At 62.6% G+C, this 98,464-nt stretch carries 84 protein-coding genes, 3 tRNA genes and 2 pseudogenes (1 of these 89 cut by a window edge); 40 read left to right on the top strand and 49 right to left on the bottom strand.

The genetic code is table 11. The features are described from left to right. On the bottom strand, positions 1-782 hold a 782-nt coding region (locus ACK41V_RS03190; RefSeq protein ID WP_409777689.1), incomplete at its 3' end, for a TonB-dependent receptor plug domain-containing protein. 1,149 nt (positions 783-1,931) lie between these two features. On the opposite strand from ACK41V_RS03190, the gene ACK41V_RS03185 reads away from it, so the two are divergent. Continuing rightward, a complete protein-coding gene (locus tag ACK41V_RS03185; RefSeq protein WP_409777687.1) occupies positions 1,932-2,276 on the top strand; it encodes an I78 family peptidase inhibitor in 345 nt (114 codons plus the stop codon). Positions 2,277-2,325: 49 nt separating this feature from the next. On the opposite strand, the gene hemW is transcribed toward ACK41V_RS03185, so the two are convergent. The 5 genes from hemW to ACK41V_RS03160 form a co-directional block, all read right to left on the bottom strand. Next, positions 2,326-3,588: a radical SAM family heme chaperone HemW gene (gene hemW / locus ACK41V_RS03180; RefSeq protein WP_409777684.1), complete on the bottom strand. Its 1,263-nt coding sequence runs from the start codon at positions 3,586-3,588 to the stop codon at positions 2,326-2,328. Positions 3,589-3,694: 106 nt separating this feature from the next. After that, positions 3,695-4,294: an RdgB/HAM1 family non-canonical purine NTP pyrophosphatase gene (rdgB, locus tag ACK41V_RS03175; protein ID WP_409777681.1), complete on the bottom strand. Its 600-nt coding sequence runs from the start codon at positions 4,292-4,294 to the stop codon at positions 3,695-3,697. A 71-nt stretch (positions 4,295-4,365) separates the two neighbouring features. Further along, positions 4,366-5,100: a ribonuclease PH gene (rph, locus tag ACK41V_RS03170; protein ID WP_409777678.1), complete on the bottom strand. Its 735-nt coding sequence runs from the start codon at positions 5,098-5,100 to the stop codon at positions 4,366-4,368. Between the two features lie 179 nt (positions 5,101-5,279). After that, on the bottom strand, positions 5,280-6,182 hold the full coding sequence (locus ACK41V_RS03165; RefSeq protein ID WP_409777675.1) for a PP2C family protein-serine/threonine phosphatase: 903 nt from the start codon (positions 6,180-6,182) through the stop codon (positions 5,280-5,282). An 82-nt stretch (positions 6,183-6,264) separates the two neighbouring features. Continuing rightward, entirely contained in the window at positions 6,265-7,281 is a 1,017-nt protein-coding gene (locus tag ACK41V_RS03160) for a serine/threonine protein kinase (protein ID WP_409777672.1), read from the bottom strand. A 75-nt stretch (positions 7,282-7,356) separates the two neighbouring features. On the opposite strand from ACK41V_RS03160, the gene ACK41V_RS03155 reads away from it, so the two are divergent. From ACK41V_RS03155 to ACK41V_RS03140, 4 genes are all read left to right on the top strand, one after another. After that, positions 7,357-8,286, top strand: coding sequence for a YicC/YloC family endoribonuclease (locus ACK41V_RS03155; protein ID WP_409777670.1), 930 nt, complete (start codon positions 7,357-7,359; stop codon positions 8,284-8,286). A gap of 36 nt (positions 8,287-8,322) precedes the next feature. Next, positions 8,323-8,943 carry a guanylate kinase gene (gene gmk / locus ACK41V_RS03150; RefSeq protein WP_409777668.1) on the top strand — a complete coding sequence of 207 codons (621 nt, stop codon included), beginning with the start codon at positions 8,323-8,325 and terminating at the stop codon, positions 8,941-8,943. Positions 8,944-8,960: 17 nt separating this feature from the next. After that, complete coding sequence (rpoZ, locus tag ACK41V_RS03145) at positions 8,961-9,164, top strand: DNA-directed RNA polymerase subunit omega (RefSeq protein WP_005794722.1); 204 nt, start codon at positions 8,961-8,963, stop codon at positions 9,162-9,164. A gap of 96 nt (positions 9,165-9,260) precedes the next feature. Beyond that, entirely contained in the window at positions 9,261-11,540 is a 2,280-nt protein-coding gene (locus tag ACK41V_RS03140; protein ID WP_409777662.1) for a RelA/SpoT family protein, read from the top strand. 77 nt (positions 11,541-11,617) lie between these two features. Here ACK41V_RS03140 and greB read toward each other — a convergent pair whose 3' ends face one another. The 4 genes from greB to hrcA form a co-directional block, all read right to left on the bottom strand. After that, positions 11,618-12,187, bottom strand: a complete 570-nt coding sequence (gene greB, locus ACK41V_RS03135; RefSeq protein ID WP_409777659.1) for a transcription elongation factor GreB — start codon at positions 12,185-12,187, stop codon at positions 11,618-11,620. A gap of 80 nt (positions 12,188-12,267) precedes the next feature. Further along, positions 12,268-12,344 (bottom strand) — tRNA-Arg (locus tag ACK41V_RS03130). Positions 12,345-12,548: 204 nt separating this feature from the next. Next, positions 12,549-12,625 (bottom strand) — tRNA-Ile (locus ACK41V_RS03125). Positions 12,626-12,676: 51 nt separating this feature from the next. Further along, positions 12,677-13,681, bottom strand: a complete 1,005-nt coding sequence (gene hrcA, locus ACK41V_RS03120; protein WP_409777656.1) for a heat-inducible transcriptional repressor HrcA — start codon at positions 13,679-13,681, stop codon at positions 12,677-12,679. A 28-nt stretch (positions 13,682-13,709) separates the two neighbouring features. On the opposite strand from hrcA, the gene ACK41V_RS03115 reads away from it, so the two are divergent. From ACK41V_RS03115 to rapZ, 3 genes are read left to right on the top strand one after another with little or no spacing between them, the layout of a single operon-like run. Then, positions 13,710-14,606 carry an NAD kinase gene (locus ACK41V_RS03115; protein WP_409777654.1) on the top strand — a complete coding sequence of 299 codons (897 nt, stop codon included), beginning with the start codon at positions 13,710-13,712 and terminating at the stop codon, positions 14,604-14,606. Positions 14,607-14,608: 2 nt separating this feature from the next. Next, complete coding sequence (gene recN / locus ACK41V_RS03110) at positions 14,609-16,279, top strand: DNA repair protein RecN (protein WP_409777651.1); 1,671 nt, start codon at positions 14,609-14,611, stop codon at positions 16,277-16,279. Further along, positions 16,279-17,142 (top strand): RNase adapter RapZ, encoded by an 864-nt coding sequence (gene rapZ / locus ACK41V_RS03105; protein ID WP_409777648.1) that lies wholly within the window; start codon positions 16,279-16,281, stop codon positions 17,140-17,142. The genes recN and rapZ overlap by 1 nt, the downstream gene beginning before the upstream one ends. A 28-nt stretch (positions 17,143-17,170) precedes the next feature. On the opposite strand, the gene mutY is transcribed toward rapZ, so the two are convergent. The 3 genes from mutY to mutM all read right to left on the bottom strand — a co-directional run bounded on the left by mutY (position 17,171) and on the right by mutM (position 21,125). Beyond that, positions 17,171-18,244 carry an A/G-specific adenine glycosylase gene (gene mutY, locus ACK41V_RS03100; protein ID WP_409777645.1) on the bottom strand — a complete coding sequence of 358 codons (1,074 nt, stop codon included), beginning with the start codon at positions 18,242-18,244 and terminating at the stop codon, positions 17,171-17,173. Beyond that, positions 18,241-20,202, bottom strand: a complete 1,962-nt coding sequence (locus tag ACK41V_RS03095; RefSeq protein WP_409777642.1) for a dynamin family protein — start codon at positions 20,200-20,202, stop codon at positions 18,241-18,243. The genes mutY and ACK41V_RS03095 overlap by 4 nt, the downstream gene beginning before the upstream one ends. Before the next feature lie 107 nt (positions 20,203-20,309). Further along, positions 20,310-21,125 carry a bifunctional DNA-formamidopyrimidine glycosylase/DNA-(apurinic or apyrimidinic site) lyase gene (gene mutM / locus ACK41V_RS03090; protein ID WP_409777639.1) on the bottom strand — a complete coding sequence of 272 codons (816 nt, stop codon included), beginning with the start codon at positions 21,123-21,125 and terminating at the stop codon, positions 20,310-20,312. A gap of 47 nt (positions 21,126-21,172) precedes the next feature. Here mutM and ACK41V_RS03085 point away from each other — a divergent pair, with 47 nt between their 5' ends. From ACK41V_RS03085 to pth, 7 genes are all read left to right on the top strand, one after another. Beyond that, entirely contained in the window at positions 21,173-22,927 is a 1,755-nt protein-coding gene (locus ACK41V_RS03085) for a tetratricopeptide repeat protein (protein ID WP_409777637.1), read from the top strand. Positions 22,928-23,022: 95 nt separating this feature from the next. Next, positions 23,023-23,463 (top strand): lipoprotein insertase outer membrane protein LolB, encoded by a 441-nt coding sequence (locus tag ACK41V_RS03080; protein ID WP_409777712.1) that lies wholly within the window; start codon positions 23,023-23,025, stop codon positions 23,461-23,463. 42 nt (positions 23,464-23,505) lie between these two features. Then, entirely contained in the window at positions 23,506-24,363 is an 858-nt protein-coding gene (gene ispE, locus ACK41V_RS03075) for a 4-(cytidine 5'-diphospho)-2-C-methyl-D-erythritol kinase (protein WP_409777634.1), read from the top strand. Positions 24,364-24,393: 30 nt separating this feature from the next. Further along, a tRNA-Gln gene (locus ACK41V_RS03070) sits at positions 24,394-24,470 on the top strand. 47 nt (positions 24,471-24,517) lie between these two features. Then, a complete protein-coding gene (locus ACK41V_RS03065) occupies positions 24,518-25,492 on the top strand; it encodes a ribose-phosphate pyrophosphokinase (protein ID WP_409777631.1) in 975 nt (324 codons plus the stop codon). Between the two features lie 162 nt (positions 25,493-25,654). Then, entirely contained in the window at positions 25,655-26,290 is a 636-nt protein-coding gene (locus ACK41V_RS03060) for a 50S ribosomal protein L25/general stress protein Ctc (RefSeq protein ID WP_409777628.1), read from the top strand. Positions 26,291-26,602: 312 nt separating this feature from the next. Continuing rightward, entirely contained in the window at positions 26,603-27,211 is a 609-nt protein-coding gene (gene pth / locus ACK41V_RS03055) for an aminoacyl-tRNA hydrolase (RefSeq protein WP_409777625.1), read from the top strand. 84 nt (positions 27,212-27,295) lie between these two features. Here the strand turns inward: pth and ACK41V_RS03050 are convergent, their stop codons facing one another. After that, a complete protein-coding gene (locus ACK41V_RS03050; RefSeq protein ID WP_409777622.1) occupies positions 27,296-27,553 on the bottom strand; it encodes a YfhL family 4Fe-4S dicluster ferredoxin in 258 nt (85 codons plus the stop codon). 216 nt (positions 27,554-27,769) lie between these two features. Here ACK41V_RS03050 and ACK41V_RS03045 point away from each other — a divergent pair, with 216 nt between their 5' ends. From ACK41V_RS03045 to ACK41V_RS03010, 8 genes and pseudogenes are all read left to right on the top strand, one after another. Then, positions 27,770-28,732 (top strand): ABC transporter permease, encoded by a 963-nt coding sequence (locus ACK41V_RS03045; protein ID WP_409777619.1) that lies wholly within the window; start codon positions 27,770-27,772, stop codon positions 28,730-28,732. 6 nt (positions 28,733-28,738) lie between these two features. Next, entirely contained in the window at positions 28,739-29,629 is an 891-nt protein-coding gene (locus ACK41V_RS03040; RefSeq protein WP_409777616.1) for an ABC transporter permease, read from the top strand. Positions 29,630-29,660: 31 nt separating this feature from the next. Then, a complete protein-coding gene (locus ACK41V_RS03035; protein ID WP_409777613.1) occupies positions 29,661-30,698 on the top strand; it encodes an ABC transporter ATP-binding protein in 1,038 nt (345 codons plus the stop codon). Continuing rightward, the gene (locus tag ACK41V_RS03030) at positions 30,695-31,573 is read left to right on the top strand and encodes an ATP-binding cassette domain-containing protein (protein ID WP_409777610.1); all 879 of its coding nucleotides are present in this window, start codon (positions 30,695-30,697) and stop codon (positions 31,571-31,573) included. Before ACK41V_RS03035 ends, ACK41V_RS03030 begins: the two co-directional genes overlap by 4 nt. A 107-nt stretch (positions 31,574-31,680) precedes the next feature. Further along, positions 31,681-33,171: an ABC transporter substrate-binding protein gene (locus ACK41V_RS03025; RefSeq protein ID WP_409777607.1), complete on the top strand. Its 1,491-nt coding sequence runs from the start codon at positions 31,681-31,683 to the stop codon at positions 33,169-33,171. Positions 33,172-33,402: 231 nt separating this feature from the next. After that, positions 33,403-34,806: an amidase gene (locus ACK41V_RS03020; RefSeq protein WP_409777604.1), complete on the top strand. Its 1,404-nt coding sequence runs from the start codon at positions 33,403-33,405 to the stop codon at positions 34,804-34,806. A gap of 240 nt (positions 34,807-35,046) precedes the next feature. Then, positions 35,047-35,655 carry a hypothetical protein gene (locus ACK41V_RS03015; protein ID WP_409777603.1) on the top strand — a complete coding sequence of 203 codons (609 nt, stop codon included), beginning with the start codon at positions 35,047-35,049 and terminating at the stop codon, positions 35,653-35,655. Positions 35,656-35,678: 23 nt separating this feature from the next. Then, positions 35,679-37,019: pseudogene (locus ACK41V_RS03010) on the top strand (tetratricopeptide repeat protein); the annotation flags it as partial. 581 nt (positions 37,020-37,600) lie between these two features. Here the strand turns inward: ACK41V_RS03010 and ACK41V_RS03005 are convergent. The 9 genes from ACK41V_RS03005 to ACK41V_RS02965 all read right to left on the bottom strand — a co-directional run bounded on the left by ACK41V_RS03005 (position 37,601) and on the right by ACK41V_RS02965 (position 46,317). Then, positions 37,601-38,272: a histidine phosphatase family protein gene (locus ACK41V_RS03005; RefSeq protein WP_409777600.1), complete on the bottom strand. Its 672-nt coding sequence runs from the start codon at positions 38,270-38,272 to the stop codon at positions 37,601-37,603. A gap of 275 nt (positions 38,273-38,547) precedes the next feature. Next, positions 38,548-38,814 carry a hypothetical protein gene (locus ACK41V_RS03000; protein WP_409777598.1) on the bottom strand — a complete coding sequence of 89 codons (267 nt, stop codon included), beginning with the start codon at positions 38,812-38,814 and terminating at the stop codon, positions 38,548-38,550. A gap of 40 nt (positions 38,815-38,854) precedes the next feature. Beyond that, positions 38,855-40,372, bottom strand: coding sequence for a YdgA family protein (locus ACK41V_RS02995; RefSeq protein WP_409777596.1), 1,518 nt, complete (start codon positions 40,370-40,372; stop codon positions 38,855-38,857). Positions 40,373-40,832: 460 nt separating this feature from the next. After that, positions 40,833-41,651: a DUF429 domain-containing protein gene (locus ACK41V_RS02990; RefSeq protein WP_409777594.1), complete on the bottom strand. Its 819-nt coding sequence runs from the start codon at positions 41,649-41,651 to the stop codon at positions 40,833-40,835. Positions 41,652-41,827: 176 nt separating this feature from the next. Beyond that, the gene (locus ACK41V_RS02985) at positions 41,828-42,709 is read right to left on the bottom strand and encodes an EamA family transporter (protein WP_409777591.1); all 882 of its coding nucleotides are present in this window, start codon (positions 42,707-42,709) and stop codon (positions 41,828-41,830) included. Positions 42,710-42,908: 199 nt separating this feature from the next. Then, entirely contained in the window at positions 42,909-43,331 is a 423-nt protein-coding gene (locus tag ACK41V_RS02980) for a BLUF domain-containing protein (protein ID WP_409777588.1), read from the bottom strand. A gap of 3 nt (positions 43,332-43,334) precedes the next feature. Beyond that, positions 43,335-44,063, bottom strand: coding sequence for a GTP cyclohydrolase I (folE, locus tag ACK41V_RS02975; RefSeq protein ID WP_409777585.1), 729 nt, complete (start codon positions 44,061-44,063; stop codon positions 43,335-43,337). A gap of 126 nt (positions 44,064-44,189) precedes the next feature. Continuing rightward, the gene (gene clsB / locus ACK41V_RS02970) at positions 44,190-45,437 is read right to left on the bottom strand and encodes a cardiolipin synthase ClsB (protein WP_409777582.1); all 1,248 of its coding nucleotides are present in this window, start codon (positions 45,435-45,437) and stop codon (positions 44,190-44,192) included. Between the two features lie 142 nt (positions 45,438-45,579). After that, positions 45,580-46,317, bottom strand: coding sequence for an endonuclease/exonuclease/phosphatase family protein (locus ACK41V_RS02965; protein ID WP_409777579.1), 738 nt, complete (start codon positions 46,315-46,317; stop codon positions 45,580-45,582). A gap of 174 nt (positions 46,318-46,491) precedes the next feature. Here ACK41V_RS02965 and ACK41V_RS02960 point away from each other — a divergent pair, with 174 nt between their 5' ends. After that, positions 46,492-48,243, top strand: a complete 1,752-nt coding sequence (locus tag ACK41V_RS02960) for a tetratricopeptide repeat protein (protein ID WP_409777576.1) — start codon at positions 46,492-46,494, stop codon at positions 48,241-48,243. Between the two features lie 253 nt (positions 48,244-48,496). On the opposite strand, the gene nudB is transcribed toward ACK41V_RS02960, so the two are convergent. The 19 genes from nudB to serA all read right to left on the bottom strand — a co-directional run bounded on the left by nudB (position 48,497) and on the right by serA (position 74,543). Beyond that, positions 48,497-48,961: a dihydroneopterin triphosphate diphosphatase gene (gene nudB / locus ACK41V_RS02955; RefSeq protein ID WP_409777573.1), complete on the bottom strand. Its 465-nt coding sequence runs from the start codon at positions 48,959-48,961 to the stop codon at positions 48,497-48,499. Between the two features lie 27 nt (positions 48,962-48,988). Next, positions 48,989-51,676: a chemotaxis protein CheW gene (locus ACK41V_RS02950; protein WP_409777571.1), complete on the bottom strand. Its 2,688-nt coding sequence runs from the start codon at positions 51,674-51,676 to the stop codon at positions 48,989-48,991. Between the two features lie 188 nt (positions 51,677-51,864). Continuing rightward, complete coding sequence (locus ACK41V_RS02945; RefSeq protein WP_409777569.1) at positions 51,865-52,674, bottom strand: curli production assembly/transport component CsgG; 810 nt, start codon at positions 52,672-52,674, stop codon at positions 51,865-51,867. Between the two features lie 170 nt (positions 52,675-52,844). Continuing rightward, positions 52,845-54,659 carry an aspartate--tRNA ligase gene (gene aspS, locus ACK41V_RS02940; RefSeq protein WP_409777567.1) on the bottom strand — a complete coding sequence of 605 codons (1,815 nt, stop codon included), beginning with the start codon at positions 54,657-54,659 and terminating at the stop codon, positions 52,845-52,847. A 38-nt stretch (positions 54,660-54,697) separates the two neighbouring features. Beyond that, a complete protein-coding gene (locus tag ACK41V_RS02935; protein WP_409777564.1) occupies positions 54,698-55,321 on the bottom strand; it encodes a DUF502 domain-containing protein in 624 nt (207 codons plus the stop codon). Positions 55,322-55,328: 7 nt separating this feature from the next. Further along, complete coding sequence (locus tag ACK41V_RS02930) at positions 55,329-55,685, bottom strand: FmdB family zinc ribbon protein (protein ID WP_409777561.1); 357 nt, start codon at positions 55,683-55,685, stop codon at positions 55,329-55,331. 89 nt (positions 55,686-55,774) lie between these two features. Further along, on the bottom strand, positions 55,775-57,226 hold the full coding sequence (locus tag ACK41V_RS02925) for a sodium:solute symporter family protein (protein ID WP_409777559.1): 1,452 nt from the start codon (positions 57,224-57,226) through the stop codon (positions 55,775-55,777). 179 nt (positions 57,227-57,405) lie between these two features. Further along, positions 57,406-58,971 (bottom strand): ubiquinone biosynthesis regulatory protein kinase UbiB, encoded by a 1,566-nt coding sequence (gene ubiB / locus ACK41V_RS02920; protein WP_409777556.1) that lies wholly within the window; start codon positions 58,969-58,971, stop codon positions 57,406-57,408. Continuing rightward, entirely contained in the window at positions 58,968-59,573 is a 606-nt protein-coding gene (locus ACK41V_RS02915; protein ID WP_409777554.1) for an SCP2 domain-containing protein, read from the bottom strand. Before ACK41V_RS02915 ends, ubiB begins: the two co-directional genes overlap by 4 nt. Before the next feature lie 52 nt (positions 59,574-59,625). Continuing rightward, positions 59,626-60,651, bottom strand: coding sequence for a Tim44 domain-containing protein (locus ACK41V_RS02910; protein ID WP_409777551.1), 1,026 nt, complete (start codon positions 60,649-60,651; stop codon positions 59,626-59,628). 60 nt (positions 60,652-60,711) lie between these two features. After that, positions 60,712-61,443 carry a bifunctional demethylmenaquinone methyltransferase/2-methoxy-6-polyprenyl-1,4-benzoquinol methylase UbiE gene (gene ubiE, locus ACK41V_RS02905; RefSeq protein ID WP_409777549.1) on the bottom strand — a complete coding sequence of 244 codons (732 nt, stop codon included), beginning with the start codon at positions 61,441-61,443 and terminating at the stop codon, positions 60,712-60,714. 204 nt (positions 61,444-61,647) lie between these two features. Continuing rightward, the gene (locus ACK41V_RS02900; protein WP_409777547.1) at positions 61,648-62,070 is read right to left on the bottom strand and encodes a gamma-butyrobetaine hydroxylase-like domain-containing protein; all 423 of its coding nucleotides are present in this window, start codon (positions 62,068-62,070) and stop codon (positions 61,648-61,650) included. Between the two features lie 88 nt (positions 62,071-62,158). Then, positions 62,159-62,602, bottom strand: a complete 444-nt coding sequence (locus tag ACK41V_RS02895; RefSeq protein ID WP_409777544.1) for an HIT family protein — start codon at positions 62,600-62,602, stop codon at positions 62,159-62,161. Beyond that, on the bottom strand, positions 62,602-66,552 hold the full coding sequence (locus ACK41V_RS02890; RefSeq protein ID WP_409777541.1) for a DUF3683 domain-containing protein: 3,951 nt from the start codon (positions 66,550-66,552) through the stop codon (positions 62,602-62,604). Before ACK41V_RS02890 ends, ACK41V_RS02895 begins: the two co-directional genes overlap by 1 nt. A gap of 124 nt (positions 66,553-66,676) precedes the next feature. Then, positions 66,677-67,180 (bottom strand): poly-beta-1,6-N-acetyl-D-glucosamine biosynthesis protein PgaD, encoded by a 504-nt coding sequence (gene pgaD, locus ACK41V_RS02885; RefSeq protein ID WP_409777539.1) that lies wholly within the window; start codon positions 67,178-67,180, stop codon positions 66,677-66,679. Continuing rightward, a complete protein-coding gene (gene pgaC, locus ACK41V_RS02880; protein ID WP_409777709.1) occupies positions 67,177-68,514 on the bottom strand; it encodes a poly-beta-1,6-N-acetyl-D-glucosamine synthase in 1,338 nt (445 codons plus the stop codon). The genes pgaD and pgaC overlap by 4 nt, the downstream gene beginning before the upstream one ends. After that, positions 68,514-70,511: a poly-beta-1,6-N-acetyl-D-glucosamine N-deacetylase PgaB gene (gene pgaB, locus ACK41V_RS02875; RefSeq protein WP_409777536.1), complete on the bottom strand. Its 1,998-nt coding sequence runs from the start codon at positions 70,509-70,511 to the stop codon at positions 68,514-68,516. The genes pgaC and pgaB overlap by 1 nt, the downstream gene beginning before the upstream one ends. 12 nt (positions 70,512-70,523) lie before the next feature. Next, positions 70,524-72,911 (bottom strand): poly-beta-1,6 N-acetyl-D-glucosamine export porin PgaA, encoded by a 2,388-nt coding sequence (pgaA, locus tag ACK41V_RS02870; RefSeq protein WP_409777533.1) that lies wholly within the window; start codon positions 72,909-72,911, stop codon positions 70,524-70,526. Between the two features lie 402 nt (positions 72,912-73,313). After that, on the bottom strand, positions 73,314-74,543 hold the full coding sequence (gene serA / locus ACK41V_RS02865) for a phosphoglycerate dehydrogenase (protein WP_409777530.1): 1,230 nt from the start codon (positions 74,541-74,543) through the stop codon (positions 73,314-73,316). 288 nt (positions 74,544-74,831) lie between these two features. Here serA and ugpB point away from each other — a divergent pair, with 288 nt between their 5' ends. From ugpB to ACK41V_RS02830, 7 genes are all read left to right on the top strand, one after another. Continuing rightward, the gene (gene ugpB / locus ACK41V_RS02860) at positions 74,832-76,142 is read left to right on the top strand and encodes a sn-glycerol-3-phosphate ABC transporter substrate-binding protein UgpB (RefSeq protein ID WP_409777527.1); all 1,311 of its coding nucleotides are present in this window, start codon (positions 74,832-74,834) and stop codon (positions 76,140-76,142) included. A gap of 177 nt (positions 76,143-76,319) precedes the next feature. Continuing rightward, positions 76,320-77,201, top strand: a complete 882-nt coding sequence (ugpA, locus tag ACK41V_RS02855) for a sn-glycerol-3-phosphate ABC transporter permease UgpA (protein ID WP_409777524.1) — start codon at positions 76,320-76,322, stop codon at positions 77,199-77,201. Position 77,202: 1 nt separating this feature from the next. Then, positions 77,203-78,054: a sn-glycerol-3-phosphate ABC transporter permease UgpE gene (gene ugpE / locus ACK41V_RS02850; protein ID WP_409777521.1), complete on the top strand. Its 852-nt coding sequence runs from the start codon at positions 77,203-77,205 to the stop codon at positions 78,052-78,054. A 60-nt stretch (positions 78,055-78,114) separates the two neighbouring features. Beyond that, positions 78,115-79,125: a sn-glycerol-3-phosphate ABC transporter ATP-binding protein UgpC gene (gene ugpC / locus ACK41V_RS02845; RefSeq protein WP_409777518.1), complete on the top strand. Its 1,011-nt coding sequence runs from the start codon at positions 78,115-78,117 to the stop codon at positions 79,123-79,125. 7 nt (positions 79,126-79,132) lie between these two features. Further along, positions 79,133-79,501: a bleomycin resistance protein gene (locus ACK41V_RS02840; RefSeq protein WP_409777515.1), complete on the top strand. Its 369-nt coding sequence runs from the start codon at positions 79,133-79,135 to the stop codon at positions 79,499-79,501. After that, a complete protein-coding gene (gene ugpQ / locus ACK41V_RS02835) occupies positions 79,498-80,280 on the top strand; it encodes a glycerophosphodiester phosphodiesterase (RefSeq protein WP_409777512.1) in 783 nt (260 codons plus the stop codon). Before ACK41V_RS02840 ends, ugpQ begins: the two co-directional genes overlap by 4 nt. A gap of 258 nt (positions 80,281-80,538) precedes the next feature. Further along, on the top strand, positions 80,539-83,088 hold the full coding sequence (locus ACK41V_RS02830) for a DUF3772 domain-containing protein (RefSeq protein WP_409777707.1): 2,550 nt from the start codon (positions 80,539-80,541) through the stop codon (positions 83,086-83,088). 112 nt (positions 83,089-83,200) lie between these two features. On the opposite strand, the gene ACK41V_RS02825 is transcribed toward ACK41V_RS02830, so the two are convergent. Further along, the gene (locus tag ACK41V_RS02825) at positions 83,201-83,479 is read right to left on the bottom strand and encodes a hypothetical protein (RefSeq protein ID WP_409777509.1); all 279 of its coding nucleotides are present in this window, start codon (positions 83,477-83,479) and stop codon (positions 83,201-83,203) included. 73 nt (positions 83,480-83,552) lie between these two features. Here ACK41V_RS02825 and hemA point away from each other — a divergent pair, with 73 nt between their 5' ends. From hemA to ACK41V_RS02795, 6 genes and pseudogenes are all read left to right on the top strand, one after another. Continuing rightward, positions 83,553-84,881 (top strand): glutamyl-tRNA reductase, encoded by a 1,329-nt coding sequence (gene hemA / locus ACK41V_RS02820; RefSeq protein ID WP_409777506.1) that lies wholly within the window; start codon positions 83,553-83,555, stop codon positions 84,879-84,881. 126 nt (positions 84,882-85,007) lie between these two features. Beyond that, a complete protein-coding gene (prfA, locus tag ACK41V_RS02815) occupies positions 85,008-86,096 on the top strand; it encodes a peptide chain release factor 1 (protein ID WP_409777503.1) in 1,089 nt (362 codons plus the stop codon). A 72-nt stretch (positions 86,097-86,168) separates the two neighbouring features. Beyond that, a pseudogene (prmC, locus tag ACK41V_RS02810) lies at positions 86,169-87,008 on the top strand (peptide chain release factor N(5)-glutamine methyltransferase); the annotation flags it as partial. A 78-nt stretch (positions 87,009-87,086) separates the two neighbouring features. After that, complete coding sequence (gene grxD / locus ACK41V_RS02805) at positions 87,087-87,410, top strand: Grx4 family monothiol glutaredoxin (protein ID WP_409777704.1); 324 nt, start codon at positions 87,087-87,089, stop codon at positions 87,408-87,410. Positions 87,411-87,577: 167 nt separating this feature from the next. Next, positions 87,578-88,585, top strand: coding sequence for an AAA family ATPase (locus tag ACK41V_RS02800; RefSeq protein ID WP_409777500.1), 1,008 nt, complete (start codon positions 87,578-87,580; stop codon positions 88,583-88,585). Between the two features lie 190 nt (positions 88,586-88,775). Continuing rightward, positions 88,776-90,122, top strand: a complete 1,347-nt coding sequence (locus tag ACK41V_RS02795; RefSeq protein ID WP_409777497.1) for a hemolysin family protein — start codon at positions 88,776-88,778, stop codon at positions 90,120-90,122. Between the two features lie 34 nt (positions 90,123-90,156). On the opposite strand, the gene ACK41V_RS02790 is transcribed toward ACK41V_RS02795, so the two are convergent. Both ACK41V_RS02790 and ACK41V_RS02785 read right to left on the bottom strand, forming a co-directional pair. Then, complete coding sequence (locus ACK41V_RS02790) at positions 90,157-90,900, bottom strand: lytic transglycosylase domain-containing protein (protein ID WP_409777494.1); 744 nt, start codon at positions 90,898-90,900, stop codon at positions 90,157-90,159. Then, entirely contained in the window at positions 90,897-92,639 is a 1,743-nt protein-coding gene (locus ACK41V_RS02785) for a proline--tRNA ligase (protein WP_409777491.1), read from the bottom strand. Before ACK41V_RS02785 ends, ACK41V_RS02790 begins: the two co-directional genes overlap by 4 nt. A 92-nt stretch (positions 92,640-92,731) precedes the next feature. Between ACK41V_RS02785 and ACK41V_RS02780 the strand changes: the two genes are divergently transcribed. Continuing rightward, positions 92,732-93,409, top strand: a complete 678-nt coding sequence (locus ACK41V_RS02780; RefSeq protein ID WP_409777701.1) for an RNA pyrophosphohydrolase — start codon at positions 92,732-92,734, stop codon at positions 93,407-93,409. A gap of 138 nt (positions 93,410-93,547) precedes the next feature. Here ACK41V_RS02780 and proB read toward each other — a convergent pair whose 3' ends face one another. The 4 genes from proB to rplU all read right to left on the bottom strand — a co-directional run bounded on the left by proB (position 93,548) and on the right by rplU (position 96,611). Beyond that, entirely contained in the window at positions 93,548-94,690 is a 1,143-nt protein-coding gene (gene proB, locus ACK41V_RS02775) for a glutamate 5-kinase (protein WP_409777488.1), read from the bottom strand. Positions 94,691-94,780: 90 nt separating this feature from the next. Continuing rightward, positions 94,781-95,851, bottom strand: coding sequence for an Obg family GTPase CgtA (gene cgtA, locus ACK41V_RS02770; RefSeq protein WP_409777486.1), 1,071 nt, complete (start codon positions 95,849-95,851; stop codon positions 94,781-94,783). A gap of 174 nt (positions 95,852-96,025) precedes the next feature. Continuing rightward, a complete protein-coding gene (gene rpmA / locus ACK41V_RS02765; RefSeq protein WP_226444985.1) occupies positions 96,026-96,283 on the bottom strand; it encodes a 50S ribosomal protein L27 in 258 nt (85 codons plus the stop codon). 16 nt (positions 96,284-96,299) lie between these two features. Beyond that, on the bottom strand, positions 96,300-96,611 hold the full coding sequence (rplU, locus tag ACK41V_RS02760) for a 50S ribosomal protein L21 (protein WP_409777482.1): 312 nt from the start codon (positions 96,609-96,611) through the stop codon (positions 96,300-96,302). 226 nt (positions 96,612-96,837) lie between these two features. Between rplU and ACK41V_RS02755 the strand changes: the two genes are divergently transcribed. Both ACK41V_RS02755 and pilB read left to right on the top strand, forming a co-directional pair. Next, positions 96,838-97,767: a polyprenyl synthetase family protein gene (locus tag ACK41V_RS02755; protein ID WP_409777698.1), complete on the top strand. Its 930-nt coding sequence runs from the start codon at positions 96,838-96,840 to the stop codon at positions 97,765-97,767. 273 nt (positions 97,768-98,040) lie between these two features. Next, on the top strand, positions 98,041-98,464 hold the start of the coding sequence (gene pilB / locus ACK41V_RS02750) for a type IV-A pilus assembly ATPase PilB (protein WP_409777479.1). It continues 1,319 nt past the right edge of the window; 424 of the gene's 1,743 nt are visible here — the first part of the coding sequence; the start codon lies at positions 98,041-98,043; its stop codon lies beyond the right edge, outside the window.

The following is a 98,464-nucleotide window of genomic DNA, read 5'->3' as shown; positions in this document are numbered from 1 at the left end:
TTCTGCTTGCCGCCGTCGATGTTGCCCTCGCCCCCGCGCACCAGCCCATTCACGCGCACACCCCATTGGTTGTCTTCGCCAAAGCGCCGACCCACATCCAGGTGCGTACCGAAATTGGCTTCACCCATGTAGGTGGTGGTCAGGCGGGTGAGCGGAATGTCTGCCGCGCGCTTGGTGACCACATTGATGCTGCCGCCGATGCTGCCACCGGGGCCCACGCCGTTGGCCAGGGCGCCCGGGCCTTTGAGCACTTCAACACGCTCGATCATCTCCAGCGGAACGCGGGTGGAAGGCGCCAGGCCGAACAGGCCATTCATGCTGATGTCGCCGTTGGACACCGTAAAGCCCCGCACCTGAAAGTCGTCGCCAAAGCCACCGCGCGAGGTCAATGTGCGCACCGAGGCGTCGTTCATCACCACGTCGGCCACGCTCAAAGCCTGCTGGTTCTGAATCAGCTCCGACGTGTAGTTGGTGGTGCTGAAGGGCACGTTCATCAGGTCGGTATTGCCCAGAATGCCCAGGCTGCCGCCACGTGCAAACTGACCGCCTGAATAGGTTTTTTGCAGACCGCCAATCGCTTCCGCTTGGTCGGAAACGACCACCTCTTTAAGCGCCGTGCCCGACGGGGCGGCACCTGCATTGGCGGTGCCAGCCGTTTGCGCCGCCACGCCTGCTGCGGCAAGCGCCAGACCAGCACCCAGGCACTGGCGAATCAGCAGTGCCAGCGGGGCTGGCGCGAATCTGTCTTTTGTGCGAGGGGTGGAGCCGGTCGGGGAGTACATGGTGGGGCCTTGAAGAAATCAAAAAAACGGGAAAAGCGGGCGAACAAAAGCCGGCAGGGCCGGCGGACTGCAGCGTGGCACCTCAGAGAGTCGGCGCCACGGGTTCAACGTTCAAAGGAACGCCAGCAGAAGATAACGATAATAGCAACGATTCTCATTATAATTCATAAGAATCGCGATAAAAAGCCGCTGAAGCGACAGTCAAAAGGGTATGCCTCCGTTCTGAAGGGTGCCGCTGCTGTGACCATGTGCGGCGAAAACCCGGCGCCAATCTAATCCCCGCGCACCGCAAACGCTGGGCGAGCGCCTTCAGCGCATCGCAAGAGATGGGCTACCTGCGGCCCGACCCTTCCGAGTGCCCTGAGCCGTGCGGCACGATAGGCGTCAGTTCTTCCGGTCGACAGGTCTCCTCACTATCGACCAATCGGATCCACATCCCGGTTCTGCGGATGATCACGTAGTCCACGCTGACGAGCCTGCCTTTGAGCATGAATTGGGTTCCGGGCTTGTAGAGGATCATTGTGGTTTGGTAGCGGGGAGCGGCGACGCGGCAATATCAGAAGTTGATAACCGATAGTGCCGGGATATCGCGCAGCACGCTGACGGGGGGCTGAAAAGCCTGCCTCTGCGATGGCTTGCTATTGACGAGGCACTTCGCTTGCCATCCACCGCCACCACCATCCACCCCATCGCGCAGAACGCGCGGGCAAAAAAAAGCCCGCTAGGAGCGGGCTTAACACTTGCATGGTGCAAGCGGGAGGGATGTCGAGAGGGAATCGACAAATGAATAGTAAAACCGCAACTTGTCCGCCCCTGTAGGACAGCGCCGAATATGCCGCGCAGTGCTCCGTAACTTCTGTTTCTGGGCGCAAAGCGAGGTGGCATCAAACGTTAAGCGCCATACATTCGGGCACACAGCGCCCCGTGGCCCTATCGGGTCAGGGCCGGTAGTACCCACTGAATGTGCTGGTCTTCCGCGCAGATCATCAGGCCGTCGGGGATGCGGTCGAACGGTTCGGTGCTCTCTACCATCAGGCTGCGCAGGTACCCGGGCTCGTGGGCTCACCAGCACATCACGAGCGTTACGCTCGGTCACGTTGGCACCTGAGGCGCTCGGGTATGGTGGTGGCCTCATCAGGAGGACCCCACATGATCAAAACTACTTTTGCAACCGCAGGCAGCGTCGCCATGGCCGCGGTGTTGATGATGACGGGCTGCGCAGGTTATGGGCAGGCCCCCGCATCGCCGCCGGCCAGCAGCCCCGGTGCAACCGCACCAGCAGCGCCCGCCGCCCTTTGCAACGCCCAGCCTGCGCAGGCTGCGGTGGGCCAAAGCAGCACGGCATCGGTCATGGAAACTGCCCGGGTGCGGTCGGGGGCGCAAATGGCGCGCATTCTTCGGCCGGGGCAGATGATCACCAAGGAGTTCAATGCCCAGCGGCTGAACCTGGAGGTGGATGCCAACGGCCGCATCCTGGCCGTGCGCTGCGGTTAACGCCCGACTGCCCAACCGCTGGGGCCAGGCCGCCAGATGCACTGGGTTTTCAGTCCGCCAAAAACAACTCTTGCAGGTTGCTCAAAAAGTCAAAACCCCGCTCTGTCGGGCGCACGTGGGCCGCATCGCGCTCAATCAGGCCCTTGCGCTCTGCTGCGTCCAGACCTTTGGCAATGGTGCTGATGGGCAGACCCGTGCGGTCCATGAAGTCCTGCAGCGCAAAACCGTCCCGCAGGCGCAGGGCGTTGAGCATGTACTCGAACGGCAATTCAGCACGCTTGACGTCTTCGTCCTGCGCCACTGCATGCCCCGCCAGCGCGTTGTCCATGTACAGCCTCGGCTCGCGAAAGCGCACTTGCCGCACCACCCGGTGCGCAAAGCTGAGCTTGCTGTGCGCGCCCGCGCCAATGCCCAGGTAATCACCAAACTGCCAGTAATTGGTGTTGTGAAAACACGCGTGTCCCGGCTGGGCATAGGCGGAGATTTCATACCGCGCCATTCCCGCCTGGCCGGTCATCTCGGTGATGCGGTCGAGCATGGCGTAGGCTTGGTCGTCCTCGGGGATGACCGGGGGGAACTTGGCAAAGTACGTGTTGGGCTCGATGGTCAGGTGGTAGATGGAGATGTGCGGGGGCTTCAAGGCCAGCGCCGTCAATATGTCCTGCTCCAGCTCCTGCAGCGTCTGGCCCGGCAGCGCGTACATGATGTCGAGGTTGAAGGTGTCAAACGCTTGCGCGGCCTCTTCGACCGCCGCCAAGGCCTGGGCGCGGTCATGCACGCGGCCCAGCGCCTTCAGGTGCTGGTCGTTAAAGCTCTGCACCCCCACCGACAGGCGCGTGACGCCCGCTGCGCGGAACGCGCGGAAGCGGTCTTTTTCGAACGTGCCGGGGTTGGCCTCCAGCGTGATCTCGCAGTCGGGCGCCAGCAGCAGGCGGGCGCGGATGTCGCCAATCAACCGGTCAATGGCGGCGGGTGAAAACAGGCTGGGCGTGCCCCCGCCGATGAAAATGCTGTGCACCGTGCGGCCCCAGATGAGCGGTAGCGCAGCCTCCAGGTCGGCCATCAGGGCGTCGATGTAACGCTGCTCCGGCACAGGGGTGCTGCCCGCAGCATCGCCGCCTTCGCGGTACTCGTGCGAGTTGAAATCGCAATACGGACATTTCTTGAGGCACCAGGGCAGGTGCACATACAGCGACAGCGGCGGCAAACTGGGCAGTTGCAGCAAACCCGGGCGCATGTAGTGCTGGATGTCGCGCACAGGAGCTGCAGTCGTTGCGGCAGGCGCTGGCTCAAGATGAATGGGAATGGTCATAGAACTAAAACTATCAAAACAATAGCAGCTTGCGCTTGATGAATAACGACTTCGATATCAAAACCATTTGAAGTCTTTGAATATCAAGCGCTACCAGCTCCTATTTTTATAGCCAGCGTGCGCGCATCAACTCCAGCATGTGCTGCGCAGAGCGCCCCCGGTGGCTGTGGGCGTTTTTCACCTCCACGGGCAGCTCGGCAAAGGTCTTGCCAAATTCGGGGATGAACATTACCGGGTCAAAACCAAAGCCGTTGCTGCCCCGGGGCTCTGTGGTGATCTCGCCGACCACGCGGCCCACGGCGATCAGCGGCTCGGGGTCTTGCGGGCTGCGCACGGCCACCAGCGTGCTGACCATGGCGGCACGGCGGTTGGCCACGCCCTGCAATTGCTCCAGCAGCGCACGCACGTTGTTGTCGTCGCTTTTCTCGTAGCCAAACTGGGTGCAGTAATACGCGGTGTCGACGCCCGGCAAACCACCGAAGGCATCCACACACATGCCCGCGTCATCGGCCAGCGCAGGCAGCCCGGTGTGGGCCGAGGCGAAGCGCGCTTTGGTTAGGGCGTTTTCGACAAAGGTGCGAAAAGGCTCCTCGGCCTCGCCCACGCCCAGGTCGGCCTGGCGCAGCAACTCCACGCCCAGTGGCGCAAACATGGACTGCAGTTCGGCCAGTTTGCCGCGGTTGTTGGATGCAAGAACAATTTTCATGGGTCAAATTGGCCTCTAGCGCTTATCCAATAAGCGCTAGCAGCTATCAATTAGTGAGTATCAGTGGATGGTTACGGGGTTTCCAGCAGTGCCCGCTGCTGCAACTGCACCAGCTCTGCAATGCCTTTTTCGGCCAGCACCAGCAGCTGGTCCATCTCGGCCCGGGTAAACGCCACGCCTTCGGCCGTGCCCTGCACTTCCACAAAATGGCCCGCACCGGTCATCACCACGTTCATGTCGGTGTCGCAGCTCACATCCTCGACATATTCCAGGTCCAGCAGCGGCGTGCCCTGAACAATGCCGACCGAGATGGCGGCCACCGGTTGCAGCAGGGGTGTCTGCGTGATCTTGCCGTTGGCAAGCAGCGCGTTGACCGCGTCCTGCGCAGCCACCCAGGCGCCAGTAATGGCTGCGGTGCGTGTGCCGCCGTCGGCCTGGATCACATCGCAGTCGAGCTGAATGGTGCGCTCGCCCAACAGCTTGAGGTCAAAGACGGCGCGCAGCGATCGACCGATGAGGCGCTGGATCTCTTGCGTGCGGCCGGTCTGTTTGCCACGCGCGGCCTCGCGGTCACTGCGCGTGTGGGTGGCGCGGGGCAGCATGCCGTATTCGGCGGTCACCCAGCCCTCGCCGCTGCCGCGCTTGTGGGGCGGCACGCGCTCTTCCACCGAGGCGGTGCAGAGCACCTTGGTGTTGCCGAACTCGATCAATACCGAGCCCTCGGCGTGCATGGTGTAGTTGCGGGTGATGCGCACGGGGCGCAATTGGTTGGCGGCGCGGTCGCCGGTGCGGACAAAGGTGGTCATGGTGTTCTCGGTGCAAAAAAGGCAGGGATCATGCATGACCCGTGACCCACGCAATGCGCGCGGCCCAAGGCCAGCGCCCGCCGCGCAAGGGCCGCCCCGCCGCGCTGGCGGTGTCCCCCTTCCCGAATCGTGCAGCGATTCGAGAGAAGGGGGAAGGCGCGCAGCGCCTCAGGGGGTTGTCATGCTTTTCTTGCAGCAGAGCGGCGAATGGCTTCGTTGATTTCGGCAATGGACCGCTCGATGGCGGCATCGTCCAGGTCGTCCACCAGCCCATCGAGCGGACCGGCCTGGATGGTGGAGGCAAACACGTCGTCGCTGATGCTGTCGGTCGACACCCCCTGGGTGGACTCGAACGCATCCGGCGTCTCCCATTCCAGGGCGATCACAGTGACGTTGTCACTGCTGTCCCCCGCCTTGCGCAGCGCTTCTTCCACCAGGTCGGGCACAGAATGCGACACCGTGTGGTGGGCCAGTTGCTTGGAAATCTCTTCGTCACTGAGCGTGCCCCACAGGCCATCCGAGCACAACAAAATGCGGTCGCCCTGCTCCAGATACACCGGGCCCGTGATGTCGTAGATCGGCTTGGTGGGCGACCCGAGGCAGGTGAACAAGACGTTGCGGTTGATGCGCTCCAGGCCAGGGGGTGGCGTGTTGCGCAGCTCCATATAAGAGTGGTCGCGGGTGCGGGTCAGCAAATCACCGTCACGCACCATGTACAAACGCGAGTCGCCGCAGTGCACCCAGGTGGCGGTGCCCCCTTGCAACACGGCTGCCACCAACGTAGTGCGGGGCGTGTCGAGCATGCCTTTGTCGGTGGCATAACGCAGGATCTGGTGGTGGGCCGCCAACAGCGCACCCGACAGAAACTCCTGCACATCCTTGAGCTGCGGTTTGGCCTGGCGCTGGAACAAGGCCGAGATGGTCTGCAGCGCGATTTGCGCCGCCACTTCGCCTTCGGGGTGCCCTCCCATGCCGTCTGCCAGCACAAACAAGCCCGATTCACGCGTGTAGCAATAGCCCATGCGGTCTTCGTTCCTCTCGCGGCCACCGCGGCGGCTGATCTGGAATACCGAGAACTTCATAGGGACTCACGCAAAAAACGATGCGCAAAGGCATCGTTCATGAACACATGCTTTGCCCGAACCTGCGCGGCGTGCGTCGGGTTCATTTGGGCTTGGCTCCGATGCCGGTGGCTTCACCCACCTTTTGCACATTTTTCTTGGTGTCAGACACGAGCGTGTCGAGCTGCAGGCGCATTTTTTCGCCTACGGTGAGCTTGGTGTAGCGGCGCTCGCCCTCGCGGCTGAGTTCTTTTTGCAAGGCAAACACCGACTGCGGACGCGAGAGCGGGTCGAGCGCCATGCACCACTCGACCACCTCGATGAGGTTGTCGGAATAGACCCCGCGCAGCTTGGTCAGCGCCAGCGACAGGCGGTCTTTTTCGATGCGCTGAGGCGCCTCGTTGGGCGGAAAGCCCTGCATGCAGGCGTAGATACACGCGCCGATGGCATAAATGTCGGTCCACGGGCCCATCGACGAGTCGCGCCGGTACATCTCGGGGGCTGCAAATCCGGGGGTGTACATCGGGCGGATGAAATTGCCTTCTTTGGACAGCACTTCGCGCGCGGCACCAAAGTCGATCATCACGGCCTTGTTGTCGTCGGTGATGAAGATGTTGGCCGGCTTGATGTCAAGGTGCAGCATCTTGTGCTGGTGCACGATGCGCAAGCCGCGCAGCACTTCGTCGAACAGCGAGCGGATGGTGGATTCGCGGAACACCTTCTGCGTTTTCAGGTCGCGCGCGGTGATGATGAAGTCCTGCAGGGTCGCGCCCTCCAGGTAGTTCATCACCATGTAGACAGTTTCGTTTTCGCGGAAGAAATTGAGCACGCTCACCACGGAGGCGTGCGAAATCTGCGCCAGCGCGCGGCCCTCTTCAAAGAAGCTCTTCAGACCCAGGCGGTAGAGAGACAACTTTTCGGACTGCACCTTGGGCAGCAGCTCGCCGGGCGCACGCGTGGCCAGCGACGAGGGAAGGTATTCTTTGATGGCAATCTGCTGGCCTTCGGCGTCTAGGGCCAGATAGACCACGCCAAATCCGCCGGAGGACAACCGGCGCACCACGCGGTAGCCGCCAATTGCGGTATCGGGCGGCAAAGGAGCCGGTTTGATTTTTGACATATTTTGCGAAGATGACTCGGGGGTAGAGCGGAACCCGGATAATCGCGGGATCGCAAGCAACCATCAAAAAGTCCAATGCCAGTTTACAGCATGACCGGATACGCCAGCGCACAGCATGGCGCGTCTGCCACTGGCGCTGAAACCGACGCCCGCACCGATACCCGTGCACTCCAATCCCGCAGGCTGGGGCTGGAAATCCGCTCGGTCAACAGCCGCTTTCTGGACCTATCGTTCCGCCTGCCCGACGAATTGCGCGCCATGGAGCCCGCCCTGCGCACTTTGCTGACCGCCCGCCTCAAACGCGGCAAGGTCGAAGTCCGTGCCGCTTTGGAGAACGAGGACAGCAACACCCTACAAGACCCGCCCGCACGCCTTCTGCAGCGTTTGAACTCCCTGCAAGACTCCGTCAAAGCCTGGCTGCCCAGCGCAGCACCGCTCACCGTCGCTGACGCCCTGCGCCTTTGCGCAAATGCCCATTCCGGCACCGACGACTGGAGCGAAGCCGTGCCAGCGCTGGCCGAGGAAGCGCTTACAGCCCTGGTTGCCGCCCGAGAACGCGAAGGCAAGCGCTTGGCCACCATGCTGCTCGACCGGGTCAAACAACTGCGCACTTTGGCACAACAGGCCGTGCCCATGGTTCCGTTGCTTGTCGAGCAGCAACGCTTGCGTTTTATGGAGCGCTGGAAAGAAGCCATGGCACTGACCGATGGCGCCACGTTGCCCGAGGCCGCCAGGGACCGTGCGCTGACAGAAGCGACCGCCTTTGCCATCCGCATCGACGTGGCCGAAGAAATCACACGGCTGGACTCGCACCTCGATGAAATCGAGCGGCTGCTGAAAAAGGGCGGCGAAGTCGGCAAGCGTCTCGATTTTCTGATCCAGGAGTTGCACCGCGAAGCAAACACGCTGGGCTCCAAATCCGCAGCACTGGACCTGACCCGCGTGAGCGTGGACATGAAAGTGCTGATAGAGCAAATGCGCGAGCAAGTGCAAAATATCGAGTAAGACTCATTTTTTGATAGCGCACGACGCACATCAACTATGGACTATCCAGGTAATCTCATCGTAGTGGCAGCCCCCAGCGGCGCCGGCAAATCCAGTCTGGTCAAGGCCCTGCTGGAGCTGGACTCCCACGTTCATCCGTCTATTTCGCACACCACGCGGACACCCCGCGGCCAGGAAAAACACGGTCGCGAGTATTTCTTCGCGTCGGAGTCCGAGTTCGACGCCATGATCCAGGGCAACGCGTTTGTGGAATGGGCCCATGTCCACGGCAACCGTTATGGCACATCCAAAAGAGCCATTGAGGAGCGCATTGCCCAAGGTTCGGATGTCATCCTCGAAATCGACTTTCAGGGTGCTTTGCAGATCAAGCAGGCTTTTGCCAATGCGGTGCTGGTCTTCATCCTGCCGCCCAGCTGGGAGGAGTTGCGCTCTCGCCTTGAACGGCGGGGCGAAGACTCTCCAGATGTCATCGAAGTGCGCCTCAAGAATGCCGCCATCGAGATGGCGCAGGTGGAAAAATTCGACTTCGTTATAATCAACGAGTTGTTTGAGCGCGCGCTTTTCGACCTGAAAGCCGTAGTTCACGCCCAGCGACTCAAGTACGCCGCACAGCGCCGCGCCCGTGCTGACACCTTCCAGTCGCTCAATATCACCTGAATCCCCGGAGTAAATCGATGGCCCGCATCACTGTAGAAGACTGCCTGGAAAAGATCCCCAACCGCTTCCAGCTCGTGTTGGCCGCCACTTACCGCGCTCGCATGCTGAGCCAGGGCCACGCCCCCCGCATCGAAAGCCGCAACAAGCCCGCCGTGACCGCCCTGCGCGAAATCGCCGAAGGCAAGGTCGGCCTGGAAATGCTCAAGAAGGTTCCTGGTTGAGCATTTTTCTGGGTAACGCCCTCAAAGAGCACCGCGGCTGCGGTGCTTTTTTTTGCCCCACGGCGGCCTGATGCCCACCCGCGCTACATTTAAGGCATGAACGCGGTGCTCAATTCACCTTCTGCAACGCCATTCCGGGCTGGCGATTCGCCCATGCCTGGAAGCCTTTCGGCCGCCGCGGCTGCCGCCAACGCAGCTGCGGCCAGCTTTGCTGCGCTGACGGACAGCCTCGACTATTTGGACGCATCGAGCATCGAACAGGTTCGGCAGGCATACCGCTTTGCAGACGAAGCGCATCTAGGCCAGCTGAGAAACAGCGGCGAACCGTACATCACCCACCCCATCGCTGTGGCCGCACAGTGTGCGACCTGGAAGCTGGACGCACAGGCCTTGATGGCAGCCCTGCTCCATGACGCCATGGAAGACTGCGGCGTCACCAAGGCAGACCTGATCGACCGCTTCGGCGCACCAGTGGCGGAGCTGGTGGACGGGCTGACCAAGCTCGACAAACTCCAGTTCAACACCCGCGAAGAAAACCAGGCCGAGTCGTTTCGGAAAATGCTGCTGGCCATGGCGCGCGATGTGCGCGTCATTCTGATCAAACTGGCGGACCGCACGCACAACATGCGCACGCTGTCCGACATGCCACGCAGCAAGTGGGGGCGCATCTCTTCGGAAACGCTGGAGATCTACGCACCGATAGCGCATCGGCTGGGGCTGAATCAGACCTACCGGGAACTGCAAGATTTGTCTTTCCGACATTTGCATCCCTGGCGGTACGCAACGCTTTCCAAAGCAGTCAATAAATCGCGCAACCGCAGGCGTGATTTGGTACAGAAGGTGCAGACTGAAGTGGATGCCGCTTTCTCAAAGATCGGCATGAAGGTGCGCCTGGCAGGTCGCGAGAAGACCTTGTATGCCATCTATCAGAAGATGGATTTCAAGCACCTGAGTTTTGCCCAGGTGACGGATATTTACGGGTTTCGGGTCATTGTCCCTTCGGTAACGGACTGCTATACCGCGCTGGGCGTGTTGCACCAGATGTACAAGCCTGTGCCTGGCAAGTTCAAAGACCACATCGCGATCGCCAAGCTCAACGGCTACCAGTCTCTGCACACCACGCTGGTGGGGCCCTCGGGCGTGAACATCGAATTCCAGATGCGCACGGATGAGATGCATGTGATCGCCGAGGCCGGCGTAGCCGCGCACTGGCTGTACAAAGCACAGGACGGCGACGGCACCTCGGCCGAGCGGCTGGGTACCAAATGGCTGCAGTCGCTGCTCGACATCCAGAACGAGACGCGCGATGCAGCCGAGTTCTGGGACCACGTGAAGGTGGACCTCTTCCCCGACGCGGTTTATGTCTTTACGCCAAAGAGCCAGATCATGGCGTTGCCGCGTGGCGCCACAGTCGTTGACTTTGCCTACGCCATCCATAGCAATGTGGGGGACAGAACAACGGCGGCCAAGATCAACAACGAACAGGTGCCCTTGCGCACCGAGCTGAAGAACGGCGATGTGGTGGAAGTGATCACTGCGCCCGTTTCGACCCCCAATCCGGCGTGGTTGGGGTTTGTTCGAACGGGCCGCGCGCGCTCAAAGATTCGGCACTATCTCAAAACCCTGGCACAAGCCGAATCAGAAGGCTTGGGCGAAAAACTCCTGACCCAGGCCATTCGCGCCGAAGGGCTGGAGCAGCTGCCAATCCTGGATGCCACCACGCAGCCCCTATGGGACAAGCTGCTCCGCTTCACGGGAAACCGGACGCGCAGCGAGCTAATGACGGATCTCGGCCTGGGCAAGCGCATTGCAAGCATCGTGGCGAAGCGCCTGATGGTGTTGATGTCGGAGCACGGCCATCGCCCCGATGCCCTGCTCATGTCACGGGAGCGCTACACATCGCATGAGACCCTGTCCCAAGGAGCTGTGACGCTCGACGGAAGCGAAAACGCGTCCGTACAGTACGCGTCGTGTTGCCGCCCCGTGCCTGGAGACAGCATTGTTGGCTACCTGGGACGCGGCGAAGGCTTGGTGGTCCACAACGTTCATTGCAGCGTCGCCAAGCGACTTCAACACAAGGACAGTGAGCGATTTATTGCGGTGGACTGGTCCGATGAACCCACGCGGATGTTTGAGACCGGAGTGGTTGTGACGGTCACCAACGGCAAGGGCGTACTCGCCCGGGTGGCGGCGGAACTGGGAAGCTCGGAGGCGGATATTACGCACGTGGACATGGACGATGAGGCTGCGCTGGATACGACCGACCTGCGATTTATTGTGGCAGTGCGTGATCAAGCCCACTTGGAAACCGCGTTGCGCAACCTTCGGCGCACGCGGGCTGTGATCAAGGCGGTTCGGATCACTCCGCAAGCCTGAATTGGTCACACCACACCGTACCGTACGAAGCAGCGATGTCGCGAGCAGCTGTGTAGCCGAGATTTGAATTGTCTCGACTACTTTGCAGGATCCAGTCGCGGCGGATATTGCACACTCAAAATTTCCAGATTCCGAACACCACCCGGCGTTGGTAGCTGGACTTCATCGCCTACGCGAGCCTTGAGCAACGCTCGTGCAACGGGCGCAATCCAGCTCACTTGCGCCACATGGCTGTCGGCCTCGTCGATGCCCATGATGGTGATAGCCCGTTCGACACGCTCATCATCCACATAGGTCACCGTCGCCCCGAAGAACACCTGATCGCTTCCTGCGTGGATGGTAGGGTCAACCACCTCGGCAATTTCAAGTCGTTTTGTCAGAAAGCGGATGCGACGATCTATCTCACGCAAACGTTTTTTGCCATAAAGATAGTCCCCGTTTTCGGATCGATCACCGTTGCTGGCCGCCCAGTGAACGATATCGACCATCTTGGGACGTTCGTTGTCGATCAGATCCAGCAACTCCGCGCGCAAACGAGCGAATCCTGCGGGGGTAATGTAGTTCTTGCCCCCAACGGGCAGTGGTGGCAGCGCTAACTCGTCATCATCGTCAGCGCCATCGGTTTCTTTGGTGAAAGCCTTGCTCATTTGCCAGCGTCCTCCGATAAAGACAAAGCCCACAGACAAATGAAAAAGCCTGCAATCTTGCGATTGCAGGCTTTAAACATTGGTGCGGCTGGCAGGAATCGAACCCACGACCCCTTGGTTCGTAGCCAAGTACTCTATCCAGCTGAGCTACAGCCGCTAAGCTTAGAATTATAGCATGATTTTTTGATTGCTCTAAAAATCTTTGCCTTGTTGGACTCTTTGCCGCTTCAGCAGCAACAACTCCAACCCAATTCAACGCAAGCCAAGATTGTAGTGCAACCCCTAGTCACAAAATCCGAATCGCATAGATTGCGGCGAGAAAAAAGTGACGATCCTAGGGTGCAACCACGCAACGGATGAATGGTAGGGCGTGTTGGACTTGAACCAACGACCAAAGGATTATGAGTCCTCTGCTCTAACCAACTGAGCTAACGCCCCAAGCCATGCTCCAGCGCTATACAACGGGGCAAGCGCCGTATTGTAGGGGGTTTACTTGCGGTAACTCAGTGCGTTGGAGACGAGCTTGGACGTGATGTCCACGATCTGAATCATCCGGTCATACGGCATGCGCGTAGGACCAATCACCCCCAGTGTTCCGACTACCTTTCCATCGACCTCGTACGGTGCGCTGACTACAGAGAGTTCCTCAAAAGGAACCACATGGCTTTCGCCACCGATGTAGATACGCACTCCCTCCGCTTGGCTCGATATGTCCAGAAGCCGCAATATCTGCGTTTTTTGCTCGAAAAGGTCAAAAGCACGTCGCAGGTTACCCATGTCGTTGGAGAAATCGCTTACCGCCAACAGGTTGCGTTCACCAGAAATCACGACCTCATCCTGCGCCTCAGAGAGCGCTTCTGAACCCACGTTCACGGCCGCTTGCATGAGGGAGGCAATCTCGCCGCGCAACAAATCCACCTCGGACTTCAGACGCTCACGCACCTGCTCCATCGCCAAGCCGGCATAGTGGGTGTTGAGGAAGTTCGACGCCTCAATAAGCTGAGACTGGGAATAGTCCACATCCGTGAAGATGACCCGATTTTGCACGTCGCCTTCGGGCGAAACAATGATGACCAGAAATCGTCGCTCGGAGAGTTTTAAAAACTCTATGTGGCGAAACACAGAGGTCCGCCGCGGCGCCATCACCACCCCAACGAACTGCGACAGGTTGGACAACAACTGCGCCGCGTTAGCGATCACTTTCTGAGGTTGCTCGGGGACTAGATGTGCATGCGCCAAAGGGTCTCGCTGCACTGTCAACATCGTGTCCACGAATAAGCGATAGCCACGCGCTGTGGGTATCCGTCCAGCCGAGGTATGCGGGCTCACGATGAGCCCAAGCTCTTCGAGGTCCGACATGACGTTGCGGATCGTGGCAGGCGACAGATCAAGCCCCGAGGCACGGGACAAGGTTCTGGACCCTACGGGTTGTCCGTCGGCAATGTAGCGCTCGACCAGGGCTTTCAGCAACAACTTGGCACGGTCATCGAGCATGGAATGATTTTAATGATGTAATTTCGTGATGACGTCCAAATTCCGCCATGTCGCGCTTATAGGTAAGTACCAGACCTCATCCTCAAGCTCACTAGGCGACAGTTCTCGTCAAGCGTTGGAGGACATCGCCCACTTCCTGGAACAGCAGGGGTGCACAGTGTCTCTGGAGATAGAGACCGCCAGCAATACCCGACTGACGCAATACCCTGCGCTGAATGTAGACGACATTGGCACCCAATGCGATCTGGGTCTGGTAGTAGGGGGGGATGGAACGATGCTCGGCATCGGTCGACGGCTTGCCCGGTTCGGTACGCCGCTGATAGGCATCAACCAAGGTAGGCTCGGCTTCATCACTGACATCCCGTTTGATACCTATCAGACGACGCTGCCGCCGATGCTTCAGGGGGAGTATGAAGAGGACCTGCGCCCTTTGATGCACGCTACTGTCGTACGCGATGATCGGGTGGTTTTCGAAGCTCTTGCAATGAACGATGTCGTCGTGAACCGAGGCGCGACGTCAGGCATGGTGGAGTTGCGCGTGGAAGTTGACGGGCGATTTGTCTCCAATCAGCGTGCAGATGGGCTCATCATTGCCTCGCCTACGGGCTCAACGGCGTATTCACTGTCGGCGGGAGGCCCCATGCTTCACCCATCAATCCCTGGCTGGGTGCTTGTACCGATTGCGCCACACACCTTGTCCAACCGACCCATCGTGCTCTCTGATGCGACGGAGGTAGTGGTCGAGGTCGTCAGCGGCAGAGACGTCAGCGCGAACTTTGACATGCAGTCTCTGGCCTCGCTGCTACACGGGGACCGTATCTTGGTTAAAAGGTCCGAACACTGCGTGCGGTTCCTGCACCCTCAAGGTTGGAACTACTTTGCAACCTTGCGCAAAAAGTTGCGCTGGAACGAGGGAGGCTCTTGACCATGGCACTCAGACGCATCACTTTGCGTGATTTTGTGATTGTGGAGGCATTGGAGCTTGAGCTAGGTAGTGATTTCACTGTCCTGACCGGTGAAACCGGTGCTGGCAAATCCATTCTGATTGATGCGCTGCAACTGGCATTGGGCTCGCGCTCTGATTCGGGTCTGGTGCGTGAGGGTGCGCTGAAAGCAGACATCTGCGTGGAATTTGACTGCCCAGCCCATACGCATCCATGGCTTGACGAAGCAGGTTTCGAGGCGGAAGACTTGCTGCTGTTGCGTCGCACAGTGGATGTACAAGGAAAAAGTCGAGCCTGGATCAATGGAACCCCCGCAACGGCAACCCAACTGCGGGCATTGGGAGATATGCTGCTCGACATTCACGGGCAACATGCTTGGCAAAGTTTGACGCGCCCGGAGTCGGTCCGTGGTCTGCTGGACGCTTTTGCGGGAATCAGCATCGCGGACGTGTCTGCGCGATGGGCCACGTGGCGCTCAGCCCAGAAAACTTTGCAGCAGGCGCAGCAGGCGCAGTCCACACTGCAGCAAGAGCGGGAGCGCCTGCAATGGCAAATCGGCGAAGTAGACAAACTCTGCCCTGCCGACGGTGAGTGGAGTGACCTGGATGCCCAGCACAAACGGCTGTCACATGCCCAGGCATTGCTGGAGGCGGCTGGTGGAGTGATTCAAACCCTCCAGGAGGACGAGACAGGCGTCCTCGCGGCCCTCGCTCACGCACATGCACTCCTCCAGGCACAAGAGCACGTTGAGCCCGAGTTTTCAGGCTTTGCTGACATCTTGTCGTCCAGCTTGGCACAGGCCAGCGACGTCGCCCATTCGCTGCAGTCTTATCTCCGGCATGCCGAAGTCGACCCGGAGCGCTTGGCGGAACTTGACGCTCGTTTATCGTTGTGGATGACACTGGCGCGAAGATACAAGCGCCCACCAGGCGAACTGCCTGCGCTGCTCCAAGGATGGAAGTCGGAACTGCAACAGCTGGATGCGGCCACTGATCTGGAAAAACTTTCGGCCGCAGAGACATCCGGTGCAAAGAGCTTCCAATCGGCAGCGCGATCACTGTCCCTGGCCCGCGCGAAGGCGGCTCCAAAGCTTTCGAGCGCCATCACGCACGCGATGCAAGGCCTAGGCATGGAGGGCGGTCAGTTTGAGGTGTCTTTATCCAAAACCGCAGAGCCCGCCCCCCATGGAGTGGACGAAGTAGTTTTCTTGGTGGCCGGACACCCGGGCATGACTCCCAAACCCATCGGCAAGGTAGCGTCAGGCGGGGAACTGTCTCGCATCTCCCTTGCGATTTCGGTAACCACCAGCGAACTGGGCATGGCGCCCACGTTGATTTTTGACGAAGTGGATTCGGGTGTTGGGGGCGCTGTTGCAGAGACCGTAGGACGCTTGATGCAACAACTCGGAGCCGACCGCCAAGTGCTAGCGGTGACACATTTGCCTCAAGTCGCCGCTTGTGCCAACCATCACCTCAAAGTAGCAAAGAACAAAAGCCCCAAAGGCACAACCAGCACAGTGCAAACGGTGACTGGCGACCGCCGTGTGGCAGAAATTGCACGCATGCTGGGTGGCGAGCGCCCCACTGATACCACACTAGCCCACGCGCGTGAGATGCTAGATATGACATCAAAAATTATGGAGAAAGAAGCCTGATGGCCCTCGAAATTGTCCTGATCACAGGCATGTCAGGGTCCGGCAAATCAGTGGCGTTGCATGCACTGGAGGACGCTGGCTATTACTGCGTGGACAACCTTCCGCCAGAACTACTTCCAGCTTTTGTTGCCCTGGAACATCGCCACCATGGCAACCGGGTGGCGATTGCCATGGATGTACGCAGTGCCACATCACTGCACCAAGTGCCCCAAGAGCTAAACAGACTTCGCAGCCAGGGTGTGTCAGTGCAATCCATCTTTCTAGACGCCACCATTGACACCTTGGTCAGGCGATTCTCAGAAACGCGGCGTCGCCATCCGTTGTCGCATGACGATTTGCAACAGGGCAGAAAGGCCTTGGTGCAGATCATTGAGCTGGAGCGCGAACTGCTGGCAGATCTGCGAGAACAATCGCATGTGATCGACACAAGCACCATCAGGGCGTCGCAGCTACAAAGCTATGTCAAAAGCCTGATGACCACCTCGCGGGGCCAGTTGACCTTGGTATTCCAGTCGTTTGCTTTCAAACGCGGCATACCCATGGATGCAGACTATGTCTTCGATGTGAGGATGCTTCCCAACCCCCACTATGAACCAACGCTGCGTGATCTCACAGGGCTGGACGAGCCTGTTGCAGACTTTTTACGCCAACATCCAGACGTCGATTTGATGCGAACCCACATCGCTCAGTTTCTGGCGCACTGGTTGGAGTTGCTAGACCGCAACCACCGCAGCTATGTCACCGTTGCTATTGGATGCACAGGTGGGCAGCATCGATCTGTCTACTTGGTGGAGCGGCTTGCCGAGGTTTTCAGTGATCGCTGGACCGCTCTGAGGCGGCACCGAGAGTTGGATGGGCGATGAAAAACCGGGGGGCCTAAATTCAAGGCACTCACAACAGCGACGCTTGTGTACCGCTCAGCAGTTTACGGACAGGTGTTGGCAGCCCAACCCTGTCCCATTGATCAGGAGATAGCCATTCACCCTCACCTAGCGGTCGATCTAGCTGCACGCCTCGAATGGCGACGGGGTGAAGATGCAGGTCTCTGTGCGTGAGCACATGGAGAAACGGTGGCAGCTCTTCGTGAACGAGCTGCAGTGAATTTCCTAAGGTCGCCACAAATGCCGCCATCGACGACACATCCGGGAAAACTGGGACGCAGTGCATACCTGCCCAAATACCTGTGGGCGGACGCCGCTCCAACCACACGCGTCCTTGTTGATCCTGCAGAACCAACAACTGCCAGGACTCGGACTTACGCAACAACCTGCGCGTTTTGACGGGATACCGTTCGGGCGCCCCTTCTTTTCGAGCTGCACAAAGCCCGCTCAACGGACATTGGTCGCACCGTGGCGCCCGCGGTGTGCAAATAGCGGCCCCTAGGTCCATCAAACCCTGCGTATACCGAGGCATGGCGGTTTCTAGATCTTGCTGTGGCAGCAACGATTCTGCGTGATCCCAAAGCAGACGCTCGTTTCGGGCTGACGCCAGGTCCTCTTTGAACCCCAGTACGCGAGTAAGAACCCGACGAACGTTAGCGTCCAGGATGGAAACTTGCTGGGAAAAGCAAAATGCCGCTATGGCACCAGCTGTAGAGCGCCCAATACCCGGAAGCAAAACCAACACTTCCGCCGTCTTGGGAAAGGCACCGCCGTGCTCGGACACCACCATCTGTGCGCAGCGATGGAGATTGCGTGCGCGGCTGTAGTAACCCAAGCCACTCCACAACCCCAGCACTTCGTCCTGGGTCGCCTGAGCCAACACGGCGACATCGGGGAATCTGTCCAGAAACCGTGCGTAGTAATCGAGCACCGTGTTCACCTGCGTCTGCTGCAGCATGATCTCCGACAGCCAGACCCGATAGGGATCTCGGGTCTGCTGCCATGGCAGATGATTGCGCCCATGCGTAGCCTGCCACGCAACTACGCGCTCCGCCACCGAAGCGCCACCGACAGCCACGGTCATGCCGGCAGGAGTTGCTTGTCAGAGGATGCCGACTCGAGCCCGGGCACAGCAATGAGTTGAGAGGTCAGCTGTTGCAGCTTCTGCTCCAACTGGATCAACTCGTCCTCGCCCGCCTCAATTTCGGCAATTCGTTCTACCAAGCCACTGGCCGCTTGCTGGATCCGATCAACGGCTTCGATGCGACGCGCGAAGCTCCTGCGCCGCTCGCGCAACTGCGCGTCCAACTGCGCGGTGGCAGACTTGCTCCACAGTTCCAGATCGTTTGCAGCAGACTCGTACACCGTGCGCAGACGCATCGCCAAAGCACGAACCAGTCGTTCCGCAAATTCAGGCTGCGCCAGTTTGAGCGCATTGCCCATGCCAAGGTACTGCAAATGGCTTTGCTCAATCTGATTCAGATCGTGCGTGAAGTGCTCTAACTGCGGCGGTGGTGGCACCTGTAAAGAGAATCCATATTCGGCATTCAATTGGCGGAACGTCCCGCCCAGCATCGCCTGAATTTCTGTGCCTGAGGCCTGCGCCTTGTCCAACGTACCGCGCAATTTATCAAAGGTCTGGATGTAAATTTTCTTCACCCCCAGCTTGAGACCCTTCTGCTGAAGGGTTTGCGCCAACTCTGCCAATTCGACTTTGAGGGCCTTAGCGCCGAGTTGCTGGAAAACATCCCGCAAAAGTTTGAGGTGCACGGCGCGAACAGCCTGAATCTTCGCGGTGCTCAGGTCAAACTCACGTTGCTCTTGCTCAACGCGATGGCGCATTGACTCAATCACCGACGCATTTTTGCCACGCAGACTGCGCAGTTCAGCCATCTGATCGTCAAGATCACGGCGACGGATATTGATCACGCGCGACGTTTCACTACGCAGGCTTGCCACGCCCGTGGCCACTGCCGCCCGGAGAATGGACTGACGTCGACCCATGATGCCTTTGGCCAGCGCCTCTTCCAGCACCGGCAATCCACTGGTCTCCAGCAGCACATCGTCCGCAGTGATCTTGGCAACCAGTCCTTTTTGTGCCGACACTGGCACGACCCTGTTAAGCGGTACACCCAGCATCTCTGCGGACGTGCTGCATTGGCGCTCCAACTGCGCCTGCACTTGCTCTGCGGAGTTGAGCGTGTCCCACAGCGTGTCGATCTTGTTCAACACGACCAGCCGTGCATCCATGCTGTCGGTCGATATGGCCAAGTGTTCTCGCCAGATGGAAAGGTCCGAACGTGTGACTCCCGTATCAGCACTCAGGATGAACACCACCGCGTGCGCCTGCGGTATCAGATTGACGGTGAGTTCTGGTTCTGCCCCCACGGCGTTGAGACCGGGGGTGTCCAAAATCACCAAACCCTGCTTCAGTAAAGGGTGAGGGATATTGATGATGGCGTGGCGCCACATGGGCACCTCGACCAGCCCCTGGGCGTCCGGCACCGGATTCTCATCGGTCAAATCATCGTGCCAAAACCCTAGCGCGCGGGCATTGTCCAGACTGACCTTGCGAATCTCTGCAACTTTCTCCAGCGCCTTCGCGATCTGATCTGCATTGCTGACATCCAGCGGGATCTCCTGCCACCGGTCTGGTTTGACGCGCCACTCCGCCAAACTCTGCATCTGCAGACGCGTTTCAATAGGAAGCAACCGAAGACTGGGCGCCACATGCGCGTCATAGCCCAGTTCAGTAGGACACATGGTGGTCCGCCCGGCACTCGCGGGCATGATGCGGCGCCCATAGTCGGCGAAGAAGATCGCATTGATCAGTTCAGACTTGCCACGGGAAAACTCTGCGACAAATGCCACCATGACTTTGTCACTGCGAACTTGTTCCTCCAGGCGCTGCAGCCGCTCTTGCACCGCCGCATCCATGAGTTCGTGCGACGACATCCACTCGGCCAAACGCTTGAGCTGCTGGGCGAACTCGCGCCGCCAGACGCCATGCTGGTCGAACTGTTCGTTGAATGAAGGTCCCACTTTGCTCCCAGAGATCTATGAATAGCCTACGGAGTAGGCATACACAAAATATAGCATCGACCGCATGCGGGCTGTCATTTACCCACCATTTCACTAGAAATGGCGGACTATGAACGTTGGCATTGGGGGCAAAAGTAACTACTTCTTTGCCCCTGGCGGAGCAACCGAATCGGGGTTCGGCACACATGACAGGGAGCACCCTCACGGCCATAGACATTCGCCTGGGTCTGGAAATGCCCATTTGCCCCGTCCGCGTTGGTAAAGTCGCGTAGCGTGCTACCCCCCATTGCCACTGCGCGTGCCAAAACTTCCTTGATCGCAGCGTGCAATTTTTGCACCCGCCCTCGCCCGATACGTGATGAATTGGCTGTAGGCCGGATGCCCGCCAGAAACAAGACTTCAGACGCGTAGATGTTGCCCACTCCCACCACCAACCGCCCCCCCAGCAGCAACTGTTTTACAGGCATGCGGCTTTTTTTCATGCCTACCTGAAAGTCTCCAAACAGAAAAGCATCGGACAACGGCTCCATTCCCAGCGAGCCCAGTAGTTTGACGGCAATCGCATCCGACTCACTACCTGCATAGACCACCGCGCCAAAACGACGAGGGTCATGCAAACGCAGGACCCCTTGAGTGGTAACAAGGTCGAAATGATCGTGCACCCCCGCTGGCGGAAGGCTCTGGCTAAAACGCAAGCTGCCGGACATCCCCAAGTGCACCAACAACACGCCGAGGTCCATATCAACCAACAGGTATTTGCCGCGCCTACGCAAGCCGGTGATATGCCGTCCCACCAGTACATCCGGATCACAACCCAGCGGCCAACGCAGCGGCTTCCCCACAACCACCGATTCGATCTTGCTTCCCGCGATGGCGTCTACGAGGCTGAGGCGCGTCACTTCCACTTCTGGTAACTCAGGCATAAAAGGCCCCATGCAACAGGTTATCGGGCATAGATTATTATGGCTCGATGGTGCTATCACAACGCTTTCGGACCGCCGCTTTGACCACCGCAATTGCGGTGGTCGCCCACACAGGATGGGCACAGCCCAGCGGAGATCCCGCGCCTGAGAGTGCGTCCCCAGTGGTCTCGAACCCGGCCTTGGATGCCGAGCTGTTCTATGAAATTTTCCTCGGTGAACTGAGTTCCCGGACAGGGGACCCGGGCGCTGGCTATGCACTGATGCTGGAGGCGGCGCGGCGCACCGGAGATGGTCAGCTCTACCAGCGCGCCGCAGACATCGCCCTGCAGTCTCGCAGCGGCGACTACGCACTCGCTGCTGCGATGGCCTGGAAAGGAGTGCAACCTCAATCACGCGAAGCCAATCGCTATGTGCTACAGATCCTGATCGCGCTTAACCGGATTGGCGAAACCCCTGCCCTGCTCCGCCAGGAGTTGGCCCAGTCACCGGCCCGCGCCAAGGCAAGTACGCTTGCCGCACTTCCGCAAATGTATGGCCGCGCTAGCGACAAGGCGCTGGCTGCCAAGGTGGTCGGAGAAGCATTGGTCGACGAGTTAACCCACCCTGCGACGGGCCCCATTGCGTGGATATCGCTGGGCCGTGTGCGATTAGCCGCCGGGGACAAAACCGGGGCTCTGGACGCAGCACGCAGCGCGCAGACATTGGACAACGCCAACGAGGGCGCAGCGCGCCTCGCGCTGGAGTTGATGGAAGAGAGCACCCCGGACGCAGAGCCGTTGGTGGTGCAGGCGCTTGCCAAGCAACCCGTCCCCGAATTGAGATTGGCCTACGCCCGTGTTTTGCTGGGTCTTCAGCGCTTTCCGGACGCCGCCCGGCAGTTGGAGCTTGTCACCCAAGCCAAGCCCGAACTGGCAGAACCTTGGTTGGTGTTGGCCTCGCTTCAGTATCAGGACAACCGCCTTCCCGAGGCTGAAAAATCATTGCAACGTTTTATCGAACTCGCGGCGGCAGGCACGGAGGATCAGGCACGCGAGCGAGGCCTCACACAGGCTTATTTGTTGTATGCCCAGATTGCGGAAAAGAAGCAGGACTACACGGCAGCGGAATCGTGGCTCGGTCGCATCACCAATGTGGAAGAAGTGTTCAGCGCTCAAAGCCGCCGAGCGTCCTTGCTGGCGCGGCAAGGGAAATTGGCGCAGGCGCGAGCGCTGCTGCGCAGTCTTCCCGGCACAACCGCTGATGAAAAGCGCATGAAGCTTTTGGCTGAAGTACAACTCTTGCGCGATCTCAAGATGTACCAGGAGGCTTACGCCACACAGGTGGAACTGGTGGCCTTGGCCCCCGACGACACGGAATTGATCTATGACCAGGCCATGCTGGCGGAAAAAGCGGGCAAAACAGACACCATGGAACAGCTACTGCGGCAACTGATTGCACAACAGCCGCAATATCACCACGCCTACAACGCTTTGGGATACTCCATGGCTGAGCGAGGCGTTCGGCTCGACGAAGCCAAACAACTCATTCTGAAAGCCCTGGAATTCGCACCTGGCGACCCATTCATCACCGACAGCCTGGGCTGGGTGGAATTTCGCCTCGGAAACAAGACAGACGCCAAGCGGCATCTTGAAACCGCCTACCGGGCGCGCCCTGACGTGGAGATCGCAGCCCACTTGGGAGAGGTGCTTTGGAGCCTGGGTGACCAGGACGGTGCACGCAAAGTCTGGAAGGAAGGCCAGCGCGTCAACCCCGATAACGAAACGCTCAAAGAGACCCTGACACGCCTCGGAGTGTCGCTTTGACACATTCGAACGTCTGCGCACCTGGGTTCTCCCCTGTCCCGTCGCTCCCAGTCACTCCCGCGTGGCGGTGGTTTCTAGTGCTTTGCCTTTTGTCGATGCTCGGGTGCGCGCAGCCCCTGAAGCCCCGAGATGGAGAAGAAAACGTCTGGAGCGGTCGGCTTGCGCTGCAGGTAGAAGACCAGGCTTCGCAGTCTTTCTCGGCGCTCTTCGAGTTACGCGGCAGTGCCCAAAACGGGGGGCTTGTGCTCATCAGCCCCCTGGGCAGTCGCCTGGCACAACTGGACTGGAAGGACGGGCATGCGCAACTCGCCACCGGCGCACAAGAGGTACGCACCTCTGATTCGCTGGAGAACCTCCTCCAGGACGTGACTGGCACACGCATTCCCATCACAACACTTTTCAGTTGGCTGCAGGGAACGCAGGCCACTGCACCAGGATGGGAAGCTGACCTGTCGGGGCTCGCGGAAGGCCGCCTCATCGCACGTCGCGACAATCCTGCGCCAAAAGCCACGTTGCGCATCGCGCTGACCAAGTAACCTGTCGGCAGCACTGCCCCCCCTGCGCTATCCCGCTTCCCCATGCTCGCCTTGTATGACGTGCCGGCCCCGGCCAAGCTCAACCTTTTTCTTCACATCACGGGTCGGCGTGCGGATGGTTATCACCTTCTGCAATCGGTCTTCATGCTGATTGATTGGTGCGACACCCTGCATTTCGAGCGCTGCTCCGGCAACCACATCACCCGCGAAGACCTGGGCCCCAAACTCCCCGATGAAGACCTGACGATCAAAGCGGCACGCGCATTGCAAGCCGCTACCGGCTACAGCCAGGGAGTACACATCGGAGTATTGAAGAGCGTGCCAGCGCAAGCAGGCATGGGCGGGGGTTCTTCGGATGCGGCGACTACCTTGCTCGCACTGAACCGGCTGTGGGAGCTGAACCTGCCCCGCACTGCTCTTGAAAAGATCGGCCTCGCGCTGGGAGCCGACGTGCCATTTTTTTTACGCGGCCACAACGCTTGGGTGGAGGGAATTGGTGAGACAATCATGCCGCTTGAGAGAGCGCACCAACTGCCATCGGCGTGTTTTGCGGTTGTGAAACCTGCAGCGGGCTTGGAGACAAAATCAATTTTTTCGTCACCAAGTTTGAAACGCGATTCAGATAGTGCTACAATCTTAGGCTTTGCTGCAGCACACTTTGACTTCGGTCGAAACGACTTGCAGCCAGTTGCTCAGGCACTTTGCCCCGAGGTTACCGAAGCCATTGAATGGCTCGGCATTCGAGGATTGCAAGGCCGGATGACAGGCTCAGGAAGTGCAGTGTTTGCGCAAATGCCACATGCGATTGACTTGAGTGGAGCCCCTGAAGGCTGGCAAGTAAAGGCATGTGACAATCTGATGATTCATCCTCTGGCAGGTTGGGCATCAGACCAGAATTAAGGTTGGCTGCTTTCGGCAGTTGACCTGTGTAGGGGAGTCGCCAAGCTGGTTAAGGCACTGGATTTTGATTCCAGCATGCGAAGGTTCGAATCCTTCTTCCCCTGCCAAATTTCTTTTCGCGTACGGGCTTTTTTTTCAGACTGCTGGGACGCTCATGCAAGCCAACAACCCCGACTTCATGGTTTTCACCGGCAATGCCAATCCAGGCATGGCAGCTGAAATCGCCCAACACCTCGGCACCACCCTTGGCGCTGCTGATGTGGGTCGCTTCTCTGACGGTGAAGTCACCGTTGAAATCAAGCAAAACGTGCGTGCACGGGATGTTTTTGTTGTTCAGTCCACTTGCGCACCGACCAACGAAAACCTGATGGAACTGCTGATCATGGTCGACGCGCTCAAGCGTGCATCGGCTGAACGCATCAGCGCCGTCATCCCTTACTTTGGTTATGCCCGTCAGGACCGCCGCCCCCGGTCTTCGCGCGTGCCCATCACTGCCAAGGTGGTGGCCAACATGCTGCAGGCGGTGGGTGTTGCCCGCGTGCTGACCATGGACCTGCATGCCGACCAGATCCAGGGCTTTTTCGACATTCCGGTGGACAACATCTACGCGTCTCCTGTTCTGTTGGGTGATTTGCGCCAGAAGAACTACGAAGACCTGATCGTGGTGTCGCCCGACGTGGGCGGCGTGGTGCGCGCCCGTGCACTGGCCAAGCAGCTCAACTGCGACCTGGCCATCATCGACAAGCGCCGTCCCAAGGCCAACGTGTCAGAAGTCATGCACGTGATCGGCGAGATCGAAGGCCGCAACTGCGTGATCATGGACGACATGATCGACACCGCCGGCACGCTGGTGAAGGCGGCTGAAGTGCTCAAGGAGCGCGGCGCCAAGAAGGTGTACGCCTACTGCACCCACCCTATTTTTTCCGGTCCTGCCATCGAACGCATTGCACAAGGCAGCGCGCTTGATGAAGTGGTGGTGACCAATACGATCCCTTTGAACGACAACGCAAAGGGATGCACCAAGATTCGCCAACTCTCCGTGGCTCCGCTGATCGCCGAGACGATTCAGCGCATTGCCAAGGGTGAGTCGGTCATGAGTTTGTTCTCCGATCAAGACAACCTGTTCTGACAGCGCCTCCTTCGGAGCGTTGCAGATCGGATTGCACGCAAGCCTCCTTCGGGAGGCTTGTCTGTTCGAGAACATTGTGTGGGCCTGCCGCCAAAGTGGTGGACCAGGTCTTTTTAAATCGGGGTATGACTGGTCGCGGTCTACCCTTTTCAGGAGCTAACTATGAACTTCGTCGCTTTTGAGCGCGCCAAGCAGGGTACGGGTGCGAGCCGCCGTCTCCGCAATTCGGGCAAGACCCCTGGTATCGTTTACGGTGGTACCGCCGCCGAACCCCAAATGATCGAGCTGGACCACAACGCACTGTGGCACGCTCTCAAGAAGGAAGCATTCCACTCCAGCGTTCTGGACATGGAAGTTGCCGGCACCACCTCCAAAGTGCTGCTGCGTGACGTGCAATACCACCCCTACAAGCAACTCGTTCTGCACATCGACTTCCAGCGCGTGGACGAAAAGACCAAGCTGCACATGAAGGTGCCATTGCACTTCTCCGGTGCTGAAGAGTCGCCAGCCGTCAAGGTCGACAAGTGCATGGTCAACCCGATCGTGAACGAACTCGACGTGACCTGCATGCCTTCGGACCTGCCAGAGTTCATCAACGTGGACCTGTCCAAGCTGGAAAAGGGCTCGTCGCTGCACCTCAAGAGCGTCAAGCTGCCAAAGGGCGTGACCGCCAAGATCCGCGGTGGCCAGAACAACAACCCCGTTCTGGTGTCTGTGGTTCCTCCAGTGGTCGTGGTCGAGACTCCCGTCGAAGCCGCTCCTGCCGCCGATGCCAAAAAGGGCAAGGGCAAGAAGTAATTCCCAAGCCGCAGCGTGACTGCTGCGTGCAGGTCAGGCCGCCTCTGCGGCGCTGGCTACCCAACGGCCCACTGTGTGGGCCGTTTTCATTGGTGCACCCTCTTCTTCAGGGTGCAAGCACCTAGGAGCCTGTCGGACTTGGAGCGTCGACCAGCGAAAATTGGCCCCAGCGAGGACAGTTTTTGCCGGATTTGCAGCCCCATAGCCCGGCTATGGGGCAAAAAGACGGTGAAAAATGGACCGCTGCGGCCAATTTGCAGCCGACGATTTCCAAGTCCGACAGACTCCTAACCCCCACGGATAATTGCCCAGATGATCAAGCTGTTTGTAGGCCTTGGAAACCCTGGGCCAGACTACGAAGCCACCCGCCACAACGCAGGTTTCTGGTGGATTGACGCCCTGGCGCGCGAGCTCAATACCACGCTGGTCCCCGAGCGCAGCTACCACGGGCTTGTGGCCCGCACGGTGGTGCACGGCCAGAACGTGTGGCTGCTGCAGCCGCAAACGTTCATGAACCTCTCGGGCAAATCGGTAGCGTCGCTGGCGCGCTTTTTCAAAATCCTGCCCGAAGAAATTCTGGTGGTGCACGATGAACTCGACATCACACCCGGCCAGGTCAAGCTCAAACGCGGTGGCAGCCATGCGGGGCATAACGGTCTGCGCGACATCCACGGGCAACTGGGCTCCCCAGACTACTGGCGCCTGCGCATCGGCATCGGCCACCCGGGGGTGAAGACGGAAGTCGCCAACTGGGTGCTCAAAAAGCCCTCGCCCGACCAGCGCACCCTGATCGAGGACTGCATCGTCCACTCGCTCAAGGCCTACCCTGCCATGCTGGCGGGCGACATGGACAAGGCGACCTTGCTCATCCACACCACCAAACCACCCCGCCCCAAGCCACCTCGCCCTGTAGAAGACTGAAAATCTCCCGGGCCTCGAATACTACATTTTTGATAGCTATGAGCGCTTGATAGATAAGCGCTAGAGGCCAAAAACACCCAATATTTACGGCCCAACAACCACCTGCAGCCGCTGAAACTTCTGCCACAGGGTTTCACGGTTTTCCACGTGTTGCGGGTTCACGGGGATACAGGCGACAGGGCAGACCTGCACACACTGGGGTTCGTCAAAGTGCCCCACACATTCGGTGCACTTGTTCGGGTCAATTTCGTAGATCTCCTGTCCCAGGTAGATCGCTTGATTGGGGCATTCGGGCTCGCACACATCGCAGTTGATGCACTCGTCGGTGATCATCAGCGCCATACAGCCTCCCGGGACAAAGCGCCTGAAAGGATGGCAAGGGGAGATGCGGCGCAGTTCATGCTCCGTATTATCCCGCGCTGGTGGCATGTGCCTTGCATGCCACACTGCAACCACCACCGCTGACGGGGATGTTTTTACCGTTATGCTGTGTATACACATTAATTTTGATGCGCTTGCGTCTGACCCTTTTCCCACGCGACCCACGCACCCCCACCCATGGGCCTGTTTTTTCTCAAACGGTTTATCACCCTCCTGGCCACGCTGATCGGCGCGTCCATTGTTGTGTTTCTGGTGCTGGAGATCCTGCCGGGCAATGCTGCCCAGATCCTGATGGGCCCCGACGCCTCGCCAGAGGCGGTGGCTGCCTTGGCCAGCAAGCTGGGGCTGGACCAACCGGCGGGTCTGCGCTACTGGCAATGGGTCAGTGGCTTGGTGGTGGGCAACATGGGCGAAAGTTATGCCTACAGCTCTCCGGTGCTCGACCTGGTGCTGGAACGCCTGGCTCTGACGGTGCCGCTGGCTTTGATGGCGATGGCCATCACCACGGTGCTGGCCTTGGCGGCTGGTGTGTATGCGGCATCCCGTCACAACAAGATCGGCGATGTGGGCGTGATGGGGTTGGCCCAGGTCGGCATCGCCATCCCCAACTTCTGGTTCGCCATCCTGTTGATCCTGCTGTTCTCCGTCAAGCTGCAATGGTTCTCTGCGGGCGGGTTCCCGGGCTGGACCGAAGAAGCAGGCGGCGGCCCTGTCGAAGCCATCAAGGCACTGTTACTGCCCGCAATTGCGCTGGCTGTGGTGCAGGCGGCCATCCTGGCGCGCATCACGCGCTCGGCCGTGCTGGAAGTGCTGCGCGAAGACTTTGTGCGCACCGCGCGGGCCAAGGGCCTGTCGCAGCGCGCCGCGCTATGGGGCCATGTGTTGCGCAACGCGATGATTCCGGTGATCACCGTCATGGGACTGCAGTTTGCCAACCTGCTGGCGGGCACCATCGTGGTGGAGAACGTGTTCTATCTGCCCGGCCTGGGTCGCCTGATCTTCCAATCGATTTCCAACCGTGACCTGATCGTGGTGCGCAACTGCGTGATGCTGCTGGCCGCCATGGTCGTGATCGTGAACTTCGTGGTGGACATCCTGTACGCCGTCATCGACCCGCGTGTCAAAGCCAGTGATATCTGATCTGCCATGAGCGCCGTACCCTCCCCTACTCCCCACAACGCAGTGCCCGCTGGCACCGTGCCCCCCAATTGGCTGCACCGCGCACTGCGCCATCGCAGCTTTGTCATCGGCGCCGTACTGTCGTTGCTGTTGATCATTGCCGCAGCGCTGTCTTTGGTCTGGACGCCTTGGTCGCCTTACGAGATGGACCTGGCTTCCAAGCTACAGCCCCCCACGGGCAAACACTGGCTGGGCACCGATGCCTTTGGCCGCGATGTTGCGTCCCTGCTGCTGGTCGGTGCCCGCAATTCCATTCTGGTGGGCGTGATTGCCGTGGGCATTGGCCTGACGATTGGTACGGCGCTGGGGCTGCTGGCGGCTGCAAAGCGTGGCTGGGTCGAAGAACTCATCATGCGGCTGGCCGACTTTACGTTTGCCTTCCCGGCCATCCTGTCCGCCATCATGTTGACCGCCGTGTTTGGCGCGGGCATCGTCAACTCCATCATTGCCATCGGCATTTTCAACATCCCGACCTTTGCGCGTGTCACACGTGCCTCGGCCAACGCGGTGTGGTCGCGCGAATACATCCTGGCCTCGCGCGCCTGCGGCAAAGGCAGCTGGCGCATCACCATCGAGCACGTGCTACCCAACATCCTGTCGGTGCTGATCGTGCAAGCCACCATCCAGTTCGCCATCGCCATCCTGGCCGAGGCAGCGCTGTCGTACCTTGGCCTGGGCACGCAGCCGCCCCAGCCGTCGTGGGGCCGCATGCTCAGTGAGGCGCAGACGCTGATGTTCCAGGCACCGCTGCTGGCCGTGTGGCCCGGCGTTGCCATTGCACTTGCTGTGCTCGGTCTGAACCTGCTGGGGGATGGTCTGCGCGACCTGCTCGACCCCCGCCTCTCCCGCAAGCGTTGACCCTACCAAGAAGACCACCAGAACCCCACCGATGTCTCTGTTAGAAGTCTCCAACCTCCGCATCCGCCTGCAGACCCACAGGGGCCCGGCGGACGCCGTGCGCGGCGTGAGCTTTTCGCTCGCGCGCGGCGAAACGCTGGGCCTGATCGGCGAGTCGGGCTGCGGCAAATCGATCACCGCCATGTCGCTCATGGGCCTGCTGCCCGAGAGCGCTGAGGTCACCGGCAGCATCCGCTTCGACGGCGAGGAACTCGTGGGCCGCACCGATGCGCAGATGTGCAAGATGCGCGGCAACCGCATTGGCATGGTGTTTCAAGAGCCCATGACGGCCCTGAACCCCGTGCACACCATTGGCCGCCAGGTGGCCGAGCCCTTGCGCCTGCACCGGGGTATGAACACCGCCGCCGCCCGCACAGAAGCCCTGGCATTGCTGGACCGAGTGGGCATCCCCAACGCCGCGCAACGCTTCGACGCCTACCCGCACCAGTTCTCGGGCGGGCAACGCCAGCGCATCACCATCGCCATGGCGCTGGCGTGCGGGCCCGACCTGCTGATTGCCGACGAGCCCACCACCGCCCTGGATGTGACCATTCAGCAGCAGATCCTGGACCTCATCAGCGACCTGGTGGCCGAGCGCAACATGGCGCTGATCCTGATTTCGCACGACCTGGGCGTGATCTCGCAGAACGTGGACCGGATGATGGTGATGTACGGCGGCAGCGTGGTTGAAAGCGGCTCCACTGCCTCGGTTTTTTCGGCCATGGCGCACCCCTACACCCGCGGGCTGTTCGCAGCCAGGCCGCACCTGGGTGCGGTGCATGCGCCGGGCCAGCGCCCGCGCCTGTCCACCATTCCCGGCACCGTGCCCGAGCTGGTGGACCTGCCCGCGGGTTGTCCATTTGCAGGCCGCTGCAGCTACACCGTGGATGCCTGCCACCACGAACAGCCACCGATCACCCTGGTGGCGACCGACGAAGATGGTGCCCACGAGGTGCGCTGCCTGCGCCGCGAGGCCATCGACCAAGCCCAGAGCGCCCAGGCCGTGAAGATTGTCGAGGTGGCGGCATGACCGACGCACAAACCGCGGCGGCAACGCCCTCCCCTTTGCTTCAGGTGAAAGACCTGGTGCGCGAATACACGCTGCCGCGCGAACACCTCTTTCGCCCACCCGGCAAGGTGCATGCGCTCACCGGTGTGACTTTTTCTATCGAACCCGGCCGCAGCCTGGGCATCGTGGGCGAATCGGGTTCGGGCAAATCCACCCTGGCGCGCACGGTGATGGCGCTGGACGCGCCCACCGCTGGCACGGTGGAACTGCTGGGACGCAACCTGCACCAATTGCCGCCAGAGCAACTGCGCCAAGCGCGCCGCGATTTTCAGATGGTGTTCCAGGACCCCTACGGCTCGCTCGACCCGCGCCAGACGGTAGAACGCATCGTGACCGAGCCGCTGCAGGCCCAGGGCGAAACCAGCCGCGCTGCACAACGCGACCAGGCAGGCCAGGTGCTGTCGCAGGTAGGTCTGCGCACCAACGACCTGGGCAAATACCCGCACGAATTTTCGGGTGGGCAACGCCAGCGCATCGCCATTGCCCGCGCGCTCATCACGCGGCCCCGGCTCATCGTGGCGGACGAACCTGTGAGCGCACTCGACGTCTCCGTACAAGCCCAGGTGCTCAACCTGATGCAGGATTTGCAGCAACAGTTTGGCATCACCTACATGCTCATCAGCCACGACCTGGCGGTGGTCAACCACCTGTGCTACGAAGTGGTGGTGCTGTACCAGGGGCGTATTGTCGAGCGCGGCTCGCCCGCCGAGTTGTTCCACAACGCGCAGCATCCGTACACCCAGTCGCTGGTGGGCGCCGTGCCCCAGGTGCAGCCGGGGCGGGCGCGGGCTCGCCGGGCAGCCGCCGCAGCGGCCGCTGCGGCAAAAAACGCGTAACCAAATGCGCGCGTGATGGTGTACAAAGCTTTTTGCGCTCCCCGGTAACAAATTGCACCGGGGCTTTTTCAGGTTTTTGTCTGGTTTTTTGTCTGGAGAGTCCGAACATGCTGAACCGCCGTACCGTCCTAGCCACTGGCGCCATCGCCGCAGTGCCCCTGTCCACCTCGCTCGGCGCCCTGGCGCAGGGCCGCAAAGATGCCGTGACGCTGGCCATGACGCTGGAGCCACCGGGCCTGGACCCGACAGCAGGCGCTGCATCGGCCATTGCCGAAATCGTGCAATACAACATCTTCGAGACGCTCACCAAGATCAACGCAGATGGCAGCGTGTCGCCCTTGCTGGCCGAGAGTTGGGAAGTCTCGCCCGACCTCAAGACCTACACCTTCAAACTGCGCCGCGGCGTCAAGTTTCAGAACGGCGAGCCTTTCACCGCAGCCACCGTCAAGTTTGCCTTTGACCGCGCGGGCGGCGAAAAAAGCACCAACAAGGACAAGCGCACGTTTGCCAACCTCACCACCCAGGTGGTGGATGACTACACCGTGGTGCTGCTCAACAAGGACATCGATCCTGACCTGCTGTTCGTGCTGGGCCAGGCCACGTCCATCATCGTTGAGCCCAAGAGCGCCGACACCAACGCCAACAAGCCCGTGGGCACCGGCCCCTACCAGTTGGGCACGTGGAACAAGGGTTCCTCGGTCGTACTGACGGCTTGGGCAGGCTTCCGCGCCCCAGCCACCATCAAGATCAAGCGCGCCACGTTCCGCTTCATCTCCGACCCGGCCGCCCAGGTGGCCGCATTGCTGGCAGGCGACGTGGATGCATTCCCGCGAGTCACGCCGCGCAGCGTGAGCCAGTTCAAGGCCAACCCCAAATTCCAGGTGGTGGTCAGCGGCTCGCGCGCCAAGACCATTCTGGCCATGAACAACTCCAAAAAGCCACTGGACGACGTGCGCGTGCGCCGTGCCATCGCCTCGGCCATTGACCGCAAGGCCGTGATTGAAGGCGCTGGCGACGGCTACGGCGCGCCCATCGGCAGCCACTACGTGCCCGGCGCGTTTGGCTATGTGGACACGACGGGCGTCAACCCGTTCGACATCGAAAAGTCCAAGAAGCTGCTGGCCGAAGCAGGCATCAAGACGCCGCTGGAGCTGACCCTCACCCTGCCCCCACCACCCTACGCCCGCCAGGGCGGCGAGGTGATTGCCGCGCAGCTGGCCAAGGTCGGCATCATCGCCAAGATCCAGAACGTGGAATGGGCGCAGTGGCTAAGCGGCACCTACGGCAACAAGAACTACGACCTGACCATCATCTCGCACGTGGAGCCGTTCGACCTGGGCAACTTTGCCAAGCCGGACTACTACTGGGGCTACAACTCGCCCAAGTTCAATGACCTGTTCAACCAGATCAAGAACGCCGCCCGCCCCGCCGACCGCGCACGCCTGCTGGGCGAAGCGCAGCGCTTGCTGGCCGACGATGCGGTGCACGGGTTCCTGTATTCCAACCAGTGGATCACGGTGGCCAACAAGAACCTCAAGGGCCTGTGGAAAGACATGCCCGTGTTTGTGAACGACATCTCGTCGCTCTCCTGGTCTTGATGACCCCGGCTGCGCCCGTTCGCGCGGGCGCGCCTTGCTCCTTAAATAATAGCTGCTAGCGCTTGCCCCATAAGCGCTAGCAGCCTTTTTTTCTTATTTTTATCGGCATCCAACCACTTCAAGCCCGTTCACGCTGAGCTTGTCGAAGCGCCGCGCGAGGCTTCGACAAGCTCAGCCCGAACGGGTGTTTAAGTACATAAATGCCGACTCCATAAAATTCCTCGCGCCCCCATGACCGCCCTGCACGACCTGCCCGCCCACGACCTCCTCGCCGCCTACCGCCAGCGCACGCTGTCCCCCGTGGAGGTCACGCAGGCCGTGCTGGCGCACATCGAGCGGTGGGAGCCCCACATCCGCGCCACCTACCTGCTGCGCCCCGAGGCAGCGTTGGCGCAGGCCCGCGCGTCTGAAGCCCGCTGGCTGCGCGGCGAGCCCATGGGCGCGCTGGACGGCGTGCCCGGCACCATCAAAGAAAACATCGCCACCGAAGGCGACCCGACCCCCCTGGGCACCGCCGCCGTCGAGCTGATACCCGCCGCCGCCGATGCACCGCCTGCCGCCCGCATGCGCGAGGCCGGGGCCATCATGGTGGCCAAGACCACCATGCCCGACTACGGCATGTTGTCGTCGGGGTTGTCAACGTTTCACCCGCTGTCGCGCAACCCCTGGGATGTGAGCAAAGGCCCCGGTGGCTCCAGCGCAGGCGGTGGCGCTGCAGCCGCCGCAGGCTACGGGCCGCTGCACATCGGCACCGACATTGGCGGCTCACTGCGCTTGCCAGCCAGCTGGTGCGGCATCTTCAGCCTGAAGCCCAGCCTGGGCCGCATCCCGATCGACCCGCCCTACACGGGCCGTGCCGCAGGTCCCATGACCCGCACCGTGGCCGACGCCGCGCTGATGATGCAGGTGCTGAGCCAGCCCGACGCCCGCGACAGCATGAGCCTGCCCGCGCAAGACATCGCCTGGAGCCAGTTCAACCAGGGCGCCGAGCGCCTGCGCGGCCTGCGCATTGGTTTGTTGTTGGACGCTGGTTGCGGCCTGCCGGTGGAGCCCGAAGTGAAAGCCGCCGTAGAACGCGCAGCAAAGCTCATGGAAGCCGCAGGCGCCACCATCGTGCCCATGTTGCCGTTCATGACGCAGGCCATGCTCGACGGCATGGACCACTTCTGGCGCATGCGCTCGCACATCGACCTGCAGGCACTGCCTGCCGCGCGGCGCGACAAAGTGCTGCCCTACATCCGCACCTGGGCCGACAGCGCGGCCGGCATGAGCGGCACCGAGGTCTTCCACGCCAGCCACCAGTTTCACCTGACCCGCGTGGCGGCCGTGAAAGCCTGCAGCGCGTTCGACTACGTGATCTCGCCCGTAGCCCCCATGCCCGCCTTCCAGGCCGAGCTGCCCTCGCCCACCAACGACCCGCTGCGCCCGCTGGAACACATCGGGTTTACCGTGCCATTCAACATGTCCGAGCAGCCTGCGGCTTCGGTCAACTGCGGCTACACCAGCAGCGGCCTGCCCATTGGCCTGCAGATTGCGGGCGTACGGTTTGACGACCTGGGCGTGCTGCAGGTGGCGCACGCGTTTGAGCTGATCCGAGATCCGCAGAAGGCGTGGCCGCAGCCGCCTGCTGTTTAACGCTTGGCGCTTGGCGGGTTGTTGGTAACCTCACGGTTTTGAAAACGCCGCTAATTCGCCGCCTTCTGCCAGGCTATTGATTCGACATAAACCAACTTGAACCGTTCACGCTGAGCCTGTCGAAGCGCCGCGCGAGGCTTCGACAAGCTCAGCCCGAACGGATGTTTCAAGTCAAAGATGCCGACTCAAAGTAGAAGCCCTGGGCCGCCTCAACAACGCAACACCTGACGAATACCCCGCATGGACATCATCATCCTGGCGATCCTCCTCGCCTCCGGCACTTTTCTGCTCAACGCCAAAGAGCAGCGCAAACGCATCGCACTGCTGGGCAGCCATCTGTCCAACTACCAGATCGAGAAGCTGATGGAAGCGCTGACCGGGGGCTACCTGCGCGCACTGGGCGAAAACACGGACGAGCGGCGCACCCAGATCTGGAACCTGCTGAGCACGACCGAAGCGCAACTCACCGAACAGTTCAGCCGGTTCGCCGCAGACTTTGCCAAAGAGCCCGAGGCCACCACGCGCGTGAGCCGCCTGGCCATGGCGATTCCGTTTGCAGAAAAGATATTGCCCAGCTTCACCTTCGACATGCGCAAGGCCCTGGCGATCCACGCGCGGGGCATTGCCCATGTGGTGCAGAACACCAGCCACCTGTCGCCCAAGGATCGCGCCTTCATGATGTCGGCCGAGCTGTTCCTCATGCAACACACCTGCCACTGGTTCTGCAAATCCAAGACCATTGCCACCGCCCGCATGCTGGCGCGCCATCAGACGCCGCACGAGCAATTGGTGGCCTCCGTGTCGGCCGAAACGCGCAATGCCTACCTGACGTTGATCAAGGGCGGCTGAACGCAGCGGCCCAACAATGCGCCATGCCGTCCTCCTCCACACCCCCCGTTCCGACTGACAGCCTGGGCAACACCCTCACACTGCGCGATCCCGCCAGCGCGGCGGCAGTCAACGATTTCGTGGAAGGTTTCATAGCCTGCGAGGCGCGCGCAGTCAACGTCCTCAACGCAGCCCAGGACCCCAGCCCCATCGTGCAGGCCTGCTGCGCCGCGTTGCACATGTTTGCCGAGTCAGCCGACGCGTCGCACAACGCCCGCCCCTTCATCGACCTGGCGCTGGCCCACGCGCCGCAGGCCAGCGAACGCGAACAACGTTTTGTCGCCGCCGTCGCCGCCTGGGTCAATGGCGACCTGCCCCGCGCCATTGCGCTGCACGAAGAACAGGCCCGCCAACACCCGCGCGACCTGGCATCGATCAAGCTGGGGCAATACCACCTGTTCAACCGGGGCGACTCGCCCCGCATGCTCCGCCTGGCGCTGCAGGCCCTGCCCGCCGCCGCAGACGTGCCCTACCTGCACGGCATGCTCGCCTTTGGTTGGGAGCAATGCCACCTGCTGCCCCAGGCCGAGGCCGCCGCGCGCCATGCTGTGACCATGTGCCGCAAGGAACCCTGGGCACACCACGCCCTAGCGCATGTGATGCTGACCCAAGGGCGCATCAACGAAGGCACTGACTTCATGGCCAGCGTGAGCGACACCTGGACGGGGCTTAACTCCTTCATGGTCACGCACAACTGGTGGCACCAGGCGCTGTTTCTGCTGGAGCAGGACCGGCACGCCGAAGTGCTGGCGCTCTACGACCAACAGGTGTGGGGCGTGGTCAAGGAATACACACAGGATCAGATCAACGCGGTGTCACTGCTGGCGCGGCTGGAGCTGGCCGGGGTTGATGTCGGCAACCGCTGGGCCGATGTGGCCGACCACCTTGCGCTGCGCCTGTCCGACCATGTGCTGCCCTTCCTGGACCTGCAATACCTCTACGGCCTGGCCCGCGCGGGCCGCACCGAGGCGGCACACACGCTGCTGCACAACATCGAGGCCCACGCCGCCACCCGCACCGAGGCGCACGAACGTACCGTGTGGCAACAGGTGTGCGTACCCGCAGCGCACGGCCTGCTGGCGCATGCGCAAGGCGACTGGGCCTGTGCGGCAGAGAAACTGGGCATCGCCCTGCCCCGTTTGGTGGAGATTGGCGGCAGCCATGCGCAGCGCGATCTGTTTCACCAGATCTGGCTGGATGCGCTGCAGCGCAATGGGCAGTGGGCGGCTGTGCAGAATTTGCTGCAGCCGATGGTTAATGCGCAGCCGGAGTCGGTGCGGTTGGGGAGGCAGGTTGCGGTGGTAAACAAGCAATTGGGACTACCTGAACAGCTCAAAAAGCTCCCCTCACCGATCAACAAGTTGCGTCTGAGACTGATGTACCAGCAGGCGCTGCAAAGATTGAGTGACGCAGACTTGCTCAAGAACGCATCAGACGACAGTGATCAATCTGATTCCCAGTATTTGCTGCGCTTGTTAGGCATGGAGCTTTTGCTCAAAGTAGTTTTTGAGCAAACGCTCCATGAAAAAGCACACGGGCATAAATATGAAAAGCTCTTCAAACGCTTGCCAAAAGACCTCCAAGCTCGTCTTCTCCATCTGGCAGGAGAGCGAATCGGGCCATCGGGCTTGGCGAACAATCCCCAAAGCTTCTTCAGGGAATGGGGACAGAACTTTGTCGCCTTGCGGTATCCATGGGAGCGTTATGACGGGCTATTAGAAGAACAATATGTAGCCCGAGGAGAAGAGTGGATCGCCAATGGAGCACCACTTGAAAAGGCAGCTTTTAGGTACCACCCTGAAGAACTATTCGGCATGCTTTTCGCACTTAAGGCCGTGGCGGATGAGTTGATTGCGTCCTGATCTCCAACGAGAGAGCGTCCAACCCCACTCAAGGCCAGATAACCTCACCGCACCACCAACTTCGTCTGGTCATACACCGGCTGCTCCGGCAAATCCGCCAAGTGCCGCACATCGGCCCAGTCCAGCACCTCCACCACATCCCCCTCCACCCGCACGCGGTTAAGCCCTGCATTAGGGATGTCGCTCTGGCGCGGGCCATCCAGCCCTGTGCCACGCGCGGTGCGCCAGATCATGTCGAGCACGCCGCCGTGGGTGACGACCATCACCTTCTGCCCTTGGTACTGCTGCGCGATGCGGCGCACGGCGTCCATCACGCGGGTGTGGAACTGGCGGGTGGTCTCGCCGCCGGGCATGCCGTAGTCGGCTTCAAAACGCAGCCACTGGGCCCAGGCGTCGGCATGCTCCAGTTTGACGTCTTCCACGCGTTTGCCGTCCACCTCTCCAAAGGCTTGCTCGCGCAGGCTGGCGTCGGTGAGGGTGTGGATGTGCAACTGCGGGAACAGCACTTGCAGGCTGGGGGTGGCGGTTTGCTGGGTGCGGATGAGGTCGCTGCAGACCAGGTGGTCCACCACGAGTTTCTCAGCGGCCAGGCGTGCGGCCAGGCGGCGGGCTTGTTCGTGGCCGGTGGCGTTGAGGGGGATGTCCACGTGGCCCTGAAAGCGCAGTTCGCGGTTCCAGTCGGTCTCTCCGTGGCGGATGAGGATGAGTTCGGTCATGCGTGACATTATCGAATGCATACACATTAATGCAAGCGATTTTGGCCTCTAGCGCTTATCCAATAAGCGCTGGTAGCTATGTTTTTTATATCAAAACCATCGTTGGTCGGCATCAATCCCTTTGAAGCCGTTCACGCTGAGCCCTTCGACAGGCTCAGGACAGGCCTGTCGAAGCGCCGCGCAAGGCTTCGACACGCTCAGCCCGAACGGGTATTTCAAGTTCAAAGAAGCCGACTCAACAAGAGGCGTGGAGCGTCCGGCGGGGGACAAACGCGTTACCGCATCGGCACGACCAGCACCTTGCGGCGGGGCTGGCAGCCCGGGCCGTCATAGGCGGCGCTGTCGCGCTCCCAGCCGGGGCCGGGGGAGGTTTGCGCGCAAACGCGTGCGCCGTCGACCTTGCTGCGCCAGTAGTACCAGGGTGCTGGCGCAGCTGAGACGGCGAAGGCAAAGCTCCACAACGCCAGCGCCAGCACGGCTGCCCTCGCCACGGCCGGAGTTGCCCGGGCGGTGCGCAAAGAGCGTGGTGATGGCGTAGGCATGGGGTTCGGCAAGCGCCTTGTCATTCAACAGATCATCGACTCACTTGCGGCCAAACGGTACGTCGATTTGCTTGCCATTGAGCACCACTTTTCCGTCTTCCATGCGCACAGCGCTGGTCAGGTGGGCGGCTTCCTGTTTGACGAAGCCTTGCGCCTGGGCCATGCCCAGCATGGCGTCGATGTCTTCGGGCTTTGGGGCCTTCTGGCCTGCAGCCTGCGCCAAACGCGGGAGCCAGGCCTTGGGCAGGCGCACGCTGGCGTACAGCGCGGTGCTCTTGAGCAGGGCCGGGGCCCAGGCGCCTTCGGCGATTTGCGCCGCATCGGGCACGCTCTTGAGCTCGGCGCCGTACTCCAATTCGCCTTGCTCGCCGTCCACCTTGGCCGACAGCTTCATGGCATAGGCTGGCAAGGCCGCCACAAACTTGGGCACGGCCTCCATCAGCGCTGCACTCACGGGCGATTCGGCGGCAGAGAGCGCCGCTGTGTTCGGGTCTGCTTTGTAGGCGTCGAGCAGCGCTTTTTGCACCAGCTTGATGGCTTCGACGTCGATGCGGCTCACGGTTTCGTTCAGCTCCAGCGCCTGTAGCGCCACGGGGCCGATGCTGCCCGTGCCCCGCATGAAGCTGACCCAGTTCAGGTGGGCACCGGTGCGCGCGATGGTGGCGGTGTACGACAAATCCTGCAGCGCCACCAGCGGCTCGGGCGCTGCGCCTGCGGCCGCAGTGGCTGCCGACGCGCGCGTGACTGTCACCTTGCCAAACGAGCCCTTGCCGCTGCCGGGCGCCAACAGCCACAGGCCGTCGTCCAGCTGCACGTTGAAGTCGCCCTTCATGCCCTGCAGCGCCACGGCAAAACGCTCTGCCGGGCTTTCTGCAGCGGCGGGCTCCTCTTCGCTGTCAGCGTTTGTGTTTTGAAAGTCCATGCTGAACTCAGGCCAGGCGAAGTCGCCACTCAGGCGGCTGCGGTCGGCATTCAGATGCATGCGGTAGTCCAGCGGCTGCCAGCGCACCCGCTCTTCGCCATCGCCGACCTCTCCGGCGGGCCAGGTCAGCGCGATGTCGTGGCTGCCGGTGAGGTTGCGCACGGTAGTCAGCGTGGGCGCGCTGACCTTGGCAAACGCCTTGCGCACGCTGTCGTCCACGCCTTCTATGGTGGTCACACGTGTTTCGACCACCGCCGCAGCCAGGCGCCAACCGGCCAGCGGGCCGTGGCGCACGGTGTTTTCGACCGTGATGCGGACGGGCTGTGGTGGGGCCGCCTTGGCAGCGGCGCCGTCCTTGTCGGCGCCTTCAGCGTCTGCGGCTTCGTCCTTTTCGTCCTCTTCGTCTTCTTCGTCGGCCGCAGGCGGCGTCCACTGCAGCACCAGCTGGCCTTGTGATGACCAGAAACCCTTGGTGTATTGCTGCGACACCAGCACCTCGGGGCCCACGAGCTTGCCCACCTCGTCCAACGCCTCCTGGTAGGCGCTGTGTGCGCGCTCGCCCATATACCAAGTCGCGGCGCCATAGCCTGCAACCACCAGCACCGCTGCGGTGCCCAAAACTGCTTTTTTGTTCATGTTTACCTGTCGTTGATCCACTGGACCCTCCCTCCCATGGAAGAGCGCAGGCGAGAATAGCAGCGGGTTGCGCGGTTTGGCGCCGCTGCCCGGCGCCGAGCAAGTCCATGTGTTGTGCGCCACCGACGTGCTGTTTCTTACTGTTTCACTTTGGCGTGACCGGGAGGGTGTGGCGGCAGGACTGCAGCCTTCAAGGCAGACGAAAGTTTGGGTGTTTTGCCTGATGAGGTATCTGCCTCAGATAGACCGTTCGCCCTGAGCCTGCCTGTCCTGAGCTTGACGAAGGGTCAAGGGCTGTTCGCAAAAAGCGCCCTGGCTTCGACAAGCTCAGCCCGAACGGTTTGGGGCAAATTTGAGGCATGCAAAAAATCAAGCCAAATCGGCCTCTAGCGCTTTTTCCATAAGCGCTATTAGCTATCCACTTAATAGCAACCACAGGAACAGCACCCGCCGACCATGCTCAGGCGGTCACGATCCAGCCTTCGAGCGGGTCCAGCCCCGGCGGCAAGCCGTACAAGGCATCGTCACTTTCGGCATGGCGCTGCTCGGCCCAAGCCGCCTGCAGCAGGCACAACACGGCGTCCAGGCTGTCGCCGCTGGCGTCGTCGACCAGCGCGTCGCGCTGTGCGTGGCTGAGCTTGAGGCGCAGGGAGAGCCGCGTGCTGCCCAGCTCCAACGCGTTCACCAGGTCCTTGCGGGCGATGAGGCGGTCGGGCGTTTGTTTGGCGCGGTCGTCGCTTTTGTAACTGCGCCGCTGCAGCACCTCGCGCGCGAGCAGGCCGGGGTAGGCCTCCAGCGCCACGCGGCGCGGGTCGCCTGCGCACAGGCCGGGCAGGTGCACACCTGCATCCAGCAGCAGCGGCACGCCCGCGTGCAGCATGTAGGCGACGGGCGGGTTCACCCATTTCATGGACGGGCTGGAGCCCGCGGGGCCGTCGGTGGCGCGGTGGGCAAACTTGCCGCCCACGGGGCGCGCATCACAAAACGCGGCGAACTGGCTGCGAATCTGGTCCCGGCTGAGGCTGCGGTAGTGGTGCATGCAGGCCTGCCATTGCAACGGCCAGCCCAGGGTCTGCACCAGTTCGCGCGGCAGGCCAAAAGGCAGGTCGAACCCGCCCACCCAGTCCCCGGGCTGCGCCAGCCATTCGCCCAACACGGCCAGCGTGTCAAAACGCTGCAGCGCGGTGAGCTGCACACGCGCGCCTTGGCGCTGGCCCAGCGCCAGCACAATGGGTTTGCGCCGAGTGGGGCTGCTGGAAAAGTCACATCCGACTAACATGCCCCTCCCCTTCAGGCTCCGGCTGATCAACCGGACGCAACCTATGCCACTGGCGCGACCAATGCCAGTGCCCCCGCGCAAGGGCCGCCCCGCCGCGCTGGGGGCGTCCCCCTCCCGACTCGCGCAGCGAGACGAGAGAGGGGGAAGGCGCGAAGCGACTCAGGGGGTGCATCCTTTTACCCCAGAGCCAGGGCGGTGACCCCGGCTGCGATGCACACGGCCCCAAAGATGCGCGCCACGCGGTCGCCCTCGCCCAGCAAGTGCCCGCCGATCAGCGCGGCAAACAGCATCGACACCTCGCGCGCCGGGGCCACGTGCGACAGGGGGGCCTGCTGCATGGCGTACAGCACCAGCACATAAGCCACGGGGCTGACCACGGCCACCAGCAGCGCAAAACGCCACTGCGCCAGCCACAGCGTGCGGGCGGTGGGCAGGTCGCGCAGCACCACAGGCGCCAGCAGCCCCACGCGCACGAAGTTGCCCATGTAGTCGATGAGGATGGGCGACATCAGCAAGAACTTGACGGCATACCCATCCACCAAGGTGTAGCTGGCAATGAAGGCGCCGGTCAGCAGGCCGTAGGCAATGCCTTTGTGAATGCGCGACCGCGCCAGCGGGTCGTGCGCGGCACGCAACAGGCCGGGGCCCCCGGCAATGAGGAACACACCACCCACCACGCCCGCAATGCCCAAAGCACCCAGTGCCGATATCTGCTCGCCCAGCAGCGTGATGGCCACCAGCGACGACAGCAGCGGCCCCGAGCCGCGCGCCAGCGGGTACACCACCGTGAGGTCGGCCTTGCGGTAGCCGCGCAGCAAGATGACGAAATACCCCACATGCAGCAGCCCGCTGGCCACCACAAAGCCCCACTCCACCGCGCCCCACAACGGCACCACATCGCGCCCCACCCACCAGCCCAGCGGCGCCCAGAAGAACATCATCAGCACCGAGGTGAAAAACGCAAACCGCGAGTCACCCCCGGCCTTCTTGGCGGCGATGTTCCACCCGGCGTGGATGAGCCCGGCCAGGATGATGAGGGCGAAGGCGGTGAGGGTCACGGAAGTGCGAATGCGGGCCGGAATGCAAAAAGCCGCAGCTCGGTGGCTGCGGCTCGAATCCATCTAGATCATCAAAGAAAAGTGGGGTGATTTGCGTAGCGAGCGGCCTCAGCCTGGGTTGAGGAACGCAGCCGCACTCCCGTGCGGCGAGTACCGCAGGCCCGGGATGTGGCCGCGCAGTAGCAAAGCGCCCCGCTTTTCAGGCTCTGCCAATGATCGAAGCGGTGGCCATCAACTCTTCGAGCAACGCAAACGACACCTTGCCCGACACCGCGTACGGGTCCAGCTCGGGCCGCTCGGAGTATTTGAGCAAGATGGAATGGTTGATCTTGGACAGGTTGACCTGCCCCATCGTCCAGCCGCCAAAACGGCGCTCGGCAATTTCTTCGTAGTGCAGCAGCTCCACGTTTTTGTGGCGCGGGTCTTTCTGGATGTGGCCGTACAGGTCGCTCACGGCGCCACGCCCGCCTTCAATGGCCTGTAAAAAGATGCCGCCGCCGTAGCACAGCACCCCGGTGATGCCGCTGCCCGGGTTGTGCTGGCGGGACTGCGACAGGATGGCTTCGATGGCGGCGGGCGAAGTGTCCACCGCGCGGCTGGCGTAGAGCAGGCGTACCAACATGGGTTAGTTCTTTCCGGGGATGAGGGACAAAAATTCTCGGCGCAGCGACGGGTCTTTGAGGAACACGCCGCGCATCACGGAGTTGATCATCTTGCTGTCCATCTCGCGCACGCCGCGCCAGGACATGCAAAAGTGGCTGGCCTCCATCACGATGGCCAGGCCGTCGGGCTGGGTCTTTTCCATGATCAGGTCGGCCAGCTGCACCACGGCTTCTTCCTGAATCTGCGGGCGGCCCATGACCCAGTCGACCAGCCGCGCATATTTGGACAGGCCGATCACGTTGGTGTGTTCGTTCGGCATCACGCCGATCCAGATCTTGCCGATGACGGGGCAAAAATGGTGGCTGCACGCGCTGCGCACGGTGATGGGGCCGACGATCATCAGCTCGTTCAGGTGCTCGGCGTTGGGGAACTCGGTGATGGGCGGCTGGGCCACGTAGCGGCCCTTGAACACCTCGTTCAAATACATCTTGGCCACGCGGCGCGCGGTGTTGTTGGTGTTGTGGTCGCCCACGGTGTTGATCACCAGGCTGTCGAGCACGCCCTGCATCTTGACTTCGACTTCGTCGAGCAGTTTTTCCAGCTCGCCGGGTTCGATGAACTCTGCAATGTTGTCGTTGGCGTGAAAGCGTTTGCGGGCAGCGGCGAGGCGCTCGCGAATCTTGACGGAGACTGGCGTGCCTTCATCATCCTGCGGGGTGGGCATCATATCGGCGGCGGGTTGACTGGACATGGGGCGAATCGTAACAGCGAACACTGTTTGACAAGTTTCAAGGGTTTTAGGCCTCTAGCGCTTATTGGATAAGCGCTAGTAGCTATATTTTTTATAGCAAATGCAAAGCCAGATCTCCGCCGGGACTCAATACCGGTTCCCGGTGATCCACAAGGCCAGGCGCATCAGGCCAAACGCCACGCGGTCAAGCACGCGCTGGCGCAGCGGGCGGCCTGCGTAGCGTGCCGGGTCCATGCGGCGGCCTGCGTGCTGCATGGCGTGCACCAGGCGCTGGCGCAGGTCAATGGCAAAGGCGGCGTCCTCCACCACCACATTGGCCTCGCGCGCCAGCAGCAGGCTCAAGGGGTCGAGGTTGGACGACCCCACCGTGGCCCAGGGCCGGTCGCCGTTGGCGTCGATCACCGCGACCTTGGCGTGCAAGAAGCTGGGCGCGTATTCGTAAATCTCCACACCGGCTTCCAGCAGCGCGCCATACACGGGCCGGGCTGCGTGGTACTGCATGAAATATTCATACCGCCCCTGCAGCAACAGGCGCACGCGCACGCCGCGGCGCGCCGCCATCACCAGCGCGCGGCGCAGTTTGCCGCCGGGCATGAAGTAGGCGTTGGCGATGATGACCTCATGCCGCGCCGCACCGATGGCGCGGCGGTAGGACTGTTCGATCCGGCTGCGGTTGCGCACGTTGTCGCGCAGCACCAGCGCAGCGCGCATGGGCGGCGCTCCATCGGCTGCCTCAGCGAGCTTGGCCGCGTGTTTGGCGGCGCTGGCGGCGCGCAGGGCCTGCAGCGCCTCGGGCAGGCGGCGCTGGCGCGCGTCCCGCACAGCCTGCATGCGCCACCACAGCTGGTCCATGGTGTCACTGGCCAGCCCCACCAGCGTGCCCGTGGCCTGCACGGCAAAGTCAAACCGTGGCGCGTCAAGCGTGCCGTAGTTGGGGTCGTGAAAGTCGTCCAGCACATTGATGCCGCCGCAAAACACGGTGCAGCCGTCCACCACACACAGCTTGCGGTGCAACCGGCGCCAGCGGTGGGGCAGCAATAAACCGAAAGGCCCCAGCGGCGAATACACGCGGTACTGCACGCCCGCAGCCTGCAGGCGCTCGGCCCACGCGCTGGGCAAGGTGCCCGTGCCTACCCCGTCCACCACCAACTGGGTGCGCACGCCGCGCCCGGCCGCGCGCATCAGCGCCTCGGCCACGGCCGCACCGGCGCCGGTGAAGTCAAAAATATAGGTCTCAAACTGAATGTCCGAGAGCGCTGCATCCATGGCTTCGATCAGCGCAGGGAACAGCTCCTCGGCCCCTTGCAGCAGGCGCAGGCGGTGGTCATCGGCAAACTCGAATCCGCGCACCGTGGCAGAAGGCTTTTTTCTCATGTCGCCAGCCAGCAGTACGCCGCATCACCCGCAACCGCAAAAACTGGCGGAGCTTTTATCAGCGGCCGCCGCGCAAGGGCCGCCCCGCCGCGCTGGCGGCGTCCCCCTGGGGGGAAGGCGCCGAAGGCGACACAGGGGGGCTTCATAACCGGAACTCAGCAATCAGCGGCAGGTGGTCTGACATGCGCCACCAGATGCGGCCCTTGGGCACATGCAGCGACAACGGCGTGAGGCCCCGCACATACACATGGTCCAACTGCGCCAGCGGCAACCGCGCCGGGTAGGTAAACATGCGCGGCGCCTCAAACTCGTACAGGAAAAAGCTCGCGAGCATGCGCTTGATCTGCTGGCCCCAGTCGTTGAAGTCTCCGGCCACCACCAGCGGAGCGTCGCCCGGCACCTCGCGCTCGATAAAACGTTGCAGCCGCTCGATCTGGCGGATGCGGCTGCCGGGAATGAGCCCCAGATGCACCACGATCACATGGATGCGGCGGCCATGGGCGTCCACCTCCACGTGCAACAACCCGCGCTGCTCGAACCGGTGGTCTGAAATGTCTTCGTGCTGGTGGCCAATCACGGGCCAACGGGACAGCAGCGCGTTGCCGTGTTCGCCGTGTTTGGTGATGGCATTGGTGCGGTACACCGCCTCGTAACCTTCGGGCGCCAGATAGTCCGCCTGCGGCACCTCGGGCCAGCGGCGAAAGTACGCCTGCTCGCCCCGGTTGAGCTTGCGCACCTCTTGCAGGCAGACGATGTCGGCGTCAAGCTGCTCCACAGCCAGGCCGAGGTTGTGAATCTCCAACCGGCGCACGGGCCCGATGCCTTGCACGCCTTTGTGGATGTTGTAGGTCGCTACCCGCAGAATATCGTCGTGTTCCATGAGCCTCATCGGGTTAGTTGAACGCGTTTGCCAGTACCAATGCCGGGTCTGCGATCAAGGATTGTGTCGCAAGCCGCGCCCGCAGCGGGTTTGCCCGGCATTTGTGCTGTGTAGCCACCCTTACACTGGGGGCTTACCCTATCCACCCCAGTAACAGGGCGGTACACACCACCGATGGCAACCGAAAAAGAACAATCCGCCCCACCCCCGGTGCTGGCACTGATTGTTGACAGCAACGCCACGTCACGCAGCATCCTGGTCGGGCAGCTGCGCGAATACGGCGTGACGCGCATCGTGCAATGCACGCGCGTGCAAGACGCGCGCAACCGGCTGGAACACACCGTGTTCGACTACGTGCTGTGCGAGCAGTATTTTGGCGAAGGGGGCTATTCGGGCCAGACCCTGCTGGACGACCTGCGGCGGGCGCAGCTGCTGCCGTTTTCCACCGTGTTTTTCATGGTCACGTCCGAGGCGTCGTATGCCGCCGTCGCCGAAGCGGCCGAGTCCGCGCTGGACGGCTACCTCCTCAAACCCTTTACGCCCAGCGCATTGTTTGAGCGCCTCAGCCTGGCACGGCTGCGCAAGATCCATCTGCGCCCCATTTTCGACGCCATCGAGGCCGAAGATTTTGAGCGTGCCGCCAGCCTGTGTGTGGAGCGGTTCGAGTCCCGCCAACCGTACTGGCTGTATGCGGCACGCATTGGCTCGGAGCTGCTGCTGCGGCTGGGCCGCCACGACGAGGCGCGCACCTTGTTCGAAGCGGTGATTGCCGCGCGCGCCCTGCCCTGGGCCAAACTGGGCGTGGCCCGCGCGCAAATCGAGTCGGGCCAGGCGGCACGCGCGATCACCACGCTGCAGGAGCTGATTGGCGAAGACCCCTCGTTTGCCGATGCGTATGACGTGCTGGGCCGCGCGCAGGTGGAGCTGGGCAACTTCTCGCAGGCCATCGAGACCTACCGCACCGCCAGCAGCCTTACGCCAGACTCGGTGGTGCGGCTGCAGAAGCTGGGGATGATGTCGTACTACATGGGTGACCGCGAGACGGCCGCCAAGATCCTGGCACGGGCGGCGGTGCTGGGCATTGATTCGAAACTGTTCGATTTTCAGTCGCTGGTGTTGCTGACATTTTCGTACTTTGCCGAAAACGACCGCAAGGGCATCGAACGCTGCATGGCGGACTTTGGCCGCATCATGGAGCGGCACCATGCCAGCCCGCGCGTTCAGCGATTTACCGATGTGGCCCGGGTGCTGCAGTTGATTCAGCAGCGGCAGTTCTCGCAGGCGGTGGAGTCCATCCGCGCCATGGCCAGCGAGATCACGGCCAGCAGTTTTGATTTTGAAGCCGCCTGCAACATGGGCAGCCTGTTGGCCGTGCTGGCCGCGACATCCATTGATTTGTCAGAGGGCGAAAGCTGGATTCAGGCGCTTGGCCTGCGCTATGCCAACACCCGGGGCCTGACCGAGTTGCTGGCCAACGCCTGCAACCTGCACGAACCCTACGCAGCCACGGTGCGCGACTGCCTTCAGCACATCAACAAAACTGCTGAAGTGGCCATGGCGCAAAGCCTGTCCGGCGACCCGGCAGGCGCTGTGCGAAAGCTGCTGCGAGAAGCGGAACGCACGCTCAACTCCAAGCTGGTGGACATGTCGCAGCAGGTGCTGCTGCGCCACAGCGCGCGCATGGAAACCGCAGACGCGCTGCAGCAAGACATCGATGCGCTGCGCCAGCGCGTGGGCAGCGCACCGGCGCGTGCCATCCTGGGGCAAGACAACGAGCGCAGGCCCGGGGGCGTGGTGTTGCGGGTGCGGGGAGCGGCCGATGGCCCCGCGCGGATTCCGCCGCCACCACAGGACAGCCTGGCGACCGGCGCAAACCCCATCGACCCGCCCGACCCCGCTGCCCAGCTGCGCTTGCGCCCTGTCTGAAGGGCGGCGCCTCAAGCTGCGGGAGCACGCCCGCTACAAAAAACTATCATTTTGATAGCTTCTAGCGCTTTACCAGTAAGCGCTAGAGGCCAATTTCAATCAAAAACCAAGCGCTAATTCCGTTTCTCAATCATTCGTGTCTAGGCGCGAAGCCGCAGACAGTGCTGTAGCACGGCAAGGCGAAGCAACAACGACACGGATGATTTAGAAATGGAATAAGGCGGCACACCGTGGCCACCCGCAACGCCCGAGGTCACGCGTCCCGTTGGGTCCACCGGGGCAGCAGCAGGCACGCCTCGGCGTTGGATGCGGAAAAGCAGGCATCTGCCGCCTGCTGCCAGGGAAGCCACTGGTAGGCGTCGTGCTCACGCGGGCTGAGCAACACCGGCGTGCCCGCGGGCACACACAGTCCAAACACACGCTCGCGGTTGCGCACCACGCCCGGCGCATAGCGGTGCAGCCACTGTGGCCAGATGTCGTAAACGTTCTCCAGGTACCAGTCCGTCAGCACGCACCCCAGTGCCTGGGCGTCGATGCCCGTTTCTTCCCACACTTCGCGGCGCGCAGTGAGGTCGAAAGGCTCGTCCAAAGCGTCCTTGCTGCCCGTGACCGACTGCCAATGCCCTTCGCCACCGGTGCGGCGGATCAGCAGCACGTCCAGGGCCGGGGTGTGAATCACCACGAGCACCGACTCCGGGATCTTGAAGGGCACTGTCACGGGATTTTGTTCACCCAGCATCACGGATCAGGCCGCCGCCAGCAGCGCATCCACATCCTGCGCCGGTGCATCGCCCAGCGCACCCAGGGCGCACTGCAGCAACCACTGCGACGAGACGCGGCACAGCATGCCGCGACCGGGCTTGCCAGTGCCAGTACCAGTGCCGGGGCTGGGGCTGGTGCCGGTAGACACGGGCACCACTGCATCAATCAGCGGCGTGTTGCCCGTTGATCCGTCGGTAACGCCCAAGGGCTGGATCTCGCGCCGGTCCAGGTCGAGCATGGCGCCCAGGGCGTCCACACGCAAAATGAATTCGCGCACGCCGCCGCCGTCACCCAGCGGCACACGCACCAGCACCATCTGCCGATGGGTGTCGGCACTGCGCGATACGGCCAGCCTGCCCACTGCGCTGGTACCCCCAGCGACCACGCTGCGCAAATCCACCACCGAATACACCTGCTCGCCAATGTGTGCCAGCCCCAGAAACGGCGCGCGGGCACCGCCTGCGTTGAGCACCGTGGCATCGGGCGCGGCAGTGACCACCTGCGCCGCATCCACGCCCAGCCAGTGCGCGCCAACCAGAAAGGTCGCCATCTGCACGCGGTGCTCTGCCCCCATGCGCGCTGCGCTGGCAGGCGCCACCAGCACCGGCGCCATGGGTGCGGCAGCCCGCCGCTCGCACAGGTGGCGCAGCACCAGGCAGCTCAGGCCGTGGTCGTACCCGTCGCTCACACGGAACTCCCGGTAGCCCTGCCCCCGCGCCCGTCCCACGCCGTACAGGTGCCCCGCAAGCGCTGTGGTGTGCCCGCCGTGTTGGCTGCTGGCAATGGCGTCTGGCGCAGCCAGCGCGGCAGCGTCACCCGCAGCGCGCACCAGCTGGTTGCTGGCGTCGACAAAGGCCATCACATCGTGCTCGCCTGCGCCCACGGCACAATCGTCCAGGATGGACTGGAGCTGCTGGGCGGCGTCCCAGACGACGGCAATGCCACCGAGCACGGGCGCCGATACGGCGGTGCCTGCCTCGCCGTCTGCGCCCTCGCTGCGCACGGCGGCGGCGTACACGAAGGTCGGGCCCTGGTCGTAAAAGCGGCTCTGCGCGTAGCGGCTCACGGTGTAGTCGCCGCTGGTGCGCAGCCGCAGGCACTGCTGCGCCCAGTCTTCGTCGAGCGCAGTGCCCACCCAGTGCGCCTGCTGCGGCTGCGACACCGCCATGACCCGCCCCTGCCGATCAAACAGCACCAGGCAGGCATACACGGTGTACAGGTTGTTGATTTCTTGGAGGACTGCCGTGGCCTTGCTGCAGCCCACGGCGCCCGCCTCCAGCGTGCGCGCAAACTGCGGCGTCAGCGCCCACCAGCGGCAATCGTTGGCGCGCTCGTACAGGTTGCGGTCCAGGATCTGCATGGCCAGCGCGGCGCGGCCTTGCGCGTCGCGCAGCATGGACCGCATCACCACGCTGTACAGGTCCTTCAGAGCGCCTTCAAAGGCCTGGGCGGTCTTGCGCGCTGTGGCGCCGATCTCTGACAGCAGGGTCTTGGCAAACAGCAGCTCGCGTGGGGCCACGTCGCCACCGTCGCTGGCACCACCGATCTGGTTGAGTTCGAGAAGACCGTTCCAGACCGAGCGCTCCAGCGCCGACTGGATGGCGGTGGAGCGCCGGGGGATTTCGCGCAGCTCCTGCGACAGCAGGTCGGCATGGCCCGACAACTCGGGCCCCAGCGCGCTGCGCTCGCCCTGCGTCGCCTCGTCAAAGGCCAGGTCCAGCGGCAGCAAGGCCACCCCACGCCAGCCCGGCCCGCGGTAGCCCTGAAAGCCTTGCGTGTCGCACACGGCCATCAGGTAGTGTCGGCTGGCATGGCGCACCGACTGCACACCCGCAGCAGTGGCCTGCGGCAATGGCCAACCCGTGGGCAACTGCAGCCGGTCGCTGGACACCAGCACGCGCCCGCTGCCGTCGACCAAGGCCAGCACCACGTCCGCACCCTCGCCATCATCCTGCTGCACCGAGGCAAAAATCGCGGGCATCTCATCAGACAGCTTGAACTGCAGGCACACCACACCCACCGTACTCCCGTCAAAGCGGACACGCTGTGCGTACATGAGGGTTGGAGCGCGGCTGCCACTGAAGGCGTGCACCGCATGGTGCTCCACATACGGGGCATCGCTGAGCAACACCGATTGCAGAAAGGCCCGATCTTCCTGCATTCGGCCATCACCATCCGCGGTCACTGTGTGCAGGCTGGCAAGCAGCTGCGCCTGTGTATCAAACAAAAAGATGTTGTCGTACACCGTGTATTTGCTGGCGTATTCCTGCAGCCGCGCTTCGATCAAAGAGCGCCGCTCGGGCATCGGGTCGCCCAGGTATTCGGCCACTCCCACGTCGGTGGCAAAAAAGCCGATGTCCGCGGTGCGCTCGAACAGGTTGCGCACCAGCACATCAATACACACCTGCGCCCGCGCCACCAGATCATCGGTGCGGTTCTTCAGGGCCTCGCTGGCAAGGCCCCGCATGAGGTCGGTAGAGAGCGCAGAAAAATCACGCCGCGCCTGGGCCAGATCGCCGCCGGAAGAGGCCTTGGAAGACAGCAGCGAGAGGGACGACAGCAAAGACAGCTGGTCCCACGCGTTTTCGACAAGGCGCAGCTCCTGGCGCTGGTGTTGCGCTGCGGGCATGTAGCGCAGCCATTGTTCGGGAGAGTTCAGGGAGTGGGACACGAAGAGATTCCTTAGTGCTGAGAGGCCAGCAATGCCTGAGAACCTGTTCTGCGCATTGTGCTGACGCCCCCGCAATGCTCCAACAAGCATTTTGCGTGCCCTGCTCTCTTGCGGCCCCTGCACCGCCTCTGCCACCGCGCCACCGACTGGCGGAGGTTGATCTGTCGCAAACCCGGGCCATCGCCCCTTCAGGGTTTGCGCGTGGCCACCGGTGGGGGTAGCTCTTTGGCTTGCAGCAGTTGTACCTGCGACACCAGCTTGTTGTGTGCATCGAAGAACGCCGCCGCGATCACCTTGCCTTCGTTGGTGTTGCTCCAGCCCGCCCCGCCAGCGCCACCCATCCTGCCCCAAAGCAGGCCTGCCGCACCCAGGTCTGTGGTGCGGGCTGCGCCCGTGGCCGCAGCCACCTGTTCGGTGGTTTCGTTGTCGGTCAGCAGGAGCGCGGTCTGTGCCTCCTTGAACTTGACCTGTTCTGCCAGGCCCACCAGGCCTGCGATGTCACGCAGCACGGGGATCATGGCGATCACACCCGCAATGCTGCGGCCCGCGTCCTGCTCGCTGAAGGTGAGGCTGGGGGTCAGCGTGTACTGCGCCTCGTAGCCCTTGCCTTTGGCCACGGTGGAGTTGGGGCGCAGCACGCCTGCCTCTTTCAGCTCTTGTTCCTGCACGGTGCCGCGCAGCCCTGCCGCCCGGTCTACCACCCGAAAGCAGCCGCTTTGTTGCGCAATGAGCCGGATCAGCGGAACGGGCGAAGCCGGCAAGCGGTAGGTGCTGGAGACGGTGTAGCCATTGGGGTTTTCGGCCAGCGCCAGCGTGGCCACGGGCTGAGTGCATTGGGTCAGGGCCTTGTCCGCCCCTTGCGCGCCTGCGGGCCCCGCAGAGCCAGAAACCACAGAGCCTCCCTCGCCCAGTTCCGTCTTCTTTTCACCGCAACCAGAAGTCAGTGCGACCAGCAGTATCAGTGTCAGGGGCACACCGTTTTTTAGGGAGCAACGCATAAGCAACCTCGCATCAAATCGACGAACAGATAAAAACAGACAGGACGGGTCAGGGGTCAAGGGTCGAGGAAGATCCCCATGAAAAAAGCGGTACCGACCACAGGCCGCTACCGCTTTCTTTCAAAGTGACCCAGTCATGGGAATGACGGGAAAACCAATGATCTGGGGGATCAGTCCGCCTTGACTGCGTCAGGGTTGCGCAGGCGGATGTGCAGTTCGCGCAATTGTTTTTCGTCCACGATCGACGGGGCTTGTGTCAGCAGACACTGGGCACGCTGGGTCTTGGGGAAGGCGATCACGTCGCGGATGGACTCAGCGCCCGTCATCATCGTCACGATACGGTCCAGACCAAAGGCGAGGCCACCGTGGGGAGGTGCGCCGTATTGCAGCGCATCGAGCAGGAAGCCAAACTTGACCTGCGCTTCTTCGGGCGAGATCTTGAGGGCATCAAACACTTTTTGCTGCACATCGGCGCGGTGGATACGGACCGAGCCGCCACCCATTTCCCAGCCGTTGAGCACCATGTCGTAGCCCTTGGAGATGCACTTCTCGGGCGCAGTCACCATCCAGTCTTCATGCCCATCCTTGGGACTGGTGAAGGGGTGGTGCACCGAGTTCCAGCGCTGGTTGTCCTCGTCGAACTCGAACATCGGGAAGTCCACCACCCACAGCGGTGCCCAGCGGCTTTCAAAGAGGCCCGTCTTCTTGCCGAACTCGCTGTGGCCGATCTTGATGCGCAGTGCGCCGATGGCGTCGTTGACGATTTTTTCCTTGTCGGCGCCAAAGAAGATCAAGTCACCGTCTTGCGCGCCGGTGCGCTCCAGAACGGCAGCAAGGGCTGCATCGTGGATGTTCTTCACGATGGGCGACTGCAGACCGTCACGGCCCTTGGCCAGTTCGTTGACGCGGATGTAGGCCAGGCCCTTGGCGCCATAGATCTTGACGAACTCGGTGTAGGCGTCGATTTCGCCGCGGCTGATGCCACCGCCTTCGACCGAACCACCGGGCACGCGCAAGCCCACCACGCGGCCATTCTTCATGTTGGCGGCGCCCGAGAACACCTTGAAATCCACGTCCTTCATCACGTCGGTCAGCTCGGTGAACTCGAGCTTGACGCGCAGGTCGGGCTTGTCAGAGCCGTACAGGCGCGCTGCGTCCTGGTAGGTCATGACGGGGAACTCTCCCAGATCCACGCCCAGCGTGTTCTGGAACACCGTCTTGATCATGCCCTGGAACATGTCACGGATGTCCTGCTCTTCCATGAACGATGTTTCGATATCGATCTGGGTGAACTCGGGCTGGCGGTCAGCGCGCAGGTCTTCGTCGCGGAAGCACTTGGTGATCTGGTAGTAGCGGTCAAAGCCCGCCACCATCAGCAGCTGCTTGAACAGCTGGGGCGACTGCGGCAGCGCAAAGAAGTGGCCGTCGTGCACGCGGCTGGGCACGAGGTAGTCGCGCGCGCCTTCGGGCGTGCTCTTGGTGAGCATGGGGGTTTCGATGTCGATGAAACCGTTGGCGTCCAGGAACTTGCGCACCTCCATCGCCACCTTGTAGCGCAGCATGAGGTTGTTCTGCATGTACGGACGGCGCAGGTCCAGCACGCGGTGCGTGAGGCGCGTGGTTTCCGACAGGTTCTCTTCGTCGATCTGGAACGGGGGCGTGACCGAGGGGTTGAGCACGTTCAGTTCGTGGCACAGCACTTCGATCTGGCCAGTCTTGAGCTTGTCGTTGGTGGTGCCTGCAGGACGCGCACGCACCACGCCCTTGACCTGCACGCAGAACTCGTTACGCACGTCTTCAGCCACCTTGAACATCTCGGCGCGGTCCGGGTCGCACACCACCTGCACATAGCCTTCGCGGTCGCGCAGGTCAATGAAGATCACACCACCGTGGTCGCGGCGGCGGTTCACCCAGCCCGACAGGGTGACGATTTGGCCCAGCAGGGCTTCGGTCACAAGACCGCAATAGTGGGAACGCATGGCCATGGCAATAACTTCCGGCGCCGCTGTGGCGCGTTGAGGGTTCACTTAGTGGGAGACACGAGCGTGGGGTCTGGGGGAGCGACCACGCCCATCGAAACAATGTATTTGAGGGCAGCATCCACGCTCATGTCGAGCTCGACGCAGTCGCTCTTGCGCAGCATCACAAAATAGCCACCCGTGGGGTTGGGCGTGGTGGGCACATACACACTGACAAATTCATCGCGCAGGTAGGCGGCCACTTCGCCGTTGGGAGAGCCCGTCACAAATGCCACCGTCCAAACCCCTTCACGGGGCCACTGCACCAACACGGCCTTGCGAAACGCGTTGCCGCTTTCTGAAAACAGCGTGTCCGACACCTGCTTGACGCTGGAGTAGATGGACCGCACGACAGGAATGCGGTGCACCACGGCATCGCCCCACTGCACCAGCTTGCGACCGGCAAAATTGCTGGCCACCGCACCCACCACCAGCAAAATCACCAGCGTCAGCACCACGCCGAAACCGGGGATATGAAAACCGATCAACCGGTCTGGATGCCATGCGACGGGCAAGATCTGCAGGGTCTGGTCCAGCGTGCTCACAATCCAGTTGAGCACCCAGGCCGTAATCACCCCTGGCACGATCACCAGAAGGCCGGTCAACAGCCATTTGCGCAGGGCAGACATCAAAGACTCAGGTGGACGGAGTTGAAGAAGGAGAAGAAGTGCTGCCAGCGCTTGGTGTGCTTGCGCTAGTAGCTTCTTTTTTAGGAGCATCCCCAGCAGGGGATGGTGCGGCGGAAGAAGCAGACTCGGTGGTAGACCCTGGCTTCGCATCGGCAGCCGGCGTGGCCGGTGCGCCGCTATTGCCTCCCCGGAAATCGGTCACATACCAGCCCGAGCCCTTGAGTTGAAACCCAGCGGCAGTCACCTGCTTGGTGAAAGCTTCTGCGCCGCAAGCGGGGCACACCGTGAGCAGGGGATCCGAGATTTTTTGAAGCACATCCTTGGCATGGCCGCAGGAGCCGCATTTGTAGGCGTAAATAGGCATGTCAGAGTGTTGAGGGAAAGTGCAAAACCCTCAATTATAGGCGGCACGCCCATCCTCAAGCCCCACGCCATCGGCATAGGGCGTGGCTTTCAACCCGCGCTGCCTTCGTAGTGCGTGACCTCACCCTTGTGGTCATCGATCCACTGCGGCGCCAAAGACCCGCCAATCATGCCGACCAACGCAGCCAGCACACCCGCCAACTGCTGCGGGAACGCTTCGGACAACATGGGGCTGGCGACAAACAACAGCCAGACGCCCAGGCCCATGGCCACCGCCAGCAGCGCACCTTGGGTGGTGGCGCGCTTCCAGTAGAGACCAAACACCAGAGGCACAAACGCCCCCACCAATGGCACCTGGTAGGCGCCCGACACCATTTCGTAGATTGAAGTGCCCTGCATGGTGATGGCATAGGTCAGCACGCAGGCGGTGAACACCAGCACTGAAATGCGCATGGCCTTGAGGGTCTGGGCATCCGTCATGCCCGGCCGCAGGTTGTGAAGAATGTTTTCCACAAACGTGGTGGATGGCGCCAGCAAAGTGGCTGACGCGGTGGACATGATGGCCGACAGCAAGGCGCCGAAGAAGGCCACCTGCAGCACCAGCGGCATGCGCTCCATCACCAGAGTGGGCAATAACTTCTGGGGGTCGTCCTTCAGAAGTGCTTGTGCTGCCTCCGGCATGATCAGCACCGCCGCTGTCACCACAAACATGGGAATGAAGGCAAACAACAGGTACAAGATGCCGCCAATCACCGGCCCCTTGCGGGCGGTCTCGGCGCTGTTGGACGACATCACCCGCTGGAACACGTCCTGCTGGGGGATCGAGCCCAGCATCATCGTGATGGCTGCAGCAATGAAAAACGTCCACTCCTTGGCCCCTCCGGTCGGGAAAAACTGGAACTTGCCCTCTCGCGCCGCAAACTCAATCACCTTGCCCGCCCCCCCCGCCAGGTCGCTGGCGTACCAGGCAACGGCCAGCAGACCGACCGCAATCACGATCATCTGCACAAAGTCTGTCAGGGCCACAGACCACATGCCGCCGTACAAGGTGTAGACCAGCACGATGACCGTGCCAATGACCATGCCCAGCGTGACGGACACTGCGCCTTGCGTGAGCAGATTGAACACCAGCCCCAATGCCGTGATCTGCGCGGCGACCCAACCGAGATAACTGAACATGATGATGGCCGAACAGGCCACCTCAATCACTCGACCGTAGCGCTGGCGGTAGTAATCGCCCAGGGTGATCAGGTTCTTCTTGTACAGCTTGTAGGCAAAAAACAGGCCCACAAGAATCAGGCACATCGAAGCGCCAAAAGGGTCTTCGACCACGGAACCCAGCCCGCCGTCCACAAACCGGGCCGACACCCCCAACACGGTTTCTGAACCAAACCAGGTGGCAAACGTGGTGGCAATCACCACCGCTAAGGGAAGGCTCCGGCCCGCCACAGCGTAGTCAGCCGTGTTGTGCACGCGGGTGGCCGCATACAGGCCAATACCGATTGAGATAAGCAGGTACAGAACGATGAACGTGATCAGCATGGCGCCGCTCCGAAACTCCAAGGGGGGTAACAAAACTGCAAGGCGCGCTGTTCAAACCACACCGGCATGTGGCGGCCCCGCAGACCAAAAGGTGACCACTTCTTTACGAATGTCGTAACAAAAGTTGCTGCGGATTATGGAGGCAACTTCCGTGCCTCCAACCACGCGCCTCCGTGTTTTTAGAAAATCCGCAGGCGCACGAAAAGCTGCATCGCCAGCAAACCCAGGACAAACCCCAACCCGCCATAAATGATGGACTGGAGCAGGCGATTGGTCCGCCTTTGCGCATCCAGCAACTCGCGCAGCGCATGTTGCTGGTCTGCAGGGCGTTGGCGCAGGGCGTCATACAGCAGGCGTGGCAGCTCGGGGATCAGCTTGGCGTAGTGCGGCGCCTCGGCCCGCAGCTCGCGCCACAGGCGTTGGGGGCCCATCTGGTCGAGCATCCACTTTTCGAGGAATGGTTTCGCGGTGCTCCACAGGTCCAGCTCCGGGTCCAGCTCACGGCCCAGGCCTTCAATGTTGAGCAAGGTCTTTTGCAGCAGCACCAGTTGGGGCTGGATCTCGACGTGGAAGCGGCGTGAAGTCTGGAACAGGCGCATCAGCACCAGCCCCAGTGATATTTCCTTGAGCGGCCGGTCGAAATATGGCTCGCAGACAGCCCGGATGGCCGATTCGAGGTCATTCACCCGCGTATCGGGTGGCACCCAGCCGCTTTCGATGTGCAGCTCGGCCACACGCTTGTAGTCACGCCGGAAGAACGCCACAAAGTTCTGCGCCAGATACTCCTTGTCGGACTCGGTGAGCGTCCCCACGATGCCAAAATCCAAAGAGATATAGCGCCCAAAGGTGGCCGGGTCCAGGCTCACCTGGATATTGCCAGGGTGCATGTCGGCATGAAAGAACCCGTCGCGAAACACCTGCGTGAAGAAGATGGTGACGCCGTCGCGCGCCAGCTTGGGGATATCTACACCGGCATCGCGCAGGCGCTCCATCTGGCTGATGGGCACGCCGTTCATGCGCTGCATCACCATGACCTCGGGGTGGCAAAAATCCCAGAAAATCTCCGGGATCAGCACCAGATCCAGCCCCTGCATGTTGCGGCGCAGCTGCGCGGCATTGGCGGCCTCGCGCACCAGATCCAGCTCGTCGTGCAGGTAGTTGTCGAACTCGGCCACCACTTCGCGGGGTTTCAGGCGCTTGCCGTCGGCAGACAGCCCTTCCACCCAGCCGGCCATCATGCGCATGAGGCTCAAGTCCTTCTCGATCACCGGCAGCATGCCCGGGCGCAGCACCTTGACGGCGACCTCGCGCGCGATGCCGTGGCGGTCGCGCAGGGTGGCAAAGTGCACCTGCGCTATGGAGGCACTGGCCACAGGCGTGCGGTCAAAGGACGTAAAGACCTCGTCCACCGGGCGGCGAAAAGCGCGCTCTATGGTGGCAATGGCAATGTCATGGTGGAACGGGGGCACCCGGTCCTGCAGACGCGCCAGTTCATCGGCGATGTCTGCGGGCAACAGGTCACGGCGCGTGGACAACACCTGGCCAAACTTGACGAAGATGGGGCCAAGGCGCTCCAGCGCCTCGCGCAGGCGCTGACCGCGCGGTGCGTCGAGGTTGCGACCGATGGAGAGAACGCGCGAAAGCAGTCGCAGCCACGGTTTCTGAAAGCTGTCGAGCACCATGCCATCCAGCCCATACCGGAACACCACCCACAGGATGGACGCCCCCCGCAAGAAGCGCTTCATGCGTCGGCCCGGCCGGATCCGCTGCCTGGCGTGGCCGGGGAAGAAGGCGCAGCCGCTGAAGTGGTGCCCGCCGCAGGCGCAACACGCGCACCCACAAACTGGCGAAGCGCCTGCGCAGCGCGGCTGGCCACCTGGGCCACGGTGTGCGCGGGGGCATCACCGATGACGCGAGCCAAGTCTTCTTCCACGTCCCAGCGCACATGATCGACCAGCCAGTTGATTTCTGCCGCCAGCTGCACGTCGCCTTCGATGCGGATAGAGGGCTTGTCGCCACGCAGGGCCACCTGGGCGAGCGCGAGCGGAGACGTTTCGGTGACCTCCAGCTGCAAGTCAGGCACCGCGCCCTCAGAAGCGAGGTTGAACAGCCCTGCCGGGGTGATGACCAGCGCCATCGAATAGGCCCGCCACTGCACGCGGGCGACGCGGCCTTTTTGGCGCACCAGGCGGTCCATGGCCTCGCTCTCTTGCATCAGCACGTGGTTAAGGAACAGCACCAAACGCTGCTGTACCTCGTGCACGAGCCACTGCGGTGGTTGCGGGCCGGCGGCCACACGCTCAAAGAGGCCGTCCAGAAACGAAAAAGGGGACTGTGGTGTTGCCATAGTCCCCGATTATTCCCTGAACTGGGATAGCCCCCAATGTGGGGCTTTTGCTTTATTGCAGCGCTTGCACGCCCGCTACCAGCCAGCCGCTGTTGCCAGCCTTGGATTTAGTCATGTTCCACACTTCGCGGAACGGGCTCGGGCCTGCCGAGAGTTCTTCGCGGATCATGCCGGAGAACTCGACGCTGGCCATGTAGCCGTCGCCCAGTTCTTCGATGCCCAGCAACTGGGCTTCAATCATCACCACTTCCGTGTGGTTGGGCTGCGCGCCACGGTGGGCTTCACGTTCGGTCAGCTGGGTGCGGATCTCGTCGAGCATGCTGTCGGTCATCATCGACCGCAGCGTGTTGATGTCCGAACCGTCCCAGGCAGCTTGCAGGGTCACAAAGTTGCGCTTGGCCGCCGTCAGGAAACCTTCGGTGTCAAAACCTTCTGGAACACCCCAGTTCTGCGAGCCCGACAGGCCCGAGCCAATGACTACACCCGTCGTGCCGACCTGACCACCCTGCGCCTGGCGCGAGGCATCAAACGCCATGCTGCTGCGCTCCCAAGGGCGTGCCGACGCGTCGTTGCCCACGTTGTTGGGGCTGTACTGAGGCGGTACTTGCGCCGCGGCAGGGGTGGGGGCACCCGCGCCCTGGAAGGCGAACGGAGACCCGCCCGCACCTGCACCGGCTGCGCCGCCATTGCGCGCGCGCATCACCATCTTGAAGATGGCGAACGCGGCAAACGCAAACAGAGCAATCATCAGGATATTGGCGAACCCGGCACCCAGCCCCAGGGAGCTGGCCAGCCAGGCGAGGCCCAGGCCAGCGGCCAGGCCGCCCAGCATGGCACCCCATGGTTTCTTGGCTGCGGCAGCTGCAGGCGCGGCGGCGGCGCCAGGCTTGGCCGCTGCAGCGCTGTTCACGTTCTGCGCCGGTGCACCCGGCGTTGCAGGCGGCGTGGCCGAATCACGCTGGGTGACATTGCCCGACTGCTTGCCCATCGACTTGCCGCCACCCATCCGCTTGGCATCCGCGTCGGCGTGTGCAAACGCCAGCATTGCTACCAACACTACAGACCACAGTTTCATCATGAATTCTCCGTCTCCGTTAAATCTATTCCGAGCATCCCGAGCGCAGCGCTCAGTCCTCGCTCAACACTTGATTCCAACATGCAAGGCTACGATGCCCCCCGTCATGTTGTGATAGTCCACATGCCCAAAGCCATTTTTTTGCATGAGGCTTTTGAGTTCCTCCTGCCCCGGGTGCATGCGAATGGACTCGGCCAGATAGCGGTAGCTTGAATCGTCGCCCGCCACCAGCTTGCCCAAACGGGGCAGCACCTTGAACGAATACCAGTCGTACGCTTTCTCCAGCGGCTTGGCCACTTTCGAAAATTCGAGCACCAGCAACTTACCGCCCGGCTTGAGTACGCGGCACATCTCGGCAATCGCCTGGTCTTTGTGCGTCATGTTGCGCAGGCCAAAGGCCACGCTCACTACGTCGAAATGCGCATCGGGGAACGGCAGCTTTTCTGCGTCGCAGACCAGCGTGGGCAACACCACTCCGGCATCAATCAGGCGATCACGCCCCACGCGCAGCATGGCTTCGTTGATGTCGGTGTGCACCACACGGCCTGATGCGCCCACCTTTTTGGCAAACGCCATCGCCAGGTCGCCCGTGCCGCCCGCAATGTCCAGCACCTGGCTGCCTTCGCACAGGTTGGCCACCATCACGGTGTAGGCCTTCCAGGCGCGGTGCATGCCCGCCGACATGAGGTCGTTCATCACGTCGTATTTGGACGCGACGGAATCGAACACACCGCGCACGTGGCGCGCTTTTTCCTGCTCATCGACCGACTGAAAACCGAAGTGCGTGGTGCTCATAAAAATCATGCTAGGCGCGTGGGCGCCAGAGGTACAGCGACAACCCCGCACTGAAATGGGGCATCTGTCGCAATTAGGACAACGCCATTTGAATAAAAACGGCCGCTAGCGCTTATGAATAAAGCGCCAATAGCTATATATTTAATAGCAACTCAGTGAGCGGGGGCAACACCCGCTTACGCAACGCAACACCCGCCCATTCCATCAGTGGCTGCCACAGGCATGGCCGCCAGCACCGCCCTTGGGCGCCATGGGCGCGTCGCGGTCTTCGCCTGCAGCGGCCAGGCGGGCGACGTACTGGGTCCACAGCGCGTCTTGCTGCTGACCCAGTTCATACAGATAGTCCCAACTGAAAATTCCGCTCTCGTGGCCGTCAGAAAACGTGGGCTTGACCGCGTAGTTGCCCACGGGCTCCAGGTTGACCAAGGTCACTTCACGCTTGCCGGTTTGCAGAACCTCCTGCCCCGGACCATGGCCCTGCACTTCGGCCGAGGGTGAATACACCCGCATCAGCTCGAACGGAATGCGGAACGTGACGCCGTCAGAAAACCCCACCTCTAGCACCCGCGATGCCTCGTGCACCGTGATTGCCTGCGGCGTGGGCGCGCCCGCTTTCAAACCTGCCATGGATTCACCTGTGAGAAAACTGTTGCCAGAAGACAAAAAAGGACCGCGGTCATTGTCCCACCCACAGGCGGGCATGCCCTGGGCAGGGTTACCGAGCGGGGCTGACGGATGCGAGCTTGGACAGTTTCCCCTGCAGCGCTATCTCCAGCGCCGGCAGCCGGGCCAGGATGGCCGCTTCTTGCGCAGCGGGACTGAGCCGCTGCGCCGCTGCCCACACGGGCGAGGGAAAGTGGCTGTCCCGTTCAAACCGCGCAATCACATGCCAGTGCAGGTGCGGCACCATGTTGCCCAGCGCCGCGAGGTTGATTTTGGTGGGCGACAAGTGCTGGCGCAGCGCTTGCTCCACCAAGACCACCGCCTCCATGCAGTACACGCGGTCCTGCGGCGCGAGGTCGGAGAACTCGGCCACATGCGCGTTCCACACCACTCGGTAAAAGGCCGGGAACCCAGCCTCCTGCGCGCGAATGACGCGCAGGCGCTCACCGCGCCACACCAGCACGCCACCGTCTTCAGCGCACAACGGGCAGGACATCAGACCAACACTCGCTCGATGCCACCATTGTTGGCCTGCTGCACGTACTCGGGCATCCAGTTCTCGCCCAGAATCTCCCGCGCCATCTCGACCACGATGTAATCGGCTTCCAGCAAACCGTTGTTCAAATCGCCTTCGTAACGGTTCAGGCCCTGCAGGCAGCTGGGGCAGCTGGTGAGAATCTTGACGTTGGCCTGCGCATCCACGGCGCCCGGCCCCGTGCCGGTGGCCTTCATGACCTCGCGCAACTGAGCTTCGCCTTTTCGGATCTCTTCTTCCTTGCGAAAACGCACCTGGGTCGAGATATCGGGCCGCGTGACCCCCAGCGTGCCGGACTCGCCGCAGCACCGTTCGCTCTTCAAGACCTGTTCACCCACCAGCGCCTTCACGGTCTTCATCGAGTCCTGCAGCTTCATCGGGTTGTGGCAGGGCTCGTGGTACAGGTACGCGCCCTTGCCCTGCAGGCTCACACCCTTCTCCAGCAGGTATTCGTGGATGTCGATGATGCGGCTGCCCGGGAAGATCTTGTCGAACTCGTACCCCTGCAGCTGGTCGTAGCAGGTGCCACAGCTCACCACCACGGTCTTGATGTCCAGGTAGTTCAGCGTGTTGGCCACACGGTGGAAGAGCACCCGGTTGTCGGTGATCATCTTCTCGGCCTTGTCGAACTGGCCGCTGCCGCGCTGCGGGTAACCGCAGCACAGGTAGCCCGGCGGCAGCACGGTCTGCACCCCGGTGTGCCACAGCATGGCCTGCGTGGCCAAGCCCACCTGGCTGAACAACCGCTCCGAACCGCAACCTGGAAAGTAAAACACCGCCTCCGTCTCGGCCGTGGTGGCCTTGGGGTTGCGGATGATCGGGACGTAGTCCTTGTCCTCGATGTCGAGCAGCGCACGCGCCGTCTTCTTGGGCAGGCCACCGGGAAGCTTCTTGTTGATGAAGTGGATCACCTGCTCCTTGATCGGAGCCGTGCCCACCGTGGCTGGCGGCTTGGTCGTCTGCTTGCGGCCCACCTTGCGCAGCAGGTCCACGGCCAGGCGCTGGGCCTTGAAGCCCACATCCACCATCGCCGAACGCATGAACTTGATGGTGTCCGGGTTGGTGGCGTTGAGCATGGTCATCGCCAGCGCGTTGCCGGGGCGGAAGGTCTTCTTACCCATCTTGCGCAGCAGGTTGCGCATGTTCATGGTGACGTCGCCAAAGTCGATCTTCACCGGGCAAGGGCTCTCGCACTTGTGGCACACCGTGCAGTGGTCGGCCACGTCTTCAAACTCTTGCCAGTGCTTGATGCTCACGCCCCGGCGCGTCTGTTCTTCGTACAAAAACGCCTCGACCAGGAGCGAGGTCGCGAGGATCTTGTTGCGCGGGCTGTACAGCAGATTGGCGCGCGGCACGTGCGTGGCGCACACCGGCTTGCACTTGCCGCAGCGCAGGCAGTCCTTGACCGAATCGGCAATGGCGCCGATGTCGCTCTGCTGCATGATCAGCGACTCATGCCCCATCAGGCCAAAGCTGGGGGTGTACGCATTGGTCAGGTCGGCATGCAAAGTGGGCTTCGACGACGTATTTGAAGCCAAATTGGCCTCTAGCGCTTGTCCATCAAGCGCTGGTAGCTCCTGATTTCGGAGCAACTTACCCTTATTGAAGCGCCCTTCCGGGTCGACCCTGCGCTTGTATTCTGCAAACGGGCGCAGCTCTTCGTCGGTCAAGAACTCCAGCTTGGTGATGCCAATGCCGTGTTCGCCCGAGATCACGCCGTCCAGGCTGCGCGCCAGCACCATGATGCGGGCCACCGCCTCGTGCGCGGTCTGCAGCATTTCGTAGTCGTCGCTGTTGACGGGCAGGTTGGTGTGCACGTTGCCGTCACCGGCATGCATGTGCAGCGCCACCCACACACGGCCCTTGAGCACGCGTTTGTGGATGGCCACGGCCTCGTCCAGGATGGGCTTGAACGCCGCGCCCGTGAAGATGCCCTGCAGCGGCGCACGTAGCTGGGTCTTCCAGCTGGCGCGCAACGTGTGGTCCTGCAACTGGGGGAACAGCGTGTCCACATCGTGCAACCAGCCCTGCCACAAGGCGCGCACTTCTTCCACCAAGGCAATCGCCTGGGCCACGCGCTCCTGCAACAGCTCGGGCGATGGCACCTCGTCATCGGCGTCGTGCTTGCCCAGGGGCAAGTTTCCACGCTCAAAGAACTCGGTCAGCGCATCGCACAGCTTGATCTTGTTGCGCAGGCTCAGCTCGATGTTGATGCGCTCGATGCCGTCGGTGTACTCGGCCATGCGCGGCAGCGGGATCACTACGTCTTCGTTGATCTTGAAGGCGTTGGTGTGGCGGCTGATGGCGGCCGTTTTCTTGCGGTCGGCCCAGAACTTCTTGCGCGCCTCGGCCGTGATGGCAATGAAGCCTTCGCCGCTGCGGGTGTTGGCCAGGCGCACGACCTCACTGGTCACGCGGGCCACATCGTCGGCGTTGTCGCCCGCAATGTCGCCAATCAGCACCATCTTGGGCAGGCCGCCGTTGCCCTTCTTGCTCTTGGTGGCGTAGCCCACTGCTTTCAGATAACGGTCGTCCAGATGCTCCAGGCCCGCCAGCAACACGCCACTGCGCTTTTGCTCGGCAAACATGAAGTCCTTGATCTCGACGATGGAAGGCACGGCGTCCTTGGCGTTGCCAAAAAACTCCATGCACACGGTGCGCGTGTGTTCGGGCATGCGGTGCACCACCCAGCGCGAGCTGGTGATGAGGCCGTCGCAGCCTTCCTTCTGGATACCCGGCAGGCCGGCCAGGAACTTGTCGGTCACGTCCTTGCCCAGGCCTTCCTTGCGGAAGGTTTTGCCGGGAATAGCGAGGCGCTCAGTGCGCACGGGCGTTTTGCCGTCCGCTTCGAAATACTGCAGCTCGAACGTGGCGACCTCCACGTCATGGATCTTGCCCATGTTGTGGTCCAGGCGCGTCACTTCGAGCCACTGGGCGTCGGGCGTGACCATGCGCCAGCTGGCCAGGTTGTCGAGCGCCGTACCCCACAACACGGCCTTTTTGCCCCCCGCATTCATGGCGATGTTGCCGCCTATGCAGCTGGCCTCGGCGCTGGTCGGGTCCACGGCAAACACAAAACCTGCACGCTCGGCCGCATCGGCCACGCGCTGGGTCACCACCCCGGCTTCGGTCCATACCGTGCCCACTTCGTGGTCCATGCCCGGCAGGCGGCGCATTTCCACCTCGGTCATGGCTTCGAGTTTTTCGGTGTTGATGACCACGCTCTTCCACGTCAGCGGAATCGCGCCGCCGGTGTAGCCGGTGCCGCCTCCGCGTGGAATGATGGTCAGGCCCAGCTCGATGCAGCCTTTGACCAAGCCCGCCATCTCGACCTCGGTGTCGGGCGTCAGCACCACAAACGGGTACTCAACGCGCCAGTCGGTCGCGTCGGTCACATGGCTCACGCGGGAGAGGCCATCGAACTTGATGTTGTCCTTGGCCGTCAAGCGGCCCAGCGTCTTCTGGATTTGGCGACGCAGCTGCGCGGCCTGCTCGAAGGTGGCGTTGAACTCGGCCACCGCACGGCGCGCAGCCACCACCAGCTCACCCACCAGGCGGTCGCGCCCGGCATCGTCGGCCGGGGTGCGGCGCTTTTCAATCTCACCCAGGCGGTGCTGCAGGGCATCGACGAGCAGCTTGCGGCGGTTGGGGTTGTCCAGCAGGTCGTCCTGCAGGTAGGGGTTGCGCTGCACCACCCAGATATCGCCCAGCACTTCGTACAACATGCGGGCAGATCGCCCGGTGCGGCGCTCTTTGCGCAACTGGTCCAGCACGTCCCAAGACTCGGAGCCCAGCAGACGGATCACGATCTCCCGGTCGGAGAACGAGGTGTAGTTATAGGGAATTTCGCGCAGACGCACAGGCTCGGCGGCCTGCGTCTGCAAGGCAGCCAACGCAATCGGAACATTCATGGGGGTCTACCTGGGGTGGGCGCCGCGCGCCCATGAGCCTCGGGGGCGTGATTTTATGCCAGCGGGCCGCTGCCTGCCCGCGGCGGGCCACCCGGCACTATCGCAACCGCTGCGCTGCCGCGTCTCAGGCCCATGCGTAGGGAGCCTTTTCGCTGCGCGCTCCCACCAAGCCGTTCGTGAGGCCCGGATGGGACAACAGCTGTGGCTCGCCGCGCGGCAGCACGCTGGCAATACCGCCCTGCGCGTCATTGTGAACCTCGATGACCTGCCCCGAACGCAACGCATCGAGCAGCTTTGGAGTGAGCTCGAAACTGGCGGAAAGACCGGCGTCGTCCAGTGCCGGGATCTTGCCGCGCCGCTCCACGCGGCGGCGCATCTGGTTGTAGAGCGCCCAGGCGGCCAGCACGCAGGCGTTCAGCCCGGCAATGGCAACGTAGCCGGCGAGTGTGTCGGCAGTGGCGATCACGGGCTCCAGGCGCGCGGCCAGCCCCGGCCCCTGGTAGCGCACCATCTCGAACACGCCGCGGCCCACCAGGTAAAAGAATGCCGCCCAAGCGATCAAGGTGGCCAGCAGGTCGAAAAGGCGCATCAGCCAGCCCTGGCGGGTGCGGATCAAGGGGTTTTTCATGGGGTGTCGCTCCTGGGGATGCCACGGTCGGGGCTGGTCCAGCGGGCGCGCGACTGGCGCGCCTTGAGCATGACCAGCGGAAAGCTCACCAGCGTGGTGAAGAGGCTCAGCATCCAGTACACCACCGGGTACCAGATCATCCACAGCAGCGTGCTGCGGATGGTGGGCTCGTAACGCCGCTCGATCGACACGCTGACTGCGAACTGCATGAGGCAGGTGACCGACAGCACCAGCCCGGTGAACGAAGGCGGCATGATGGTGGGCACGTACAAGTGCTCGGGCATGTCAAAGAACTTGCCTAGCAGGTACAGGATGATGGTCAGCCCGAACATGAAGGCCCATGCGGTGGACATGCAGAACTCCAGCATCAGGAGCCACATGCGCCGGTTGCGCCAGTGCCACATGCCGCGCAGGTTCTTGAGGAACACCTCGGCCCCGCCCTGCGACCAGCGCAGGCGCTGCTGCCACAGGCCGCGCAGCGTCTCGGGCATCAAAATCCAGCACAGCGCGCGCGGCTCGAAGAAGATCGACCAGTGGCGCTTTTGCAGCTTCCAGCTGATGTCGATGTCCTCGGTGATCATGTCCGGGCTCCAGTAGCCCACGTCGTCGAGCGCGCGCCGGCGAAACGCCGCCACCACGCCCGACACCGTGAACACCTGCCCGTACACGCGCTGCGTGCGCTTGATGAGCCCGATGATGGACGAGAACTCCCCCACCTGGATGCGCCCCACCAGCGTGGACCGCGTGCGGATGCGCGGGTTGCCGGTGACGGCGCCCACGCGCGGGTTGTCGATGAGCGGCGCCACCAGGTAGGCCACCGCATCGCGGTCGAGCAGCGCATCGCCGTCGATGCACACCAGGTACTCGCTGCGCGCAGACGCCGCGCCCATGCGCAGGGCGATGGCCTTGCCCTGGTTCTGCGCCAGGTGCACCACGCGCAGGCGCGGGTGCTCGGCGGCCAGGGCATCGAGCACCTGGCCGGTGTGATCGCTCGACCCGTCGTTGATGGCGATGACCTCGATGTTCGGGTAGCGCTGGGCCAGGGCGGCGCGCAGCGCATCGCCGGCGTTTTCGCCCTCGTTGTGGCAGGGCACGAGGATGGACACCAGCGGCTGGCCCGCCAGCTCGGGCGCCGGTACATCGGGCCCCCAGGCCCAGTGCCGCTCCCAGTGCATCCAGTAGTACAGGCCGCCGGCGATCCAGATGCCGGACATGAAGAGCGGGTACAGAAACACGAAGTCCAGGATCACATCGCTGGTGAAGGCCGCCTGCAGCGCGAGCGGCCCGGCAATGATGAACACCAGCACCGAGAGCGCGATGGCACGTTGAATGATCATGGCTGCAAGACCCCACTGTTGGAAAGCACGGGGCGCAGCACCTGGATGCTGGGCAGTCCGCTGATGAAGTTGTCGGGGTAGTAGCCAAAGCTGCGCGCACCGCGCAGCTGCAGACGGCGCATCCAGTGCGCCAGGCGCTCGCTGGCCACCGGCTGGCCGGTGCGCCAGTCCACGGCCTGCAGCTCGAAGACGGTGCGCTCCACCGCGCCGGGACGGCGGGTGATGGTGTCCACCACGCGGTCGAGCCAGGCATCGGCCTCGCCCTCGGGCACCTTCTCCATCAGCGGCATGGCCATGGGGGCCGTCCAGTCGTAGGCGGCGAGAAAGTCGTCCAGGTTCTGCGCGAACCAGGCCTCGCTCTCGGGCGCCAGCATGGGCATGGCAAAGAGGTTGCGCGCCGTCTTCACCTGCGGGCCGCGGATGGCGCGCACCCGCTCGGCCAGGTGCAGGGTGAAGTCGGTCAGCGCACGGGTCTTGAACTGGGTCCAGCGCTGGTGTACTGCCGGGTCGGCGCGCAGCTCGGCCACGCTGGCGGGCAGGCCGGCCTGGTGGTAGGCCGCCAGGGCGCCGGGGCTGGCGTCCTCATAGTCCGACAGCAGCGCATCGTCGTGGAACAGCACGCCGTCGAACCAGGCACTGCGCGCCAGGTCTTCGTAGATGTCGGTGATGCGCGCACGTGCCGTGGCATCGAACGGCGACAGGCGCCGGTACTGGCCGGGCTCTGCAGTCCGCCCCGGCGGCGCCTGCGCCTGCACGCGCGGCAGCGCCGGGTCGAGGTCGAAAGCCAGCACCGGCATCCACGCATACACCGCCACCCGGCTGCGCGTGCGCAGCTGCCAGGCCACGCGGTTGAACAGGTCGGCGCGCATGGGCAGCCAGCGGTTGGGGAAGTACACGCTGTGTACCGTGCCATCGCCCTGCACGTCCGCAAAGGCCTGCAGGAACACGGTGTTCACCCCCAGGTCCTGCACGCGCTGCACCAGGTGGTCGAAATTGCGCGCTTGCTGCGCCGGGTCGGCGTCGTACAGGTAGTCCAGGTCCACATGGGCCACGCGCAGCACGCGTGGCTCCTGCGTGGCCACCACGGCGGCGGCGAACTGGTCCACCGAAGGGTCGCCCTGCACCAGCAGGCGCGGCGTGTTGAACAGCGTGCCGGTGTGGCCCAGGCCTTCGTCCAGCGTCACGGCCATTTGGTAGCCATGGCGCCGGACCACGGCCAGGGCAGTGCCGTTGGCGGTGCCATAGGGCCAGACCCAGACCCTGGGGGCCTTGCCGGTCACCTGGCGGATGCGTGCCGTGATGGCGGTCACGTCGGCGTCCAGCCGCGCCGTGAAGGCCTCGTCGCCCTCGTAGGTGGTGGTGGCCTCGTTGTAGGTGCGCGTGGCAGCGGCAGACTGTGCATTGCCCTGCGGGTTGGCCAGCACGCCCTGGTGCAGGTCGTTGGTGTGCGCGCCCACCTCCACCAGGCCCGAAGCGGCCATCTCGGCCACCTGCTCCCAGGTCGCAAAGCGCTCGCGCGGCGTGGGCAGGCCGCCAAAGTCCACCGCCTGCCCGGCAGGTGCATCCAGCCACGCGCCCACGGGCGCCAGCACGGCGGGCCAACCGGTGGCCTGGAGCAGGGGAAACACGCGGTCGTAGAAGCTGCGGTAGCCATCGTCAAAGGTCAGCAGCACGGCCTTGGGTGGCAGGGGCGTGCCGCCATCACGCGCGGTCAGGATCTGGTCCACCGACACGGGCTGGTAGCCGTTTTCGCGCAGCCAGCCGAAGTGCGCCACCAGGCGCTCTGTGCGCACCGCGAGGTAGCGGGCATCGACATCCACATCCTGCACGTCGTGGTAGGCCACGGTGACGAAGCTGTTGGCCGGCCAGGGGCGCTCGGCATGGGGCAATGCGCGGTCGCGCGGATGCACGAAGGGCGGCGCCCCGCTGGCGCAGGCAGAGACCAGCGCCGCGATGGCGAGCAGGGATAAAAGCCGCAGAAACACGGGGATCATGGCAACAGCACCTCAGAATTTGTAGAGCAGGTCGAACGCGGTGCGCACGATGCGCTCGTTCACCCCGTCGTAGGGGCGCCGGGTGACGGACACGGCCAGCCCCAGCTCGAAGGTGTCGTTCATGCGCAGGCGCTGGCCGTAGCCCACGGTGGCCACGTCGCCCGTGCCGTAGCCGCGCTGTGCGTAGGTGCCCACGCCCGCCTGAAAGCGCTGGCGCCATTCGGTCTGGTAGTGGCGGTACAGCACATGCGATACATCCAGCGTGGGCAGCACGAACAGGTCGGCCTCGGGCGCGAAATACGGCCCGCCGGGCTGGCTGTTGCGCGAGTGCGAAAGCTCCAGCACCGCATCGGCAACCACGCCGTAGCGCGTGAAGAGGCGCTCGCGCCCCACTACGCCCATGGCCGTGCGGCGGTTGCCGTCGGAGTAGTCGAGCGCGCCCAGCGACAGGTTCCACTCGCGCCGCTCGTTGGCGCGCCAGCGCAGGCCGGCGGTGGCGCTGTTGGCGGTGATGTCGCTGCGCAGCGCGCGCAGCGGCGTGTCGCGCGACAGGCGCTCGGCCGCGCCGCTCACCTGCCACTGGTCGCTGAAGTCGTGGCGCCCCTCCAGCCGCAGCCCCGTGCGCTGGCCGTGGCCAAAGTCGTGGGTGGAGAGCTCGCCCTCTACCGTGTTGTCGCGCACCCGCCACTCGGCCCCGGCGCGCAGGCTGCGGTGCAGGCCACGCCCCTCGGCAAAGTCGCCGCTGCCAAAGCCGTGGCCGGCAAACAGCCGCCAGTCGTCGGCCAGCGGTGCGCTGTAGCCCACGGTGTCGATGCCGTAGTCGCCATTGCCGATAGTCGGGTTGGGGCTGGACGACAGGCCCCGGTAGCCGGAAATGCGCAGCTCGGGCATGCGGTAGACCCGGCGCAGGCGGTCCAGCCGCTGCACCTGGCGGTTTTCGGGGTAGCGCGCCATCACATCGTCGGCCAGCGCATCGGCCTGCCTCCACTCCTGCAGGTCCAGCGCGGTGAAGCCCTGCTGCAACTCCAGCCCCAGCGCGCGCGGCTCCATGGCCTCGACCAGCTTGAGCTCTTCTTCGGCCCGGCGCGGCCAGGCACGCCCCCGGTAGACACCGGCCAGGGCGATGCGCGCGCCCAGGTGGCCGGGGGCCATGGCCACCATGCGTTCGAAGCGCAGCTGCGCCTCGGGCGTGTCGTCGGCAAAGCTGTGCGCCTGCGCCGCCATCATGGCGGCGCCGGGCCAGGCCCCCTGCCCCGCCGGCAGCCGGGCCAGCGCCTGCGCGGTGCGGTCGGCCAGGGCCACGGCCTGGTCCATGGCCTCGGTCTCGACCAGCGCGTAGAACAGGCCGGTGGTATCGATCACGCTGCCCGCCGGGGTGGCCGGGTCGGCCTGGCTGCGCGCCAGCAGCTCGCTGTAGAGCAGGCGCGCGGCCTCGGCCTGGCGCAGGTACAGGTAGGCGCCGGCCGTCCAGCGCAGCGCGTAGTCGGGCACGGGCACGCCTTCGCGCCGCAGGGCCTCGTACTCGGCCACGGCATCGGTCATGCGGGCGCGCACGGTGAGGGCGCCGATGCGGTCCACGCGCATGCGCTGCACATCGCGCGCGGCGTCGGGGTCGGCGCGCCAGGAGGTCAGCGCGCGTTCGTAGTGCAGCAGCGCCCGGTCGGCCAGCGCAAAGCGCTCACCCTCGCTGCGCGTGGGCGAAAAGGACAGCCGCACCAGCTCGGCGCCGATGTCGGCCTGCAGCCGGCGCTGCTGCACGGTGTTCATGAGCGCGGGGCGCGCATCCACCAGCTGCTGTGCCTGCGTTGGCAGGCCGGCCGACTGCAGCGCATCGGCATAGGCCACCTGCACGGCGTTGTCGTCGGGGGCCAGCGAGCGGGCGCGGCTCACCTCGGTCAGCGCCGCGTAAAAGCGGCGCGCGGCGGTGTGTACGTAGGCCAGGGCCAGGCGGCGCTGCGCCACCATGGGCGCATCGGCCACCAGGGCCAAGGCCTGGGCCAGCGCCTGCTCGTCGCGCCCCGCGTCGGCCAGCACCTGCACCTCGCCGATGCGCAGCTGCGCATCGCCGGGCGCCAGGGCCAGCGCACGGGCATACACGGCCAGGGCTTCGTCCCAGTCGCGCAGGTTGCGGTGAGCGCGGGCCACGGTGCCCAGCGTGCTCACCGGCAGCGCGCGCTGCAGGCCATGCGCGCGGTACACCTGCACCACCTCGCCATCGAGCCCGGCCCACCCAGCGATGTCGAGCCAGTCGGCGATCCGGGAGGAGGCGTCGGCCGATGTGAAGGGTGTTTGGCGTAAAAACTCGAGAGCGGGCGCGGTGTCGCCCGTCCGTGCCCGGCGCACCATCGCGTCGTAGGCTTCGGCGCTATGGGGAGAAGCCTGCACGAGGGCGCAGACCATCGCACCAGCGGCAAAAGCAGCTGTCAATGTTTTTCGCGCGGGCCTGCTGGAGGAAAACGGGGGAGGAAGAGCGCAACGCAGCCCGGTCATGGACTGCCTGAATCAAGGCACGGGCTGCACTTGCAACACACTGCACCTGCAGTGCGCATCGGTCTTTGCTGTCGCTGAGCGGTGCGACACCGCTGCGTCCACGCGCTTCTCAACCCCTGCGCGCTGGGAACCTGCATCAATGGCAGGGTTTTGTGTGAACCGGTACTTGGCCTAAAGAAGGGGTCCGCTGTCACATCAAGGGCGGGGGCCCTTTGTATACGCTTTGGAGGCAATGGGGGGAGTAGCTGGTGCATCCTCCCATCGTTACGAGAGGTAAAGATGCCTCCCGTAGTTGCCCCGCCCGCGGTAGCGTCAGAAAAGCACCCGACTGCGCAGCGTGCCGGGCACGCCGGCCAGTTTGTCCAGTGCCAGATCGGACGAGGCGGCGTCGATATCGATCACCACATAGCCGATCTTCTCGTTGGTCTGCAGGTACTGGGCCGAGATGTTGATCTGGTTGTCCGAGAAGATGCGGTTGATCTCGGACAACACGCCGGGAACGTTGTGGTGGATGTGCAGCAGGCGGTGTTTGCCCGGGTGCGCGGGCAGCGCCACCTCAGGGAAGTTGACCGATGACGTGCTGGTGCCGTTGTCGCTGTACTTCACCAGTTTTTCGGCCACTTCGAGGCCAATGTTGGCCTGCGCCTCCATGGTGGAGCCGCCGATGTGGGGGGTCAAAATCACGTTGTCCAGGCCGCGCAAGGGCGACTGGAACTCGTCCTTGTTGGTGCGTGGCTCGACCGGGAACACATCGATGGCAGCACCCAGCAGTTTTTTCGCCTTGAGGGCCTCGGCCAGGGCCGGAATATCCACCACCGTGCCACGTGCTGCGTTGATGAGGATGCCGCCGGGTTTCATGGCGGCAATCTCCGCCGCACCCATCATTCCCTCGGTGGACGGCAGCTCGGGCACATGCAGGCTCACGATGTCACTCTGGCCCAGCAGGTCGTGCAGGTGCTGCACCTGGCGCGCATTGCCCAGGGGCAGCTTGTTGACCACATCAAAGAATGCCACATGCATGCCCAGTGCCTCGGCCAGCACCGACAGCTGCGTGCCGATAGAGCCGTAGCCCACGATGCCCAGGGTCTTGCCACGAATCTCGTAGGCGTTGTCGGCCGACTTGAGCCAGCCGCCGCGGTGCGCCACCGCGTTCTTTTCGGGTATGCCGCGCAGCAGCAAGATGGCTTCGGCGAGCACCAGTTCGGCCACCGAGCGGGTGTTGGAGTACGGCGCGTTGAACACCGCAATGCCCTTTGCACGCGCAGCGTTCAGGTCGACCTGGTTGGTGCCGATGCAAAAACACCCCACGGCCACCAGCTTGTTCGCATGCGCAAACACCTCTTCGGTGAGCTGCGTGCGCGAGCGGATGCCCACAAAGTGCACGTCTGCCATCTTGCGCTTGAGTTCTTCGTCCGACAGTGCGCCAGAGACTGTCTCGATCTGGGTGTAACCCGATCCCCGAATCACATCCACGGCGGAGGGGTGGATGCCCTCTAGCAGCAAAAATTTGATCTTGTTTTTATCCAGTGAATTGGTGGCCATGGCAGTGAAAAGTTCCTGAAAAATGGAGCGCTGTTACACCTGGGTCAGCGCAGTCGAGTGGCGTGCACCACTATGCACCAAGCATGGTGCATCGCACAAAACCTTGCCGCTCTCGGCAAATGGCTGCGCAGTTGTCACAAAAGAGTCACAATCGCACCCCTTGCAGGCACCCCACGGGGTTTCCCCGGTTGTTACACACAGGGTGCCATGCGACAACGACACACCACTGTCACAAGGGCTGCCTAGCATCCGCCCTTTGTGCATTTCGTCATCCTTGGAGGAACATTCATGCAAGTTAAGCATCTGGCAGTTTCCGCTGCCATCGCCCTGTCATTCACTGCGCCGGTTCAGGCGCAGCAAGTCGAGATTCAGTGGTGGCACTCCATGAGTTCTGCTCTGGGCGAGTGGGTCAACGACCTTGCCAAGCAGTACAACGCCAGCCAGACCAAGTACAAAGTGGTGCCTACCTACAAGGGCACATATGACGAATCCATGACAGGCGCCATCGCGGCCTTCCGTGCCGGCAACGCGCCCCACATCCTGCAAGTGTTTGAAGTGGGCACCGCCACCATGATGGCCAGCAAGGGCGCCATCGTGCCTGCCGCCAAGGTGCTGAACGACGCAGGCTTCAAGTTCACCCCCACCGACTACGTGTCGGCCGTGGCTGGTTACTACACCGCGCCCAATGGCCAGATGCTGAGCTACCCGCTCAACAGCTCCACCACGATCTTTTATTACAACAAGGACGCCTTCAAGAAGGCAGGTCTGGACGCTGACAAGCCACCAAAGACCTGGCCAGAAGTGTTTGCTGCTGCCTCCAAGCTCAAGGCCAGCGGCCACAGCTGCCCGTTCACCACCAGCTGGATCAGCTGGACGCAGCTCGAAAGCTTCTCGCTGTGGCACAACACGCTGTTCGCCACCAAGAACAACGGTTTTGACGGCACGGACGCCCAGTTGCAGATCAACACCCCGCTGCACGTTCGCCACTTCGACAACCTGGCCAAGGCCTCCAAGGAAGGCAGCTTTGTCTACAAGGGCCGCGGCAACGCCCCTGATGCGTCCTTCCCATCGGGCGAGTGCGCGATGATCACCGGCTCGTCGGGCCTGTACGCCCGTGTGTCCAAAGAAGCCAAGTTTGCCTACGGCATCTCCACCCTGCCCTACTACGCTGACGTGCAAGGCGCTCCCCAGAACACCGCCATCGGTGGTGCCAGCCTGTGGGTGATGTCCGGCAAGAAGGCCGAAGAGTACAAGGGCGTTGCCGACTTCATGAACTTCCTGAACGACTCCAAGGTTCAGGCCGCCAGCCACCAGCGCACGGGCTACCTGCCTGTGACCATGGGCGCCTACAAGCTGACCGAAGCGGCGGGCTTCTATGAAAAGAACCCTGGCACCGATGTCGCTGTGACACAGATGATCAAGAAGGCCACCGACAAGTCGCGCGGCATCCGTCTGGGCAACTTCGTGCAAGTGCGTTCCATCATTGACGAAGAAACCGAACAAATCTGGGCTGGCAAGAAGACTGCCAAGGAAGCCCTGGACACCGCAGTGACCCGCGGTAACGAGCAACTGGCCCGTTTCGCACGCGCCAACAAGTAAGTTCTGACCAGCGTCTGTTGATACCAACGGGGCCCTCGGGCCTGGTGGTATCTCAAGCCCGCCGCCCCCGTAAACCACCCGGTTTGCTGGGGCGGCGGGTTGTCTTTTTGGCCGCCGGGCCTTATCCCGGCTTTTGTGGGCACACCAAAGTGCACAACACGCTCTAAGAGTCTGGACATGGAAAAACGCGTTCTCTTTCGCTCTGCATGGCTGCCGTGGGTGCTTCTGGCACCCCAGCTGGTCATCATCAGCGTCTTCTTTTTCTGGCCTGCGGGCCAGGCACTGGTGCAGTCGTTCCAGATGCAAGACACCTTCGGCTTCTCGAAGGAATGGGTCGGCTTTGACAACTTCAAGGCGCTTTTCGAAGACCCCGGGTACCTGGCCTCATTCAAGACCACGGCCTTCTTCTCGATCCTCGTGGCCGTCAGCGGTATCAGCCTGTCGCTGATGCTGGCGATTTTTGCGGACCGCATCATCAAAGGTGCCCTGGCCTACAAAACCGCACTGCTGCTGCCCTATGCCGTAGCCCCTGCGGTGGCGGGTGTGCTGTGGATGTTCATGTTTTCGCCGTCCCTCGGTGTGGTGGCGTACATGTTGCGGCAGTCGGGTTTTGACTGGAACCACATGCTCAACTCCGACCACGCCATGGCGTTGATCGTGATTGCGGCGGTGTGGAAGCAGATTTCGTACAACTTCCTGTTCTTCCTGGCGGGTCTGCAGTCGATCCCCAAGTCCCTCATCGAAGCCGCCGCCATCGACGGTGCAGGCCCCTGGCGCCGGTTCTGGACCATCCAGTTCCCGCTGCTGTCGCCCACTACGTTCTTCTTGCTGGTGATCAACGTGGTGTATGCGTTTTTTGACACCTTCGCCATCGTGGACGCCACCACACAGGGCGGCCCAGGGCGCGACACGGCCATCCTGGTCTACAAGGTCTACCACGACGGCTTCAAGGCCATGGACATGGGCGGATCGGCCGCGCAATCGGTGGTGCTGATGGCCATTGTTGTGGTGCTGACCGTGATCCAGTTCCGCTACGTAGAAAAGAAAGTGCAGTACTGAAATGGTTGAACGCAGTCCTTATCTCACCGCGTTCTCGCACCTGATCATGGTGCTGGGCGTGATCATCGTGGGCTTCCCGCTGTACCTGGCGTTTGTGGCGTCCACCCACACCGCACAGGACATCGTGCAGGTCCCCATGCCGCTGCTTCCTGGCAACAACTTCTGGCAGACCTACCACGACACCCTGTTTGGCGGCGGTTCGGGCGCGGGCTCCACCGCCCCTGTCTCTCGCATGATGTGGGTGAGTTTTGTCACCGCCATCGTCATCACCGTGGGCAAGATCGCGATCTCGCTGCTGTCGGCGTTTGCCATCGTGTACTTCCGGTTCCCCTTCAAGGGCATCTGCTTCTGGCTGATCTTCATCACCCTGATGCTGCCGGTGGAAGTGCGCATTGGGCCCACGTACGAGGTCGTGTCCAACCTGGGCATGCTCAACACCTATGCGGGCCTCACGGTGCCGCTGATCGCGTCGGCCACCGCCACCTTCTTGTTCCGCCAGTTCTTTCTGACGGTGCCGGATGAACTGGTGGAAGCGGCCCGCGTGGACGGCGCTGGCCCCATGCGCTTCTTCAAGGACATCCTGGTGCCGCTGTCGCGCACGTCGATTGCCGCGCTGTTCGTGATCCAGTTCATCTACGGCTGGAACCAGTACCTGTGGCCGCTGCTGGTAACCACGTCCGAAGACATGTACCCCGTGGTGATTGGCATCAAACGCATGATTGCTGGTGGCGATTCGGGCAACGAATGGAACATCGTGATGGCCACCGCCCTCTTGGCCATGTTGCCGCCCGCCCTGGTGGTGGTGCTCATGCAGCGTTGGTTCGTCAAGGGCCTGGTAGATACCGAAAAATAAGACAAATCCCCTTCTAGCGCTTATTCCATAAGCGCTAGCAGCTATCAAATTAATTGCATCATGGCATCCATATCTCTTCGCAATATCGTCAAGCGCTACGGCGTGGGCCCCAAGGCCAATCAAGTCATCCACGGCGTGAACGCCGAGGTCAAGGACGGTGAATTTGTCGTCATTGTCGGCCCCTCAGGCTGCGGCAAATCCACCCTGCTGCGCATGGTGGCGGGCCTGGAAGAAATCTCCGGCGGTGAACTGCGCATCGGCGACCGCGTGGTGAACGACCTGGAACCCGCCCAGCGCGACATTGCGATGGTGTTCCAGAACTACGCGCTGTACCCGCACATGTCGAACTTCGACAACATGGCTTACGGCCTGAAGATCGCCAAGGTGCCCAAGGACGAAATCAAGGCGCGCGTGGACAAGGCCGCCAAGATCCTTGAACTGGGCCACCTGCTGGAGCGCAAGCCGCGCGAACTTTCCGGCGGCCAGCGCCAGCGCGTGGCCATGGGCCGCGCCATCGTGCGCCAGCCGCAGGTGTTTTTGTTTGACGAGCCCCTGTCCAACCTGGACGCCAAGCTGCGCGCGCAGACCCGCCTCGAAATCCAGAAGCTGCACCGGGAACTGGGCATCACCAGCCTGTTCGTGACACACGACCAGGTCGAAGCCATGACCTTGGCCGAACGCATGATCGTGATGAACGCTGGCAACATGGAACAGTTCGGCACCCCCGAAGAGGTCTACCACACGCCTGCTACCACGTTTGTGGCCAGCTTCATCGGCTCGCCGCCCATGAACCTGCTCAAGAACGCGCCCAGCGCTGCACCGGGCACCATCCTGGGCATTCGCCCCGAGCATCTGGACGTGCGCAGCGAAGGCTGGGAAGTCAAGGTTGAAACCGTGGAGCTGCTGGGCGCCGAACGCCTGATCTACGGCCGCATCAACGGCGAGCAGATGATCGTGCGCGTCGAAGAAGGCACACACGCGCCCGCACCGGATTCTGTGATTCACGTGGTGCCCCGCCCCGACCGCATTCACGCGTTTGATGCCACCACCGGCAAACGCATCGCTGCCTGAGCCCATCATGCTGCCGACATCGGCCGCCAGTAACGGGTCCGCGGTCCAATCCACGGTGCCCGTGCTGGCGTCGCTGAACCTGGCCGAAACGCTGCAGTTCTACACCCAGCACCTGGGGTTTGCTCCGCTGCTGCAGTTGGACAACTACCTGATCCTGCAGCGCGACGGCTGTGAGCTGCATTTCTGGCCCTGCAACGACCGCCACATTGCCGAGAACACCTCGTGTTATGTGCGCGGCGACACCGCGGTGCTGCACGCAGACTTTGCCGCACGCGGCCTGCAAATTGCGCCCCCCGTCGTCCAGCCATGGGGCATGAAGGAGATGTTCGTCATCGATCCCCATGGCAACCTGTTGAAATTTGGTGAACCCGCATGAGCGCACCCTCGCCCTCCACGTCACTCGCGTCTTCTCCCGCGCCCTGGCCTTACCCCCGCTGGATCGCCCACCGTGGCGCTGGCAAGCTGGCCCCTGAAAACACCCTGGCCGCCTTCCGCCTGGGCGCCCAATATGGCTACCGCATGTTCGAATGCGACGCCAAGCTGAGTGCCGACGGAGTGCCGTTTCTGATGCACGACGCGACCCTGCAGCGCACCACCAATGGCCGCGGCACCGGTGGTGACCGGCCCTGGAGTGACCTGGCCCAGCTGGACGCGGGCTCCTGGCACTCCCGAGTCTATGCAGGCGAGCCGCTGCCCACGCTCGACAACGCGGCGCGTTACTGCATTGCCAACGGGTTCTTCCTGAACATCGAAATCAAACCGACACCGGGCACTGAAGCCGAGACAGGCCGCGTCGTGGCGGCCCACGCGGCGCGGCTGTGGCACGGTCAGCCAGTGCCCCCGCTGCTCACCTCGTTCCAGCCCGCAGCCCTGGCAGGTGCGCGCGACAGCGCCCCCTCTCTGCCGCGCGGCCTGTTGCTCGACACGTTGACCGAGGGCTGGCTGGACACGGCCTTGCAACTGGGCTGCGTGGCCATCGTGTGCAACCACGCGCTCTGGTCGGCAGACACCGTGGGCCAGGTGCATGGCGCCGGTCTGCGCACGCTGAGCTACACCGTCAACGACGACTGGGCCGCGCAACGGCTCATCGACCTGGGCACGGACGGCATCATCACCGACCGGGTGGATTTGTTCAGTCCTGCCTCGGGGGCCTGACAGCCCCAGCGACGGGTTCGACGGGCCCCGTGCCCAGACAACCCCAGGCGCGCACCCGCACCACGCTGCTGTGCGGCCCACCCTCCAAGCCATCGCGCCTCCCGCAGCCCCAGCAGCGGCCTTGGCGGCGCACAGCACAATAGGCCCATGAGCCAGCCCCACACGCGCTTCGCACCTGATCTGCGGCGCAGCCACCACGCCCCTTGCCCCGCACACCCGCCCGTTCACCGCGCATTCCTGCTGCGCGCGCTGCTATGGTTGTCACTCGCCTTCTGCCTGGGTGCCTTTGGCACGGCGGCGCTGGCGCAAACCAAACCCGCCACAGCACCCACATCGGCGGCCAGCCAGCCAGAACTTGAGGCCCCACCACCGAGCGTGGACGATCTGCGCAAGCAGCTGGATGCCATCCCCCAAAAGCTGGGCGAAGACGACGACGGGCGCAAGCTGCTCAACGACGTCAACGCCATTGGCAGCGCCGCCGAGCAGTTGGCCGCCCGCCGCACCGAAGAACTGGCAGACCTGGACTTGCGCCTGGCGGGCCTGGGCCCCGCGCCCGAGAAAGGGGCCGCGCCCGATGCACCTGACGTTGCAGAGCAGCGCTCCAACCTCGGCAAACAACGCGCCACCGTGGATGCAGAACTCAAGCTCGCGCGCCTGATCACCGTGGACGCCGAACAGCGCGGCACCGAGTTGATTCGCCAGCGCCGGGAGCACTTTCAGACCGCGCTCACCACCCGCATCGATTCGCCGCTGAGCGGCAGTTTCTGGCGCAATCTGCGCAACGCCCTGCCGGGCGACACTGCGCGGCTGCAAGCGCTGGGGCGCGATCTGGATCAGGCCGCCAGCGCCGCCATGCAACCGGGCCACCGCGGCGCAGCCATCACCAGCCTGGTGGCGGCCTTGCTGCTGGCGGTGGCAGGCACCTGGCTGGCAGAACGCCTGCTGGTGCGCCTGGTGCCCGCCAAGCTGCCGGCCGGGCGGCTGCGCAGGTCGCTGCTGGCTTCGGCATCGGTGCTGGTTCATGTGCTGCTGATCGGCCTGGCCGCGCAGCTGGTCTGGAGTGGGCTGGAAGTGGGCGGCCCGCTCAATGACAACCTCCAGGCACTTGCTCAAGCCACTGTACGGCTTGCCATCTTCTCGGCCTTTGTGATCGGACTGGGGCACGCACTGCTGTCGCGCAAACGCAGCTCCTGGCGGCTGCCGGACCTCTCGGACGACCTGGCCACGCGCCTGAGCCCCTACCCCTGGTGGATCGCCATCCTGGCATCGCTCAGCGGGCTGATCACCGAGGTGAACAGCATCATCGGCGCCAGCCTGGCAGCAGAAGTGTCCGTGCATGCCGTGACCGCGCTGGCGATGGCCACCATCGTTGCGTTGGCGCTGCGCCATCTGCGCGCGCCCGCCGCCACACCCGGTACAACCGCTACGACTGCTTCAACCGCTGCAGCGCCCGCCCAAGACGCGCCGACCGCCAGCGCTGCGGACGACCGCAAAACCGACGCTGGCGGCCCTTCAGACGCCCCAGACTTGTCCGAACGCCCCGTCTGGTTGGGTCTGCTGGTGGCGTGTGCAGGCATCGCGGTGGTGGCTACGGTGCTCATGGTGGCCTTCGGTTTTGTGGCGCTGGCGGGCACGCTCACACGCCAAATGCTCTGGACCGGTGTGGTGTTTGCCACCACCTACCTGCTGTTCCAGTTGGTGGACGACCTGTGCGAAGCGTTGATTTCATCGCGCGGCGGCTTTGGCGAGCGCCTGCACAAGGGGCTGGGCATTGACGCCAAGCTGCTGGACCAAGCCTCGGTGCTGGGCTCGGGTGTGTTGCGTGTGGCGCTGTTCTTCTACATGGTGATTGCGCTGCTGGCGCCGTTTGGCACCGGGCCGGATGAAGTCTTCCGCCGGGGCAGCAGCATGGACCAGAGCCTCAAGATCGGCGACCTCACGCTGGCCCCGCAGGCGCTGCTCACGGCCCTGGCGGTGCTGGTGGCGGGGCTCCTCTTGATCCGGGTGCTCAAGCGCTGGCTGGTGGACCAATACCTTCCCAACACGTCGATGGAGCCGGGCATGCGCAGCTCCATCGTCACGTTGCTGGGCTATGTGGGTGGCGTGATGGTGGTGGCCGCAGCGCTGGCGGGCCTGGGCATCAGCGTGGAACGCATTGCCTGGGTGGCCAGCGCGCTGTCGGTGGGCATCGGCTTTGGGCTGCAGGCCATCGTGCAGAACTTCATCTCCGGCCTGATCCTGCTGGCTGAGCGGCCCGTGAAGGTGGGCGACTGGGTGGTGCTGGGCACCACCGAGGGCGACGTGCGCCGCGTGAACGTGCGCGCCACCGAGATCCAGCTGGGCGACCGCTCCACCGTCATCGTGCCCAACTCGGAATTCATCACCAAGACCGTGCGAAACATGACATTGGCAGGCGCCCCCGGGCGCGTGCTGCTGCGCCTGCCCGCACCGCTGGACGTGGACGCCAAGCGCATGCGCGACCTGATCCTGGCGGCCTTTACCGCGCACGAAAGCATTCTGGCCAACCCTGAGCCCATCGTGCAACTGGAAGACATCGTGAGCGGCACACTCACCTTCCTGGCGATTGGCTACGTGAGCAACCCGCGCAATGCAGGCGGGGTCAAAAGCGACCTGCTCTTTTCCATTCTGGAATCGCTGCGCAGCGCGGGCCTGGCCCTGTCACCCCCGGCCTCGACCAGCGTGGCGCCGTTGACGCCTGCTTCGGCGTCGGACGCCGCACCCGCCCTGCCCACGGTGGCGGTGCCGCAGCCGCAAGGCGCGGTAGGTGGCGTGGTGAATGCTACGTAATTAATAGCTACTAGCGCTTTACCATCAAACGCTAGCGGCCAAAAACACTAAAAATTCGTCAAACGACCTTGGCACCAGACTTCTTTTGGCGAAGTCCTCGGGGTTGGGCGAATCAAGCCCTCCAGCCGCGCACCAAAACCCACTGGCAGGTGGCGCAGGCCAGCACCAGCGCGGCATAGGTCAGCATCTTGCCGTCTCGCCCCCACACCACCAGGCCAACCGCCAGCACGGCGACGCCGACTGCAAAAACAATAGCTACCCGCGCCCACCACGAAAGCGCTACAGGTGTTTTTGATCGAAAAATTCTGCCCGACAACCCCAGCAGCACCGCCATGGCGGCGGCGGGCGTGACGAAATTGAGCAGGTGGTTGAAAGCGTCCCAAGGACCCATGGAATTGACCCAAATCAAGGCTTGAACAAGCAACGCTGCCGGTTCTGGTCCAACAATTTTATAATCGGGGACTATGGCAGTCTGGGCCCTCGGCATCAACCACACCACCGCGCCGCTCGATCTGCGTGGCCGGTTTGCGTTCGCGCTCGACCAGATTGCGCCCACGCTGCATGGTTTGCGCGAGTCGCTGGGCAACTCTGGCGGCGCTGCCAGCCGCCACCCCGGGGTGGAGACCGCCATCATCTCCACCTGCAACCGCACCGAAATCTATTGCGCGGGCGAAGCCCCCGCCATCGACCACACGCTGGGCTGGCTGGCCCACAGCGGCGGCGTCAGCACCTCGCTGCTGCGCTCGCACTCGTACACGCTGGAAGACAGCCTTGTCGCCCGCCACGCATTTCGTGTGGCCAGCGGGCTCGATTCGATGGTGCTGGGCGAGGCGCAGATCCTGGGCCAGATGAAAGATGCGGTGCGTGCGGCAGAAACGGCGGGCGTGCTGGGCACCACACTCAACCAGTTGTTCCAGCGCAGTTTTGCGGTGGCCAAAGAGGTGCGCAGCAGCACCGAGATCGGCGCCCACAGCATCAGCATGGCCGCCGCTGCCGTGCGACTGGCGGGCCAGCTGTTTGAAGACCTCTCCAAGATCCGCGTGCTGTTTGTGGGCGCGGGCGAAATGATCGAGCTGTGCGCCACGCACTTTGCGGCCAAAAACCCGCAGGGCGTGGCCATTGCCAACCGCACGCTCGAGCGTGGCGAAAAGCTCGCCAGCCGCTTTGGCGGCGAGGTGATGCGCCTGGCCGACCTGCCCGAGCGCCTGCACGAGTTCGACGCCGTCATCAGCTGCACCGCCAGCAGCCTGCCTATCATCGGCCTGGGCGCCGTAGAACGTGCACTCAAGAAACGCCGCAACCGCCCCATGTTCATGGTCGACCTGGCCGTGCCGCGCGACATCGAACCCGAGGTGAAGGCGCTGCGCGACGTGTACCTGTACACCGTGGACGACCTGGCCAGCGTGGTGCAGACCGCGCAGGCCAACCGCCAGGCCGCCGTGGCGCAGGCCGAGGCCATCATCGACGCGGGCGTGCAGAGCTTCATGCACTGGATGGACCTGCGCAGCCCGGCGAGCACCTCAGTCGCGGGGGGTGGCGTCGTGCCGCTGATCCAGCAGCTCAACGCGCAGACCGACGAATGGCGCGCGTTGGAGATCGCCCGCGCCAAGAAGCTGCTCGCCAAGGGCGAAGACATGGACGCCGTGCTCGAAGCCCTGTCCCGCGGCCTGACGCAAAAAATGCTGCACGGCACGATGGCCGAGCTGCGTGCGGGCGACGCCGACATGCGCGCCCAGACGGCACAAACCGTGTCGCGCCTGTTCCTGCGCTCGCAAAGCAAAAACAGCCTGTAGCGGCGATCAATGGCCGCAATGGCCCGCCCCACCCCGTTGTTCAATTTTTAAGCCAAATCGGCCTCTAGCGCTTATCCATAAAGCGCTAACAGCTACAAATACAGTAGCAAACTCCTGATTCTCCGCATGAAACCTTTTCTCAGAACCCAGCTGGAGCGCTATGCACTGCGCCTGCAAGAACTCGACTTCTTGCTCTCGCGCGAGGACATCATGAGCGACATGGCGCAGTACCGGCGCATCTCCGTCGAACACGCCGAGGTCACGCAGGTGGCAGGCCGATACGCGCGCTACCAGCAGCGCGAGGCCGACCTGGCCAGTGCGCGCGAGATGCTGAGCGACCCCGACATGGCCGAGATGGCGCAGGACGAAATCACCGCCGCCGAAGCCGAGCTGCTGCAACTGGAAGACGAACTGCAGCGCCTGCTACTGCCCAAAGACCCCGACGACGCACGCAATGCCTTCATGGAAATCCGCGCCGGCACAGGTGGGGACGAGTCGGCCCTCTTTGCGGGCGACATCACGCGCATGTACATGCGCTACGCCGACCGCGTGGGCTGGAAGGTAGAGATCGTGAGCGAAAACGCCGCAGAGCTGGGCGGTTACAAGGAAATCGTGCTGCGCGTCGAAGGTGACAACGTCTATGGCCACCTCAAGTTCGAATCCGGCGGCCACCGCGTGCAGCGCGTGCCCGCCACCGAGACCCAAGGCCGCATCCACACCAGCGCCTGCACCGTGGCTGTGATGCCCGAGCCCGACGAGCACGAGGCCATCAAGCTCAACCCGGCCGACCTGCGCATCGACACCTTCCGCGCGTCGGGCGCGGGCGGGCAGCACATCAACAAGACCGATTCGGCCGTGCGCGTGGTGCACTTGCCCACCGGCATCGTGGCCGAGTGCCAGGACGGCCGCAGCCAGCACGCCAACAAGGCCAAGGCCCTGCAGGTACTACAGGCCCGCATTCAAGAAAAAGACCGCAGCGAGCGCGCCGCCAAGGAGGCCGCGCTGCGCAAGGGCCTGATCGGCAGCGGCGACCGCAGCGACCGCATCCGCACCTACAACTTCCCGCAGGGGCGCCTGACCGACCACCGCATCAACCTCACGCTGTACAAGCTGCTGTACGTGATGGAAGGCGACCTGGGCGACGTGCTGCAGGCCCTGGCGCATGCGCGTGAAGCCGAGCAGTTGGAAGAGCTGGAGACGGGCACGACGGGCTGAGTTAAATCAAAATTTGAATCAAATTGGCCTCTAGCGCTTATTCCATAAGCGCTAGAAGCTATTAAATCAGTAGTGAACCCTCTCACCCCCACCCTGGCCCAAGCACTGCACCAGGCCCGCACCCTGGGCCTGGAACGCATCGACGCGCAACTGCTGCTGCTGCACGCCCTGGCCCGCCCCGATACGGGCCGCGCCTGGCTGCTGGCGCACGACACCGATGCGCTGGACGCGGCCGTGCACGACCAGTTCATCGCCCTGTGCCAACGCCGCGTGGCAGGAGAACCCGTGGCCTACCTGACGGGGCGCAAAGAGTTCTACGGCCTGCCGCTGCACGTGGACGCGCGCGTGCTGGACCCGCGACCTGACACCGAAACGCTGGTGGACTGGGCGCTGGAGGTGCTGGCCCCGCTGCCCGCCCCTCGCGTTGTCGACCTGGGCACCGGCAGCGGCGCCATTGCGCTGGCACTGCAACACCAACGTCCCGACGCCCAGGTGCTGGCGGTGGATGCCAGCGCCGACGCCCTGGCCGTGGCGCAAGCCAACGCCCAGCGACTGGGCCTGGCGGTGCAGTTTCTACACACCAGCTGGCTGACGGGCGTGGACGGCCTGTTTGACGCCATCGTCTCCAATCCGCCCTACATCGCCAGCGCCGATCCGCACCTGGCAGCACTCACCCACGAACCCCTGCAGGCCTTGGCCAGCGGCACGGATGGGCTTGAAGACATCCGCACCATCGTGGCCCAGGCGCCCGGGCGCCTGAAGCCTGGAGGCTGGCTGCTGCTAGAACATGGCTACGACCAAGCCGAGGCGGTCCAGGCCTTGTTGCTGGCGCAGGGTTTTGCCGCAGTACGAAGCCGCAATGACCTCGCGGGCATTGCGCGTTGTACGGGCGGCCAGTGGCAGACGGCGCAGACAGTGAATAATCCACCCCACCCCATCCCACCCCGGCGGCGGCATTGCCCGCCCAGACCCCTTTTCAGGAGCACCCCCATGAGCGACCCCCAACAACGCATCGACGCCCTCGTCAAATCCAGCGACGTTCTGCTGTTTATGAAGGGCAACGCCAGCTTTCCCATGTGTGGCTTTTCAGGCCGTGCCATCCAGATCCTGAAAGCCTGCGGCGTGGACCCGAAAGCCGTGGTCACCGTCAACGTGCTCGAAGACGAAGAAATTCGCCAGGGCATCAAGGAATACAGCAACTGGCCCACCATCCCGCAGCTGTACGTGAAAGGCGAGTTCATCGGCGGCTCGGACATCATGATGGAGATGTACGAGTCGGGTGAGCTCAAGCAGGTGCTGGGCAACGAGGGCTGACGAGGGCTGATAGCGCCCTTCAGCGCACCGCTGCATACAAAGGCCGCCTCCGGGCGGCTTTTTGTTTGGCGACAACAGAAGCACCAATCGGGGGCTTATCCGATACTGCAGCGGGCATGTTGTGTGCTTGAATGGTTGCGTGACGTAAACCATCACAGGAGCATGCAATGACCAGCCATAGCCTTGTTCCCCAGCCACCCGCCCTGCGTCTGCCGGTGGCCCAGATGCGCAATGTGTTCCACCCTGGCGACGTCGAGCGCAAGCTCGCACGGCTGCAGGAGTCGGGCAACCAGCGCGAATACGAAACCCTGCGCACCGTCTACGAACGCATGCTGGAGCGTGGCCCCGAGCGGTTTCAGGTCAAGCCCTCGGGCATCCCCGACATGGCCAGCCTGTACGAGCAGTTGCCCAACTTCACCGAGGTGCTGGACGACATCAAACGCCACGTGGCACTGGCGCAAGACAGCAGCGATGGCCTGGAGGTCACGCCCATGCTGCTGCTGGGCCCACCCGGCATCGGCAAGACCCACTTTGCACGCCACCTGGCCGAGTTGCTGGGCACAGGCATGAATCTGTTGCCCATGAGCTCCATGACCGCAGGCTGGCTGCTGTCGGGCTCCTCGGCCCAATGGAAGGGCGCAAGGCCCGGCAAGGTGTTTGAGGCGTTGGTGGAAGGCGAATACGCCAACCCTGTCATCGTGGTGGATGAGATCGACAAAGCCAGCGCCGATGCGCAGTACGACCCGCTCGGCGCGCTGTACAGCCTGCTCGAATACGACACGGCCCAGAGCTTTACCGACGAGTTTGCCGAGGTGGCCATCGATGCCAGCCAGGTCATCTGGATCACCACCGCGAACGACAGCCGGAGCATTCCAGACCCCATCCTCAACCGCATGAACGTGTTCGAGGTGGAGGCTCCGTCGATGGATCAGGCGCGCACCATTGCACGCAATCTGTACCAGGGCATTCGCGCGGGCCACGACTGGGGTCGGCTGCTGGACCCGGACCCGCTGGACGACGTGCTGGACCATTTGGCGCAGATGCCACCGCGGGAGATGCGGCGAGCGCTGATGACCGGGTTTGGCAATGCACGGCTGGACCGGCGGTCTACGGTGGAAATTGCCGATTTGCCCAAGGCGGCTTCTGGGCGCGGCCGCATCGGGTTTATGCAGTAGCGGGGCCAAGGGGCTTAAGACGCAGGCCGATAGGCGACGGAGACACGGGCTGTCACTTGGCGTGTGACGAAGTGACAAAAGTGCAACGTGCGCTCGGCTTGCGCTGTGTGCAAGCGCTCTGCGCGCGGATGTAGCGCACAGATACACTTGGCAGCCCGGTGTGCCACAGCGCCACGCTCTGTCACCTCACATGACCCTGTCCCAAAGCCTCTTCGTTATCGGGCTGCTCATTGCAGCCAGCGCCTTTTTCTCCATGGCCGAGATCTCGCTCGCGGCCGCACGCCGCTTGCGCCTGCGGCAGATGGCCGACGAGGGTGATACACGCGCCGACAAGGTGCTGCGCATGCAGGAGCAGCCCGGCGACTACTTCACGGTGGTGCAGGTGGGGCAAAACGCGGTGGCGATCCTCGGGGGTATCGTGGGTGAAGGGGCGCTGAGCCCCCATTTCACGGCGTTGTTCAAGTTGTGGCTGTCCGAATCGTCGGCCCACACGGCGGGTTTTCTGGCGTCTTTCCTGGTCATCACCTCGCTGTTCATTCTTTTCTCTGATCTGTTTCCCAAACGCTTGGGCATGGCCAACCCGGAGCGGCTGGTGGTGCGGCTGGCGCAACCCATGGCCTGGTGCATGACCTTGCTGCGCCCAGTGGTGTGGTTTTACAGCCGGGGAGCAGACCTGCTTTTTCGGGCGCTGGGGCTGTCGTCGCTGCGCGATGACCGCATCACCTCCGACGACATCCTGGCCATGATGGAGGCGGGTGCGCGTGCCGGTGTACTGGCCGCGCGCGAGCAGCAGGTCATCACGAATGTGTTTGAGCTGGACACGCGAATGGTGTCCAGCGCCATGTCACCGCGCGACCGCATTGCGTTTTTCTTGCGGGACGAACCCGACTCGGTCATTCGGCTGCGCATTGCCGCCGAACCCTTCTCGACCTACCCCGTGTGCGAGGGGGACATCGACCACGTGGTGGGGTATGTGGACGCGAAGGATCTCTTTCAGCGCGTGTTGAACAACCAGCCTATTTCGCTGGCAGACGACAGCCTGATACGCAAGGTGCTGATCGTGCCCGACCGGCTGACCTTGTCCGAGGTGCTGGAGCAGTTTCGCCATGTCCACGAGGATTTTGCGCTCATCGTCAACGAGTACAGCCTGGTGGTGGGCGTGGTCACGCTGAACGACGTGATGAGCACCGTGATGGGTGATTTGGTCGGCCCGGCCGATGAAGAGCAGATCGTGCGGCGGGATGAAAACTCGTGGCTGATCGATGGGGTCACGCCCGTTCAGGACGTGCTGCACGCCTTGTCTCTGGACGAACTGCCCCACGCGGACGAATATGAAACCCTGGCGGGCTTCTTGATGGTGATGCTGCGCCGGGTGCCCCGCCGCACCGACAGCGTGAGCTGGGGCGGCTACAAGTTTGAGGTGCTGGACGTAGACAGCTACCGCGTCGACCAGGTCATGGTGTCGCGCCTGAACGTGCCTGGCAGTGACGGGAATGCACCGATGACCAAGCTGGAAGGCTCGGCGGCTGCGAATTAGGGCGCGGTAGGGCGCTGGACGCAGCTAGAAGAACCTAGGACGCTGTGGCAGCGACCAAGGGCTCAGGTGCAGCGGGCGTTGGCAGGAGCTGGGGCTTTTCGGCAAACGCCCAGTTGCGCTGCGCAGCAAACACGGCATTCGGATACGGAGGTTTGCCCCTGCTGCCGTTGTACCGGCCCAGCGCCATGAACAGGTCGCCCCGCTCGCGGTCAATGTAATGGCGCAGGATCACGCAGCCAAAGCGCAGGTTGGTCTGCATGTGAAATAGCTTGCCCGGGTCACCATCGCCAATCACCCGCGTCCAGAACGGCATGACCTGCATGTAGCCCCGGGCGCCCACGCTGGACACCGCGTATTTGCGGAACGCGCTTTCGACCTGGATCAAGCCCATGACCAGGGACACTTCCAGCCCGGCGCGCTTGGACTCGTACCACACGGTCTGCAGAAAATCACGCCGCACTTCCCATTCGGGTTTGCGTCGGCGCAACCGGTCGCTTTGCGTGCCGAGCCACCGCAGGTAGTGCAGACGGGCTTCGGTGGTGAAAAACTCGGGCTCGGGCGGTGCCTGGTTGGCCACGGCGGAACTGAGCGCGGTGCGCACGGAGTCCATCAAGGGCTCCTCCAGCTGACCTCCTGCATGCGCCACCTTCGGCGCAGCCAGCCACGCGGCGGGCGCCGCCAGAGACGAGAGCGACGCAATGGCCGCGCGCCGCGACAACCCCAGGCCAGGGGTGGTGGTCACGTCGGCTGAGGCAATGGTAGGTGCGCGAAAACTCATACAGCCATGCGGCCCTTCACATGGGCCAGGATATCGGTGGTGGCCACCTTGGTGGCCGCTGCATCACGGCGGTGCTGGTACTCGACCACACCTTCTTTAAGGCTCTTGTCGCCAATCGTCACCCGGTGCGGCACGCCAATCAGCTCCCAATCGGCAAACATGGCGCCGGGGCGCTCGCCGCGGTCGTCCAGGATCACGTCGACACCGGCAGCCAGCAGGTCGGCGTACAACGATTCGGCCATGGCCTTGACAGCCTCGCTGCGGTCCATGCCCACGGGGCAGATGACCACGGTGAACGGCGCAATCGCGTCGGGCCAGATGATGCCGCGCTCGTCATGGTTTTGCTCGATGGCAGCCGCAGGCAGGCGCGTGATGCCGATGCCGTAACAGCCCATCTCAAAAAACGCGGGCCGCCCGTCGTCGCCGAGGAAGGTCGCGTTCATGTCCTTGCTGTATTTGGTGCCGAGATAGAAAACATGGCCCACTTCGATGCCACGTTCAATTGCCAATTCCCCCTTGCCATCGGGCGAACGATCACCCGCCACCACATTGCGCAGATCGGCCACCGCGTCAGGCTCGGGCAGGTCGCGACCCCAGTTCACGCCGGTGATGTGAAAGTCCGCCTCATTGGCGCCACAGATCCAGTCGGCCATCAACGCGACTTCGCGGTCGGCAACAATCTTGAGTGGCTTCTTGAGCCCAATGGGGCCCAGATAGCCGGGCTTGCAGCCAAAGTGCTCTTCGATTTCGGAGAGCGTGGCAAAACGGAAGCCTGCCAGACCGGGCACCTTGCCGACTTTGATCTCATTCATGTCATGGTCGCCGCGCAGCAGCAGTAGCCACACCTGGCTTTTGACGATTTCGCCAGCTTCGTTGGTTTCGTCCGTGGCCAGCACCAGGGACTTGACCGTGGTGTTGAGCGGCACGCCCAGCAACTCAGCCACATCGGCGCAGGTGCTCTTGCCGGGGGTGGCGGTCTTGGTCATCGCCTGCACGGCGGCGCCCCGTGGCCCTGCGGGGGCCAGCGCCTCGGCCTTTTCCATGTTGGCTGCGTACTCGCTCTCGGGGCAGTAAACGATGGCGTCTTCACCCGTGGCGGCAATCACCTGGAACTCTTCCGAGAGATCGCCACCAATGGCACCACTGTCGGCAGCTACCGCACGGTAGGTCAGGCCGAAGCGGTCAAAAATGCGGCGGTAGGCTTGCGCCATGACCTGGTAGCTGGCCTTGGCGGCCGCTTGGTCGCGGTCAAAGCTGTAGGCATCCTTCATGATGAATTCGCGGCCCCGCATGAGGCCGAAACGTGGACGGCGCTCGTCGCGGAACTTGGTCTGGATCTGGTAAAGGTTTTTCGGCAGCTGTTTGTAGCTCTTGAGCTCTTGCCGCGCGATGTCAGTGATCACTTCTTCACTGGTGGGCTGAACGACGAAGTCGCGGCCGTGGCGGTCCTGGATGCGCAACAGCTCAGGGCCCATCTTGTCGAAACGGCCCGTTTCCTGCCACAGCTCGGCGGGCTGAACCACCGGCATTGCCAACTCCACAGCACCCGCGCGGTTCATTTCCTCCCGCACGATAGCCTCCACCTTGCGGATCACCCTGAGCCCCATGGGCATGTAGTTGTAGATGCCCGCGCCCAGTTTCTTGATCAGCCCCGCCCGCGTCATGAGTTTGTGACTGACCACTTCGGCATCGGCCGGAGCTTCCTTGAGGGTGGAAATAAAGAATTGGGAGGCTTTCATCGGACTCGATTTCGGGCAGAACAGACCGGCCCACTTGCCGCACGCTAGGCGCCGTGCATAATGGACACAGTTTAAAAATTTGGGGTTTGATTATGCTTGACCGGGACGGCTTTCGGCCGAACGTCGGCATCATCCTGCTCAACCAGAAAAACCAGGTGTTCTGGGGCAAGCGTATACGCACCCACAGCTGGCAGTTTCCGCAGGGTGGCATTGACCGGGGCGAAACCCCCGAGCAAGCCATGTTCCGCGAACTGCATGAAGAGGTGGGATTATTGCCCAATCACGTACGCGTGGTGGCCCGCACCCGGGACTGGTTGCGCTATGAGGTGCCTGACCGGTACATCCGCCGCGATGCACGCGGACACTACAAGGGCCAGAAACAAATCTGGTATCTGCTTCAACTGGTGGGACACGACTGGGATTTGAATCTGCGCGCCACCAACCATCCAGAGTTTGACGCTTGGCGCTGGAACGACTATTGGGTTCCGCTGGATGTGGTGGTGGAGTTCAAACGGGGCGTCTATGAGATGGCGCTCACCGAACTGGCTCGCTACCTGCCGCGCCACGAGCAGCGCAACCGCTATCTGCGCAGCGGCATGCGCACGCGAGAGGGCGAGCACGCAGGCACCATGTTCCGAACCGGATCAATGCTGATCAATCCGGGGATGGAGCTGCCTCCCGGAGCCAGCTTCGACCCGGACCCGCAAAACAGCATGCCGGGTGAGCTTGATGCATTGCCAGTCGCCGCTACGCCGCGTGAGACACACTAACAAAAACGCCTGCTGATGCAGGCGTTTGTTGTTTTGGCAATCTGTACGGCACGGGACTTGACCGCATTGATCGCGGACCATCGATCAAATCAACGCAACCGCAACCGCATTAGCAGCCGCATTGGCGCAAACGCCGCGTCACGGCTTTGCCACAAGTACCAAGTTGTCTCGGTGCACCATCTCTGACTCGGCCACGTAGCCCAGCAACGATTCGAACTCTGCCGATGGTTTGCGGCACAGCCTGCGAGCTTCCGCAGCGGCATAGTTTGCCAAGCCCCGGGCAATCTCGATCCCTGCGGTGTCGCGAATGGCAATCACGTCACCCCGCGAGAAATCCCCTTCGACCGCGGTCATGCCAATCGGCAACAGGCTTTTGCCTTCATCGCGCACCTTGGTTGCAGCACCGGCGTCCACCACCACCGATCCACGCAGTTGCAGGTGGTCCGCCATCCACTGCTTGCGCGCCTGCTTCTTCTGCGTCTGGGCCACCAGCAAAGTGCCCAGCGCTTCGCCACGCACCAAGCGGACCAGAACATCAGATTCACGCCCCCAGGCGATGACCGTGGAAGCCCCCGATCCAGCAGCGCGCTTGGCCGCCAGGATCTTGGTGATCATGCCGCCCTTGCCGATGCTGGACCCAGCGCCGCCCGCCATAGCCTCCAACGCCAAGTCCCCTGCTTTGGCTTCGTGCACAAACTGTGCAGACGGGTCGCGGCGAGGATCTGCGGTGTAGAGCCCCTTCTGATCCGTCAGGATGATCAGCGCATCCGCCTCCACCAGATTGGCTACGAGGGCTCCGAGCGTGTCGTTGTCGCCAAACTTGATCTCGTCGTTGACGACCGTGTCGTTCTCGTTGATCACTGGCACCACACCCAAACGCAACAGAGTGAGCAAGGTAGAACGTGCGTTCAGATAGCGCTCCCGGTCAGCCAGATCCGCATGGGTCAGCAAAACCTGCGCGCTGCCCATGCCCTGCTCGCGCAGTTTGGTCTCATACATCTGGGCCAGCCCCATCTGCCCCACCGCGGCTGCGGCCTGCAGTTCATGAATCTCGCTCGGTCGAGTCGTCCAGCCCAACCGCTTCATGCCTTCGGCGATGGCGCCACTGGACACCATGATGACCTCGCGCGGTGCGCCGCCTTCACCCCGCACCAAGGCAGCCAGCTGGCGGCTCCATTCGCCGATGGCCGTTTCATCCAGGCCGCGGCCTTCGTTGGTCACAAGACTGGAGCCCACCTTGACCACGATGCGACGGGCATCTCGCAACACGTTGGAAACCATTTTTTAGTCTTTTTGGCCTCTAGCGCTTATCCATCAAGCGCTATTAGCTATTATTAATATAGCAAACGCAGTGCAAATCCAGAGAGCAAATCAAGCGGGAGCATCACCCGCAAAACGCGGATCGACCTCGACCGGCTCGTTTTCTATGCGCTGCTCCGACTGCACGTGGCGGAAGATGGCGTGGATCAGCGGCTCACAACCCTCGCGCGTGAGCGCGGAGATCTGGAACACGGGCCCCTTCCACTTGAAGCGCTTGACGAAATCCGTCACCCGCGCCTCCCGCTCTTCCGTCGGGACCATGTCGAGCTTGTTGAGCACCAACCAGCGCGGCTTGTTGTACAGCTTCTGGTCGTACTTTTTCAGCTCGTTGACAATGGCTTTGGCCTGCGCGACCGGATCCACCGCATCATCGAACGGCGCCATATCCACAATGTGCAGTAACAACCGCGTGCGCTGCAGGTGGCGCAGAAACTGATGCCCCAACCCAGCACCTTCCGAGGCGCCCGCGATCAGCCCCGGGATGTCGGCCACCACAAAACTCTGCTCCGGCCCCACACGCACCACCCCCAAATTCGGGTGCAAAGTGGTGAAAGGGTAGTCAGCGATTTTCGGGCGGGCGTTGGAAACGGCCGTGATAAAGGTCGACTTGCCCGCGTTGGGCATGCCCAGCAGACCAACGTCTGCGAGAACCTTGAGTTCGAGCTTCAGGTTTTTCTTTTCACCTGGCCAGCCTGGCGTTTTCTGACGTGGCGCGCGATTGATCGCGCTCTTGAAGCGCATGTTGCCGAATCCGCCGTCTCCGCCCTTGGCAATGGTGATCACTTCGCCGGGATTCAGCAGCTCGTACAAGACCTCACCCGTTTCTGCGTCAGTGATGATCGTGCCCACCGGCATCTTCAGGGTGATGTCGGTGCCGGCTGCGCCAAACATGTCAGAGCCCATGCCGTGTTCGCCGCGCTTGGCTTCGTGGCGGCGCGAATACCGGAAATCCACCAACGTGTTCAGGTTCGGATCCGCCACGGCAAACACATGTCCGCCGCGCCCACCATCCCCGCCATTGGGTCCGCCGAACTCCTTGTACTTTTCGTGCCGAAACGACACGCAGCCATTGCCACCGTCACCGGCTCCAATGTCAATAAAGGCTTCATCGACGAACTTCATGGGATATCCAGTTTACAAAAGAGGGCTGCACCGACAGCCTTCAGGCTGCTGATTCTGTCGGAACAGCGCAGCGCCTTCCAGGCGCCGCAGACAGATGGAGCAAGTGCACCATCGTAAAGGCCAAACAACAAAGCCCCGGCAAAGCGGGGCTTCGGTGGCTGCCTAAGGAAAACCTTAGGCGGGGGTCACATTGACCGTGGACTTGGACAACGCACCCTTGACGCCGAACGACACATGGCCGTCCACGAGCGCGAACAAGGTGTGATCCTTGCCCACGCCGACATTGTTGCCGGGGTGAAAACGCGTGCCACGTTGGCGCACGATGATCGAGCCAGCGCTGATCAGTTCACCACCGAACGCCTTGACACCCAGCATCTTTGGCTTGGAGTCGCGCCCATTTCGCGTAGAGCCGCCGCCTTTTTTCTGTGCCATGACTCAGCTCCTTCGATTAAGCAGCAATCGCACCGATTTGCAGCTCAGTGAACTGCTGGCGATGACCTTGGCGTTTTTGATAGTGCTTGCGACGGCGCATCTTGAAGATGTGCACTTTGTCGTGCTTGCCGTGTGCCACGACAGTTGCCGTGACGGTTGCGCCGGACACCAGGGGTGTACCAACCTTCAATTCAGCGCCGTTTCCGACTGCCAAAACTTGGTCGATCACAATTTCCTGGCCTACGTCCGCAGCAATCTGTTCTACTTTAATTTTTTCGCCGGAAGCAACGCGATACTGCTTGCCGCCGGTTTTTATGACCGCGTACATGTTGACCTCTTGATATGAGTTCCGCAGACGAATTTCTGCAGAGCCCAAGATTGTAGCGCATCACGCCCAATCACACCACTGCGCCAGCAGAACGCCTGTCGTCGGCACCTTCGAGTGCTCAAGACCACGCCTTGAGCTTCCTATAATCCGGGCACTTTCTGTGACCACCATCTTGACTGACCACACCGCCCCCGCAGCATCCCCCCTCGCGCTCGTTGCCCAAGACATGCAAGAGGTTGACAAGGTCATCGGTCGGCGCCTGACGTCCAGCGTGCCTCTGGTGGCCCAGATATCGCAGTACATCATTGCGGCAGGTGGTAAACGCTTGCGTCCTGCCCTGCTTTTGATGATGTGCGGCGCACTCGGATATCGTGGAACACATCATTTCAGCCTCGCCGCGGTCGTCGAACTCATTCACACCGCCACGCTGCTCCATGACGATGTCGTTGATGCATCCACATTGCGGCGCGGGCGCCCCACAGCCAACGAGGCTTTTGGCAACCCCGCCAGTGTGCTGGTGGGAGACTTCCTGCACACCCGATCATTTCAGATGATGGTGGAGGCGGGAAGCATGCGCATCATGGAGATCCTCTCGGAAGCCACCAATGTGATAGCTGAGGGGGAAGTGCTCCAACTCATGAACATGCACGATGCCTCTCTGGATGAAGCGGGTTACCTGAAAGTTATACGATCCAAAACAGCGAAACTGTTCGAAGCCAGTGCGCGGCTAGGCGCGGTCCTTGCCGACAGCCCTCCCGAAATGGAAGCGACCTGCGCTACCTATGGACAAGCGCTGGGCACCGCATTCCAAATTATTGATGACGTTCTCGACTATGACGGCGACGCCGCGGAGATGGGCAAGAACCTAGGCGACGACCTCCGGGAGGGCAAGTCGACTCTGCCGCTGATCGCCGCAATGCAGCGCGGCACACCAAGCCAAGCGCTTGTTGTCCGCCAAGCCATTGAACAGGGCTCCACAGAGCGGCTTTCGGAAATCGTGGCAATCGTGCGCGAGACCGGGGCACTAGAAGTCACCCACGCAGCCGCTCATGAAGAGGCTCGCCGCGCTATAGCTGCCGCAAAACTGCTTCCTCCCAATGCGTATTCGGCCGGATTGATCGAACTTGCGGCACAGCTGCTTGAACGTCGGCATTGAGTCCGACCACGAGCCTCTCGCAGTGCCGTGCACCTCCGCTTTAGAGTCTAGGTAGCCTAGCCTTGAATCGGTCACTTCGCCAGCCGAGGAAGTCGGTACTTCCAAGCAAAAAATCGACAACTCCCGCTTTTCATACGCTCGAAAATCGCCCAGTGTTTCAGGCAATAGCCACACTTCTGTGGCTCTGCTGCCAATATCCAATGCTGTACAGCCTCTAGCTGATCGGTGATGATAGGATGGTTTCTTTTCCACACCTAACACATTACCGGTTACATGGCCGCTGTTGATACTGCCCCTAAAGAAGCCTCTGCGGTCGCCCTTCCCGGACTGGGCCGGGCACTGATGTCTGCGGGCAAACTGACCCAAAAGTCAGCCGAAGACATTTACAAAAAATCACAAATCAGCCGCACGAGCTTTATCGCAGAACTCACAGGCTCGGGGGCTGTCTCCGCGGCTGATTTGGCACACACGGTGTCAGCGGTTTTTGGCGCGCCTTTGCTGGATCTGGAAGCCATTGACCCGCTCAGATTACCCAAAGAATTACTCGACGCCAAAATATGCAATGCATATAAGGTAGTTGTTCTTAGCAAAAGAAATAATCGACTCATCGTCGCGACCGCAGACCCCACGGATCAAGAGGCAGCGGAAAAAATAAAATTCACTACTCAAATGGGCGTGGATTGGATTATTGCAGAGT

Origin of the sequence: Acidovorax sp. (assembly GCF_046291265.1) — a bacterium.
In the GTDB taxonomy this organism is placed as follows: Bacteria; Pseudomonadota; Gammaproteobacteria; order Burkholderiales; family Burkholderiaceae_C; genus Acidovorax.
Note: the sequence above shows the minus strand (reverse complement) of the source record. Positions and strands in the feature narration are given on the sequence as shown.

Coding starts and splice junctions, on each gene's coding strand:
- ACK41V_RS03185 (WP_409777687.1), top strand. CDS start 1,932: ATGATCAAAACTACTTTTGCAACCGCAGGCAGCGTCGCCATGGCCGCG.
- hemW (WP_409777684.1), bottom strand. CDS start 3,588: ATGACCATTCCCATTCATCTTGAGCCAGCGCCTGCCGCAACGACTGCA.
- rdgB (WP_409777681.1), bottom strand. CDS start 4,294: ATGAAAATTGTTCTTGCATCCAACAACCGCGGCAAACTGGCCGAACTG.
- rph (WP_409777678.1), bottom strand. CDS start 5,100: ATGACCACCTTTGTCCGCACCGGCGACCGCGCCGCCAACCAATTGCGC.
- ACK41V_RS03165 (WP_409777675.1), bottom strand. CDS start 6,182: ATGAAGTTCTCGGTATTCCAGATCAGCCGCCGCGGTGGCCGCGAGAGG.
- ACK41V_RS03160 (WP_409777672.1), bottom strand. CDS start 7,281: ATGTCAAAAATCAAACCGGCTCCTTTGCCGCCCGATACCGCAATTGGC.
- ACK41V_RS03155 (WP_409777670.1), top strand. CDS start 7,357: ATGCCAGTTTACAGCATGACCGGATACGCCAGCGCACAGCATGGCGCG.
- gmk (WP_409777668.1), top strand. CDS start 8,323: ATGGACTATCCAGGTAATCTCATCGTAGTGGCAGCCCCCAGCGGCGCC.
- rpoZ (WP_005794722.1), top strand. CDS start 8,961: ATGGCCCGCATCACTGTAGAAGACTGCCTGGAAAAGATCCCCAACCGC.
- ACK41V_RS03140 (WP_409777662.1), top strand. CDS start 9,261: ATGAACGCGGTGCTCAATTCACCTTCTGCAACGCCATTCCGGGCTGGC.
- greB (WP_409777659.1), bottom strand. CDS start 12,187: ATGAGCAAGGCTTTCACCAAAGAAACCGATGGCGCTGACGATGATGAC.
- hrcA (WP_409777656.1), bottom strand. CDS start 13,681: ATGCTCGATGACCGTGCCAAGTTGTTGCTGAAAGCCCTGGTCGAGCGC.
- ACK41V_RS03115 (WP_409777654.1), top strand. CDS start 13,710: ATGACGTCCAAATTCCGCCATGTCGCGCTTATAGGTAAGTACCAGACC.
- recN (WP_409777651.1), top strand. CDS start 14,609: ATGGCACTCAGACGCATCACTTTGCGTGATTTTGTGATTGTGGAGGCA.
- rapZ (WP_409777648.1), top strand. CDS start 16,279: ATGGCCCTCGAAATTGTCCTGATCACAGGCATGTCAGGGTCCGGCAAA.
- mutY (WP_409777645.1), bottom strand. CDS start 18,244: ATGACCGTGGCTGTCGGTGGCGCTTCGGTGGCGGAGCGCGTAGTTGCG.
- mutM (WP_409777639.1), bottom strand. CDS start 21,125: ATGCCTGAGTTACCAGAAGTGGAAGTGACGCGCCTCAGCCTCGTAGAC.
- ACK41V_RS03085 (WP_409777637.1), top strand. CDS start 21,173: ATGGTGCTATCACAACGCTTTCGGACCGCCGCTTTGACCACCGCAATT.
- ACK41V_RS03080 (WP_409777712.1), top strand. CDS start 23,023: ATGCTCGGGTGCGCGCAGCCCCTGAAGCCCCGAGATGGAGAAGAAAAC.
- ispE (WP_409777634.1), top strand. CDS start 23,506: ATGCTCGCCTTGTATGACGTGCCGGCCCCGGCCAAGCTCAACCTTTTT.
- ACK41V_RS03065 (WP_409777631.1), top strand. CDS start 24,518: ATGCAAGCCAACAACCCCGACTTCATGGTTTTCACCGGCAATGCCAAT.
- ACK41V_RS03060 (WP_409777628.1), top strand. CDS start 25,655: ATGAACTTCGTCGCTTTTGAGCGCGCCAAGCAGGGTACGGGTGCGAGC.
- pth (WP_409777625.1), top strand. CDS start 26,603: ATGATCAAGCTGTTTGTAGGCCTTGGAAACCCTGGGCCAGACTACGAA.
- ACK41V_RS03050 (WP_409777622.1), bottom strand. CDS start 27,553: ATGGCGCTGATGATCACCGACGAGTGCATCAACTGCGATGTGTGCGAG.
- ACK41V_RS03045 (WP_409777619.1), top strand. CDS start 27,770: ATGGGCCTGTTTTTTCTCAAACGGTTTATCACCCTCCTGGCCACGCTG.
- ACK41V_RS03040 (WP_409777616.1), top strand. CDS start 28,739: ATGAGCGCCGTACCCTCCCCTACTCCCCACAACGCAGTGCCCGCTGGC.
- ACK41V_RS03035 (WP_409777613.1), top strand. CDS start 29,661: ATGTCTCTGTTAGAAGTCTCCAACCTCCGCATCCGCCTGCAGACCCAC.
- ACK41V_RS03030 (WP_409777610.1), top strand. CDS start 30,695: ATGACCGACGCACAAACCGCGGCGGCAACGCCCTCCCCTTTGCTTCAG.
- ACK41V_RS03025 (WP_409777607.1), top strand. CDS start 31,681: ATGCTGAACCGCCGTACCGTCCTAGCCACTGGCGCCATCGCCGCAGTG.
- ACK41V_RS03020 (WP_409777604.1), top strand. CDS start 33,403: ATGACCGCCCTGCACGACCTGCCCGCCCACGACCTCCTCGCCGCCTAC.
- ACK41V_RS03015 (WP_409777603.1), top strand. CDS start 35,047: ATGGACATCATCATCCTGGCGATCCTCCTCGCCTCCGGCACTTTTCTG.
- ACK41V_RS03005 (WP_409777600.1), bottom strand. CDS start 38,272: ATGACCGAACTCATCCTCATCCGCCACGGAGAGACCGACTGGAACCGC.
- ACK41V_RS03000 (WP_409777598.1), bottom strand. CDS start 38,814: ATGCCTACGCCATCACCACGCTCTTTGCGCACCGCCCGGGCAACTCCG.
- ACK41V_RS02995 (WP_409777596.1), bottom strand. CDS start 40,372: ATGAACAAAAAAGCAGTTTTGGGCACCGCAGCGGTGCTGGTGGTTGCA.
- ACK41V_RS02990 (WP_409777594.1), bottom strand. CDS start 41,651: ATGTTAGTCGGATGTGACTTTTCCAGCAGCCCCACTCGGCGCAAACCC.
- ACK41V_RS02980 (WP_409777588.1), bottom strand. CDS start 43,331: ATGTTGGTACGCCTGCTCTACGCCAGCCGCGCGGTGGACACTTCGCCC.
- folE (WP_409777585.1), bottom strand. CDS start 44,063: ATGTCCAGTCAACCCGCCGCCGATATGATGCCCACCCCGCAGGATGAT.
- clsB (WP_409777582.1), bottom strand. CDS start 45,437: ATGAGAAAAAAGCCTTCTGCCACGGTGCGCGGATTCGAGTTTGCCGAT.
- ACK41V_RS02965 (WP_409777579.1), bottom strand. CDS start 46,317: ATGGAACACGACGATATTCTGCGGGTAGCGACCTACAACATCCACAAA.
- ACK41V_RS02960 (WP_409777576.1), top strand. CDS start 46,492: ATGGCAACCGAAAAAGAACAATCCGCCCCACCCCCGGTGCTGGCACTG.
- ACK41V_RS02945 (WP_409777569.1), bottom strand. CDS start 52,674: ATGCGTTGCTCCCTAAAAAACGGTGTGCCCCTGACACTGATACTGCTG.
- aspS (WP_409777567.1), bottom strand. CDS start 54,659: ATGGCCATGCGTTCCCACTATTGCGGTCTTGTGACCGAAGCCCTGCTG.
- ACK41V_RS02935 (WP_409777564.1), bottom strand. CDS start 55,321: ATGTCTGCCCTGCGCAAATGGCTGTTGACCGGCCTTCTGGTGATCGTG.
- ACK41V_RS02930 (WP_409777561.1), bottom strand. CDS start 55,685: ATGCCTATTTACGCCTACAAATGCGGCTCCTGCGGCCATGCCAAGGAT.
- ACK41V_RS02925 (WP_409777559.1), bottom strand. CDS start 57,226: ATGCTGATCACGTTCATCGTTCTGTACCTGCTTATCTCAATCGGTATT.
- ubiB (WP_409777556.1), bottom strand. CDS start 58,971: ATGAAGCGCTTCTTGCGGGGGGCGTCCATCCTGTGGGTGGTGTTCCGG.
- ACK41V_RS02915 (WP_409777554.1), bottom strand. CDS start 59,573: ATGGCAACACCACAGTCCCCTTTTTCGTTTCTGGACGGCCTCTTTGAG.
- ACK41V_RS02910 (WP_409777551.1), bottom strand. CDS start 60,651: ATGATGAAACTGTGGTCTGTAGTGTTGGTAGCAATGCTGGCGTTTGCA.
- ubiE (WP_409777549.1), bottom strand. CDS start 61,443: ATGAGCACCACGCACTTCGGTTTTCAGTCGGTCGATGAGCAGGAAAAA.
- ACK41V_RS02900 (WP_409777547.1), bottom strand. CDS start 62,070: ATGGCAGGTTTGAAAGCGGGCGCGCCCACGCCGCAGGCAATCACGGTG.
- ACK41V_RS02895 (WP_409777544.1), bottom strand. CDS start 62,602: ATGTCCTGCCCGTTGTGCGCTGAAGACGGTGGCGTGCTGGTGTGGCGC.
- ACK41V_RS02890 (WP_409777541.1), bottom strand. CDS start 66,552: ATGAATGTTCCGATTGCGTTGGCTGCCTTGCAGACGCAGGCCGCCGAG.
- pgaD (WP_409777539.1), bottom strand. CDS start 67,180: ATGAAAAACCCCTTGATCCGCACCCGCCAGGGCTGGCTGATGCGCCTT.
- pgaB (WP_409777536.1), bottom strand. CDS start 70,511: ATGATCCCCGTGTTTCTGCGGCTTTTATCCCTGCTCGCCATCGCGGCG.
- pgaA (WP_409777533.1), bottom strand. CDS start 72,911: ATGGTCTGCGCCCTCGTGCAGGCTTCTCCCCATAGCGCCGAAGCCTAC.
- serA (WP_409777530.1), bottom strand. CDS start 74,543: ATGGCCACCAATTCACTGGATAAAAACAAGATCAAATTTTTGCTGCTA.
- ugpB (WP_409777527.1), top strand. CDS start 74,832: ATGCAAGTTAAGCATCTGGCAGTTTCCGCTGCCATCGCCCTGTCATTC.
- ugpA (WP_409777524.1), top strand. CDS start 76,320: ATGGAAAAACGCGTTCTCTTTCGCTCTGCATGGCTGCCGTGGGTGCTT.
- ugpE (WP_409777521.1), top strand. CDS start 77,203: ATGGTTGAACGCAGTCCTTATCTCACCGCGTTCTCGCACCTGATCATG.
- ugpC (WP_409777518.1), top strand. CDS start 78,115: ATGGCATCCATATCTCTTCGCAATATCGTCAAGCGCTACGGCGTGGGC.
- ACK41V_RS02840 (WP_409777515.1), top strand. CDS start 79,133: ATGCTGCCGACATCGGCCGCCAGTAACGGGTCCGCGGTCCAATCCACG.
- ugpQ (WP_409777512.1), top strand. CDS start 79,498: ATGAGCGCACCCTCGCCCTCCACGTCACTCGCGTCTTCTCCCGCGCCC.
- ACK41V_RS02825 (WP_409777509.1), bottom strand. CDS start 83,479: ATGGGTCCTTGGGACGCTTTCAACCACCTGCTCAATTTCGTCACGCCC.
- hemA (WP_409777506.1), top strand. CDS start 83,553: ATGGCAGTCTGGGCCCTCGGCATCAACCACACCACCGCGCCGCTCGAT.
- prfA (WP_409777503.1), top strand. CDS start 85,008: ATGAAACCTTTTCTCAGAACCCAGCTGGAGCGCTATGCACTGCGCCTG.
- grxD (WP_409777704.1), top strand. CDS start 87,087: ATGAGCGACCCCCAACAACGCATCGACGCCCTCGTCAAATCCAGCGAC.
- ACK41V_RS02800 (WP_409777500.1), top strand. CDS start 87,578: ATGACCAGCCATAGCCTTGTTCCCCAGCCACCCGCCCTGCGTCTGCCG.
- ACK41V_RS02795 (WP_409777497.1), top strand. CDS start 88,776: ATGACCCTGTCCCAAAGCCTCTTCGTTATCGGGCTGCTCATTGCAGCC.
- ACK41V_RS02790 (WP_409777494.1), bottom strand. CDS start 90,900: ATGAGTTTTCGCGCACCTACCATTGCCTCAGCCGACGTGACCACCACC.
- ACK41V_RS02785 (WP_409777491.1), bottom strand. CDS start 92,639: ATGAAAGCCTCCCAATTCTTTATTTCCACCCTCAAGGAAGCTCCGGCC.
- ACK41V_RS02780 (WP_409777701.1), top strand. CDS start 92,732: ATGCTTGACCGGGACGGCTTTCGGCCGAACGTCGGCATCATCCTGCTC.
- proB (WP_409777488.1), bottom strand. CDS start 94,690: ATGGTTTCCAACGTGTTGCGAGATGCCCGTCGCATCGTGGTCAAGGTG.
- cgtA (WP_409777486.1), bottom strand. CDS start 95,851: ATGAAGTTCGTCGATGAAGCCTTTATTGACATTGGAGCCGGTGACGGT.
- rpmA (WP_226444985.1), bottom strand. CDS start 96,283: ATGGCACAGAAAAAAGGCGGCGGCTCTACGCGAAATGGGCGCGACTCC.
- rplU (WP_409777482.1), bottom strand. CDS start 96,611: ATGTACGCGGTCATAAAAACCGGCGGCAAGCAGTATCGCGTTGCTTCC.
- ACK41V_RS02755 (WP_409777698.1), top strand. CDS start 96,838: ATGCAAGAGGTTGACAAGGTCATCGGTCGGCGCCTGACGTCCAGCGTG.